Here is a 109,911-nt window from a genome sequence, read left to right as displayed (position 1 = left end):
GGACTAAGACTAGATATTAACTTGGATTTTCTGTGAAAATATAAATTATCGTGAAAAAGTAAACTTGGATTGAGGTAATTAGCTGTAATTAAATTATAGGTTGAGCAGGTTTGGTGTTTGGTGTTTGGTGTTTTAAATTATAATACATATTCGACATCCTGTCAATTAACTTTATGTTTAATTTGATATTTTATCTTCAATTGTTAGTTTGATTAACTAAATAATGATCGATAATCCTACTGAAAATTGTTTAAAATTATAAAGACATAAAAAAACCTCGCAACCACTTTTTGAGGCTAAATTGTTAAATTTTGTAAATATTATTAGTAAGATAACCAGCTAAATCACAGTTTTTAATTATTTAAAAAACTCTCCTCAACTTTTTCAACTTAAAATCCTAACTTTCAATACCTAATAACTCCGCTATCTTTTGATTTTCATTAAGCTGATTTGGAGCTGCATTAAAAATAATTTTTCCATTATCAATAACGAGGCAACGTGAGAAGTGGTGAAGAGAATCATCCAAATAATGCGAGACCATCATTAAAGTAAGGTTGAATTCGCTACAAACTTGATTAACAAGAGCTAGCATTTCAAAACGTAATGCTTGGTCAAGCGCAGAAAATGGTTCATCAAGGAGTAAAATTGGACGATGTTGTATTAAACAGCGTGCCAGTGCAACACGTTGCCGTTGACCTCCTGAAAGTTGTTCGGGATAACGTTGGTTAAAGCCTTCCAATCCGACACGCACTAATATGTCACCAATTATTGTCTGTTCTGCTCGGCTAAGTTTTAATAATGGTTTAATACCTAACGCTATATTTTGTTCGACGGTAAGATGGCTGAATAAATTATTGTTTTGGAATAGCATCGATACGGGTCGTTTACCCGGTAAAGTGGCAGTAACATTTTGCTGATTGAGAATGATTTGTCCGCCATTGGGAAAAATGAATCCGGCTATTAAACTGAGTAATGTACTTTTGCCTGCACCGCTTGGGCCAACAATGACCACTCTTTCTTTAGCGGCAATATTAAGCACAAAGTGCATGTTGAAGTTATCATATTGATACTCAGTATTTTGAAGTTCGATCATAATCCATAACAACCAATAAGCTAAATGATAAAATTAATAAAATTGCCGCTGTTACTATACTTTCTTTGTAATGATAATGCGATATCTGTTGATATAAATAATAAGGTAAAGTGGTGACTGACTGCCCACCAAATAAGGCAATTACACCAAAATCGCCCAATGACAATATGCCAGCAAATGCAAAACTCATTAATATTATTCTTCTTAACCCTCTAAAATCAATTAAATAAAAGTGAGTTAAACCATTGATATTCAGTGATTGGGTGAGTCGCCAATATCGAGCGGTAATATCATACATTGGTACGGCAAGATTTTTTATAATAAATGGTAACGCCATCAATCCATTACAAACCATCATCAATAAGCAGATAAAAATGGCATTATTACTATAGTCAAATAGTAATAAAAATAATCCTGATGCCAATACCATACTTGGTATGGCTAGAATAAGTGATGCAATTAATAATAGTCCATTACTCAATCGAGGTTGTCTATTTATCAGTAATCGACTATTGGTCCAAAGTAATAGTAACCCCAGTATCATGGCAATAATTGATGAACCAAAAGCAATAATGATTGAAAAAAGTAAAGCTTGCTGTAATGAAAAGGTCAACAATGAGAATTGAAAGAAATAGATACCTTGAAACAGGATAGTCAGCATCGGTAACAATATAAATAATCCACCGATCAAAATTAGCACTGAACTAACAATTTTTAATCCTTTGGGTAAAGGTAAACGATAGTCTGTTTGAGTAAAGTTTACCGTTAATTTTTTATCGATTCTGTTTATCTTTTGCATTAATCCAATGAAGGCAATACAACAAACTAGTTGTAAACAGGCTAGTAATGCTGCTTGTAACAGATCAAAATCACGAATTGCTTGATAAATAGCAACTTCAAGCGTGGTATATTTAGGCCCGCCACCTAATGCTAAAACAATGGCAAAACTTGAAAAACATAACATAAAAATTAATGCCGCCATAGGTAATATTTGTCTACGCAGTAATGGCCATTCAATAATTTTAAAAAAAGTTACATTGCTAAAATTTAATTGCGCAGCTAAATGTTTTTGTTCAATAGGTACGCTTTGTAAGGTTTGATAAAATAGACAGCAGGCATAAGGGAAATTCAGAAATACATGCGCCAATAAAATGCCTTGTAAACCATAAATTGAAAATGAGAATGGTATGTGTAATATTTGGCAGATACTTGATAATAAACCTTGTCGCCCGTAAACCGATAGTAAACCAGTCACAACAACTAGTGTTGGTAAGATAAAGGTAATAGGCATCATTTTCAATAACAACTTTTTACCTTTAAAATCCACTAAAGATAATGCTTTAGCCATTAATATAGCAGCGATTAGTGATAATAACGTCGACAATACAGCTTGGTAAAAAGTTATCCAGATAATATGCAATATGTAACTATCAAAATAGATGCTTAAATTTCCTGACTGCAAGGCAAATTTCCAGATAGCGAAAAGTGCTGAACTTAATATGATTAAAATTAAACTAGCAGCACTGATACCTGGTAATAACGATCTGAATTTTAACATTAATAATACTTAACTATTTACTTATTGCTGACTGCCACTCACGAATCCAGCCTTTTTGATGTTTTTCAATCTCTTCCGGTGTAAATTCTAGCGATTTATCAATGATATTAATTTGCTTATAAGCATCGGGTAGATCGGTTTTAATAATTGGATACATCACATTTTTTTCAGCAAATTGCCGTTGTATCTCAGGTGTTAGTAAGTAACGTAAAAATTGTCGAGCTAAATCGACTTCTTGGCTATATTTAATGATGCCAGCCACTTCGACTTGGCGATAGTGACCTTCATCAAAAATCGCGGCTGCGTAGCTATGATTATTTTCATTAATAATATGTGCTATCGGCGATGTGCTATAACTTAATACCAAATCAGCCTCATCTTTTAAGAACATACCATAAGCTTCACTCCAACCCTTGGTTACTGTGACCGTATGTTTAGCCACTTGTTGCCATGCATTTGCCACCTCGTCACCATAGACCTTTTTCATCCAAAACAAAAAACCTAATCCTGGAGTACTGGTTCTAGGATCTTGATAAATGATTTTCCAATTAGCTTTGTTTTCGATCAATTCATGTAATGAATGAGGAGGATTTTTAATTTTATCTTGATTATAGATAAAAGCGAAATAGCCAAAATCATAAGGAATAAAACTATCATCCCACCAATCGGTATTGAGATTATCGGGTTTACTAATTTGATGCGGAATTAAGATATCCGCTTGCTTGGCTTGTGCTAATAGGTTGTTATCTAATCCTAAAATAACATCAGCATTTGTTTTGTCGCCTTCGAGGCGAATCCGATTTAAAACAGATACGCCATCTCCCAATGTGACAACATCAAGTTGGCAATGACATTGCGCTTCGAAGCCTTTTTTAATTGTTTCACCCGGCCCCCACTGTGACATAAATGAATTGTAACTATAAACGGTTAGAGTTGGTTGTTGTGCATTAGCTAGATGACTAAATAGTGAAAATGAAAATATAACAGATAGTAAAAAGTTTTTACGAAACATTTTGCCTCCAAAGTAATGTGTAAAAGACAAAAGGTTTGAGCAGATATAATAACTCAAATCCCTCCGCTGGCATTATCCAGTTCAGGTTCGACGAGTTATGTCAGTTTTTCTGACACTCTCAGCCCTTCAGGGCACCCCGTTGAGAACGATGAGTAGTTTAGTGGTAGCAAATAGAATTGTAAACAGGCGATGTGTTGATAAATACAAATTTAGACAAATTAAAACAAGGTAAGATTACAGGCAATCAGTGACAATTGTTGTGTTTGTCGGTATTATATGCCTCATTTTATGATTATTGATTAGGTACAATGTGAACATTCAACAACTATTAACGCAACGAGTTTCGCAAGCAATGATTATGGCTGGTGCAGATAAAAACTGTGATGCTTTAATCAAGCAATCAGCCAAAGTTCAATTTGGTGACTATCAAGCAAATGGTATCATGGCTACCGCTAAAAAATTGGGTATGCCACCACGCGCATTGGCAGAAAAAGTATTACAACATCTGGATATTGAAGATATTGCCGATAAAGTAGAAATTGCTGGACCGGGTTTTATTAATATCTTTTTAAAAAATAGTTGGATTGCCGAGCAGAACGAAGTAGCATTAAGTAGCGATAAATTGAATATCACCTTACCGGCTAAACCACAAACTATTGTGGTTGATTACTCAGCACCAAACGTAGCAAAAGAGATGCATGTTGGTCATTTACGCTCAACGATTATTGGTGATGCGAGTGTTAGAGTCTTAAATTTTCTTGGCCACAATGTGATTCGAGCTAATCACGTTGGTGATTGGGGAACCCAATTTGGTATGTTAATCGCTTACCTTGAAAAAATGCAAAACGAACAGGCCAACGATATGGATCTATCGGATCTAGAATCTTTTTATCGTGCAGCAAAAAAACATTATGACGAAGATGAAGTCTTTGCTGAAAAAGCCCGTAATTATGTCGTTAAGCTTCAAGGTGGTGATGAGTATTGCCGTGAAATGTGGCGAAAACTGGTTGATATTACCATGACGCAAAATATTGCCACATATAAACGACTCAATGTCACACTTTCACTAGAAGATACCATGGGTGAAAGTATCTATAACAGTATGCTTCCGGGCATTGTTGCCGATCTTAAACAGAAAAAATTAGCCGTTGAAAGTGAAGGCGCTATCGTTGTGTTTTTAGATGAGTATAAAAATAAAGAAGGCGAACCAATGGGTGTTATCATCCAAAAACGAGATGGTGGTTATCTTTATGCAACAACCGATATTGCTTGTGCCAAATACCGTTATGAAACGCTACACGCGGATCGTATTTTATATTATACCGATTCACGCCAACACCAACATTTAGAACAAGTTTGGGCGATTGTACATAAAGCAAAATATGTCCCAGAATCTTTAAAACTTGAACATCATATGTTTGGTATGATGTTAGGTAAAGATGGTAAACCATTTAAAACGCGTTCAGGTGATACCGTTAAACTAAATGATTTACTCGATGAAGCAACTGAGCGAGCAGCAACATTAATTAAAAGCAAAAATCCTGATCTTTCTGATACCGAGCTGGCTCAAGTGGTTGATGCAGTTGCCATTGGTGCGGTTAAATATGCTGATCTATCCAAAAATAGAACGACTGATTATGTATTTGATTGGGATAATATGCTGTCATTTGAAGGCAATACAGCGCCTTATTTACAGTATGCCTATACCCGTGTACTTTCAGTATTTAAAAAATCAAATATCAATGAAGACAATCTAGATGGTCATATCGATTTAGGTACTGAAAAGGAACGCGCATTAGCAATTCGTTTGAATCAATTTGATGAAACAATCACAACTGTTGCCGCCGAAGGTACGCCACATGTTCTTTGTGCGTATCTGTATGATATCGCTACCCTATTTTCAAGTTTTTATGAACACTGCCCTATTTTGGCCGCAGAAAATGAAAGTTTAAAAGTTAGCAGATTGAAACTGGCCTTATTAACAGCCAAAACGCTTAAAACGGGTTTAGATATGCTTGGCATTAAAACCGTTGACAAAATGTAAGCTTATTTGCCACCGATATGATTAAATATCGGTGGTTTTGTTGGTATTTAGTTATCCGCTTAGACATCAACCTGTTTAGCTATACAAATCGATAATCCATCAACATGCTCCTTAGCAAAATTAGCAAATTCAACAAAATGTGGCGTTGTATTATGTAAATCAATCGCCTGCTGTGATTGCCACGTTTCTACTACTATATAAATATTTGGATTCTCAATACTTTGATTCAGCTCATACCGAACACAACCGTGTTCAGCTCGACTACCGATAACTAATCGTTTAAATATAGGTTTAAATGCTTCATGATACTCTGGTTTTATCGTAATGGTGGCAATAATGTTTAGTTGTGACATATTTTACCCTTATAAGCAAATTTGTTTTGTAATGATTGAAATCCTACTGTTAAGAATAAACAGCTTTTTAATAACCATGCTAATCTCATTTTTTCGACCACTATACTTATTATTAAATAGTAAGTTAGGCATATGTAATTTAATAGTTTACTCTTTAAGAGTATAAATAGACTTTTTTTAGTTTGAAAAATCTAAAAAATAATACTTTAACCATTTCATTTATTTAAATATTTTCAAAATTAAAATACTTGATCTTAACAATGAATCCATTAAAATCTCTCCCACTTAGGAATAATAATAAAGTGTAAACTTCCATGACAACTTGTATTTTCATTACTATAAGAAATATCCTAACTGGTTTATTGTGATCCTCCTTTTTGGGGGATTTTTTTTATCCATTTTTTATTAAAACTTAATAGTAACCAAATTTTAGAGGCGCATTATGACCGATAATAAACAAATGTTATCAACTAGTCGAGATCAGAGTTTGAAAGCATATTTGATGAACAAAATTAAACAAAATGGTGGTTGGGTTAATTCACATATGCATGCTGATCGTGCTTTTACTATCTCTGTAGATAGTTTTGATGTCTACCAAAAACAGACTTTAATTGAAAAATGGGACACGCTTGATAAAGTGAAAGCAGCAATGACCGAAGATGATTATTATCGACATTTTAGCATGGCGGTTGAACGCATGATTGAACAAGGTGTTACTGCCATGGGTTCATTTGTTGATATTGATCCGATTGCCGAAGAGCGAGCAATTAGAGGAGCTCTGCGCGCTCGTGAAACATATAAAAACGATATTACGATTAAATTAGTCAATCAAACTCTTAAAGGAGTCATTGATAAAGAAGCCCGATACTGGTTTGATAAAGGTGCTGATTTAGTGGATATTATTGGTGGTTTGCCGCGTCGTGATGAGCGAGATCATGGTGAAGGCATGGGATTAAAACATTTAGATGTGTTAATGCAAACCGGTAAAACATTAGGCAAAATGGTACATGTCCATGTTGACCAATTTAACTCATCAGATGAAATCGAAACCGAGCAACTTACTGATAAAACCATTGAGCATGGTATGCATGGTCGCGTGGTGGCTATTCATAGTATTTCAATTACAGCTCATAGTTTGGAATATCGTCAAAAACTCTATCAAAAAATGAAAGAAGCTAAAATGATGGTAATTGCTTGCCCATTTGCTTGGATCGATAGCCCGCGCCGTGAAGAACATGGTCCTACCCGAAATTCATTAACGCCAGTCGATGAACTTGCTGCAGCTGGGATACCTGTTGCTATTGGGACTGATAACGTCAGTGATTATATGTTACCTTTTTCAACCGGTAATATGTGGGAAGAACTTAAATTATTAGTGACTGGATGCCGTTATACAGATTTAGATAATGTAGTTAATGTTGCTACACGAAATGGACGAATGGTTTTAGGTCTTGCATAATGGTTTGATTAAAAATTTAACTGAGATTTAAACATCTTTAATAATAAAAATCCCACCTAGAGAATAACTGAGTGGGATTTTATTTATTGGCGATCATTTATAATTGATGAATTGCTGAAGAAACACGAGAAAAGTAATTACTAAGTCTTGATTTTATTTCATCTTCAGCTTGTTGTCTTAATTCACTTCGAGAATAATAATTACCATCTGTACGATCAAATTCATAACTAGGTTTATCACCTGTATAAATATACTTAACTTGCCTTGAACTTTTTTCAGCTAAAAAACTGTCATAATAACCACTTAATCCAGAAACATTTACGCTAAGGTTTAAACTATAATTATTTACTAATGTTTCAGTTCTTAAGTTATATTCTTTTTCACCATTCTTTTTAGTGTCATTTGTTACTGAACCGCCATCTTCAGAATATCGCTCATCTTCACTAAGATTAATAGTAATGTCACTATCACTGCTGTTGTAAACTAATATAATAGCATCATCATTTTTGAAATAATCTTCAACAAAATTAGAAAATGAATTTGCATTTCCTGTCACATATAGTCTTATTTTACCCTTGTTAGCATAGTCTCTTGCTTTTTGTTGCGAATCTCGATAATTACCATACTTTGCATAAGTATTCGCGGCATGTTGATAATTTGTTGCTGCTTGTCGATATTGATAACTTCGAGTCGCATTTTTAGCTATTTTTTCACCTTGAGAATAAGAATTAAACGCTTCTTGACTGATCGCTTTTTTTTCATAGTAATGAGCTAATTTTTCAGTATCTTTGTAATGACCTAATGGCTTATAAATATCAATAATAGTTCTAAAACAAGCTACCGCTGCATTATAATCACCGCTACGTATTTCCTGTTTAGCAAGATTGTATAATGTTTGTGCCACAAGCTGCCTATATTTAGTATCCGCATGAATATAGGCTTTTTCGATATTTTTATCGTAATATCTATCTAAAGATTTTTTATATAGCGCTGCTCTTTTTTCATAATCACCAGCAGAATTAGTTGGGATAGCATTTGCTTGTTGAGTATAAAAGTTAGCAATATTTTGTTTTAAACGTTCACTAGGATATTTATCCAAAAAGAATGCTAATTCGGAACTGTAAAAGTGATCACTCAACCGCTGATTAAGCTCTAATAATTTCTCATATGTTTCTTGGCGTTGTTCATCATTGGTCTTTGTGGTATTAGCTAATTCATTTTCATATTTGTTCATCACCTCGGTAACTAACTGACGCAGCTGGGCTGCATCAGTTTGCTTAAAGTTTACCTCACTTTTTTCTTCTATTTTTATCGCTAATAAATTGATACTTTCAATATAACTTCCTTCATCGTACGCTTCTTGAAATGTGCGTTCGTGACTACAACTCACTAATAAAAACATTAATAAACCGGCAATAATAATTCTTATCATGTTTTTCCTTGTTGAAAATTGTCCATTAAAGGGAAGAAAGATCTTGAGCAGTACTTTCTAGCAATGATCTTAATTTAGTGATCTGTTCTCTTTTTGCTACTGGTAGTAAATCATCTTCATTTTCATAATAGCTTGAAGCTCTTGCATAGATAGTGTCAGAAAAGTCAATAATTCCTTCCATCCTTACTACTGTCTCTAGACTTAAACTATTGTGATTAGTATCCAATTTCGTATAGTAAGTTTCATCTTTTAACGTTGGGATTTGAATCCTATTCCCTTGAGCATCGATATGTTCTATGTATTTATCAAATACTTTTCGGGTGTTTGGTATGTCAATCTGTGATCTTGTATTGTTATATTCTTTATCAACAGTTATTTTAATTTTGAGATCAGCACCAACTGGAGAAGAAACAAAGGTGATATAATCCTTATTTAGTACCAATTTTACCTCAGAGCAGTATTCGGAAGCATAGCAATAAACTTTTATTATCCCTTTGCGTTTATAGGTGTTAGCTAAAGAAGTAGCATCTTTATAACGTCCATAATGACGATAAGCATCCACGGCTTGCTCATAATATTTGGCAACTTGACGAAATTCTAGGCGTTGCATTGCAATTTCTGAAAGCATTTTTGCCTGCTGATAAGCCTCTTCAGCCATTAAAGTAGCCTGTTTTTTACCATTATTATACGCACGTTTGTCACTGTCTTTATATTTACCTAGAGGTTGATATACTGATGATGCTTGACTAAATGCCTCAGATGCAGCTTTATAGTCGTTTTGGGTTTCGAAATTTACACCTTGGTCATACAAATTTTTAGCAATGTTTTGTCTCAAATTTTCATCAGGATATTTATCTAAAACGTTTACTAATTCCGCACTGTAAAAACGGTTACTTAAACGCTTATTCATCTCTAACAGTTTTTCATAGATTTCAATGCGCTTTTTATAATCTGTGTTATTGGTGCTTGCTAATTCATCCTCATATTTGTTCATTACATCAGTCACTAACTGACGCAGCTGTGCGGCATCAGTTTGCTTAAAGTTTGCTTCACTTTTTTCTTCTATTGTGGCAGCTAATAGATTGATGCTTTCAAGATAGTTTCCTTCAGCATAAGCATTTTGAGATGTGCGTTCGTGAGTACAACTCACTAATAAAAACATTAATAAACTTGCAATAATAATTCTCATCATGTATATCCTTATTGAAAATTGTCCATTATAGGTATGATAGATCTTTAGCAATATTGTCTAATATTGAGTTTATTTGAGTTAATAGATTTCTTTTTCCTTGTGTATATAATTCATCTTTCGATTTTAATCGACCATTACTGTGATTATAAAATCTTGCTGGCACATCACCACTATAAATATAGTCATATTTAAAAGAGGTTTCTTCAACCTTAAAGGATTTACTATAACTATAGATGCCATGAGCCTCAATGCTGGTTGTAAAGGTTAATTTGTTACTATGCGTTACCGTTTGCAAATTATATCTTTGATCTTTATACGTTTTTACTTGAGTTTTATTGCCATCTTTATCTTCAACTTCAACATATTTATCAAATATTTTTTCAATTTTAGTTTCGTTTTCTACCGACTTCCCATTAGCGACAAAATCATCGTCATAATCTATTTTTATATCTATATCTGCATCTCGAGAGTAGTTAACAAATTTAATATAATTCGCATTTAATCGGTTTCTTATTTCATCAATGAAATAAGAAGAATAACAATATACTTTAATTATTCCTTTTCTCTCATAAGTTTCAGCTAATGAACTTGCATCAAAATATTGTCCATATGGCCGATAAATAGATGCAGCTCGCGCATAATACTTGGCAACTTCCCGATATTCATAACGCTTTGTCGCATTCATTGCCAGTTGTTTGGCTTCTCGGTAAGCTTCTTCGGCCTGCTGGGTAGCATATTTTTTGTCATTATCTATCGCGCGTTTGTCACTGTCTTTATATTTACCTAATGGCTTATGTATTGATGAAGCCTGATTAAAAGCTTGAGCAGCTTCTTTATAGTTTCCTTGTTGTTCGAATTGTTTTCCTTGCTCATAGTAACTTTTGGCTGCCATCTGCATATATTTGGTATTGGCATTTTTATATAAAGTAGCGGCATTTTTATAATTGTCGTATGACAAACTATTCTTATATAATTCAGCTTTTGTTCGATAACTTTCACTGTCAGTGCCTGTGATGTAATTACCATAATCATAATATTCTTTAGCAAGCGTTTGTTTTAATTGCCTAATGTCATACTTGTCATTGAAAAAACTGATCTGATCAGAGTAAAAGCGATTACTTAATATCTCTTTCATAGTTAATAAATGCTTATATGCATCTATTTTTTGTGGATAATCATATTTATGGAAGTGATTTAGGTCTTTTTCGTAAAACTGCATTACACTACTAACAATAGTTTGTAGGCGCTTAACATCCTCTTGATCAAACTTTGCAGGCCCTTTTTCATCCAAACTGGCAGTTAAAAGATTGATACTTTCTATATAGCGGCCTTCCTTAAATGCATCTTCTGCTGTTCGAGTGTGGCATGCCGTTAATAAAAATATACAAAAAATAGCAATAATCGTGCGCATAAATCACCTTTCAAAACGTTCCATTCATTACTCTATATTTCCATTTTTTTATTAAAAATGGCTATTTATTATTAGTTTAAAGAAAAACTGTCAGCTGAGTTTATTATAAATTTGAAGGTATTTATTAACCTTTTTTGCTAATATCAAATTGTTATTTGTTAATTATTAACAATTAATGCTATTAACTGATTTATTAGGATTTATAAAATGATTAGTTTAAATGGGATGGGATAGGATGGGATGATTTTAACCCTTAAATAAAATAACCATTTTACTTAAGGGTCAGCAAAATGTTAAATTCGAGTTGGTTTTTTATTTACCTTTTGACGAGCAGTTCTGCTGTTCTGATTGAGTTTAATACGTTTTGGTCTAACAATCCGTTTGTCTGCGGAAGATTTGGTTGTAAAGCTTTTTATTTCAGCAGGTAAACCAACTAACTCACGTAAATAATTAACAGAATCAATACCTAATTCCATCCATGTGCCACGAGATAAACCTTTTGGTAAAGTAATATTACCATAACGAATGCGTAACAAACGGCTAACTTGAACATCAATTGCTTCCCACATACGGCGGACTTCTCGATTGCGACCTTCGGTAATAACGACATTAAACCATTGATTCAATCCATCACCACCTTGAGGTTTAATTGAGTTAAATGCAGCAGGCCCATCTTCTAACTGAACGCCTTTGCGAAGTTGATTAAGTTGTTGATCAGTAATATTACCAAATACTCGAACAGCATACTCACGTTCAATTTCATGCCTTGGATGCATGAGGCGGTTTGCCAATTCGCCATCCGTTGTGAATAGCAATAAGCCCGATGTATTTATATCAAGTCGACCAATGTTAATCCAACGTGCATTTTTTAAGCGAGGTAATCGCTCAAACACTGTTGCTCGCCCTTGTGGATCATTTCGAGAACAAATTTCACCTTCAGGTTTATAATAAGCTAGAACACGACAAACTTCTTTTTCTTTACTTCTTAACTGAACTAAATGACCATTGATACGAATTTTTGGACTAGCATTGACATCTACGCGATCACCTAAAGTCGCGATTTTGCCATCAACACTAATTTTTCCAGCCACAATCATAGCTTCAATTTCACGACGTGAACCATTGCCTAAATTGGCTAATACTTTTTGTAATTTTTCAGTATTATCTGATTGTGAACTTTTACGATTCGACGTTTGGCTTAATTTGGTATTTTTTTTACGAGCGATATCACTTTCTTGCTCAATTAGTTTATCTGCTCCACGTTGTTTTTTGGAAAATGCAGATCTATTTTGTTTCATATAATCCTCACTGTTACCTTCTCAGGTATCATTTGTTAACTCAATAACTCATTGATATATTATTAATTTGTTTACTCGAATGGTTTGATATCACCACTACCTTGACGAATAATATCTGGATAATCGTTAGTTAAATCAATCACTGTTGTTGGCTGTTCACTAATATAACCACCATGAACAATAGCATCTAGTTGGTGACCAATTTTGTCTTCAATTTCTTCGGGATCAGATTGAGCTTCGTTTTCATTAGGTAAAATAAGCGTAGTTGTCATTAAAGGTTGTCCCAATAATTCAAGAAGCGCTAAATCAATTTTATTATCAGGAATACGCAATCCAATTGTTTTACGTTTTTCATTCATCAAACGTCGTGGTACTTCTTTGCTCGCTTGTAAGATAAAAACATATTTACCTGGGGTATTATTTTTTAATAATCGAAAGGTAGTGTTATCAACAAAAGCATAAGAAGAAAGCTCAGATAAATCACGGCACATTAAGGTAAAGTTATGGTGTTTATCCAGATTACGGATTTGACAAATACGATCTACACCATATTTATTATCAAGTAAACAACCTAGCGAATAACCTGAATCAGTAGGAAATGCAATGACGCCACCATCATTTAATATTTTGACGACTTGATCTAATAACCTTGTTTGAGGGTTATCAGGATGAATATAAAAAGTTTGGCTCATAATATTCTTCTTTATTGACAGCAGGTTAAAAAAATGTGAGGAAAGGGCTTTTTCATCACGGTTTATAGCGCTAATTGATACTATTTTAGTTCAATATATTTATTATATCCAGTTCTGCCAAATAGGTGTAACGCTACCAGGCAATGGTGTAGTTTTACCAAGATCAAGATAATTAAGCAAATCATGGAAATCCGAACCTTGTGACGCAAGTAATTCAAATTCATTAGCCAGTTTTGCTAATCGTTGTAAATCATCTTGAGTTTGGCGACTCTGAGAAACTTCAATACCATCACCACCATATGATTTAAATTCACTAATTAATAATTTTAGTTTAGTTAAGGTCAAATCATAGCGTGTCGGGTGAGCTAAAACCGCCTGTCCACCTGCCGCATGTATCGCATTAACCGCATCAGCAATACTGCACCATTTGGCAGGAACATAAGCATAACCACTTTTACCTAGATATTTTTTAAATGCTCGTTTAATATCTTTAACATAATTATTAGCGACTAAAAAGCGCGCAAAATGAGCTCGAGATACAATATCACCTTTAGAAAATTGTTGAGCTTGCTCATAAGCATTGTCTATGCTTACTTTAGCTAATTTTTCACTAATACTGATTGCTCTATCAATACGACTTTGTTCTTGTGCAGTTAATAATTCAAGCAAGTGAGAATTTTGAATATCGATATTCAAACCAACAATATGAATTTCATTATTCTTCCACATTGTTGACACTTCAACCCCATAGATTAATTTAACCGGCAAATTATCTCGTGCTATGGTCGCTTTCGCTTCTAGCAATCCCTTGATAGTATCGTGATCGGTAATCGCTAGCATATTGATTTGATTATCAGCAGCTCTTTTGACCAGTTCACTTGGCGTTAAAATTCCATCTGATGCAGTTGTGTGCGAATGTAAGTCAACAATCACTTTTTTCTCGAAAATTATTTTTAAACGTGTAATATACCACACAATTTGCACGACCACTAAAAGGTATATTATGAAAGATCAAATTCTGCTTGCTCAGCAAGATACGCTAGCTATTATTCAAGAACTTTTAGAAGATGGAAGTGATCCACATGCTCTGTATATTATTGAACATCATATTTCATCACAAGACTTTGATAAACTAGAAAAAGTCGCTGTTGAAGCTTATAAATTAGGCTATGAAGCAACCGACCCTGATGAAGATGTTGACGATGCAGGTAATGTGGTAATTGGTTTTGATATTATTACTGAAAGTCCGTTAAATGCGGAATTAATTAATGCTCAAATCGCCGAAATTATAACTCTGGCAAACCAATTTGGTGTTAATTATGACGGTTGGGGAACCTATTTTGAAGATGGTAGTGATGACCAATTCGATGAAGATGACGTTAGCGAGACCATTCATTAATAAATAATCAACTGTTAATTATGACTATTCTTATCCGCCACCAGACGGATAAGAATAGTGTTAACATTTAATTTAGTTGTTCAACACGGCTAGTTCGTTTATGATCAGCCGTTACAGTACGAAGCGAAACCAAAGCGTTGTTATTTATAGCTACAGGGCCATTATAAGAATGCCAGTTTTTACCTTGATCTGTCGAATATTCGATAGTCAAGCCTGGAAAAGCAACATTAGCAATTAATTTACCGTTTTCAATTTTGGCACCAGGCAATGGTAAACGATAGTTAATAGCTGCAAGATCTAATTTAGTTAACTCACGTTGGCCAATTAAATTAGCAAATTGATTCCAATCATTTAGCAGTTTTTGCTGATCAACATATTTTGTTTTACCTTTTTCAAATTCGCGATCTTTTTGATAATTGGTTTCCCAATCAGCTTTATGCCATGCACGCTCTGCAACACTAAGCAATCTTGGATAGATCATATAAGCCATTTTATCTTCTGTACGAATATTCTCAGTCCAGATTTGTGCTGATAATCCATAGGCTCCTGGCCAATCCATAGTACCTTTGGCTGCAAAAGCGTCACCATTGCGATCGAACGAAGTTTCAGCATTTTGTGGTAAATTATTCGGTGCAAAACTGAAAATCTTGCGTTCATCATTGAAACGCGCAGCCCAATAGTAGCCACTTTCTTTAGGATTAACTTCATAAGGCATATCTAAATAGACATAATCAGGATTTGAAACTATCACTTTGTAGCTTTTATTGGCAAACTCATTGACTGAATCATATCCTCCCCAATATAAATTATCCCAGAAATTGACAACAACATCATCAGTGGCAAAAGCTTTTGCATTGGTAGCAAATTTTACGCCATCTTGCCAAGCTTGCATGCGATTAATACCATTATTTTTGATGATTTTACTTACTTCGATAGCAAAATAACTTGGCAAATGCTCAATATTTTCCACAACACCATTACTAACAAAAGTTTGGCACGCTTGTGATTTTGCCCATGGATGATCTTCAACGCTTTGATCTATTAAACCTTTACCAGCCTCTTTTTTAGCTACATGGATATCTTGATAACCGTTGCCAAAGTGAATATTTTTCGCTTCATCACCACCAAAATGCCATGTTGAAATCGGTTGTCCAGCTTCAACGTGCATTTTGGCAATTTCACTAATAACTTTATTAGCAAATTTTTTCGAAGAATCTAAACATGGATTTAGATAACTTTGGCGATTGTAGAATTGCACCGTAGTAGTATTCGAAGTATCTGTAGGATCAAGTAATCGATATTCATTCGCAGCTTCGGTTTTTCCTTGCTTCATTAAGCGTTGATATCTCACTTCCATTGACAAAATAGCTGCTCTGGCATGTGCTGGCATGTCGATTTCTGGAATAACTTCAATAAATCGCGCATTGGCATATTTAACAATTTCGATATAATCTGCGCGAGTAAAGTAGCCACTGCCATTATTATCACTGTTTGGCCCAGATCCAAGTTGCGGTAATAGACACTGTTTTTCAGTTAAATCATGACAACGTTTACTACCAAAATCAGTGAGTTCTGGTAAGCCGGGAATCTCAATTCGCCACCCTTCATCATCACTTAAATGGAAGTGGAATTTATTCATCTTATATTTTGACATCATATCAAGTAACTGTAATACCGCTTTTTTGCTTTTAAAGTTTCGACCGATATCTAGCATCATACCCCGATATTCAAAACGAGGAGCATCTTCAACTGAAAGTGTGTTAATAATTTGCGGTTTACTAACTGTTATTGACGATAATATCGATTCTACAGCATAAAAAATCCCACTTTCATCAAATGCCACGATAGTTGCACCTTGTGGGGTTATATCTAGTTTATAACTGCCATTTACACCTTTTTCAAATGCAGTTTTATCAATTGATGCATTGACTTTGAACCCTTGCTTTGTCACAGCAATATTTAATTGTTTGAAATGCTTTTCTAACACTAATTGGCTTGGTTTTGCTAAGCCATTAAGTATGAGATTAACACCACTTTGATTTAGGGTAATAGATTCTTTACCAACCGTTAATTTAACTGGTGTTGGTAAAATTTGACCTTTTAATAAATCAGCATCAATTTTTTGAATATCATTATTACGTTGATAGCGGTTTTTTGGGGTCATTAATATATTATGATCATTAGGTGATATCTTCCATTGTTCACCTAATGGAGCCACAAATGCCGACAAATTATCAGAATCAGTATTGGTGTTGGCTATTATTTTAGGTTTAGCATCAGTTGAAGTTACATACCAGCGAGGCATCACATCACTTTCACTTATTTGCCAATATTCACCAATAAATGGAATAGTTACTACTGAGTTGGCGGAAATATTGGTAAATTTCTCTGTTGGTTCTAATTTATGTAAATCGCCGGTTACATGAGTTATTTTATACTGATCATTATTTACAGCTAAAATCATTCGAATATTGTGAAAATAGATTGCCCAATCTTTACTTGTTATTGCTGGGCCAGTGTTTTTAAGCGTTAAAGTAACTTTGTTACAAGCAGCCCAATCTGCACCTAATGCAGCACAATCTACCCCATCATTAACAGCATTATTATCGACTATTTGATAATTTAAACGCAGTTGTGAACTCATCGTATCAACTATGTGTTGTGAAGCATTAACTGATTGACTGGCTTCTAGAGTTAATAATGATGCGATCGAAGTAGCAAGCATAGCTGATTTAAACTTTTTCATAACGATTACCTATTTTTGTTGAGCATTAAATACAGTGAATGGAATAGTAACAATAAATTTAATATCGCGTTCATCTTGGAAAATATTGCCATATCCACCACCCCAGCTGTTTATATGACTTTCATGGTTGTTATATTTGGTATAGTGTAATTGGAATGAAGTATCCTTAGCCCATGTATCTTGAATGGTATAACCTAAATCAAAATTATAAGCCGATTCTACTAAACGATTTTTTTGATTTTTTGCTTTTGAATCTGGTTTAGCATCCCAACCATAAGCATAAGATGCGCCGGTTTTCCAACCTGTTAAATAATGGTTTAAATGGCCTAGATCATAGGTGACCTCAAAAAATGCGGCTTTTTCGCCATTGGCATTAAAGTCAGAACGCGAATTCCACCAAATATCCAACCGACCATTAGATGAGGCATAATCTGGCGTCATACGTTGTAAAAAGAACCCTTGTTCACCTTCTGCTTTTACCGACACACCTTCAAGTCGTAAACCAACTGGACCAACTTGGTAACCTAAAGTAGCTGCTTGTAACCATGCTAAGCCATCATAAACATTAGCACCTTTATGAGATTGGTCTTTAGCGCCATAAAACTGATAACTCATTGTTAATGGATTATTTAACACATCAGTTTTATAAGAAGCTTTAGTAAAAAATTGATTCATATAATTCTGAGCTTGGCCAAAGGCACTTTCAAGTACAAGATCATTCTTAAAATCATATTTCATACCTGCTGAGTGTAAAAAATCGATTTTTTTACCCTTTCCCCAGCGCCGGAACTCATAAAGACGTTTATACCAAGGTGCTTTGTACTTATCCGCCCACATATAGGACATAGATAAAGCACCCGCATCGTCAAAATCAATAACGCTACCAAGTTCTACTCCACGATAGGTACCGGGTAATAAACTCCAGTGTGGAGCTAGTAAAGTTTGCCCAGACGGTTGAATATAACCAGTTTTGATCCAAAACAATTCATCAATCTTAAAGTTAAGTTGCGCTTTATAAAAACTTAAGCCACTGACATCTTTAGCTTGTTTTTCTAAATTTTTCTCATAAGGACTATAAGCACCACTAAAACCAATTTCATTTGGATGCCCTTTACCGCCATTACTGACTTCCCAAGCACCATAACCGCCCAACTCAATAGCGAGTCGATCAGCGATATAACCTGATCTAAAATCTAAATTAGTATTAAATGACGAATGTCTGAGGTTTTTTTCATATTTATGTTCAAGAAGATTTTTTCTTTCGCGATCACGATTCCAGAAAAATACATTACCAGTTAATGACGCATCATCAATAAAATTATTAGTATATTCGGCTTGTGCAGGACATATACAGGTTAATACGGTAATAGATAATAAAAGCTTAGTAAAAAGATTAAAACGATAAGGTAAAATCGGTAAATTATTATGATTCATAGTTGCTTCCCTAAAATTATACTGTGTAACTGACCACAAAATTCCCTAATATTTAATTGGTTTTTATAAGTCAAACTGAATGTATTACTGCTTTGAATTGCTATCTAGACAACATTTATGAAACATACTTAAGGTGGAAATAGGATAAATATGCATTTTTATAATGCATAAACATATTTTAGTTCGCAAATTAATTAATCTAAATCCGTGATCTAAATCACCAAAAAAATTAATTTTTAACTTTTAAAAGTAAAATCACCCTCACTTTTTTTACACAAAAAATTAATTATTCTTCAACCAAAAAATTTAAAAGGAACCAACTTATAAAATATATATATCTGAATAAAGACTATAACAAACAGATAAATAATAAAAAAAAGAGAAATGTATAACATTTCTCTTGATAATTGATTTAGATAAAAATGAAAACAGTTGTTTTAATTTTCGGTATCCAATTCTTCAAAACTTTTCACTAATTCATCAATTGCTTTCATCTGTTTTAAGAAAGGTTCAAGTTTTGCTAATGGTAATGCGGAAGGACCATCGCATTTTGCACTACTCGGATCTGGGTGAGACTCTAAAAATAGTCCTGCAATACCAACAGCCATTCCCGAACGAGCAAGCTCAGTAACTTGACCACGACGACCACCAGATGCTGCGCCCATTGGGTCACGACATTGTAGAGCATGGGTAACATCGAAAATTACTGGCGAGCCATTGCTGGCTTTTTTCATGACATTAAAACCGAGCATATCAACAACTAGATTATCATAACCAAAACAACTACCACGATCACAGAGAATCACTTGGTCATTACCTGCTTCTTCAAATTTTTCGACAATATTACCCATTTGGCCAGGGCTAACAAATTGGGGTTTTTTAACATTAATTACAGCACCTGTTTTAGCCATTGCAACAACCAAATCAGTTTGTCTTGCTAAAAAAGCCGGTAATTGAATAACATCAACAACATCAGCTACAGGTTGACACTGTTCTTCAGTATGAACGTCAGTAATAATTTTAACCCCTAACTGCTGTTTTAATTCTTGGAATATTTTCATTCCTTCTTCTAATCCAGGTCCTCGATAAGAGTGAATGGATGAACGATTCGCTTTATCAAAAGAAGCCTTAAAAATGTAAGGAATATTTAATTTATCGGTTACCGTTACGTAGTGCTCACATATTCTCATCGCTAAATCGCGAGACTCGAGCACATTCATACCGCCGAATAACACGAAGGGTAAATCATTTGCTACCGTAATATTACCGACTTTTACTCTTTTTTGTTTAATCATAAATTTATTCCTAGTTAAGGTTTAAACCAACGACCTAGGGTGACTCTGTCATTGCCACTATAATCGGTGATGGTTTCAACTAATTGAAATCCGTGTTGTTTAAAAATAGTTTGTACCGCTAAACCCTGCTTCCAACCATGTTCGATAAGCAACCAACCATATTGATTTAAATGCTTGGTTGCCCCTTGAATAATGACTTTAATATCAGCAAGGCCATCATCCTCAGAAACTAAGGCGCTTCTAGGTTCATAGCGAACATCGCCTTGAGATAAGTGAATATCAGTTGGCTCGATATAGGGTGGATTACTAGTTATCATTGAGAATTTACGATTTTTAATTGGTTTATACCAATCACCCTGTAAAAAATAAACATTGTTTACGCCTATTTGATTGGCATTTTTTTGGGCTAAAATCAAAGCATCTTTATTTTTCTCAATTGCAGTAAATAAACAATCTGGTCGCTCAGTTGCCATAGCAATAGCAATAGCACCAGTTCCTGTTCCCAAATCTAAAACTTCACAAGGGACTTTCGGCAAATATTCTAAACCTAGTTCAACAACTTTTTCTGTATCAGGTCTTGGAATTAAGGTCGAATTTGAAACATTAAATTTCAATGACCAAAACTCCTTTTCTCCAGTGATATAGGCAATGGGCTCCCCTTCTTGACGTCTTTTTAAATAGCCATCTAAAGCAATTAGTTCATCATCAGTTAATAATGTTTCACTAAAAGCCATCAAAAAGGTACGTGTTTTATGTGTGACAAAACTTAATAAAATTTCAGCATCACGTTTTGGACTTTCGCTGTCGGTTAAAGTTTGTGATGCAGATTTAAGCCATTGTAAATAGGTCATTCATCCTGTTCCGATAAAGCTGCAAGTTGATCTGCTTGATATTCTTGTACAATTGGTTCAATCAACATATCCAATTTACCTTCCATGACCTCATCTAGACGGTAAATAGTAAGATTAATACGATGATCGGTAACTCGGCCTTGAGGATAGTTATAAGTTCGAATACGATCCGAACGATCACCTGAACCGAGTAAATTACGTCTGGTTGACGCTTCCTCTTGTTGACGTTTACGCATTTCAGCATCTTGAATACGGGCAGCTAATACTGACATCGCCTTAGCTTTATTTTTGTGCTGTGAACGTTCATCCTGGCATTCAACTACAATTCCAGTTGGAATATGGGTAATACGAATTGCCGAATCGGTAGTATTAACATGCTGACCACCGGCCCCTGATGATCGATAAGTATCAATTTTCAAATCTGCAGGATTGATTTCTGGCATTTCAGCTTCTGGAATTTCTGGTAAAACAGCAACAGTACAAGCCGAAGTGTGAATTCGTCCTTGTGATTCAGTCTCTGGTACACGTTGAACTCGGTGACCACCAGATTCGAATTTTAACTGTCCATATACACCATCACCACTTACTAACATGATAACTTCTTTATATCCGCCATGTTCTCCATCATTTGAACTCATGATTTCGACACGCCAATTGCGAGATTCAGCATATCTGGTGTACATTCTCGCTAAATCACCAGCAAAAATAGCCGCTTCATCACCACCTGTACCAGCGCGCACCTCAACAAAACAGTTATAATCATCATTTGGATCTTTAGGTAACAATAGAACTTGTAATTGTTTTTCTTGCTGCTCTACTTGGCTTAATGCTTCGTTTAATTCTTCTTGAGCCATTTCACTCATTTCCGGATCAGAAAGCATCATTTTGGCAGTTTCAATATCTTCTTGTGTTTGCTTCCAATTAGCAAAGCATTTAACCACATCGGTTAACTGTGCATATTCTTTTGAAAGGGTACGAAATCGGTTTTGATCGGCTATAACCGCTGCATCAGATAGTAATGCTTGAACCTCTTCATAACGCTCTTGTAGCGTTTCCAACTTACTGATAATTGAAGGTTTCATAACTCTGTATTTTTGCTAATGATTAAATGAATTAGCTCGGCATTATATACTTAATTGCCTGTAAAATACAGTTCCTACTTATTTATGACGAAGCTAAATTAATCAATGAATAACAACATATTGGTATTAAATAATTAATTGTCTCTTTAAATAATGATTACATGTATCAGCAATTTTCTATTTGTTAGTTTCAAAATGTTTTAATATTTTTAGATATTCAAGAATAAATCAACCAAAACCATATTAATTAAAGCTTTCATTTGTTAGTGAAAAATGATTTTTAAAGTGATAAATCTTGCTAAACGGACTAATCATTTCATAATTTAATTTTGTGATCTATTCACCATAGCATGATTGCTTAAAGTTAAATAGCTATTGGGATTTATCATAATTATAAAGTCATTAAGAAAAATAACTCTATCTATACCCTTTTTTATTTGAACAAAATAGTAATATTTCAAAGGCGAATATTATTAAAACCAATTGCCAAAACAGAATCTACAATCATGATTAAACTGACTGCTAATGAAATAGCTGCCCCCTTTTTCTTAGCCGATAGAAATAAATGACATTTACTACTAAGATAAGCATTAAGTTATTGGTATAAAATCAAAATACTTTTATTGATTAATCTAAATTAATATCTTAAAAATCAGATTAATAAGTGAATTCTGAAATGTTTTTTATTACTGATTGAAAGTTATTATATCAAGTGTATAGTTATATTATATCCGGTGGAGATTACTGTGATAAAAAATTTTAAAAGGATGCGAAAATGAACCAAACTATATGGAAACTAGACAATACTATCAAACACTATGATTGGGGGAGTATCGATGGCATAACCAATTTATTTGCTATTCCCAATCCGACGTCGGAACCTATGGCTGAAATTTGGATGGGCATGCATCCACTTGGTTGCTCTTTAGCAATTGATGAAAAGCTAGGTAAAATAAGGCTTGATAAGTTAATAAAAGACAATCCACAGCAAATTTTAGGTAATAAAACCTTTCAGCATTTTGGTTCACTCCCCTTTTTATTCAAAATTCTTTCAGCAAACAAAGCATTATCTATTCAAGTTCACCCAACATTGGAAAATGCCAAAATTGGCTTTGCAAAAGAGAACCAACTAGATATTGCTAGTGATGCACCCAATCGAAATTATAAAGATCCCAATCATAAACCTGAACTTATTTATGCATTAACTCCATTCAAAGCTATGCGTTCATTCCGTGCTATTGATGAAATTATCATGTTGTTTGAAAAAATTGCCTTATCCGATTTAACTATCCCAATATCACAATTAAAAAACAACCGTCATCCTGACCAATTAAAACATTTTTTTGAATACTTATTAACTCTTCCAACTCAAACAAAGACCGCGTTAATTAAACAGCTTTTGATGAAAATCAGTACTTTTAATGACGAACCCTATTTAACCATTAAGACTCTAGCTAAAGATTATCCTGATGATATTGGTTTATTTATGCCACTATTATTAAATGTAATTGAACTGAAACCGGGACAAGCTATGTTTTTATCAGCTAAAACACCGCATGCCTACCTATCTGGAACCGGTTTAGAGGTTATGGCTAATTCCGACAATGTATTAAGAGCTGGCCTCACCCATAAATATATTGATAGTTTAGAACTTATTAATAATACTAATTTTGAAAGTATGGCGTTAGATCAATTATTAACTAAACCAGTTATCAAAGATAATAAAATTGATTTTCCAGTACCGGTTGATGATTTTAAATTTGAGATCATAAAAAGTGACCAAAATTTGCATTGTGAAAAAGTAGATAGTGCGCAAATTGTGTTATGTCTTGATGGAGAAATCACCTTATCAACTGAATCACAGTCATTAACTTTACATAAAGGTGAATCGGCTTTAATCGCTTACCAAACTGATGTATATCATTATCAAGGTTTAGGCGTATTAGCTAAAGCATTTGATTAGCTTTTGGATAAAAATAAAAATTAAGTTTTTTAATAGGTTAAATATGGTTGTTTTACATATTTACACTAATATATTAATATGTAGTAATATAATAATTAAAAATAAGCATCATGGATTCTAATAATAAAATTCCACGCCATTTGTTTATTCAGCAAGATTTATTAAAAAAAATCAAGTCAGGTGAATATGCTGAAGGGCAATTAATTCCTAAAGAATCTGAATTAACAGATATTTATCAAGTCAGTCGGCCAACTGTTCGCCAAGCTATTCAGTTTTTGGTCAACGATGGATACCTTGAACGTCGCAAACGTCGAGGAACAATAGTTAAGCAACAAAAAATTAATCAAGAATTTACCCATATTATCGAAAGTTATGATTCTGAAATGAATCGCAAGGGACTTCACCCTAAAACAAAAGTTTTAACCTTTAAATTGGATAAAGCGACCGTTGATATTGCTAAACATTTAGACATCAATGAATTTGATGCTGTGTATAAATTAGTGCGTCTACGTTATGCCGAAAACAAGCCAATAGTACTTGTGACAACTTATTTACCAGTAAAAGCATTGCCTAATTTTTTAGATAATGACTTTAAACAAGAAAAACTGTATTCAGTTTTAGAAAAAATGAATTTTCCAATTCTCCAAATACGTCGAAAATTAGATGTATTAAAAGCCGATGAAACAACTAGTGATCTATTAGATATTGAAGAAGGAGATCCTATTTTCTATTTCCATTCTATTGGATATAGCCACGATCGAACTCCAATCGAATATTCAATATCTAAATATCGTGGTGATATTAATTCATTTATCTTTGAGTTAAATCATTCCAGCTAATATAATAAATATACCCACTAATAAGTGGGTATATTAATCAACAAAAATATTAAAGTTTAAATTTTGATTGTTTGCGCTTGTGTTGTTTGTAAATCTTTTTTTATCTCTTCAATAATTGCAATACCGGCACTTGTTCCGATTCGTTCCGCCCCCACTGCAATCATCTTTTTAAATGTATCGGCATTACGAATACCGCCAGCAGCTTTCACTTTTACAACATCGCCTACATGTTGCTTCATTAATTTAACATCTTCAAGTGTCGCACCGGAAGGACCAAATCCTGTTGATGTTTTTATAAAGTCTGGTTTAACTTTAACTGCAATTTGGCAAAGTGCTATTTTTTCTTCATCGGTTAAATAACAATTTTCAAAAATCACTTTTGATGTAACATTATATTGACGACAAATCTTAACGATTTCTGACATTTCCCGTTCAATATAATTCAAATTTCCCGCCTTTAATTCAGAAATATTAATTACGTAATCAATTTCAGTTGCCCCAATTTCAATTGCATTTTTCGTTTCGAAGCATTTTGATTCTATCGTTGTTTGGCCTAAAGGAAATGCTATCGCTGCACCAATATCTACATCAGTATCTTTTAGTAGTTCAGCACACAATTTTGACTGAACTTGATTGATTGCAACCATCTTGAAATGGTAGTCAATAGCTTCTTGACATAGCTTTTTCATCATGGCCGTTGTTGCATCTGGTTTTAAATTAGTGTGATCAATAAGTCGACTTAAATCTCGTAAAGAATAATTTTTCATGTTTTTTACCTCAACCTCATATGTAATTACATATTTTAAATAAAATTTATTTATCGTCAATTAAAATAGATAAAATATGTGATAAACATCTCATTTCATTAAAAATAACTCTTAATATATTTGTTTTAAAAAATAAATATGTAAATATATATTTAAATATTATTTTAAGAGGGACTTGCAAATGAAAATAGTAGTTACTTCTCACGGCGAATTATGCGAAGGGATCTTATCAAGTTATCAAATGATTGCGGGTGATATATCACAATTTATCTCTGTCAAACTTGACGATAAGGGAATTAGCGACTTTTCTTCAAGATTAACAACCGTGTTAGATGAACAAACTATGAAAAATGAAGTTGTCATTGTTTTAAGTGACATCATGGGGGGTACACCTTATAACGAAACTTTCCGTTATATGCTGGCTAATCCAAATAAAGTTTATCTTATGGCTGGATTAAATTTATCAATGTTAATTCAAGCAGCAACAATAATTAATGAGCCCAATATAGATGAAGCTATTAATTCAATTCTGGAAGCAGGTCAAGCCTCAATATCCATTGCACCAATAACCGAAAATAGTAGTGAAGATTTAGATTTTTAATTAGTGAGACGATAGGAGTGAATAAATATGGCAATTACATTAACCAGAGTCGATGATCGTGTTATTCATGGTCAAATCATGACGCGTTGGACAAAAGTCAGACCTGTCGATGGCATCCTTGTAGTGGGTGACAATATCGCTTCAGATGAGTTACGCAAACGAGTATTAAAAGCGGCTGCGGGAACATTAAAAATTGGTATTTACACAGTAGAACAAGGTGTAGAGAAAATAAAACAAGGTACAGAGTCAAATAAAAACTTTTTTTTAATTAGTGATTCACCACAAACATTTGAAAAATTGTTAAAAGCGGGTGCTAAATTACCATCAACTTTAAATATTGGCTGTATGAATACTCGAGCAGGAGCAAAAGTATTAGGACGAACTGTTGCCATTGATGAGAATGATTATAAAGCATTTGATTACATTGAAAGTCAAGGAATTAAAATTGAATTTCAATTGTTGCCAGATGATGAAGCTAAAAATTGGAACGTAATGAAAAAGAAATATGACACTTTATAACTTTCATATTTAGAGGGAAAAATTATGGAAACAACTCTTTTTATTCCCGCTTTATTAACAGGGATATTTTGTTACTTAGGCGCGATTGAATCACCATGGCTTTTTGGTATGTCAGGTGGTTTTTATATAGTTGGTAGGCCACTAGTTGCTGGGTTATTAGTTGGTTTAGCCTTTGGTGATGTACAAGCCGGTGTATTATGTGGTTTAGCGGTACAAGCTGTTTTTATTGCAAATTTATCAACTGGAGGGGCAACAAATAGTGAAATAACCTATGCAGCTTATGGTGGAATTGGTTTAGCACTTGCCACAACTAAAGATCCTGCTGTCGCGGTAACTCTTTCGGTTTTATTGGGCCAGACTTTCGGTTTGATATTTTACAATACTCGAATGGCATTATACTCGTTCTGGAATAATAAAGCACAACATGCAGCTGAAACTAACAATACCCGAGGTATCGTTCTAAATCATCTATTTTATCCTCAAGTTACAACATTCTTATTACGTGCCGTTCCAGTCTTTTTAGCGATCTATTTTGGCTCTGGTTTAGTTGAATGGTTATTAGCTAATGTTCCTGAAGTTATTACCAAGATTATCTCAGTGTTAGGTGGTGTACTTCCTGCATTAGGTATCGCTATGCTTATGAATATCGTGATTAAATCGAAAATTCAGCTGATCTTTTTCTTCGCTGGTTTCGTGTTATTAGCTTTTGCAGGGTTAAGTATGATAGCACTAGTATTCATCTCCGCTTTAGTTGCTTACTTATACTTTATTGCAAGCAATAAATCGGCAACAACACCAATTAAAGAAACAAATTCACCAAATTCAGATGTTTTTGAAGATGATGATTTGTTCTAAAAAGGAGAACTAAAATGGATAAATTAATTGAGGAACAACGTTTAACAAAACGAGAATTACGCCAAATTTGGTATCGTTGGGGCTTTACTCATTTGTCATCAATGAGCTATGAGAAATTACAAGCACATGCTTGGGCTTTTTCCTATATCCCTTTTGCCGAAAAATATTATAAGAATGATCCTGAAGCAAAACGCCGTTTATTAGTTAGACATTCTATGTTTTATAATACTGAACCACAAACCGGTCAAATTATTAACGGTATTGTTGCGTCAATGGAAGAAGAGATTGCTTTAGGCAAAAATGTTCCAGAAGAACTACCTGTAAATATTAAAGCGACACTAATGGGCCCTTTAGCTGGAATTGGAGATTCATTGATTCAAGGTATTATTGTGCCAATTTTGTTATCAATTGCTATGGGAATGGCAGCAGGAGGTAATGCTATAGGCCCTATTTTCTATATTTTATCTTATGGTATTTTAGGCCCTTTAATTTCCTATCTTAGCTTCCATTACGGTTATAAATTAGGCGTTAATGCAATTGATAATATTATTGGTGATAACGTCAAACGGATCACCGACGCATTTAACATACTTGGAATTATGGTGGTTGGTGGTTTAGCTGCCGGTAATATTGTACTTAATTCAGTATTGGAAATTCCGATGGGAGAAAGCATGCGATCATTACAAAGTGTACTTGATGGCATCTTTCCAAAAATACTGCCATTATCCATGGTGTTATTAGCATGGTGGTTAGTATCAGCTAAACAGATGTCTGCAACCAAAGTTATTTTAATTTTGACTGCAATCGCAGCAGTTGGTGTAGTACTTGGCGTATTTTAAAATAATTAATTAACAACATTTGTTTTATTGAACAATTTAATAATCCCCATAATATTTTGTAATACTATGGGGATTTATTTAATTGGATTATTAATTTTAAAATACTAATTAATATTTTAGATAAAGTTTTCAAATAAATTGATCGATGAAAAAATATAGCCATCAAAATCAATAGATGTTTTATCAGATAAATTCATTAAAATATTTTTTTCGTTTTCAATATGTTGCCACATGGCTTTATAAGCCCCAACACTGTCACGACGACATAGTGCTGCTAAGATTTGTTGATGATCAGCATACCATTTTAGTCGATAGCCTTTAGTATTAGTATGTTCAGTAAGTTGCTGCCAATTAAATGAGTTCTGTTTGTGTTCCCATAAATTCTTAAGTGAATTCACTAACATCTGATTTTGGGTTGCTTCGGCGATATTGAGATGAAAATTGAAATCATTATTGTTATTGAATTCGTTATTCATAGTCGCATGCAATTCTTGCTCTAATATTTTCTTTAAGCTTTCTATATTGGCAATGGTTATCATCTGAGAAGCAAAAGAAGCAATATTAGTCTCAATCAGTTGGCTAGCTTGTAGTAGTTCAAAAGGACCGAGTACTCGAGAATAATTTGAATCAGGTTTATTAATAACATAAATACCTGAACTTTGCTTTATCGATACAAAACCTTTTACTTCCAATGCGATTAACGCTTCACGAACAATAGTACGACTTACGCCATAGGCATCGGCAATAGTTCTTTCTGGTGGTAATTTAGAACCTAATGGATATTCATCCATTCTAATTTTATCCAATAATAGTTCTGCTATTTCTTGATACTGTTTTTTAGAATATTGATTCGATATATTGTCCGTTAACATTCACCTGTTCCTACAAAAATACAAACATTAAAATCGAATATTCTAATGTTTGTATTAATTCCTATGATTATGCTTCGATCATTTGCAAAATTTGATCTAAAACTTTACCAGCATTCATTGTACCATAAGCAACTGGATCAATAATGTCAATTGGTATGCCATATTTTTCTGTTTGTTTTCTGCTCTCATCTAAGGCGAATCTCATTTGTGGTCCTAATAATACCGCGATAATTTTATCACTATCACTATTAAGATGTTGATATAAAAGTTGCTCACTTATTGCTATAAAATCAAAATCTAACGATCGTTCTAGTGCTTCTTTTCTTATTTTGTTGACTAATAATGAGGTTGACATACCACCGGCACAGGCAAAAATAACTTGTTTCATCTTTTACTCCTTATTTATCTTCATCATCTAGATTTACAATTAGTTGTCTTGTTTTAGATAAATCTTTGAACCATAACGCTGATTTCTTCAACCTTCTGTTTCTATTTTGTTCAAGATCAATTTCGATTAGTCCATAACGATTTTTGAATGCATTCATTGGTGAAACATTGTCTGTAAATGCCCACAGCATATAACCACCACAATTAGCTCCATCATTGATAGCTTTTAACGTCCAATAAAGATGTTTCGAAATAAAATCAATTCGATAATCATCTTGAATCATGCCTTGATCATCTTTAAATCGTTGCTCATCTTCAATACCCATGCCATTTTCACAAATAAACCATGATTTATTGTTATATTGTTGTTTAACTCGCATTGCGAAATCATAAACAATTTTAGGATAAATTTCCCAACCTCTAGATTTATTCATTTTTCTTCCAGGTAATGCAAAGGATTCGTAATAAAACGCGGGATGAAATGGCGCATCTTTGTGCCATTGTTTTGTAGGTGCTTTAACACGATGAGGAAAATATAAATTAATAGCAACTTCATCAACTGGAAATTTTTTAATTATTTCAAGTTCTTGATTGGTATAATCCCACTGAACTTTATGTTTAGCCAATAAATCAATAAGCTCTTGAGGATATTCACCATTAAAAGCCGGATCAAGAAAAACTCGATTATAAAAAAGATCATACATTTTTGCAGCTTGTTGATCTTCTTTAGAGGAAGAACGAGGATAAGTCACCTCTGGATTTATAATAGTGCCAATGCTTCCTTGATAATTTTTGTGACGAAATAGCTGAACAACTTTGGCCGTAGCTAAATTTTTATGGTGATTCCACTGCATCCATTTATTGGTATTTTGTTCATAAGGCCAACGTTCAGCATCAAGATACACTCGCGTTTGAATGACAATTGGTTCATTAAAGACAAACCACCGTTTAACGGTATTATGATAACGTTCAAAAACTTTTTCAGCAAATTTAACAAATAGTTCAACTACATGTTTCGAATTCCAGCCACCATATTTATTGAATAGTTCGGCAGGAACTTCGTAATGTTCTAGACAAAGCATTGGAACAATACCGTTTTCGACTATTTTTGTTAGAAAATCGTCATAATACTTAGCATAATCTTCATCAACAATTGCATTTTCGTAGTCAGTTAAAAAACGCGACCAGTTAATTGATGTTCGATAGTGTGTAAGTCCTACCTTTTTCATTAGATCTACTTCTTCCTGATAGCGATTAATTAAATCAGTAGCAATTGCAGGACCATAACCTTCATACCATACATCACGATCGTTTTTATACCAAAGATCTAAATATGAATCTTGATTCTCTTTCTTACCACACCAACCTTCAGTTTGCCATGCCGATGTTGAAGCGCCTAAAATAAAGTTTTTAGGGATATCCATTGTTAATTTACTCATTATTGACTCCTTGAATGTTGATTCAATTTAGGATTGAATTTCAGAACGTTTAGCCGCTATTTTTAGGAAAGGTAAATAAATGAAAATAGCAATAATAATACAGAAGATCTGGGTAACAACAGCACCTAAGGATCCGGCTGTTGATAAGTAAGCACTAATTATTGGTGGCGTAGTCCACGGCACCATAACCACGGCTTTACCTGCAAAACCAATACTTGTTGCGATATAACCTATTGTGCCAGTAATTAACGGTGTAATAATAAATGGAATGGCTAAAATCGGGTTTAACATTATTGGTAAACCAAAAATTACAGGTTCATTGATATTGAAAATACCTGGACCCAGTGATAATTTTGCTATTTCTCTCATTTCTTTGCGTTTTATTGCAATAAAAATAGCCATCAACAATCCAATCGTACAACCTGAACCACCTATACTCATGTAAACATCCCAAAACGGCATAGTAATAATATTGGTTGGCTCAATACCTTGTTCGAAATCACTCATGTTAACCATTATTGCACCAAGTAATAAGGGTTCGCGAATTGGTTTTATCATTTGATTACCATGAATCCCTATAACCCAAAATATTTGTGCGACAAACATTAATAACAATAATCCCGGTAGGCTTTGCATGACAGACTCAAGCGGCTGTTGCACCACCATATAGATAGCATCATACAAATACATTCCAGTTAATTTGTAGAATACAAAACCAAAAGCCGCTACGACTGAAGTAGTAATTATTGCTGGAATAAGTGCTGAAAATGAAGCGGAGACATTTGATGGAACACTATCTGGCATTTTTACTCTTAGCTTATCTACTTTTAATAATTTAGAGTATATTTCTACCGATATAATAGCGATAAACATACCTAGAAAAAGGCTTTTAGTATCAGTAAATTGCCGTGCTAATACATTAGTTACTTGAAATTTTTGGCCTTCAACTACAACGTCTGTAAATGTTGGTTGTACGGAAATAAAACATATAATAGCCAACAATCCAGGAAATAAGGTTTTATTACCATTTATGCGTCCTAATTCAATAGCGATTAAAAACACAGCGCCAATGGTTAGAAAATTCAATGTCGCATAATTTAAATTACTAGCAATGGGCTTTAATACTGCTAAAAAAGATAAACAATCAAAATAAGCTAATCCATTTTGTTTATCAAAAACAATATTTGACATTAGCACCGCAAAAGCGCCAACGATTATCACTGGCATTAAAGTAATAAATGCCGCTTTAATTGCCATTATATATCTTAAACTATTAAATTTATTGGCAAATTTACCTAGTTTATCAATAACTTCATTTACTCTAGACATATTTACAATCTCCAATTAGGGGGAAAGGTGAGATTCTTTGACAATCAAAAAATAATACTTATAAGGGAGGTAATCTGTGATCCTACTCACAACATTCAAAATTGGAATTCCATTAATATCTAAAAATGTGATAAATGTCATTTATTGGCATACCAAAATGCAAAAAACAAATTACAAAACCGTGACAAAAGATGTTTAGCACAAGAAAATTATGGAAATTTGGTATGACAATATATTCAATCTATTGGATTTGATAGCGTAATAAACGAATAATCGTTAATATAAGGTTGTTTTTTAATATTTATTTTAATAATTAGTCAGTTATTTTTAATTAAAAACCCCTTTCCTCAAAATTTTCTATTAAGATTAAATGAGTTTTAAATCAATCATAAACAATAATTTTATGAATAATTAAAAGATTAAGTTAGCGCTTTAGCAAGATGATTATTGAAATTGAAAGTTATTACGGTTATACACTTATTTCGGGTAAACTTAGAAATATTGGAAATCTTGATTAGAAAAATAAAATGCCGTTAGCAAACTAACGGCATTATTTCAATGATAACAATAAAATAAATAGTTTTTATTTTTTAACTGCTTTTGCATTCGGCAAATCAGTTACTGATCCTTCATAAATCTCAGACGCTAAGCCTATTGATTCATGTAACGTTGGGTGAGCATGAATGGTCAATGCAATATCTTCAGCATCGCAACCCATTTCAACTGCCAATGTAATTTCCCCAAGTAATTCGCCACCATTTGCCCCTACGACAGCACCACCAAGAAGACGATTGTCAGCTTTATTAAAGATTAATTTAGTCATCCCTTCTGAACAATCAGAAGCAATCGCACGACCTGATGCAGCCCATGGGAATATAGCAACCTCATAATCTAAACCTTTTGCTTTAGCTTCTTTTTCAGTTAAGCCAACCCAAGCAACTTCAGGTTCAGTATAAGCAATTGATGGTATAGTTTTTGGATCAAAATAATGTTTTTTACCCGCAATAACTTCTGCTGCCACATGACCTTCATGAACACCTTTATGCGCAAGCATCGGTTGACCAACAATATCGCCAATAGCATAAATATGAGGCACATTCGTTCTCATCTGTTTATCTACTTCGATAAAACCACGATCAGTCACATTTACACCTGCTTTTTCAGCGTTGATTAGTTTACCATTTGGAGTACGGCCTATTGCAACTAATACCGCATCATAAGTATGAGTTTCAATGGTTCCATCTTTTTTCTCCATGGTGACATAAATTGCATCATGTTTAGCTTCAACAGTACTTACTTTAGTTTCTAATCTCAAAGTAAATTTCTTTTGAATTTGTTTAGTAAAGATTTTTACCACATCTTTATCAGCAGCTGGAATAACCTGATCAAGCATTTCAACCACATCTACTTCTGAGCCTAATGCATGATAAACAGTCCCCATTTCTAAACCGATAATACCACCACCCATTAAAAGTAGTTTTTTAGGAATAGTAGTTAATGCTAATGCATCTGTCGAATCCCAAATACGAGGATCTTCATGTGGAATAAATGGTAAAGTTATTGGTCTTGAACCCGCGGCAATGATGGCATTATCAAAAGTAATTTTAGTTATACCTTTGGATGAAGTAACATCCATAGTATGACTGCCAGTGAATTGTGCTTCACCTTGAATAACATTGACTTTACGCATTTTAGCCATGCCGGCAAGCCCATTAGTTAGTTGGTTTATAACTTTTTCTTTCCAACCACGAACTTTATCTAATTCAAGTTTAGGCGTACCAAAATGAATACCATGTTCAGTCAATGATTTTGCTTCATCCATTACTTTGGCAACATGGAGTAATGCTTTAGATGGTATACAACCAACATTTAAACAAACACCACCTAAAGTTGAATAACGTTCTACTAAGGTAACATCTAATCCAAGATCGGCAGCTCGGAAGGCAGCGGAATAACCCGCTGGACCAGCTCCTAAGACAACAACTTGTGTTTTAACTTCTTGACTCATAATTAATTTCCCCCACTACATCACTAATCGACGTAAGTCGGATAAAACATTAACAATATGGCTTAAGAAGCGTGCACCATCAGCCCCATCAATTACTCGGTGATCGAATGATAATGATAAAGGTAACATTAGGCGTGGTGTAAATTCTTTACCATTCCAAACTGGTTTCATACTTGAACGAGATACACCTAAAATACCTACTTCAGGTGCATTTACAATTGGTGTAAATGAAGTCGTTCCGATACCACCTAGACTAGAAATGGTGAAACAACCACCTTGCATATCACTACCGGTAAGTTTGCCATCGCGAGCTTTTTTGGAAATTTCTGCAAGTTCACGAGAAAGTTCAATAATGCCTTTTTTATTCACATCTTTAAATACCGGCACAACTAAACCATTAGGTGTATCAACGGCTACACCGATATTAATGTATTTTTTGATGATAAGAGTTTGTGCATCTTCAGACAATGAACTATTAAAACGAGGATAAGCTGTTAAAGCGCTGGCTACTGCTTTCATAATAAACACTAGTGGCGTAATTTTCAGATCCAGTTTTTTCTTTTCAGCTTCGGCATTTTGTTGTTTACGGAAAGCTTCTAATTCAGTGATATCTGTTTCATCAAACTCAGTAACATGTGGAATCATTACCCAATTACGATGTAAGTTTGCACCAGATACTTTTTGAATTTTAGTTAATGGTAATGATTCAACTTCACCAAATTTACTAAAATCAACTTTAGGCCACGGTAATAAACCAGGTAATGCACCACCGGTACCACCATTTTCTATCTGTTTTACAGCATTTTTTACGTAAGCTTGAATATCTTCACGTAAAATGCGATGTTTAGGGCCAGTAGGTTGTACCTTAGCAAGGTTAACACCAAACTCACGAGCTAAACGACGAACAGAAGGAGTTGCATGTGCATAAGCATCATTCTCTACAAATTCATTGGTATTTGCAGATGCGGCTGGCGCAGCAGAATTATTGTTAGTATTCGCAACTGGAGTTGCAATAGCTGGTTTTTCTGCTGCCACAGGTGCAACATCAGTTTTTACTGGTGCACTGCTAGCAACTGTCTCAAATTCCATAATTTTTGAGCCAGTTTTAACTTTATCACCAATTTTTACTGAAATGCTTTTCACAACACCAGCAATAGTAGCAGGCACTTCCATTGAGGCTTTATCGCCTTCTACTGTTATAAGTGAATCATCAACGGAAACTGAATCACCAACTTTAACTAAAATTTCAGTGACCTCAACTTCATCACCACCAATGTCAGGTACATTAACATCAACCACTTGGCTGGCACTTGGGGCTGATGGTGCAGCAACTGGTGCGGCCGTTTGTTGTTTATCTGCTGCAGCCTCTGTTCCGCTGTCATCAAATTCCATAATACTTACACCAGTGGTAACTTTATCGCCGATTTTAACAATGATTGATTTTACAATTCCTGCTTGTGGAGCAGGAATTTCCATTGATGCTTTATCGCCCTCAACCGTTAATAACGATTGATCAGCTTCAACTTTGTCGCCAACTTTAACTAAAATCTCTGTTACTTCAACTTCATCACTTCCGATATCGGGTAATTTTATTTCAATAGTCATTATTTTTTACCTCTTATGCATTACGTGGATTGAGCTTATCAGCATTGATGTCGAACTTTTTAATCGCGTCTTCAACAACACTTGTTTGAATATCACCACGTTTAGCTAGTTCTCCTAATGCTGCAATCACAACATAAGATGCATCGACTTCAAAATGATGACGTAAATTTTCTCGACTGTCACTGCGACCGAATCCATCAGTACCTAATACTCTGTAGCTTTCTGCCGGTACAAATCCACGAATTTGTTCTGCATAAATTTTCATATAATCAGTTGAAACAACTGCTGGATTATTATTCATTATTTGAGCAACATAAGGAACTTTCTCTGGTTCACTCGGATGTAACATATTGTAACGTTCACAATCTTGACCATCTCTAGCTAATTCGGTGAACGAAGTTACACTATACACTTCTGAGCTAATACCGTAATTTTTAGCTAGGATATCTGCAGCTTCACGAACATGGCGTAATATTGAACCAGAGCCTAATAATTGAACAGTAGGTTTACCTTGTTGTCCTTCAACAGTATCTAATTTATAAATACCACGACGGATACCCTCTTCAGCCCCTTCTGGCATTGCAGGTTGAGCATAGTTTTCATTAAGTGTAGTAATATAATAGTAAACATTTTCTTGTTCACCATACATGCGACGTAAACCATCTTGCATAATAACAGCAACTTCATATGCATAAGCTGGATCATAAGATACACAGTTAGGGATAGTTAACGCTTGAATATGACTATGACCATCTTGATGTTGTAATCCTTCACCATTTAATGTAGTACGACCAGAAGTACCACCGATCATAAAGCCGCGAGCTTGTTGATCGCCTGCCGCCCACATTAAATCACCAATACGTTGGAAACCAAACATAGAATAATAAATGTAGAAAGGAATCATTGGTAAATCATTAGTACTATAAGAAGTTGCAGCTGCTAACCACGATGCTGTTGCACCACATTCATTAATACCTTCTTGCAAGATTTGGCCTTTTTCATCTTCACGATAGTAAGCAACTTGTTCTTTATCTTGCGGAGTATATTGTTGACCATGTGGATTATAAATTCCTATCTGACGGAATAAGCCTTCCATCCCAAAGGTACGAGCTTCGTCAGCAAGAATCGGCACTAAACGAGGCGCTAATTCTTTATCTTTTAACATAATGTTAAGTGCACGTACAAAAGCAATTGTGGTTGAAATTTCTTTCGATTGCGCTTCAAGTAATGGTGCGAATTCAGTTAAAGAAGGAATTGATACAGTTCCTGAGAATTTAGTCAATCTTGACGGCACATAACCATGTAAGGCTTGACGACGTTCATGAATATATTTGTATTCAGGAGTATGTTCTTCAAATTTAATGTAAGGTAATTTTTCTATTGCATCATCTGTAACTGGGATATTGAAGAAATCACGAACATGACGAACACCGTCCATATTCATTTTTTTCACTTGGTGTGCAATATTCTTAGCTTCTGCTGCTGCACCCATACCATAACCTTTAATAGTATGTGCTAAAATCACTGTTGGGCGATCTTTGGTTTCTTTTGCTCTAGCAAATGCAGCAAACATTTTTTCAGGATCTTGACCACCACGATTAAGTCTGAAAATTTCTTCATCAGACATATCTTTTACTAATTCTGCAGTTTCAGGATATTTACCAAAGAAATGCTCACGAACATAAGCACCATCTTTAGATTTAAAGGTTTGGTAATCCCCATCAAGCGTTTCATTCATTAAGCGAATTAATTTTCCTGATTTATCTTTTTGTAATAATTTATCCCAGCGATCACCCCAAAGCACTTTAATTACATTCCAGCCAGCTCCAGCAAATACGCCTTCTAATTCATTAACAATTTTGCCATTACCGGTAACTGGCCCATCTAAGCGTTGTAAATTACAATTAATTACAAATACTAAGTTATCCAATTTTTCACGTGTAGCAATTGTGATTGCACCTTTTGATTCTGGCTCATCCATCTCGCCATCACCTAAAAATGCATAAACTGTTTGTTCAGTAGTATCTTTCAATCCACGATGATTCAGATATTTTAAAAAGCGAGCTTGGTAAATAGCGCTAATTGGACCTAATCCCATTGAAACAGTTGGGAATTGCCAAAACTCAGGCATTAATTTTGGATGAGGATAAGATGATAATCCTTTTCCATGTACTTCTTGACGGAAATTATCTAATTGTTCCTCGGTTAGTCGTCCTTCAATAAATGCGCGAGAATAAACACCTGGAGAGATATGACCTTGGAAATAAATTAAGTCACCACCATCTTTTTCATTACGAGCACGGAAAAAATGGTTAAAACAGACTTCATAAAATGTCGCTGCAGATTGGAATGATGCCATGTGACCACCCAGTTCTAAATCTTTTTTAGAAGCGCGAAGAACCATCATCATTGCATTCCAGCGAACAATAGAACGAATACGTCTTTCAATTTCCCAATCACCTGGATAGGCAGGTTGTTCATCGACAGGAATAGTATTAATATAGTTACTAGTTGATGAACCAAATAGTAAAGGAACTCCGCCATCTCTGGCTTTATTTACAATTTGTTCAATAATATATTGCGCTCGTTCTACGCCTTCTTCACGAATAATTGACTCTAAACTTTTAAGCCAATCTTGCGTTTCTACTGGATCAATATCATTCACTTGCATGTCCGACATATAAAAACCTCTTTTTTGTTTTAAAAAATGCAGTTTTTGCTATCCTTAGCTATAACAGACGCCATAACTAACTCAATAAGCTCCAACTTTGCATTACGGATGCTTTATTGCTATAAGTCTGCCATCTTCCTAAAAAAAGTAAAGTAAACTGACGGTTATAAAAGAATGTTAATTCCTATTAAATTAATCAACTATTTCAATTATTAATTTGATAAAAATGATAATTATTTGATAAAAATCAAATTTAATTTGTGGGTATAGTAAGAATCTTGTGTTATGAGTTATACATTGAATGAGTGATGGTTGTCAAGTTATAGCAAAATCTGCTATATAGATGTAAATTTATTGATAAATTACAACTTAACCAGTGTTGGATATGCCAAATAAAGACGTTGTTATTAAACAATTAGGTATGTTGCCTTATCTAAAAACTTATCAAGCTATGCACGATTTTACTAAACTGCGTGATGCGCAAACCTTAGATGAAATCTGGCTTGTTGAGCATTTACCGGTTTTCACTCAAGGTAAAGTAGGTAAACCTGAACATTTACTGACCACTACTGACATTCAAGTGGTGCAAACTGATCGTGGCGGTCAAATTACCTATCATGGCCCTGGCCAACAAATTATGTATATTTTGTTTGATTTAAAAAGACGTAAAATAGGTATACGAGATGTGGTTAGTTATTTAGAAAATAGTGTTATTCAAACTTTACAGCACTATGACATTACCGCTTATTCAAAATCGGATGCACCTGGCGTCTATATCAATCAACAAAAAATCTGCTCACTAGGATTACATATTAAGCATGGTTGTACATTACATGGTTTAGCACTTAATATTGATATGGATTTAACACCGTTTAATTATATTAATCCGTGTGGCTATGCAGGTTTAAAAATGACTCACATGAAGCATTATATTGCACAAATTGATCGTCAAGAGATTAACCAGTTATTAACTGATAATTTTATTAATCAGTTACCAAACAACTAAGATATTAAATATGCAAAATACTGAAAATCAAATCCGCAGTTCCAAATATCGTGACGCTGATAAAACGCGTCTCATTCCAACCATTACAGTTGAGGATATCGCTCCATTAAAAAAACCTGATTGGATGAGAATTAAATTATCTGCTCATAACGATAATATTGCCCATATTAAAAACACTATGCGTAAGCATGGATTACATTCTGTGTGTGAAGAAGCATCTTGCCCAAATTTGGCTGAATGCTTTAATCACGGTACAGCAACTTTTATGATATTAGGCGATATTTGTACTCGCCGTTGTCCTTTCTGTGATGTTGCACATGGCCGTCCATTACCACCTGATCGTGAAGAACCGAGCAAACTAGCCTTAACTATTCAAGAGATGAAATTACGTTATGTAGTCATCACATCTGTTGACCGAGACGATTTAAAAGATGGAGGAGCTAGCCATTTTGCAGCTTGTACTCAAGAAATTCGCGCATTAAGCCCGAATATCAAAGTTGAAACATTAACACCTGATTTCCGAGGTTGTATTGATGAAGCAGTAGAGGTTTTAAGCGAAAATCCACCAGATGTGTTTAACCATAATTTAGAAAACATTCCTCGCTTATACAAAAAAATTCGCCCCGGTGCTAATTATGAGGGATCATTAAAATTACTTGCTTCTTTTAAAGAAAAACATCCAAAAATTCCGACTAAATCAGGTTTAATGGTTGGATTAGGTGAAACAAATGAAGAACTCATTCAAGTATTAAAAGATTTACGCAGTAATGGCGTAACTATGTTAACTTTAGGTCAGTATCTACAACCAAGTAAATATCATTTACCAGTTGAACGTTATGTATCACCTCAAGAATTTGAAGAATTAAAACAGACTGCTTTAGCAATGGGATTCACCCACGCTGCTTGTGGGCCGTTTGTCCGTTCTTCTTATCATGCCGATTTACAAGCAATGGGAAAAGAGGTGAAATAAATATCACCTCCTATTAATTTAGTATTTAATTATCGACAACAATAAAACGGCGATTTTCAGTAACAATTTGTAAGAAGATTGGTAAGCTAATTTTTTCGTCTTTCAATTGCTTACCATTTAAATCATAAATTTTAGACCGTCCATATGCATCAATTACCACTGTTTTATAATCATAAAGCGCAGCAATTTGATTTTCACTGCCTGCTAAAATCCATTCCCGAGTAGACTCATTAAATAAATTTCGCCCCTGACTGTACTGCTGCGCTGGGGTGGTAACTTTAAATGCATCTTGCATTAATGTTCTTAAGATATCGGTTTGTGAGGTAATAGTACTAATTTGTTTTATTTCCCTTCCTGGCCATGAAATAATCAATGGTACTTTTAATACCTCACGATTAAAGCTATTTTCAGTATTACGTTGTACTAATTTTTTGGCTTCATCTATTTTTAGATCATTTGAACCAGTAATGATTATTATCGTGTTCTCATATGCATTAGATAATTTTAAATAAGCAATCAAAGATTCTAAATATTGATCGAGTTTTTTAGCTTCTGCTTCTAATTCAACCATTGGTATTTTTTTATTTTTAGTCGCAAAAGAATATTGAATGACAGAAAATAAAGGCGCATGATTCTCAAGTTTATTTTGTTCGTCATGCCATGCCATCCAATAATCAGTGGTAAGTTTATTAGTTTGTTTTTTACCATTAGGAATTGAGAAATTAGACAATAACGCATAACGGTAAAGTGGTTCAGAAAAACCGTCAGCAGAGAATAAACCGATGTTATAATGCTGTTTTGTTACTGTATCGAATAAAACCGATGTCTTATGACCGGCAAGGATACTATTATAGTAATTAGGATCTAATCCATAAAATAGTGAGAAATTATTTAAATAAGCCTGACTACTAGTAGCATAATGATTAGTAAAATTAGTATTCTGATTAGCAAATTCCTTAAGCCAAGGCATATTGTTCGCCAATAATTGATTATTCCAACCATCAATGTTGATTATTAAAACATTTTTCTTATTTTGTTGTTCATCAAAACTAATTCGAGCGAGTGGATATTCAATAGCAATTGCAAATGGATTACCTTCCTGAATAGTTCTATTTCGGTAATCATTTTCGGCAATAAATCCATAACGCTCCAGAAAGTGGCGAGCAGTTAATGGATAAGAGAGCGGTAAACTTGAACGTTGCATAGTAATTGGGCGATAAAAATTAGCATCGGCCCAAATATGAATTAAATGCGATGAAACAAAACAAAGAATAAAACCAATAACTACTGGTCTAGCATAACGTTTCCGTTTACTTAAGCTACGTAGCTTTTTCCAACTCCATATGGCAAATAATATCTCAATTAAAAGAATAAAAGGAATAAGAATAAAAGCACTATTTAAAAAAGACGTTTTGTCCGAAGTAAATAATTGCCATATAGATAGATTAAGGTGCATTCTGAAATGAGAAAACACTTCAATATCAATCAGAAGTAAACTAATACCTATTGTGGCGATCACAGTAGCAATAATTCGTTGCCAACGCGAAGAGTGAATAAAAAAACTTAATGGAAACAACAAAATCAAATAGGCTATAAAGGTGAGAAAACTAAAATGACCTATAGCACTAATGATTGCATAAAAACGCCCCATAAAAGTTCGAGGCCAATCAGCAATTAACAAATATTGACTACCAAGTACAATAACAACAAAAATATTAAATAGGGTAAACCAATGCCCCCAACTGACTATCTGCGAGGTTTGATCATCTTTGATATGATTATTTTTGAGTTTGAGCATATTTAATTGTTGTTAGTGGTAGTAATCAAGAAAAACTAAACTAAATTTACCCAACAGTTTAACTGATTTTTAAAAATCTTTCTGTAATTTTTTTATTTGTTAGCACAAAGAGATTGGTTATTTGTTGGCGTTATAATCGATACTTGTTATAATTTAATTTAATAATATAGCTAATAGAAAAGACAATACTTTGGCAATCAAACAACTCAACTCTCAAGAAGTCCAACCTGATATAAATTACATTTTAAATAATAACGATATTAAAACAGATTTATTCAGTGATGGATTAACAAATGTACTATCATGGCAACCTCGCGTTGCCGCAGCCGTGTCACTATTGTGTAAAAATAATAATACACATTATCGCTCGCGTTTTATGCTACTAAAAGCTTCTGAAAGCGAACTTTTTTTTGATCTCCTTAAACAATCGGTTAAAGCAAGTTTAACTTCTACAACGCTAGGTTATAGTTATTATTTTAGTGAAAATAAAATCACATTAACGCAAGCGAGAAGTAAACAAGATAATTTTGCTGTTCAAGATAATTGTTTAACAGCAACAGTAGTTGATATTGAAAAACTTTTTGGTTGTGTACGCCAACCAGAAAACAGTCCAATTAAATTACAAGCGGGATTAGTTCACCAAGCTAATGGTGGTGTTTTAATTTTAGGCTTACGTTCTCTGCTTGCTCAACCAATTGTTTGGACTAAATTAAAACAAATGGTTATGTCGCAAACCTTTGAATGGTTTTCAGCAGATGATTCGCACCCATTACCATTATCGATTCCTGCCATGCCGTTAGATCTACGTATCATCTTAGTTGGTGATAGATTATCTTTAGCAGAATTACAGGAATTTGAACCTGAATTTTATTCATCATCTATTTATGCTGAATTTGAAAGTGAATTAAAAATAACTGAATCTGCCCAAATCAATGATTGGATGAATTATTTACAATTTATTAGTCGCAAACTAGCATTATCAACAATTGAAAAAACAGCTTTTGCTAAAATTTACAAGCATGCAACAAGATATACCGGTGATCAATATTACCTACCGCTCAGCATTGAGTGGATTCAATCACTATTACTAAATTCATCTTATTTTGTACAAAATGAGAATATTGATGAATTAGCAGTCAGCAAAGCTTTAGAACAGAAAGCATGGCGAGAAAATTATTTAACCGAGCGATTCCATGATGAGTTCTTTACCAATCAAATCATGATTGATACTAAGTCGCAAGTGGTTGGCCAGATTAATGGATTATCGGTTATCGAGTACCCGGGCTATCCTAAAGCCATTGGCGAACCAACACGTTTAAGCTGTTTAGTTCATTTTGGTGACGGTGAATTGATTGATATTGAACGTAAAACCGATCTTGCAGGTAATATTCATTCTAAAGGAATGATGATTATGCAAGCATTTGTTATGTCGGAGTTTGCAATTAATCATCAACTGCCATTTTCTACATCTTTGGTGTTTGAACAATCATATAGTGAGATTGATGGCGATAGCGCCTCGCTTGCAGGTCTTTGCGCCCTTATTAGTGCACTGTCTAATCAACCTATCGATCAACAATTAGCTGTCACAGGTTCAGTTGATCAATTTGGTCATGTTCAATCAATTGGTGGCGTAAATGAAAAAATCGAAGGCTTTTTTGCTGTTTGTCAGCATCAAGGTTTAACTGGTCAACAGGGTGTAATCATTCCTGCTAGCAATCAACGTCATTTGAGTCTAAGTGATGAAGTTATTGATGCCATTAATAATAATAAATTTTCAATTTGGGCTGTCGAACATGTCGCAGATGCACTCTATTTATTAACCGGTATTCCTTTTAAAGATGAAAACAAAATTAGTCTTTATAAATTGATTCATGCGCGTATGCAATCAATGTTAGTTCAAGAGAGAAAACACGATAGTTGGTTTGGTCGCTGGAAAAAAATTGCAAAAAGTAACAATACACAATAAACTGAGACCAAAATTCCATTGATGGAATCAAAAGATAATAATGTAAAACTTTACAGCTTATAATAGTTATTTGTTTTATATTAAATATATGCTTTTATAAGCAATCAGGTAATGACAACAAAATAAAAGGTTTTTTTTATGACATTTGAACGTAAATCTTCGTATGATAAAGCAGATTTGATTAAATCAGGCAATAGTGAATTATTTGGTCATGATGGACCGCCATTACCTTCTGATTTAATGCTAATGATGGATCGTGTCATCGAAATGAACGAAGACGGTGGTAGTTTTGGTAAAGGCTATGTTGAAGCTGAATTAGATATTAACCCTGATTTATGGTTTTTTAAATGTCATTTCAAAAATGATCCAGTAATGCCTGGTTGTCTTGGCCTTGATGCATTATGGCAATTAGTTGGATTTTATCTAGGCTGGATCGGTGGTAAAGGTAAAGGTCGAGCACTTGGTGTTGGTGAATTAAAATTAAAAGGCCAAATATTACCTCATAATAAAAAAGTTACTTATAAAATTAATTTTAAACGCGTTATTAACCGTAAATTAATTATGGGTATCGGTGATGGCGAAGTTTATGTTGATGGTAAATTAATTTACGAAGCAACTGATCTTAAAGTTGGATTATTCAAAGATACTTCTGAATTTTAATTTCTGAAAATAGAACTCCTTGTTTAGTGTCAGTGATTAACTGAATATTAGCAGGGAGTATTTTTTTATTTGCTATTCTAAAGCTGGCCTATAATGTATTTTCTTCGCAAATTTTTACTCTCAATTGCATTATTCTTAACTGTAATTAGCCAAGTTCACGCTGATTTCAATGGTAAAGTGATTAAAGTTATTGATGGTGATACTGTAGATATACTCACCCCGAAAAAACAAAAAATTCGCGTTCGTTTGCTTGATATTGATGCACCAGAAAGCCAACAAGCATATGGTAAGGCTTCAAGAAAATACTTAGCCTCATTAATTGCCGGAAAAAATGTTTTTGTTCAAGAAAGTAATAAAGATATCTATCAACGTACATTAGGAACCATATACCTAGAACAAATCAATATTAACGCCAAAATGGTAGCAAATGGTTTTGCGTGGGCTTATCGCTATAAAGGCGTCGTCAATAATAACAATATGCTGAAACTTGAGTCAAAAGCCAAACAAAATAAAAAAGGGTTATGGAAAGATAAACGTCCGATAGCGCCATGGGAATTTCGTTATCGTAATAAATAATTTTAAATTTTTTTGCTAATAGCTTCCAATAGTTGCAATGTTTCTTCTAATTGCTAATAACCTTCTTCTTGACTCTCAACTAACTTCGTCGAAATACATTGTTTAACTGATTCTAAATTTAACTTATTCAAAGCCATTTGTCGGTAATTAACTTTATCATCAGATACTATACACTTAATCAAAATAAGTTTTACAATTTTCAATTAATTCATCCATACAGAGCGAAGAGAAACGAAACAAAGTCAAAAATAGGACTTATTTTTTTAGAATTTTTATTTCTAAATTAATAATTTTATAAAAATAAAATTTTATTTATGTTCTAGGGATAATCTAAGAATAAAGAATGGAATAAGGCAAGTTCTATAGTAGAAGAGAATCTTACCAGTAAAAATATTACTGGTAAGATTAAACAATCAGTTAGATGATTGTAACATCTGCAGCAGCTGGACCACGAGCACTATCTTGGATAGAAAATTCTACTTGTTGACCTTCGCCTAGAGTTTTAAAACCATCACCAGAAATTGCAGAGAAGTGAACAAACACATCTTTACTTCCGTCTGAAGGAGAAATAAAACCGAAACCTTTACTTTCATTGAACCATTTAACTTGACCAGTTTTTTTAGACATAATAATCTTCCTATAAATAAATTAATCTCTACCATAAAAGGCAATACTTAAAAACATAAAACCTAGACTACTTATTAACAAAGAGAAGACAAGACTGAAGAAAACTAATACAAACGTGATTAAAGTAAACTACAAACTGCATAAATCTAAATGTTACAAAATAAATCTGCATGTAATATGCTGGTGACTATTAACTCATAAAAAGATGATCAATACAAGCAATGTTTTTATTAATTTGCAAATATTCTTAACATGATTAGTAACCAATTGTTATTAATCATGTTAATTTTTTTATTTTTCTGCTAATTCTTTAGATTTTTTAATAGCAGCATCTACAGCCTCAATTATGGCAGATCTAAACCCTTTTGCCTCTAGCATTTGTACACCTTCAATTGTCGTACCGGCGGGTGAACAAACCATATCCTTTAACTCACCAGGATGCTTACCTGTTTCAAGTAGCAATTTTGCCGAGCCCAATACCGCCTGCGCGGCAAATTTATACGCTTGTTTTCTAGATAAACCACCTTTAACCGCTCCATCGGCAAGCGCTTCAATAAACATAAATACGAAAGCTGGTGAGGAACCACTCGCTCCCACTACGGCATCAATTAAATACTCAGGTACGACTTCTGTTTCACCGATACAATTTAATAATTTCTGCACAACAGCTAATTCTTCATCTGTAACTTCGGTATTAGGTGTTATTGAACACATTGCGGCATTGACTAATGCTGGAGTATTTGGCATTACTCTCACTATTTTTTGCTCATAACCAACACATTTCGCTATAGTTTTAATTGTTACACCAGCGGCAATGGAGATAACAATAGTATTCTTTTTTAATTCTTTTTGAATATCACTTAATACATCAGCAATAATGTTGGGTTTGACGGCTACAAACACAATATCCGATTCTCGTGCCACATCCCTTGCCGAAGTCAAGTTATTAATTGAATAAGACTGATTTAATGCTTGGCCTTTTTCAAGGTGAGGATCATAAACATAAATTTGCGTGCCAGGTACAATATTACTTACCAAAATACCCTGTAAAATAGCATTCCCCATATTACCTATACCGATAAAACCTATACGCTGTTCCATTTATTTACACCTCTATCAAAAAAGTCAGTTGGATAATTATAGTACATTTTTCAATAAATACTCAAAGTTTGCTATTTAGTTTTACCCGATAAATGTTTTTGAGAAAATGATCTAATATTTAATGCTAGCTCCGATAAAAAGTTATGATCAAAATTGGTTGGATACTTACCCTCTTTTCGCTTTAATAAATATACTATTTGTTCCGATGTTAATCTAAAGTTTTCACTTAATAACTCTATCCTATTGATTTTATGATTATTATATACGTTCTCATATTGAGAATATTGGCTATCTTTTACCATTTTAGCTTTTGCCTGATGAATATGATATAAACGCCAGTCTTGATAACAACTCATATCAAACTTTTTCGATAAAATATATCCCCAGTCAGTCTTTTTTACATCAGGAAAACGGTTTAAAACGCTATCTATTGGAAGCCCACAACTAATAATAAATTGGTTATTCATTTTTTTAATTTGTTTGACTTGTAATTTTAGTTTATGCTTTAGTAAATGGGTCACTATATACGCTGACTGATTATACATTCGACAAAATAGCCCACTATCCTTGATAAAGTATATTGCTAAAGATTGTTCTGTTAATTTAATTTTATCTTCAATATTCATTACTCATTATTTTCACTGTATATTTTTTAAGTAGATGACATGACGAACCTTACCGTGCTATGCACAATAAGGTTCGTTATGCATTTGTTACTAAATTCAACGCTTGGTGTGCTACGCACTACAAGCTTACTAACTGATATACTAATATGCATTTACACATGCAACTCTGACATTTGTATAAGTAGCAGGATAGGTATGAACAATACCACTACCGCCACCTAAATCACTTGGATCGACATAATATGGATTTCCATCAACATATACATCACTACTCCAATAGCCATGCCAATAAAGCCAATCACTATCTATATATTCACCTTCATCAGTATAAGTCATCCCCCATTCGTTAAAAATGCCACCAACCCATTGTGATTGAGTATTTTTATAACTAATGCGTCGTTGATATTCAAAATGATTAAAGTTAGGTATCCCTTCATGCCAGTCTGCACTATTACCATTGCTATAATCTCGAACACTAGGCAATCGATAGGCGCCTAACTGCTGACAATAAATTTTAGCAGTCTCAAAGGTTGTATTGACATCCCCTTTTTCTCTTGGTCCTTCAGAATTAGCGATATACCAACGAGATAGATTAAAACTATACAATAGCTGTTTTTTTGCATTATCGGCATAAATTTTAAATAATGATGGTGAAAATATTTTAGATGCCGATTTATGATTAGGGCCAAGTAATTTAATATTTAGTACATTATTACTTTTAGGTGTTAATAATAAAGAAACGCCATTTCCTGATATCGGCGAAATAGTTGTACCATTAACTAATATCACTTGTTGAGAAGTTACTCCCTCAAGTAATAGTTCAAAATCTAAACCATGTGAACCTGTAGTCGGAAAATTGCTATCAGGAATTCCAATATTTTGTCGTTTGAAACCTTTATTTGCATCCCATTGTTCAGGAGGACCTAAAAAAACTCCTGTACCATTTAAAATACTTGGTTTTGCATAACATGCTTTTGGTGAATTTGTAGAAATATAATAACTATGGCTACCTCCGATAAAAGTACCTTGATTAGGAATACCATAATTAGTAACTAAAATTCCATCATCTACGGTAATTGTTAATTTATAAGGAGATTTACAAGCATCTAAATCACTATTTGGGTTTGATTTGACAAACTCAGTTATATCCTCACCTAATGAGTTCTGCCATTTCACATTTAAATTGCCAGTAATAATATTCAATTCATCTCCATCATTATCCGCCCAAAAATTATTGGTGAATATTACATTAGACAACCCCACTGATGGGTATTTATCATGGGGCAAATAAGTATTAATATCGCTGAATATTGGAGAAACTTTATCTATAAATATAGGATTTGATGGTGTTGATCTATCTTCTGCAGAATTTATTACCTTATCCTCTGGTAATGTTATTGATATTAATGGCAAGACAGAATCCGTAGCGGTATCCCCTCCATCAAAACTAATATAAGGGCTACTACCATGTACCACATTAACAGTGTGAGAAGTCAAAGCAAATACAGCATCTATAGTTAATGAACTAAAAGATAATACAATAAATAACACAATTAAAAATTTTCGCTTATTAATAGTTCTTTTTTGAAATGTAAAACAAAATGTATAAATTTTGTTGCTTAATAAGCTAGATAATAAAAAACAGATGCTAGAATTAAATATAGAAAATAAACAATTATTAAATTTTGGAACTATCTTTTTTTGTAAAAATTGCAGGAATTCGATTAGAATTCTATAAAAAGAACAAGAAACTAAATTCGATGATGGATCATTAATGGCTGGCTGGCTGGCTGGCTGGCTGGCTGGCTGGCTGGCTGGCTGGCTGGCTGGCTGGCTGGCTGGCCTCTAAACAACTGTATTTTAACATATTTTCAGTCCTTTGTCATAATGTTAATTTTACGACTTGATCAAATTTTCATAATATAATCAAGTCTAAATTATAATTAAATTTGCAAAATCTGGCAAACTCAATTTGTTAATTTTTTTTAAGATTCTTAAAGTTATTATTTTTCTTCACTCATCACTTTCATTCCACTTTTTTGACCAGTCTGCATTAATGACAATATTTGCTTTATTTTTCCTTCACTAATTAAATTACTCACTGCAGGTGTATTGATAAGTACTTCAAATATCGCTTTACGAGTATCATTATATGAGATTAGTTTTTGACAGATAATTGCTTGTAAACTACTAGACAATTGTGTTCGAATTAACTCACGTGATCCGTATTCAAATACATCAATTATTCGATTAATCGTTTGAATTGCTGAATTAGTATGTAGAGTAGCAAAAACTAAATGCCCAGTTTCGGCAGCAGTTAATGCGGCTTGAATAGTGATTTTATTACGTAATTCACCTAACATAATAATATCCGGATCTTGTCTTAATAAGCTATCAATAGCTTCACCAAAATGTGAGATTTCTCTTTGCTGGATTAGAGATTTTTCATTTTGATAAATAAACTCAATAGGATCTTCTAATGTGATAATATGTTTAGCTGCAACCTGATTAATATATTGAATTAAAGACGCTAATGTTGTTGATTTCCCACTACCAGTTGCACCAGTAACTAAAATAATTCCTGATTCTACATTTACCAGTTTTTTCAATATTTCTGGTGCCTCAATTTCACATAAAGTTGGGATTTGTTGGTTAATAATTCTAAATGCAGCTGAAATTCCACGTTGTTGATAGAAAATATTTACCCTAAATCTTCCCACATTCTTAAGATAATAAGCAAAATCAATCTGTTGATTTTGTTGTAAAGTTACTTTTTGCTCATCATCAAGTAGATTTAATAACTCAATTTTTAGCTTAATTGGTGATAATTTATCACTTGAGATAAATTTCAATTTTCCATTAATGCGAATGCACGGAGCTTCACCACTAGAAAGATGCAAATCAGAGGCTTTTTGCGTTAAACTAAAGGCCAACATTGAATTTAACATTATTTTTAATTAACCATTCTTTTATTGGGAATTCACATGAACACAGTACATGACAATTTAATAACAATTAAAAACAAAATTAACAAAATTGCTTTAGATTGCGATAGAGATCCCAAGTCAATCGAACTCATTGCAGTTAGTAAAACCAAACCTGTAGAATTAATCTCACAAGCGATAAATGCTGGTCAATTATCATTTGGGGAAAATTATGTTCAAGAAGGTGTTGAGAAGATTGCACACTTTAAACATTGTATGCCTGATATCCCTGTTGTCTGGCATTTTATCGGCCCATTACAATCGAACAAAACTAAATTAGTGGCTGAAAATTTTGATTGGATGCATACCATTGATCGTTTCAAAATTGCCCAACGTCTTGATTCACAACGCCCAACAAATATGGACAAATTAAATGTCCTTATTCAGGTAAATATTAGCAATGAACAGACCAAATCCGGCGTTGCAATAGATGAGGTAGCTGATTTGATAAAACAAATTATTACATTACCTAATTTAAGACTACGTGGTTTAATGGCTATCCCTGAAATTGAAAATGATTTTGCGAAACAATTTGCTGTGTTTAAACAAATGAATCAGCTTTTGAGTTCTTTAAAAACTGATTATCCATTTTTAGATACATTATCTATGGGGATGTCTGGTGATATGCACGCTGCTATTGAGGCTGGAAGTACAATGGTTCGTATTGGCAGTGCAATTTTTGGTGCCAGACAATATGTATGATATATTGCTGAGCAAGTTATATTTTAGGAGTAATCAATGATATCGTTAATCTTCTTAGGAAGAGCTGTTTTAACTATTTGCTTATACGTCGTTATTCTACGGTTGTGGATGCAACAGGCAAGAGTCAACTTTTATAACCCATTTACCCAATTTATTGTGCGTATTACCCAACCGGTAATTGGTCCATTACGTAGATTAATGCCATCTATCAGACGTATTGATACAGCAACTTGGCTCATTTTTTATCTGTTTGCATTACTTAAAGTTATGTTTATTTATCGTTTCGAGGGCATAGATGCACCGATTTGGAGCCCTTATTATCTTTTATTTGCTTTAGCTGCCATGGTGCATGCTTTTGGTCATTTATTATTTTGGTTATTATTTTTTAGAGCTATCTTAAGTTGGGTTAGTCGTGGTCAATCAGTCGCAGATGAATTACTTGCTCAATTGACAGAACCATTAGTTGCGCCAATTCGCCGGATTATTCCACCAATTGGCATGATTGATCTTTCATTTATGGTTGTTGTGTTTATATTGATGTTTTTGAATTTATTAGCAATCGATTTTCTCGGTAATTTGTGGCTAGCATTCTAAAAAATAAAAGAGAGCCTATGCTCTCTTTTAAATAATATGATCTTCCCAAAAAATAACATCCTTTTCATAAACAATTCTATTTTTAACTGATATTTTTAACTTATGCATTAATTTTTTATTACCGACAATCAGCGGATGCCATTCTGGTAATACTCCTGTTTCGGAAAAATAACGGTAAGTACAAGTTTCTGGTAACCATTCAATAGTCAGTAAATTTTCCCGTGTTAATTTTATACAATCAGGCTCATAATCAAAACGGGTATGATAATGCTTACATTGACAAGTATTTGAATCAAGCAAATTACAGGCAACATTAGTATATAGGATTTCGTCAGTATCTTCGTCCATTAATTTATTTAGACAGCACTGGCCACATCCATCACAAAGTTGTTCCCATTCATCATCACTCATCTGATCTAAGGTTTTATGTTCCCAAAAAGGTTCAATCATACTTTAAAATCATCTTCATTTAACATTTGTAAAAAAAATCCATCCTCTTTGATCTTTTCTTCAATTTCATTTGCTGTTCCAACAACAAAACGCCTTTTACCATCAAGCAATACTTTCATAACAAAGACAGGCGCACCAAAAATTGACATTATCTTTTCTGGTATATGTGAAAAATCATTTTCACGTTCCATATATAAATAACAGTTTTCTTTTTTGCTACTTCTATAGATATAACACCACATCATAAAATTACATCTTACCTCTCAATTATTTCAGGCTATTTTGTAAATAAGCACCAGCACCAAATAATCCCGGATCTTTATGCGTTATGACATAAACAGGAATTTTTTTAACTAAAAAAGACATACGACCTTTGTGTTCAAATGCTTCTCTAAATGGCGATGATTTAAAAAATTCGATGAATCGGGGAACAATGCCACCCGCAATATACACACCGCCTTGAGTATTCAGAGTTAAGGCCAAATTGCCACCAAATCGTCCCATAAAAGTACAGAAATAATTTAACGTAGCTAAGCAAAGCGGACAATGATTAGACAATGCTTTATTAACGATTATATCTGGAGTGATATTTTCAATCGGTTGATTATTGATTTGTAACAATGCTTGATAAATATTAACAATACCATTACCAGATAGAAATCTTTCTGAAGACACCCGACCAAATTTGTTACGTAACTGTTGTAAAATTCGATCTTCTTCTTTATTAATCATTGGTAATTCAGTGTGCCCACCTTCACCGGATAAACTAAGCCAATGTTCGTTTAATTTAATTAAATGTGAAACGCCTAAGCCCGTTCCTGCACCATAGATTGCTATTGGATAATTAAGATTAGCTTCACCACCACCAACTTTTACCACATCATTTGATGATAATCGAGGGATGGAATACGACACTGCAGTAAAATCATTGATAACTTCAAGCTTAGTTAAACTCAATTCTCTAATCAGTTCAGAGCGAGAAAATGACAAATTATTATTCGTCATTTCAATTAAATCACCCTCATTAATTGGACATGCTATAGCAATACAAGCCATCTCAATAGTTACAGATTGTGATGCTAAATAAGTCTTAATCAGATTAAGCAATACATCATCTTTTGAAATGAGGATTTTAGTTATCGCTGATAATTCATTACTATCTAAATTATAAAGTGCAAATCGGGCATTGGTTCCACCAATATCAGTAACTAGTGCATATTTACTCATGTGATTCCCTTTTAAAAATAAAATCTTTCTAGATAACCATTAATTTAATCAATTCAATTAATGCTATAACATAATGAGTAATATTATGGACTATTTAGATTGATTTAACTAGATTGCTTTAACTGAATTCACTAATGGAATTATTGCCGCTAATAAAATATTAGCGGCTAATATTTGAAATTTGGAGGAAATAACCAACTATAACCACTTTTTAACTTTAAAGTAAATGTAAGGGGCAACACCTGCTAGCAACATCAATAATAAGGATAAAGGATAGCCATATTCCCACTTCAATTCAGGCATGTTTTCAAAGTTCATTCCATAAGCCGATGCAACCACAGTTGGGGGTAGGAATACAACCGAAACAACTGAGAAAATTTTAATTATTCGGCTTTGCTCAATATTGATAAAACTGGTAGCCGCTTGCATCAAAAAGTTTACTTTTTGGAACAAAGATTCATTATGAGGTACCAATGATTCAATATCTCGTATTACCTCTCGTGCTTGCTCTAACTGATCTGTAGGCATCTTTGCTCGGCGCACTAAATAGTTAACCGCACGTTGACTATCCATCAAACAAAGCCGTACTTTCCACGCAGTATCTTCTAGTTCTGCTAAAGATGTAATAGCCTCATCATAATGTTCTTGAGCTGAGCGATCCATAATAATTAAGCTTAACTCTTCAAGCTCACTATAAATATTTTCAATCTGATCAGCTAATTGCTCAACTTTAACTTCAAATAAATCCAATAACACTTCGTATGGATTACCATCATTCATGCCTTGATAACGTGAACGCATTCGGTACAGACGGAAAGCTGGTAAATCACGTTCACGTAATGTAAACAAGCGACCATTGTGTACCGTAAATGCAACTGTTGAGTTACCGGCTCGGTCTTCCGCATCTTCATAAAAGAAGAACGAGTGAACATGTAGTCCTTCATTATCTTCGAAAAAACGGGCTGATGCCTCAATATCATCAAGTTCAATACTTGTCGCTAGATTTTGGCCTAAATTAGTCAAAATCACTTCACGATCAGCTTCTTCTGGTTCAATTAAGTCAATCCAGATCGCATTTTTAATATCGCCTTCATTAATTTTTACTAATTGTTTGTTTTTTAATCCAAACGCATTAATCATAAGGCCTCCAAGAGAAAAAATATTTAAGATATAACATCTACAAATGGCAGGCATTATACTCGTTATAGTAAAAAATTCCTATGATAAAGCGAATCTTTCTGTATTTTAAAATTTTGGATACTTAATTCCAAATTTAAATTAAATTCGGTGATGTTAATTAAGTCTCATGATACAATAATACATATCAGATATTTATGTAATTGTTAGGAGTGTATAATGGCAAACCGAGGTATTAATAAAGTCATTTTAGTAGGTAATTTAGGTCAGGATCCAGAAATTCGTTACATGCCAAACGGTAACGCTGTCGCAAATTTTAGTGTTGCCACATCAGAATCTTGGAAAGATAAACAAACTGGTGAAAACAGAGATCGTACCGAATGGCATCGCGTTGTTGTATTTGGTAAATTAGCTGAAATTGCTGGCGAATATGTCAAAAAAGGTACTCAAGTTTACTTAGAAGGACAATTACAAACACGTAAATGGCAAGACCAAGCTGGTAATGATCGTTATACTACTGAAGTAGTGATCAATGCTGTAGGTGGCACATTACAGATTTTAGGCTCTCGATCTGGTGATAGTTTTAATGATGGCTCACAAAACTGGGGACAAAGTGCTAATAATACTTCGTCTGCTCCTAGTACACCTCGTTCTTCAACAGCAAATGAACCAGCAGCTAGTCAACCAACTATGCCTGAACCACCAATGGACTTCGATGACGATATTCCATTTTAATGGTTATTTATTCAATTCTATATTACCTAGGCGTATAAATTACGCCTTTGTTCAATGCATATTCATACATGCTTTTATCAAATAATAACAATTTATTGTATTTAACTTTTCTTAAAACCTGTATTAGAACGGTAAAGATCAGGTGTAACTCCTGCGATATTTTTAAACATAGTAATAAAAGCGGATACTGAACTATAACCAACAGAAAATGCGATATCTTGAATCGATTTATCTTGTTCTAAAAACGAGATACTATACAAAAATCGTAACCGTTGACGCCACATTCTAAATGACATACCTAATTTTTGTTGGCAACGTCTTGCAAGGGTTCGTTCGGTTGTAAATACTGTTTGAGCCCACTGTTCTAGAGTCTTATTATTAGCTGGGTCTAATTCTAACTCTTTTAAAATAGGAGCTAAATATTTATCGTTCGAACTTGGCAAATAGAATGTGAGGTTAGATTCTATTAAGAGCTGATCGATTAACACTTGTCCTAAACGAAGATCCTGTTCACTTTCTGGCTCTAGAATATTTCGCTCAAAGAATGAATCAATAATAGCATGGCTGATTTTATTTAAACCAAACAAACAAGTGTAATCAGGCATAATTTGGCAATTAGTTATATTAATTGTACGAAACCATGTTAATTCTTTATTGTAACATGCGTGTTCGGTATATGGCGGAATCCATAATGCAAATCCTGAAGGAGCCAAATATCTATGCCCTTGAACTTTCAAGACAAAAATACCTGACTTAACACATATAATTTGCCCCCAATTATGCTGATGAGAAGAATATTCAGTCTCTGCATTAAATGCTTCATCATGAAGAAACATAAATCTTTTAGATTCCTTATCATTCAAATTAGTTTAAAAAATTAAATTCATGGTAATTAAATAATATAAATATTGTCTTATAATAGCTCTTTTTGTCTGATTCTAGTGATATTTATAAATTAAGACAAGTTAAACTACATCGAATAACTTTTACTATTGTTTACATAAGAAATATATGGCTTATTTATACCCATTGATGGCAGTATTTATTTAGTTGTCAATAAATTATCTGTCGGCGCAATTGAACCTGAGGTTATCTCTTTCTACCGTTGGTTTTTAGCACTTATTCTATTAACCCCATTTTTTCTAAGAGGAATTATTAAGAACTTACCGCAAATCTTTCCTCAAGCTCTTAAATTAATGGTGCTTAGTTTATTAGGTATGGCTTTATATCAATGCCTTGCTTATTATGCAGCGGCAACAATTAGTGTGTTAACGATGGGGATCATTATGTCTATTATTCCTTTGTTAACTATCCTATTAAGCATATTCATTTTAAAAACACCACCAACTCAAGGGGTGCTAATTGGCAGTATTTTATCTTTTATTGGATTAATCTGGCTGATTAGTGGTGGTGAGCCAACTAGGCTTCTCGAACTTGGGATTGGTCAAGGTGAAATTTTAATGTTAATGGCTGCCCTGTCTTATGCGCTTTATGGAGTATTAACCAAAAAATGGACAATGAAAATCACAAATTGGCACTCAGTCTATGTTCAAATTTTGTTTGGTACATTAATGTTATTGCCAGGCTTTTTAATGAGTAACAATTTAACTGTAAATTCTGACAATGTTTGGCTTGTTATTTATGCAGTTATACCGGCTTCAATTGTTGCACCATTTGTTTGGATTATAGCTATAAAAAAATTAGGTGCAAATAAAACCGCCCTTTTCTTAAATTTAACACCGGTTATCACTGCAATAATTTCAATACTATTTTTGCATGAAACACTGTGTAGTTACCATTTAATTGGTGGCGGTATGTCATTTATCGGCGTTATATTAGCACAAAACTTAAAAGCACCATTGTTTAAAATCAAGACTTCAAATAAAGATTCATAACTAAACAGTACTGCACTAATATTTATTTAGTTTTCACCTAAGTTAATATATCTTTTTTATAAATTTCATCTATACTTAATTAGAACTTTTATTACGATTTAGATTGAAGTTATGTTGGAACTTATACAAACAGTCGGTTTTGGTTTAATTCTGTTTATTCCATTAACAAACCCGTTAACTACCGTTGTACTGCTATTAGGTCTATCTGGAGATATGACCAATGAGGAACGTAATTACCAGTCGAAAATGACTTGTATTTATGTTTTCATCATCATGATTGTTTCATTTTATTGTGGACAATTGGTCATGAGCACATTCGGTATATCTATCCCTGGTTTACGAATCGCTGGTGGTATGATTGTTGGCATTATCGGTTTTAGAATGCTTTTTCCTCAACAACCCTCGCATAAAACATTAGAAGCAGATGCAAAAAAGAAAGAAGTTTCCAATAATATCGCTTTTGTTCCACTTGCAATGCCAAGTACTGCGGGACCGGGAACAATTGCTATGATAATCAGTATGGCTTCCACTGTAAAAAGTGGTGGATATAATGTATCGACTTGGGTTGTTTATACTTCATCAATACTTGTCCCTTTATTGTTATGTATTATTTTATGGTTCTGTATGCGTAGTGCTGGTAGCATAATGCGTTTTATGGGTAAAAGTGGTATAGAAGCCACATCAAGAATAATGGGCTTTTTACTGGTCTGTGTTGGTACACAATTTATTATAAATGGCGTTAAAGAATTAATATTAAACTTCCCAAATATTTGAAAAAGGCTATTTTTTTATTACAATTTTTTTATCTTATTGATTAACTATAGATTTGGGATATTTTTTATCATTTCTACTCGCATCAAATAATCATATAAAGGTAAAAGTTGTTTAAAACCTTTAGCAAGTTTATTCGGTAAATCACCATTTAGAACATCTTCAATATGATTATTGGTTACCATTACAGCAATGTTCTTTCGATTGTACCATGTCGATAATTTTTCATCTTGATCTTTGATTAATGGTCTTTTATACATTTCCCCTACTAATTCAAATGGTTTTTTAACACAATTAATTACCGCCAAAAATTTAGAGGGGTCATTTAGTATTTCTTCTCTAAAGATATCCATAGTAGATTTTGAAGCACAATAATAACCTAAACCATATCTATAGCTATCTGGACCAATTTCAAAAAAATAGGCTGGAGCTTCTTTCCAATCACGATTAGGGCGTTTAAACGTCAACCATAAACGACTACGGTATAATGACTTATCTTTAGAGAATCGCGTATCACGATGAATTCGTGAAATTGTTTTACCTATAGCTGGACGCGTTTCAAACCATTCATCAATTTTAAGCATGGTTGGTGTTAGTTGCTCAACCAATAATCGAAAAGGTTTGATCAAATCATTGTCATAAATTGATCTATGCTCTTCAAACCAAACTCTACTATTGTTAATCCAAGCATCTTGTAAAAAATTTAACCCTTCTTGAGTAAAGCCAGTAAAATTTGCCATATTTTATTCCTGATATAATGCTCTAACTTTATCTAAGTCCTCTTGGGTATCAACCCCAATAGCCGGAGCTTGTTTGGCCACCGCTACATGTATTTTCTCACCATACCAAAGAACTCTTAATTGTTCTAACATTTCTATCTGTTCTAAAGCAGAAGGTGCCCATTGAATATATTGACGAATAAAACCCGCACGATATGCATAAATACCAATGTGACGTAGGTAAAAGTCACCAATCGAATCAAGTTTATTTTGTTCACTCAATTGAGCAAAACGATCACGCTCCCACGGAATAGTCGCCCGAGAAAAATAGAGTGCATAACCATCTTTATCCATAACCACTTTTACAGCACCTGGGTTAAATGCTTCTTCAACGGAAGCAATCGGCACAGCTAAAGTTGCCATTCCTGTCTTGTATTTCACTAAATTATCAGCAACTTGATCAATAATAATCGGTGGAATTAATGGTTCATCACCTTGAACATTTACAATAACTTCATCGTCAGCCAGTTGAAAAGTATTAATGACTTCAGCTAAACGTTCAGTTCCTGAGTTATGCTTATCACTCGTTAAAACGACCTCACCACCATAGCTTTGCACTACATCAAAAACTTGTTGGTTATCAGTGGCAATGATAACTCGACTAGCCGATGACTTTTGCGCTTGTTCCATTACTCGAATTATCATCGGTTTGCCATGGATATCAGCAAGGGGTTTTCCCGGTAAACGGCTTGAAGCATATCTAGCAGGAATAATTACTGTAAAACTCATAAAATTACCTCAAAACTTTAATTATTCTTTATTACAATTAGATTGATTTAGTGAATTTGCTTCGCTTGCTAATAATACCGGTATCCCTTCTTTTATTGAGTAAACTAACCTATCATTTTGGCAAACTAATTGTTGATGTTGCTTATCGTATTCTAATTGTCCATGACATTTAGGACAAGCAATAGCACTTAATAACAGTTGTTTCATTTTTTTTCTCTTTGTAATTTTCTTTCTACAAATAGTGAATAAATCTTTTCAATAGCCTGATTGGGTATCGTAGCATCAATTGGTAAATACCACCAATTAGGTAATGCAAATTGTCGACATTTCACTGCATCTTTTTCGGTCATTAAAAGTGTTTGATTACTTTCAGCTATTTTCTCTAACAATGGCAGGCTAAAATTTTGATGATCAGCAAAAGATTCTGTATGTAACAAATCTGCATTCATTTTTATTAACATATCAAAGAATCGCTTTGGATTACTAATACCAGCAATGGCACAAATATGATGTAATGCCGATAATTGGCTTTTTTCATTGGTTAGTAGATTTACCGCGTAACTAGGGGTTAATTGCATAGTATAAGTTTTATCTGGATACTGATTTGATATATCGCACGAGCTGTCACCATTTATCATAATTAAATCTACTGATTTCAACCGATTTGTTCGCTCTCTCATAGGACCTGCTGGGATCCACCAACCGTTTCCGAATAGTCGTTTACCATCAACGACTACGATCTCAATATCACGAGCTAATGCATAATGCTGTAAACCATCATCAGTTAAAACAACATCCAATTGATATGATTTTAATAATTCTTTAACTGCCTCGACTCGCTTAGGTGCGACCGCAATTGGTATTTGAGTTCTTTGATAAATTAAAATTGGTTCGTCACCAGCTTGAGCAGTGGTAGTATGTTCATCTAAAATTAATGGATAATGGTCGGATTTTCCACCATAACCACGAGAGACTAATCCAACTTTCAGGCCTTTAGCCTTTAAGGCTTCAATTAAACTGATTGCCAGAGGCGTTTTACCATTACCTCCTGCTGATAAATTACCAATGACAATAATGGGAATTGGAGATTGCCATGCTTTGAATATACCAAACTTGTATAATTGACGACGAATAAAGCTAATACATCCATACAATAATGAAAATGGCAACAACAACCAAAATGATTTATTTTTACCATACCATAGTTTCTCAATCATAACTTTATTATGCTCTCTAATTCCAATAATTTTATTTTTATATAGTGGATAAATACATAATTTATAAACCATACTAACAATAATTCTATTTTACTCATAAAATGATAAACTACCAAACCAATCATGATACCATCTTGGATTGATATCTTGTCGCATAGTTTTTTGTTGCCATGATGTTGGATAAAAAAATAGACTTATTTGCCCCTCCTTACCTGTAACATAATAATTAATATTTAGCGCTTTATAACGATTAGTTATCTTATTGGAAGGTAATCTCCATGGGTTATAACGTGATGTTGAAGTTAGTGAATTAAAAGGATTAACATAATTTAAGAATGAATAACTTGATGAAGTAGTACTACCGTGATGAGGAGTTTGTAGAATGGTTGAATGTAGATTACGTTTATATTTAACCACTAAATCATATTCTTGTTTACGTTCTAGATCACCCGTCAACAACACTGAAAATTGACCATCAGTAATTTGTATTACACATGAATCGCCGTTATTAGGATCACTCACTAATTTGTTCGGCCATAACACATTAAAGCGTAAATGTTGCCAATGAAATTTATGATCAGCTAAACAGTTATAATCATTACTCAAACTTGAAGATGAACTCATTAACCACGCATCAGGATAACGTTGTCGTAAATAGCTTAAACCACCAATATGATCATTATGACTATGGCTAATAATAATGCCTTCAACATTCAGATTATGCCATTGTAAAAAAGGGATGATTACTTGCTCAGCCGCTGAACTATTTTCCCATTTTGCACCAGTATCATACAAAATGGCTGATTTACCATTGTGAATCACAATGGCCAATCCATGTCCAACATCCAACATATCCATTCGCCATAGATAATCGGGTTGTTTATAAATTGGCGAAAATAATATTGTCATAACAATAATAATAGAAAAGCTGAAACGTCGCCAAAATTCTATCCTAATAATGATAATAGTTAACCATCCAATACTACTAAACAAATAAAAATCCGCTGGTATATTTAGCCATAAAATATTTAAATATTCTAAGCAATAAAAAAGCCATTCTAGCGAAGTTTGCGCAACAAACCATAACCATAAAGCAAGATAAAAACAGTCCATCAGACTAAATAATAATGCCAATAAAATCGCGGGAAAGGTGATTAACGAAACAATAGGAATTGCAATTAAGTTAGTTAACAACGCAACAACACTTATACCATGAAAAATAAATAATTGGATAGGAAGCAATAATAATGTTAAACCAAATTGTAAATGTAATAATCTAATAAAATACCATCGTTTTTTATTTTTTAACGTGCTAGCTAATGGCAACCATTCAAATAAAAAAATCAAGCTAACCACAGCATAACAGGACATCCAAAAACTTTCAGATAGTATCATTAGCGGATCCAAAATTAATAATAACGCTATAATACGGTTAATTTTCTGCCACGCGCTGATGTGATTATTTTTATAACGCAAATATATCCAAATTGATAATGCTAAAATAGCTCGTAATGCTGGAGGATTAAAACCAGTTAACCATGTATAACATAACGTTGTTAACCAACCAATTAATATGGGTAATAATAAATGGCTATAGCGTTGTGGAAAAAAAAACAGTAATCCTTTTAGCAAAAAACAACTAATATAGAATACTAACAGAATATGCATTCCTGAAATTGCCATTAAATGAGCTACACCGGTTTGCATCATAGTTAAACGATTATGATCAGAAATCTGTGAACGGTCACCAAATCCTAATGCTAATAAAATGCCTCGATAACTAAACAGATTAATATAAGCTAAACATTTATCAGCAATACTTTGTCGAATATTAAACTTTTTTTCGAGCAAAACTGATTTAATAACTTTAGCTTTTAACAAAGTATGATTTGCAATGGCAAAACGTTGTTTATCAAATGAGCCTTCATTTAAATAACTTTGCGTCACTTTAGTTTTTATTGTTAATTGCCAAATTTGACCAGCTTTAATTAAATCTGATTGTTGCCAATAAATAATAATAGGTATTGGTGATGATAAAATCTGATCTGAAATTTTTAAAATGGAAAATTTTGCATAATACGGATTGTTTTTTTTGGGGGAATAAATTTGAGTATTAATAGTTTCAACTTTTGCTGTGACGACTAATGTCTGGTCAATATATGGTTCAATTAGGCTTAAATATTGTTTTGCATTTGCTGTAGACCAGAGAAAACTTAATATAAAAACAGCAATCACACAAAGATAGTAATGGCGTCGTATTGACCATACTAAAATAATAACAATGAATACCCCAGCCAAAACAAGCCAACTTGTTTCTGAAGGCAATGATGGCAAAAACATTAATGACACACATCCTAAGGTGAATACAATTGCCATTAAATCTATTGAACCGTAATGCCGCATCAATTTCTACATATTAATATTGTTCAAATATTCAATCTAATATGTTAGAACTTTCTATGGATTATTTTACCTTTAATTTTAGAGCTACATTCCAATTTAAAAATTACTATTTCTGTTTCTATTGAGAATCATTCATCTAATTAATAAAAAAGCCTTTGATTTTACTCAAAGGCTTTTTTATTAAATGGATTGAAATTATGCTTTAGCTGCATTATTTACACGTTCACGTAACTCTTTCCCAGGTTTAAAGTGAGGGATATATTTGTGTTTAACCTCAACATTTCCTCCTGTTCTAGGGTTTCTAGCTTTACGTGGAGCGCGGTAGTTAAGACTAAAACTACCAAAACCGCGTATTTCAACACGATCATTACTTTCCATCGCTAAAGCAATTTGTTCAATAATGTCTCTAACAGCATCATCAACAAGTTGCACAGGAAGGTGTGCCCGCCAGTTGACTATTCTTTCTGCTAAATCGGATCTGTTCATGGTCACTCCTAATTTATTTTATGTGGTATATATTTTATTCATTTTATACCACAAAAGAAAAAGAGGGCAAGCCCTCTTTACTCTTTGAATAAATATTTTTTACTCAGTTTTTGATGCTGCTTTAAATGCTTCAGCCATTGCATTAGTAAATGATGCATCTTCTTGAGTTGCAGTATTATTTACAGCTGCTAATGCTTCTTTCTCATCAGCTTCATCTTTAGCACGTACAGATAGTGAAATTGCACGAGTTTTACGATCGATATTTACGATTTTCGCTTCTACTTCATCACCAACATTTAATGCAGTAGTTGCATCTTCAATACGTTCACGAGCAATATCTTGTGCTTTTAAGTAACCTTCGATACCGTCAGCGATTTCAACTGTTGCACCCTTAGCATCAACTGCAGTAACTTTACCTTTAACAATTGCGCCTTTTTTGAAGTTAGATGCAAAGCTGCTGAATGGATCGTCTTCAAGTTGTTTGATACCTAATGAGATACGTTCACGGTCAGCATCAACTTGTAAAACAACAGCTTCAATATCGTCACCTTTCTTATAAGCTTTAACAGCTTCTTCACCTGGCATATTCCAAGAAATATCAGAAAGATGCACTAGACCATCAATACCACCATCTAAACCGATGAAGATACCGAAATCAGTGATTGATTTGATCTTACCGCTAACTTTATCACCTTTATTGTGTGATTCAGCAAATTGTAACCATGGATTTGGTTTACATTGTTTAAGACCAAGAGAAATACGACGACGTTCTTCATCAATTTCAAGAACTACAACTTCAACTTCATCACCTAAGCTAACTACTTTAGATGGATGAATATTTTTGTTAGTCCAATCCATTTCAGAAACGTGTACTAAACCTTCAACACCAGTTTCGATTTCAACGAAACAACCGTAATCAGTTAAGTTAGTTACTTTACCAGTTACTTTAGTACCTTCTGGGTAACGTTTAGCAATTGAAACCCAAGGATCTTCGCCTAATTGTTTTAAGCCAAGAGAAACACGTGAACGGTCTTTATCGAATTTAAGAACTTTAACAAGTAATTCTTGACCAACTTCAACCACTTCGCTTGGATGTTTAACACGTTTCCAAGCCATATCAGTGATATGTAGTAAACCATCAACCCCACCAAGATCAACGAATGCACCGTAATCAGTAAGATTTTTGATAATACCTTTAACTTCAGAACCTTCTTGTAGATTTTCAAGAAGTTGTTCTCTTTCTGCGCTATTTTCAGATTCAATTACTGCACGACGTGAAACAACTACGTTGTTGCGTTTTTGATCTAATTTAATAACTTTTAATTCGATCTCTCTATTTTCAATATGAGAAGTATCGCGTAATGGACGAACATCAACAAGCGAACCTGGTAGGAACGCTCGAACGCCATTAAGATCAACCGTAAAGCCACCTTTAACTTTACCATTGATAACACCTAAAACTGTTGCAGCATCTTCAACTGCTTTTTCTAATGTTAGCCACGCTTCATGACGTTTAGCTTTTTCACGAGATAAGATTGTTTCGCCAAAGCCATCTTCAATAGAATCAAGAACAACGTCTACAACGTCGCCAACTTGAACTTCTAATTCACCTTGGGCATTTTTAAACTGCTCTACTGGAATTGCTGATTCAGATTTTAAACCAGCATCAACTAAAACAACATCTTTGTCGATTGCAACGACAGTACCACGGATCATATTACCAGAACGAGTGTCTAGTTGATTTAAAGACTCTTCAAAGAGTTGAGCAAAAGATTCAGTCATATTTTATATACTTAAATTAATATTAACGTCCACATTACATCCTGTCTTGTGGGGTTGTTTATGTTACTCCACTTACATCCTTATAATGGAGCTTCGTTTACACAATAAGTTTACATACAATATAAACTTATAGCGTAAGTTTTTCTTTTATATACATAATAGCTTGATTAAAAACATCTTCGATAGAGAGAGATGTGGTATCAATTATTAATGCATCAACTGCAGGCTTTAAGGGCGCAACCGCTCGATTTCGATCTCGCTCATCACGCGCAGTTATCTCCTGCAAAATTTCGGGGAATTTAGCATGAATTTGCTTATCTTGCAACTGTTTCATTCTTCTTTCTGCTCTTGATTGAGCGCTAGCATCAAGAAATATTTTTACAGGGGCATCGCTGAACACGACTGTGCCCATATCACGACCATCGGCAATTAATCCAGGCAATTGTCGAAAATCACGTTGACGCTGTAATAGGGCTGTTCTTACTTCATTTATTGCAGCTACTTCTGAAGCTGCTCCACCAGTTTGTTCGGTACGAATCTCTTTTGAAACATCAACCCCAGCCAACAATACTTTGACATCACCATGACTGCTATCAAATGTTAACGGTAAATTCAATGCGAGCACAGTTAGCTGATTAATATCATCTAAAGCAATATTTTGTTTTAACGCCGCTAGCGCTAACACACGATAGATAGCACCTGAATCCAAAAGATGCCAGTTGAAGTGATTTGCTAACGCTTGACATAATGTACCCTTACCTACACCACTTGGACCATCAACAGCAATAACAGGAATATTTTTTGTCATGTTATATTTCGCTTAATCGTTTAAATTGTTCAAAATAATCAGGAAATGTTTTCATTGTACACTTCGGATCTAAAATAGTTACCGGCGTATCAGAGAGTGCAACTAATGAGAAGCACATAGCCATACGATGGTCATTATAAGTTTTGATTTCTGCATGATTGAGTTTTGCAGGAGGAGTTATAGTAATATAATCCTCTCCTTCTTCAACAGTAGCACCAACTTTACGTAATTCGTTGGCCATAGCCGATAAGCGATCGGTCTCTTTTACTCGCCAATTGTAAATATTTCGAATTGTCGTTGTTCCATCAGCAAAGAGTGCAGTGGTTGCAATTGTCATCGCAGCATCAGGAATATGATTCATATCCATATCGACACCATTTAATTCACCGCGAGTACACTCAATATAATCATCAGCCCAAGTTATTTTGGCACCCATTTTTTCAAGCACATGGGCAAATTGAGTATCTCCTTGTAAACTTTTTTTACCAACTCCAGTAACACGAACAGTGCCACCTTTAATTGCTGCTGCCGCTAAGAAATAGGATGCTGAAGAGGCATCACCTTCTACCAAATAACTACCAGGCGATTGATAAGTTTGATTAGCTTTAATGACAAATGTCTGATATTGATTATTGATAACCGATACACCAAACATTGCCATCATTTTTATTGTAATATCAATATATGGTTTAGAAACTAGATCGCCAATAATAGTAATTTCAGTATCATTGCTAGCTAAAGGGGCGGCCATCAATAGTGCAGTCAAAAATTGACTTGATACTGAGCCATTTACAGCAATCTTACCTCCAGTAAAACCACCATGGATATGAAGTGGCGGATAACCTTCATTTTCAAGATAATCAATTTTAGCGCCACCTTGACGTAATGCATCCACCAAATGACCAATTGGACGCTCTTTCATACGAGGTTCACCCGTTAATACAATATTATTATCGGCTAAACAAAGTGCTGCAGCTAAAGGACGCATAGCTGTCCCGGCATTTCCTAAAAATAGTTCTAATGGGTGAGCCGAATGTAATTTACCGCCTAACCCTTCTATATCACAAATTGTTCGGTCATCTGACAGATGATATTTGATGTTTAACGCTTTTAAAGCCTCAAGCATATAGCGAACATCATCACTATCAAGTAAATTTGTTAATCTTGTTTTACCTTGACTAAGTGCAGATAATAATAGTGCACGATTTGATACACTTTTAGAACCAGGTAAATTAATGGTACCACTAAATTTTTTTATCGGTTGTAATGTTAAAGATAACATAATGACTCTCTTTAGTAATTTTAATATTCTTTAAAAATTTTCTAAGGTGGTTTTTAATAGATCGATTGCTTTATGATCTTTCGCACTATTTTGCCATAACTTATCAAATAAGTGGCGATAACGTTTAATTGCATCTTCTGAAGATGTTATTGAGGCAATCCCTGTGGTTATATTAGGTAGTTCACCTAATCGAAAAGGACTCATTGCCAATGCTAACGCATCTTTATTTTGATAAAATATTTGAAAAGCGATGGATGGGATAGCTTGTTCCGTAATCGCAATTGTTGGCGCATAAGCTTGATCTTCTATCAATTTGATCAAATGATAAATTTCTTTACGAGCTAACAACATTCTTTCAGATTTCTTGCCTGGAGAAATAGTTAAATTGCCAACCAAACCGATGTGCAAAAATCGCTCAACATTACGCAAACTGATTAGATTAATCACTTTTGGTACAGATTGATAAAACTGTGTCTTACGCTCATTTAAAATCGATAATGATGTTGCATATCTTTGCGCTGCAATGGATTCACTCGACTCATTTAACATCATACCTAAATGAGCAAGATAATCAGATGAAGTTAATAGAAAAGAAAAAGGATCAAAATGGGAATAAATGTGCGTAGATTGTTCTTCTAATTGACGCATGCGTTCAAAAAAACCATCACCACTCGAATAGTATTCAGTGTCAATGCCAAGCAAACTAGCAAATGAAGTATCTAATAATGAGGCTAAACGTTCAAGTGTTTCTATTTTGACAATTTCGCCTTTTTCTAAACGGTAAACTGCAGCTCTAGAGATTTTAAGACTTTCTGCAACATCTTCAGCTCTGAGAGACGCAGCGATACGGTAAGCCCGCAATCGCTGTCCGATAGCACAATAATCAATCGATCCAGTAATCATAATATACTCAAACTATTGGGATTTTGGCAGTGTACCATATGGTAGGTACAATGCCAATTTAATGTAATGATATTTCAGACTAAATGCATGCTTGAGTCTTTTATTTTAATAATTCATTTTGTAATGATGATGCATTTTTAAATTCAGTATAGTCAGTGATAGCTTTCGGTTGCTTTTCTTCTTTTTCTGTTTTCCCTATCACTTGTGATGCTATTACTAAACCTTTTTGTTCAATCACGGTATTTTTATAAAAATCAATTAAATCTTGTTTAGTGATTTTCTTAAGTAGTTCTATTTTTTTATCACGAGAATCGAATTGAAAACGAGATAAACGATAATCTGAAATTAAACGTTCAAACTCTTCATCTAAGGATTGCGGAGGCATTGTCTGTTCATCAATGATACTTCTTTTATACTCTTCAATATCCTCATCAGTTAACGCATCTAATTTATTTAACATTGCTGGGTAAAAGGCTTGATAACGTTGTAATAGATAAGCAGGATCCCACTGATTAGTTTGCACAGCAAAACCCAGCCCTACTGATTCACCGATGAAAAATGGAAAAATACCTACAAGATATCCCAATTGTTCATTGCTCCGTAATTGATCAAAAAACCATGGTGACATAATATTAGCTAATGTATAGCCAACTACTTGGCTTTTAGTTGGATCATAATTAGTTGGGAAATAAGTCATTAACAATGCGCTATCGGTACTTTTCGCTTGTTGGGTGATTCTCGCTGTAAACGAAGTTTTAATTGCTATATCATCCAAAGGCGTAAATTCAACATTGCGTTTTAATGTCTTTTGCACTGCATGATAAAGATCCAGAGAATCTTCATTTGAAATATTACCTAAACTAATCATGTAAGGTATCGATTGAGACATCAAGTTATCACGATAAGCTTCAACATCACTAATTGTGATAGTATTTGTAATTTGTCGTCTTTCATCTCGTTCAAAATAGTGCGGCAATTTAGATAATGCAAGAACTGGCTCGGACGCTAATCGAATACTTTCGAAATGATCTGCCCCATCAAGTCGTTGCAGATACCATGATTTAGCTAATGCTAAACTTTGTTCATCAATAGTCACTTGACGATAACTATTAAGAATAGCCAATACCATTTCTGGTAAATGTTGATTAAAACCAGCAGCGGTTATCATTAAACCATTATCAGTGCCAGTAGATAATGACATTCCGGCATTACCAGCTTGAAATTGTAATTGAGTTAAATCACGACTAACTATGTAATCAAGTAACTCAAAAGCAATTGACGTTTTTGCATCTTTAAAAGCCTGATTATTACGTAAAGAAACAGCAATCACAGCCTTAGGATCATTACTAAAATGACGACTAACAAAATGAATATGATTACCACGTTTACTAAATGTTGCTGGTTGAATCTGATCTTCATTTTGTGCAATTATACTAAAATTATCAGGAATATAAGGATTTAATTCAGGCAGACTAAACGAAAAATCTTTAGCTAAATTAGTCCACGTTGCTTTTAATTCATCTGTAATATTATCGACCTTATAAGGCGCATTAAGAAAATATGCAGTTTTATCGGTGGTTTGATTTGGAGCAATCAACCAAACTCTAGCATTATCGGGAGTAAAACTTTTGATTCGAGTGATGATAGCTTCTTTATTCAAATGTTCAGCAACATAATCCGCATCTAATACATTTTTAACTGGATAAAGTAGCATCTGATCTGATAACCATTCAACATAAGACATATCGCGGTTAACATCTTTATACTTAAACGACAAAGCAAAAACTTTTTTTATCTCATCGTAATAAGCTTCTGAAACGCCCTGTTTTTCAATTAATTGTAAATAATTGAATATAGCTGCAATCACCTTGTCTTTTTGCGCCAAACCTTCATCAGTTAAAATGACATTAATATTAAATGTCCCACTATTACCATAATATTTACTATCACAAGTTGCTTGAATAGCTTCAATCAAGCCTTGTTTTTGTAACTGATCAGCTAAGGTATTTTTACTATTATTACTAATTAAATAGATAAGATATTCATTGGTTTTATCTGCAAATTTATCGATGTCATTTTCGATTGGAAATTTTAGAGACAACATTTTTCTAGGTTGAGCTGGTATCATGGTAATTTCTTTACCAGTAAACTCCTGAGTAATCGCAGATTTAGTAATTGGTGGAACAACAATATTTTTATTAGGAATTTGACCATAAGTAGATTCAGCCAAATTTTCTAATTTTTCAATGGATTGATTACTATAAATAACCCCAACCATAATATTAGCTGAATAATATTTATCATGAAAATTAACCAATTCATCTTGCAATTTACTATTATCTTTATCACTTAATGTTTCTAAATTGCCTCCAGAAAATTGTGCTGCTGGATGATTAGGATTAATCGTTTCAGAATCAACTTGCTGAATGCGGAAACCATCACTCGATCGGTACATCGTCATTTCAGAACTAACGGCATTACGTTCTTTATCAGCAAATTTAGGATCAAAAATTGGCTCAGCAATCGCATCAGCTAAATAATCTAATGCAGTATTAATCACACCGTTTTCAACTTCAAAGAAAAATGCAGTCCGATTACCACTGGTAGTAGCATTATAGTTACCGGCATGTCGTGACAAAAACTCAGTAAAGCTTGACGGTTGAGGATACTTTTTCGAACCCATTAGCACCATATGTTCTGTGTAATGAGCTAATCCTTGTTGAAGTACTGGATCATATAGTGAACCAACAGGCAATGCTATTGATCCGAGTGATTTGGTTGCTTTCGGATCTGAAACTAATAAAACTCGCATTTTATTATTAAGTTCAATCACTTCATATTGACGATCATCTCGTTCGCTTTGGTGAACTTTATTTGATAATACAGAATGTTCATGCTTATTCTCAATAGCAAATGAACTATTAAATGTAAAAACGGTTAATGCAGTAATAAATAGTGTTTTAGTTTTCATGTTATTCATAGAATTCTCGCCTAATTTAAAAGACAGTATAATCGAAATATAAATATAAATGAAAAAGAAAAATTTATTATTTGGAATTCAAAATTACAGTCAAAATTCAAGAATATAAAGGTATATAGAAGGTATGATTAATTACAGCTTTATTAATAGAAGAGAGCAATATAGTGATAATCGATTTTGCATAAAAATAGCAATTATCTAAAAGATATGGTTAAACTAACATTATCGTATTAAAAATACAACAAATTAATAAATAAAAAAGGGCTAAAAATAGCCCTTCCTCATTATCAGATCATTAATAGTGTTCTCATTGTTAATCTTAATTACCAAGTAACCAATTAATGCTCACGTGTTTTTCTAAATTCAACATCTGGATAACGTTCTTGTGTTAGATTTAGATTAACCATACTTGGCGCAATATAAGATAGATTATCACCACCATCTAGTGCCAAATTTTGCTCACATTTTCGTTTAAAATCTTCAAGTTTCTTAGCATCACTACATTCAACCCAACGAGCCGTTGTTACATTTACTGGTTCATAAATCGCTTCTACGTTGTATTCAGATTTTAAACGCGCAACAACTACGTCAAATTGCAACACTCCTACCGCTCCAACAATTAAATCATTGTTAGCAATTGGACGGAATACTTGTACTGCACCTTCTTCCGAAAGCTGAACTAAACCTTTTAATAATTGTTTCTGTTTAAGAGGATCTTTTAAACGAATACGACGAAATAGCTCAGGGGCAAAATTAGGAATACCGGTAAATTTAAGATCTTCACCTTGAGTGAAAGTATCACCAATCTGTATAGTGCCATGATTATGTAAACCAATAATATCACCAGCATAAGCTTGTTCGACATGATCTCGATCACCAGCCATAAAGGTTAACGCATCAGAAATATTCACATCTTTTGCGATACGAACATGACGCAACTTCATGCCTTTCTCGTATTTACCCGATACAATACGCATAAAAGCAACTCTGTCACGATGTTTAGGATCCATATTGGCTTGGATCTTAAATACAAAACCAGTAAATTTTTCTTCAGTAGCTACAACTTCTCGTTTATCGGTCTGGCGAGGTTGAGGCGTCGGAGCCCAAGCAGTCAACCCATCAAGCATATGATCAACACCAAAATTTCCTAATGCAGTACCAAAAAATACTGGAGTTAAATCACCAGATAAAAATGCTTCCAGATCAAACTCATTTGATGCACCTTGTACTAATTCAAGCTCATCACGAAGTTGCTGTGCTAAATCATCGCCAATTGTGGTATCGAGTTCTGGATTATCTAATCCTTTGATAATACGAACTTCTTGAATAGTATGGCCTTTACCTGTTTGATAAAGATAGGTCTCATCTTTCGCTAAATGATAGACACCTTTGAATAATTTACCACAACCAATTGGCCAGGTAATAGGTGCACACATGATATTAAGTTCATTTTCAACTTCATCAAGTAACTCCATCGGGTCACGTATATCACGATCAAGTTTATTCATAAAAGTCAAAATTGGCGTATTACGTAAACGCGTTACTTCCATCAATTTACGTGTTCTATCTTCGACACCTTTTGCAGCATCAATAACCATTAAACAACTATCAACAGCAGTTAACGTTCGATAAGTATCTTCAGAGAAGTCCTCATGCCCAGGAGTATCAAGTAAGTTAACTAAACAATCATTATAAGGAAATTGCATGACCGATGTGGTGATGGAAATACCACGTTGTTTTTCCATTTCCATCCAATCTGATTTAGCGTGTTGAGCATTAGCACCACGCCCCTTAACTGTACCCGCAGTTTGAATCGCTTGTCCAAACAACAATACTTTTTCGGTGATAGTCGTTTTACCCGCATCCGGGTGAGAGATAATAGCAAAAGTACGACGAGCATTAACTTCGTCTAAATAAGCTTGTTCTGTCATAAAATTAATCAATTTAGCTAAGCAAAAATAATGGCGTATTCTAACAGGTCTACATCTATATTGCCATTGAAGAAGACTATTTTGCTATTTGCCTTATTGATATATCTGTGAATAATAGCGGCATTTAATACTGATGGTGATATAATCACTATTTGATAATAGTGTTTAATATTAGAAATATCTGAAAATAACCATTAATATGAATATTCGTGACCTAAAATTGTTTTTACATTTGTGTGAGACATGCCATTTTGGCATGAGCGCTGATGCAATGCATGTAAGTCCTTCCACGCTTTCAAGGCAAATCCAACGCCTTGAGGAACAATTTGGGCATCAATTATTTGTACGCGACAACCGACAAGTTCAAATTACTCATGAAGGCGAAAAAGTAAAACGTTTTGCTCTACAAGTTGTAAATCTACATCAACAATTAAAGCAAGAGTTAGATCAATCAGATCAACAATTGGTTGGCGAATTAACCCTATTTTGCTCAGTAACGGCGGCCTATAGTCATTTACCTGATATATTAGATCGCTTCCGCATTCATTATCCACTAGTTGAAATTAAGCTATCTACTGGTGATGCTGCTGATGCAGTTGAAAAAATTCAATCTAATCAGGCTGATCTCGCTATTGCAGGCAAACCTAAACAATTACCGGCTGGTGTTGAATTTATAAAATTAGGCGAGATCGAAATGGTCTTATTAATTCCTAAACTTAATAGCTCATTTAGTGATAAATTACATCAAAAAACGCCAGATTGGCATAATATTCCTTTCATTTTGCCAGAACATGGCCCCAGCCGACAAAGAATTGATTTATGGTTCAAACAACAAAAAATAACCAGTCCTAGAATTTATGCAACAGTTGCAGGACATGAAGCAATTGTATCTATGGTTGCTTTAGGATGCGGTGTAGCATTATTGCCAAAAGTGGTAATGGAAAACAGTCCAGAAAGAGTTCGCGAACGAATTACTGAATGGTCAACCAATTTAATGGAACCATTTGATGTGGGTATATGCGTCCAAAAAAGGCGATTATCTGAAAAAATTATTTCAGCCTTTTGGGCTCTTGGTAGCAAAAATTTACCATCTAACGGATAAATTATATAATTATCATCCATGATATGGAAAACTAAGTTAATTAAAAAATGGGAAGTTAGTGTAATGACTTTGATAATCAAAAATATAAAAACTTTAACATCATTACTATTTTTACCAATACTTGCAATTCCAAATATTGGCTATACTGATCAAAATAATCCCTACAATCCAAAACCACAATGGATTACTATTCACAGTTCAAACTACTATGATGGAGATAGCGACGATCTAGTTACAGCCGGCATTGGTTTTACACCTTTATCATCAATGATACAAAAATTCAAATTTGCTGATTCTGATAATCCAACAACTCGTGAGCTCCGTCAAGCTAAATTAAATCGCTTTATTGATACAAAAACCGGTGAAGGTCAATTATTTGGATTTAGACAGCAAAACTTGTCACCATTGTTCGACGGAAAAATAGCCGGCACCGAAATTTTAGCGACAATTAAAGAAGGAAATGTCGGTGTTCTATTACAAATTCCCGTTGATTTTGATAAGAAAAAACCATGTATTGTTGCCATTCCAGCTAGCAATTATGACGGTTTATATAACGCCAAAGATATACAAATTCGCGGGCTTTGGGGATTAAAACATAATTGTGCAGTAGTTTATAATGATAAAGGATTGGGCAATGGTATTTATGATATTAGTAGTCAACAAGGCTTTACTATAGAAGGAAAAATTGCAAAAGATAATCTATTATTTAATCCTAAGATCAAAAATAGAGAAAATTTTATAAAAAATTACCCCAATAGATATGCTGTTAAACAGTTACACTCAAAACAGAACCCTGAACATAATTGGGGCAAATATGTTTTACAGTCAATTGAATTTGCACTTTATGAAATTAATGATAGATTTTCAGCCACAAATACTCGAAACTTTACCAGCTATAATACATTGATATTGATCTATGGTGCCGAAGATGGTGCTAGTGCAGCTTTGAATGCGGGTGAATTAGATAAGATCGGAACCATTAATGGTATTGTTGCGGTTAATCCACAAATACAACCCAATCCAGAGATTGCCTCACTTACTATACAAGAAGGAACTAGTGTAAGAAGTTTCAAATATAATTCAATCCCTGATTATGCTACTACAGCTGCGCTTTACATTCCTTGTGCCATCCCAGCAATTGAGCCTAATAAGGCAGACAATTATGTTCCTTATGCGTCAAAATATTTTTATTCGCAAAATCGCTGTGATGCACTAAAAAAGGCTAACTTATTAACTAAAGGTACGCCTAAAGAAGCTCTAGAAAAGTTATATAGTTATGGTTGGCGTCCAGAGATGGAAATTCAGTTACCCTATTTTTATAATAAAGAATCAATTGCTTTTCCGTATCAATATATTAGTTCATATGGTCGCTTTGATGTTACAGAAAACATGTGTGATTATTCTGTTGCCAGTACGCAACAAGATCCACTCTATAATTTTGGTGAAGTAATGCCATTAAAAGAAGTAAAATTCTCTGAAATCTGGTCACTATCTAATGGTCATTTACCTATTTGGGCCAATAAAGATGTTACCGCAATCGATCTTGTCGCAAATAAGGATATCGATTCACCAAGAAGAGAGTGGTTCTCAAGCTCTGAAATTAAAAATCAGATAGATTATGGTACTAAAGGGGCTATTTGTTTACGAGAGAAAATAACCGAGAAACGAGTTAATGATGGACTAAAACAAGTACAAGCAACCGGAAATTTAAATAAAATTAAAACGTTTATTGTACATGGACAAAATAATGTCAAACAGTTAATAAATCATACATCTCGTCCGTATGTTGCTTTAAATAGTGGAGTAGAAGGAAAAGAATCGCAACTACGTTATATCGAAGTTGAAAATGCTAGTTATCTCGACGGAAAATCACCATTTGATAACACACTATTAGCTATTGACTATTACGGTGAAGATGCCATCGAATGGTTATGGGCCAATCTAACTAAGAATACTACATTACCTGAAAGTCAGGTAATTCGTACTAAGCCAAGAGGTGGCAGCATTAGCCAAGCTCCGCAAGCAACACTTGAAAATTTGGTACCAATAGCACAAAAACCGGATAGCAGTAACTTGATTATGATTGAAGATAGAAAAATCAGTTTACCTAAATAAAACTATTCAATTCTTTAATAGTTATCGAATGAATTTATGTAGTTAAATTATTCGATAACTATTATCTCATAAGCTTATACCGATTTTATACCTGAACATATTTTCGGATATAAATCAAAAAAATGTGATTCTAATGCGCTATAGTTTTGTTTAATATCAATAATGGTTTCTTGCAATAAATAAAGTTTTGGTCTTCGCTGAGCCATACCTTTTAATACTTTCGCAATAAAATCTATTGAAGCGTAATTTTCTAACCATGATTCTTGCCACATCGCATTCATAAAATGTTGATAATCTGTAGGATAATTAGTGATATAAGGTTGGATATACCTTTTAGTCATAATATTAAATGATGATAAAGTTTGACTTGAACCAAAATCATGCCAATACTTTGATAAAAAATGATCCCAAACAATATCAAGCGTTATTGGAGCAACACGTTGATGACTATTTCGAAATAACAATTTTGCTTGTTTAACAGTAGGAAAACTATCAGTAAAACTATCAATTTTTCTATGCAACATAATACCATCAGCTATCTCAGTTGGAAATTGCTGATAAGGATCACCTTTTACAAAATCAGCAACAGTATTGCCAATTAGCGAGCTATTGGCAATTGTTGCTAAATGTAAATGCGCAAGTATATTCACAACTTTCTACCAACAATCAATCACGATGTTTAAATTCTCCTTCCGCAAATCCCTCTCGCCAATAACTGGTAATCTGAATAGCATTAGGTTCTAAATTGGGATATTTATCTTTGATTGAATGACGTAATTGTTGTGCCAATGATCTTTCCATTCCCCCCCAAAACAATATATTATCTTGATCACTAAAATTGATGTTCATCACCGCGTCAACTAATTGATTAGGAGCATTTAAATCCTTAACAAACCATTGAACTTTTACATTTTTGTTGATTGGTAGGTCAACAATATCCGTTTTGTGATTAACTTCAATAAAAGCTAATGCTGTTTGAGAACTAGGCAAATTTTCAAGCGTATAACAGATACTCGGTACTGCAGAAATATCGCCCATCAAAACTAAAAATTGATTATCAAATTCTAATTTACCAGCAGTACCTACAATACCAACTTGATCACCTATTTTGGCCTTTTGAGCCCAAACCGTCGCTAATCCTTGAGAATGAATAGCAAAATCAATTATTACTTGATTAGTAGATTCATCATACCCACGAATGCTATAACTACGTGCTAATTGGCGAATTCGATCACTGACCATGATTTTATTATTTTCATCTAATTGTGGGAAAGTAATTTCACCAGTCAAAGGATCAGCAAAGAGTAATTTTAAATGAGGACAAATCCAACGCGGATTGACCATCAATGGTGTATCACAGCTAAAATGCAAACGTAAAAAACTACGGGATAACTGTTCAACTTTGATAACTGTTAATAGCGCATTAATAATTGCTTTTCTTGGTTTCTCTTGCATATGATGATCCTTATATTGCTGATATAACAAAAACATCATACAACAAAAAATAGATTAGATTAGGATATTTTTTAAATAAGAAAATAATCAAAATAATTAATATCGTTTATTGTCAGAATTAAGGAAGTAAAGTTAAAGATTAAATATGATTAATAGATTAGATAATACAGATCATTAAACTAATTTTCGTTAATCTAAACAGAATTCAAAAACCAGAATCACTAAATAAGAATAATACTGCTAAAACTCAAAATTATTATATCGGCCTTCAGTGAGATAAATATCATATAGAACTTAATATTCTCAAAAAATATCTAATACTATTAATTTTGACTATGGAAGTGTAAGTTAATTTATAGTTAATTAACGATATCGTTATTAAGCTATTACATAAAAACCCCTTTCCTCAAAATTTTTTGATCTGCTTTTGTCGTTGTTCTCGATCAAAAAACGTCCACGCAACAAAACGGCTTATTTTTTGACCTTGAGCCATCGGGATAATTTTGTATTCAGTTACAGATGATTTTTTTAACTGTTTTTTTATGTTTGTCAGTGATTCTTTTTTCGAAACCAACGAAGTAAACCATAGGCATTGTGTTTTATAGTTAACACTTTCGGCAATTATTTTGGTTATAAATGCACTTTCTCCTCCTTTGCACCAAAGTTCAGCATGTTGTCCACCAAAATTAAGTATAACTTGATCTTTTTCTGAACTTAATTTACCCAATTTTTGTAGTTTTGTATAAGCACTCGCTTGAGCCTGTTGCTTTGAATTATGAAAAGGAGGATTGCATAAAGTTGCCAAGTAAAATTCTTTCGGTTTAATGATATTTTCAAAAATAGCATCACTGTTGGGTTGTAAACGACATTGTAGGCTATTTTTTAATAATTCATTAGATTTTGCTATTAACGACGCAACCTTGAATGATGTTGGATTGATATCAGTGCCAACAAATGACCAACCATACTCAGCACAGCCAATAATCGGATAAATGGCATTTGCACCAACCCCAATATCTAAAATGCTAATTCTCTTACCCATAGGGATCTTATTCTGATTATCTTGCGCTAATAAATCAGCCAAATAGTGGATATAATCTGCTCGCCCTGGAATTGGAGGGCATAGGTAATCGTCTGGAATATCCCAATAAGAGAGTTGATAATAGTGCAATAAAAGTGCTTTATTTAGCATCTTCACGGCAACAGGATTAGAAAAATCAATCGTTACCCGACCATATTGGTTAGGTTTAACAAAGTTAGATAATGCTGGTAAAGTTTTAATAAGTAAATCAAATGGGTAGCCATTAATATGCTTATTACGATGATGTAAAACATCTTTGTTAATTGTTGGCGATGTTGTCTGCATGAATAATCCAATATGAAAAAATTGCCGATTATTATAGTCTTTTTACACAAATATGCGAAAATAGCCAAAGCTTTTAGGTTAAAAAACCCCTCTCCTCAAATTTTTTATTACTGTTAAACTAAAATTTATTTAAGTGTAACTAATTCGAAAATTAACTGTGGATTTGTTATAATCTGCGACTTTTAATTCACATAATAACGCAATGAAACGTCTATCCAAATTATCAATAATACCATTTATTAGTTTAATGCTAATCTCTTTTCAACTGCATGCAAGCGAGTTTAATGGGCAGGAGTTATCGTTATTTTGGGCTATCCCATTTGTTGGAATTTTGCTTTCTATCGCATTATGCCCATTATTTCTAGCACGGCTGTGGCATCATCATTATGGCAAAATTGTTCTGGTTTGGTCGTTACTATTTCTAGGCTCTGCGTTATTTTCTTTTGGTTTATCTACCACAATTCAATTAACAGCTCATGCCATTATTGAAGAGTATATCCCCTTTATATTATTACTTTTGGCATTGTTCACTGTTTCTGGTGGTATTCTTATCAAAAGTGATAAAATAAGTACGCCAAAATCAAATGTTATTTTATTAGCCATTGGTGTGGTATTAGCTTCAATTATGGGAACAACTGGCGCAGCTATGTTAATGATTCGGCCAATACTGCGAGCTAATCGGCAACGACACCATTCAGTCCACACAGTAATTTTCTTTATCTTTTTAGTCGCCAATATTGGTGGTGGTTTGACGCCGTTAGGTGATCCACCATTATTCATTGGTTTTTTAAAAGGTGTGGATTTTTTCTGGACTGTTAAACATATGTTATTACCAGTTATTTTGACATCCGGTTTATTACTCATTATTTATTATTTTATCGATAGATATTATTATTGTAAGCAATATGGCAATATTACTCTTTCCCATAGTTCAGAAGCAGTTAAATTATATGGTCTAAAAAATATCGGCTTACTAGTGGCGATAATTGCTAGTGTGCTTTTATCTGGCATTTGGCATCCGGCGATAAATTTCACACTATCAGGATCGCAAGTTGAATTACAAAATCTAGTTCGTGATGGCCTTTTTATTGCTATAACGATTATTTCAATATTGATCACGCCAAAGCAAGTACGAGCCGGCAATGAATTCAATTGGGATCCAATCAAAGAAGTTGCCAAATTGTTTATTGGTATCTTTATTACTATAGTGCCCGTTCTAGCAATTTTACGTGCCGGCAATGATGGTGCGTTGAGTTCAGTAGTATCATTGGTCACCAGTGAACAAGCTAAGCCTATAAATAGTATGTATTTTTGGTTATCGGGATCATTGTCAGGATTTTTAGACAATGCACCAACTTATCTGGTGTTTTTTAATTTAGCTTCGGGTAATGCAACTACTTTAATGACCACTTATGCAGACACTTTATTGGCAATTTCAATGGGTTCTGTATTTATGGGCGCATTAAGTTACATTGGTAATGCACCTAACTTTATGGTTAAAAGTATTGCCACACAACATAAAATTAATATGCCAAGCTTTTTTGGCTATATGAAATGGTCAATAGGGATTTTAATTCCAATATTTATTATTGATAATTTGGTATTTTTTGTATTGTGTTAGCTAAAATAAGATGAATATAAAATTCTTTAATTGAGGCTGTAATTAAGCAATACTGTATCGGTAAACTTTTTCAGAAGTGAAGTGATGTACTAAATGAAAATTCCTGATAGCCAACCAACGGTTGAATCATTATGGTTAACTATTTGGCGTATCCTATAACTTTGGTCGCATTTTCTCCCAGTGGTAAAATGTTCCATTGTTCGTTATGAATAATTAAGATAAATTTCAATTGCAACATCAATGAATTTGTGTAGGTAACGATGATAGGCTAACATTCAACCGCTCTTTCTGTTGGCTTCCCTTAAGTGTTGCACAAGTGATATTTTTCTCTTTTATTATCTTTGCTATCATCGCTCTATAAACTATAACTAAAAAAATGAGCACCTCCATAATAAGTCAGACTAACTGGAGTAGTTTTTTAGTTCACGGTTAATTATTTTTTGAATTTTGAAAGAAACAGATATACCTGAAAGTTTTGATGATAATTAAAAATGCTCTGCTATTTTGTATAAAAAACACCCTCACCAAGTCAGAAAAATAATTAATATCATCATATATATTTTTTATTTTTACTATAAATCAATTTATAGCAAACAATAAATATCATAACTAACGTTATCGAAACAAATAAAAATTTTAGAATTTTTATTCTATAAAAAAACTTCAACTGCTTGGTATTCAATCGCGTTCTGATGAACTTTTAAACGGAAAAATTTTAAAAATGTGAAGCTTCGCACATTTTTAATAAAAAGTCCTGCATAGCTATAATTTATAGCCAAAATATTATGTTAGCTGTCCAAATATTAAAGGTGAGATTTCGATTTACTTTTTAGAATGTGGTTGTAAGTTTTAAAAAGAAGTGAGGTTCAGAATGATTGAAATGTTACTTGATAAAGATTTTTTCTCGTCTAGCGATCAAAATATCGCCATTGAGCCTCGAACACCACAACCCGTCTATCCTGAACATACCCATAATTTCAATGAGATCGTTATTGTAACTAGTGGATACGGTAAACACATATTGAATGGGCGACTTTTTGATTTGTATCCAGGCATGATGTTTTATATTAAGGCTTCCGACTGTCATTTGTACGAGAGCGTTCATGATTTGCATTTGACCAATATTTTGTTTAGAGATCCTAAAAATTTTCATTTTATCAATGGAATAAATCAATTAATTCCAAATCCTGATCCAATTCAATCGCATTACTTTTTTGATAAAAAATCTTATGAAAATATTCAATCGATTATTAAGCAATTAACGCCAAATCAATCAAATGCTATTCAGGAGAGTTTATTTTTACAATTACTTTTGATTTTTAATAATAATCTTTATGTTAATCAGGGTTCTGGTTCCTATGATAATCGCGTTAAACAACTTCTACGTTGGTTACAAATCAATTTTAAGGAGCAAATTAATTGGGCACAATTAACTGAGCAATTTTCATTATCATTACGCTCTTTTCATCGACATATAAAGAATGAAATTGGTATCACACCACAAAAATATCTAATAAAACTACGGTTGGCTAATGCTTACACACAGTTAATTTACAGCAATAAATCCATCACAACTATTGCACAAGAATGTGGTTTTAATGATAGTGCTTATTTTTCAACCTGTTTTAAACAAGAATTTACGTTTTCGCCACAAACATTACGTAATAATCCAGATAAACGTTATCATTAATCAATCAGGAACAGTCTATGGAAAAATGTTTACGTTTATATAAACAAGACTATTTTATTTCGGAGATAAATACTGTTACTGTCGAAAGACGTGATCATCAACAACCCTTTCCTTTGCATAACCACGATTTTAATGAAATTGTGATTGTCTGTTCTGGTAATGGGCTACATCATTGGAATGAATATGTTTATCCGATTACCAGTGGTGATATTTTATATATTAATCCGAAAGATGTGCATGGCTATGAATCTGTTAATGACCTTAGATTGGAGAATATTTTATATTTGAGAGAATCACTATTTTTATCATCCACTATTGAGTCTTATTTACCTAAAGTGACTGCTAGACATAATGAACGGTCTTGGCGTATTCAACCTTCATCCCTTAAACTTTTATCACCACTTATTGAACAGTTAGATGTTGAGTCTAAGAAAAACAATTTAGCCTCCGTTCATTTATCTGAGGCTCTTTTTTTGCAGTTGGTTATTTTGTTAGACCGGATTAAACAAGTTCCTACGGTAGCTCTACCTACTGCTACTCATCAATTGGATTTATTGTTCACTGCTCTTCATAACAGTATAGCAACCCCATTTAATATTGATGTTTTTTGCAAAGACAATCATATCGCAAGCCGTTCACTTAGTCGCTTATTTAAAAGTCAAACAGGGATGACTATTACTGGCTACTTACAAAAAAGACGTCTATGTGATGCAATGTCTTTACTTAGAACTACTGATTATTCGATTAGTATGATTGCGGCAGAATGTGGTTATGATGATAGTAACTATTTTTCATCTGTGTTTAAAAAGCTGACCAATCAGACTCCTTCCGAATATCGAGCCCTATTTAACGATAAGAAGTGATAATTGAGTGTGTAGAAATGATTATATATTTAGTTTCCTCTCTTTGATGTGTATTAAAGAGAGGAATATTTTATAATAAATAAAAAACTTCAGTTAATGATTCACTAATCGGGCTATTATCAGAATTGCTTGGCATGATATCTTTCATAAATGCCCACCATTTTTGACAAGCAGCTGTTTTAGCTACAGCATCCCAACGTTCCTCAGATTCAATTTCGACATAGGCAAAAAGTAAATTTCTTTTGCTGTCTAAAAAGATTGAGTAATTGTGAGCTCCATGTGATTTAAGTTCTTTCACTAAGTCAGGAAATATTTCATCATGCCGCTTCTTATACTCTGCATGTTTATCAGGATGAACCTGCATAATACTCGCTTTTCTTATCATAATAATTCCTTTTTACTTGAAATAGGTTAACTTTATGTTTAACCTATTTCACTTTCATTGTGTCATTTTTATTGGTAAATAGAATGATATAATTGCTCAATTTCTCTTACGTTAGTATCGCGAGGATTACCTCCGGTACAAACATCATCAAAAGCAGCTTGGGCTAGCGCAGGAATATCATTTAATTTTACACCGATCTCTTTTAATGTTGCAGGAATACCGACATCAATGTTAAGTTGTTTAACTGCATTAACAGCAGCTTTTCTCACTTGTTCGATTGTCATGTTTTCCGTCAAAGCGACTCCCATTGCTTTGGCGATATCGCGATATTTCTCACCAGTAAATTCAGCATTGTAAGCCATTATATGAGGTAAAAGGACGGCATTAGCCACACCATGAGGCGTACCATAAAAAGCTCCTAATGGATGTGCCATTCCATGAACTAATCCTAAGCCCACATTTGAAAAACCCATTCCAGCAATATATTGTCCTAATGCCATGTCTTCACTACCTTTAGCGATCCCGCTTACCGAGTCACGTAATGAGCGAGAAATAACTTCAATCGCTTTCAAGTGGAACATGTCTGATAATTCCCACGCCCCTTTAGTTATATAACCTTCAATCGCGTGAGTTAAGGCATCAACACCAGTTGCTGCTTTTAAACTAGCAGGCATACTTGTCATCATATCTGAATCAATAATTGCAACAGCCGGAATATCGTGTGGATCAACACAGACAAATTTGCGTTTATTTTCTTCATCTGTGATTACGTAATTAATGGTCACTTCAGCAGCTGTACCTGCTGTCGTAGGAATTGCGATCGTAGGTACTGCTGGTTTTTTAGTTGGCGCAACGCCTTCAAGACTACGAACATCCGCAAATTCTGGATTATTGATGATAATACCGATAGCTTTTGCGGTATCTTGAGGGGACCCCCCACCAATCGCAATCAAATAATCTGCACCAGATTGTTTGAAAACTTCAACCCCTTTTTGAACAATACTAATGGTTGGATTTGGCATAACTTCATCAAATACTTGATAAGAAAAACCATTGTTATCTAGTAATTGTGTTACTTTAGTTGCTACTTTGAATTTTATTAGATCTTTATCCGTAACTACTAACGCTTTTTTAAAACCACGTTTTTTAACTTCATCTACGATTTGACTGATTGAGCCTGCACCAAAATAAGATGTTTCATTTAAAATCATTCTATAAGCCATAATGTTTTCCTTTTAATTAACTAGTCATTCCTAAACCAACAATATTGGCAGCAACAATGATTACTAAACAACCAATACAAAGAATACGTACTGGTTTTTTACCGGTACCAAACCACTCTTTTAGTGCTAAACCAACAATCCCACCACAAAGTACATAGAAACTCATATGTAACATCCAACTCATAAAGCCATATTCTGTTGGAATATTTGCATGCCCCCAAGCATAGAAGAAGAATTGGAGATACCACATTGCACCACCTAAGATAGCAAAAAGAATATTGCTAATTAATAAGGCTTTCGCAACAGAGATATCCTTTTTGAAGGATAAGTCTTTTTTAACACAGAGTCGACTTATACAGAAACCGAGATTAATAATTGCCCCCCCACCCATGATAATGACATAACTTGGAAGTGCCACGTATAAATGATCCACACCAAGCTCAGCCGCTTTTTCATGCATAGGTACTGCAGCGCTCATAGCAAATGACATACCAGCCGAGAAAATACCACACATGATGGCAAGAAGAAGGCCTTTCTTTAAGTTAAAATCTTCAACTTGTACACCTAAGGTTTTTTCTTTCAATAAGCCGGCGTAAGTTACTATAGCAACCCCAATAACAGCAACGACTACGCCTAATAATGTCATTTTACCGCCAGTCGAGGCCAATAATTCACCAAATTTACCTTGTAATATTGGAGTCATTAGAGTGCCGACGATTAAGGTTATCCCAATAGCGATACCTATTCCCATCGACATACCTAAATAACGCATTGTTAAGCCATAACCAATGTTACCGACTCCCCACATTGCGCCGAATAAGAAGACCGGAATTAATATGTCTGAACCAAACGAACCATAGTAAGCCCAAAAATCTGGTAATAAAAAATAACTTATTGTCCATGGTAATATAATCCAAGAAAATAACCCTGCGATTGACCACATGGTTTCCCATGACCAGTTTTTTACTTTTTTAAGTGGTGCGTAAAAACAAGCAGCAGAAGCAGCACCAACAAAGTGCCAGAATATGCCTAAAATAATTGAACTACCCATATCCTTATCCTTATATTTTTATTAGCAATTTTTACTGTTTTATAGCATCTTCCAATGGAGTGACACCAAAACGCTCAGCTAACAATTTGAACTCTTCCGAAGTGATAGTTTGACGTTTGCCTCCCATTGATAACACTTTGACTAAAACTTCTGCCGATTTTTCAGCTGTATCAATTAAGCCAAAAGCTTCATCTAAGGTTGGACCTGTTCCAAATACACCGTGAAAAGCCCATAAAACTAAACTATGTTTTGCCATCTGTTTTGCAGTGGCATAACCAATCTCATCTTTACCCGGAACCATCCAAGGCACCACACCAACACCATCAGGAAATACAACTAAACATTCGGTGCTCATTTCCCACAACCATCTGGTAATTACCGCAGTATCAAGCTCTAGGACATATGTTAAAGCAATTAAATTAGTTGCATGACAGTGCATGATGACTCTATCTTTTCCTTGGCTTTGCTCAATTCTTACAATATGAGATTGAAGATGAGCAGCTAGTTCAGAAGTTGGTAAACCACCATTTATCAATCCCCACATGATGTAATAACCTTTGCCCTGTTCATCGATTTTAACAATAGCTAACGTGTCAGCAGGATCTAATATGACATTGCGGAAATACTTACCAGATCCAGTGACAATAAAGTACTGGTTAGCAAGTTTAGTGACATCTTGCGTCAAAGATACATGACGTGGTTTTTCATAAAAATCATTTTGAAAAGAGATCACATCACTTTCAAGTAACCTTAAACTGACATTACCACCATTACGCTCATCCCAGCCTTTTAGCCACATATCATAAGTGGCTTTGATCATTCCTTTTACAAACCAAGAAGAAAGAATCTGTTGCATTTTATGTTCCTTATGATCGTTTAGTTAAGACAGTTGTTTCATATTGACGAACCTCATCTAGCCATTGACCACCAACTGGAACTTCATTTAATAAACAGTACTGATCCCAAACTGCTTGCCAAGGTAATGATTTTTGTTCTTCTAGTAATGCGAGTCGTGAGGTAAAATCACGATCATGTTCATATTTTTTTAATCTTTCTGTTGGTTCTAATAATGCTTTCAATAAGCATTTTTTCATATTACGAGTACCAATTACCCATGCTGCAATACGGTTAATAGAAGCGTCAAAGAAATCTAGACCAATATGCACACGGTCAAATAGTTTGTTTCGAATGATTTCACTTGCAATATTTTGTGTTTCATCATCAAAAAGCACCACGTGATCACTATCCCAACGTACAGGGCGGCTAACATGAAGTAATAGATGTTCAACAAATGGCATAACGGCAGAAATTTTGTCGGAAATCACTTCCGTTGGATGGAAATGCCCAGCGTCTAAACATAATGCAGTTTTACGTGATGTCGCATAAGCTAAATAAAATTCATTTGAACCAGCGGTATAAGATTCGAGACCAATACCAAACAATTTACTTTCAACCGCATCAATATGATATTTTGGGTCAATTCTTTCACGAATAATTTCATCCAATGATTCAACTAAATGTTGTCTAGGACTAAATTTGTCGACAGTAATATCTTTCATACCATCAGGTAGCCAGATATTCATAACAGAAGGTGTGCCTAATTCTTTACCAAAATATTCTGATACTTTACGACATGCTTTGCCGTGTTCTATCCAAAATTGACGAATTTCTGGATTAACATGGGTTAGTGTGCCTTCATTACTTAAAGGATGTGAAAAATAAGTTGGATTAAAATCTAAACCAATTTGGTGTTTTTTAGCCCATTCGACCCAATTGGCAAAGTGTTCCGGTTTCACTTCATTACGATCGACTTTTTGATTTGATTCTAAATAAGAAGCATGTAGATTTAGTCGTTTAGGGCCTGGTATAAGGCTAAAGGCTTTATCTAAATCTGCTCTTAATTCATCAGCTGTACGAGCCTTACCTGGATAATTACCAGTTGCTTGAATACCACCAGTTAATTCACCTTCTTGTTTTTCAAAACCACCAACATCATCCCCTTGCCAGCAATGAACTGAAATCGGTAATTTTGCCATTGCTACTATTGCAGCATCTGTATCTACCCCAATTTCAGCAAATCTTGCTTTAGCGATCTGATAAGCATTTTCAATTGTGCCCATGTAATACTCCTTAATTAATATAAAAATTTTCAATACAATTTGGTTGATAAAATTTGGTGTCAAAATTCTGTGAAATTAACTGTCTTAATGCATCAATATCCGCAATTTCACCTAATGAAATTAACTGATAGCCAACATTTCCTAATGCCGAAGATTCAATAGGTCCAACGGTGACATTAACATTGCATAAGTCAGCACATAACTGGTTTAAAAAAGCATTTTGACAACCTCCACCGACAATGTGTAATGTCTTAATGGGATTACCACTCAGTGTCGATAATTCGTGTAATACATCTCGATATAAATAAGCTAGGCTGTCAAAAATACATCTGACTAATTGAGCGAGGTTTTTAGGCGTTTGACCACTGTTTTCTAAACAAACCTGTTTAATGGTTTCTGTCATGGAGTCCGGATTTAAAAACCGTGGATCATTGGGATTTATAAGAAACGTAAAAGGTTGTTCTTGTTTTGCCGATGCGATTAATTCAATAATATCTTTAACGTTATTTTCAGCACAAACCCGTTGAAATAACCATAATCCCATGATGTTTTTTAATACTCGATAATTACCATCTACACCACCTTCATTGGTAATATTGGCTTTTAATGCTTGTTTGCTTATCAGTGGTTGTTTTGATTCCAATCCCATTAATGACCAAGTACCCGAACATAAATAAGCACTATGTAAATTGATGATTGGTGCAGCAATAACCGCACTAGCAGTATCATGACTTGCGACTGCAATTACAGGGATATGATCACCCTTGGCACTTTTCCAATATCCAACTTGATTTCCAGGCTTACTGATATCACCAAACCATTTACGTGGTATACCAAGATAATCAAGTAAGTCTTTATCCCAATCTTGAGTCGTCACATTGACAAGTTGTGTGGTGGTTGCATTGGTATATTCTCGATTTAATACACCGGTTAATCGGTAAATCAGATAATCAGGAATCATGACAAAATCAGTTACTCGTGATAACCATTCTGGTGATTCAAGCATCATTGCCTTAAGTTGATAAAGTGTGTTAAAGGTTAAAAACTGAATTCCCGTTTTTTGATAAATATTTTCTAGACCAATGTCATCTTGTACTTTTGACATAATGTTGTCAGTACGATGATCTCGATAAGAGTAAGTAGGGCCGACAATTTGACCTTGTTTATCAAGCAACACATAATCAACCCCCCATGTATCAATACCGATACTATCGAGTTTGATATCTTGTTGGATAATTTTGTTTAATCCGGTTATGATTTCTTGTTCTAAGTACGTCAAATCCCAACAAAAATTTTTACCATCGCTTTTATATCCATTACTAAATCGATGTATCTCAGTTAGTGTTAATTTTCCTGTTTGAGATCGATAACTCGACAACATGACTCTGCCACTTGATGCGCCTAGATCGATTGCAGCAATATATCTATTTGCCATTATAACTACCCTCACTTTTACTAATGAAGACAGTCTAGTGAACTATTTTGATTTACACTTTTAATCGATGGCCATTGTTAAATAAGTTTGGCAAAATTTTTAAAATGCTTGTGATCTGTACCACAAAATAAGAACAAAGGTGGTGTTTTTATACTTTCATAATAAATATTGATATAATGGTTCATTTAGTAAATAAATTGAGAGCTATTTATGTTAAATCAATTAAAAGCAATAATTCAGTATCTTTTACCTAAACAGTTATTAACAGTTATATTTGGTTGGTTAGCCAACAAACGTTTAGGAAAAGTCACAACATGGATGATTATTGGTTTTTGTAAGCTATACAAAATTGATCTAAGTGAAGCGAAGTTAACTGATGCTAAAGATTATCCAACATTTAACGATTTTTTTGCTCGTGAACTCAATGAAGATGCGAGACCTATTGATCCTGCGGCAAGTTCAATTGTCATGCCAGCAGATGGTGTAATTAGTCAATTCGGTAATATTCAAGATAATTTATTGTTACAAGCTAAAGGCCATTTTTACTCATTAGAATCTTTACTTGCTTGTCATCCAGATATGATAAAGTTTTTTAAAAATGGCTCTTTTGCTACCACTTATTTATCACCTAAAAACTATCATCGTTTTCATATGCCTTGTGATGGTATATTACGTGAAATGATTTATGTACCAGGCTCTCTGTTTTCAGTTAACAAAGCAACAACTGAAACCATTCCAAATATTTTTGCCCGAAATGAACGAGTAATTTGTTTATTTGAAACCGAATTTGGACCAATGGCTCAAATTATGGTAGGCGCGACTATCGTTGGTAGTATTGAATTAAATTGGGCTGGTATAATTACACCACCTCGTGATGGAGTGATGAAACGTTGGACTTATGCTGGTGAAGTTAAATTAGCAAAAGGCCAAGATATGGGATGCTTTAAATTAGGCTCAACCGTTATCACCTTATTTGCCTCCAACGCTGTTGAATTTGATAGCCATCTAAAACATGGTGATATTACCCGAGTAGGTCAAAAACTAGCAGAAAGGATCTAATCTATGTTGATGCGTGGTTTTTTGTGTTGGATATTACTTGCTATTTCATGCTTTGCTGTAGCTGAAGAATCAATACCTATTATTGATAATGAAGATCAACTTGCAGAAGTGATCACTAAACTTGATGAAAAAAATGAAGATCTTCGCCAGAATATGGAGTACCAAAAATCACATTTAACCAGCATCATTAATGAACAAAATAATATTAATACCCAAATTTCACATGTTCAAAATACCCTTGCCACGCTTGCTGAACAAGGCGAATGGTTAAGTTTTTCAACCGCCTTAGGTGAAACTTTGCGCCAACAACTATTGCGATTACCAGAAAAACCTAAGTCTCAACCACTTGATGCAGAAATCGCTGAGGCGAAAGTACAACAACTTAATTATTCAAATAGCTTAAATGGCTTAGAAAATTATCCAACACTAAGCGTTGCTTTAAGTAATCTTAAATCAGCCAGTCAATATCGACGATTGTTACGCGAACAAAGTGAACTACTTAAAACATTAATTTCAGGAACTGATACCACGATTCTTGAATTAACTAAATTAAAAATTTCCAATAATCAATTAACCAATGCTATCGATGAAGTTAATGATGCCGCTCATCGTTACTTCTTTTGGGTTGCGGATGTTAACCCTATTTCACTTAGTTTTCCTTTAGACTTAGCCAAAGATGTGGTGTATATCACCGTTTCAATCGATACACTATCACAACTCTACAATGCTTGTTTAGAAGTGCTTAGTGCCCCAAAACCACTATTTTTTTTAGTATTATCGATAATGTTTGTATATGTGCATTTTAAAATGCGAGGCAAATACAACACATTCTTAAATAAATCAGCTACTCGAGTCGGCAAAGTCACTCAAGATAATTATTCTTTAACTTTAAAAGTCATTATTTTTTCATTGATAATGGCATTACCTGTACCTATCTTGTGGGCAGCATTGGGTTATGCGCTACAAATTAATTGGGATTACCCTGTCGCAGTTGCTTTAGGTTATGGTGTCAATGCCGCAGCGCCTATTTTGTGGGTATTCATCATTACGGCACACTTTGCATCTCCAAATGGATTATTTATTACTCACTTTGGTTGGGCAAAACAAAATGTTCGTCACGCAATGAAATACTATCAACTATCTGTTTGGGTCGTGATTCCATTAGTTGTCGTTGTGATGAGTTTTGATCAGTTTAGTAATCGCCAATTTGCTGCAACTATCGGTCGTATAGCATTTATTATCCTCTGTTTTGCTTTAGTGTTTATGACTAACTCAATTCATCGAGCTGGCGTTCCTCTTTATATTGATAAGAAAGGTTCGGGTGATAACGTATTAAGTCATATTTTGTGGTTTATGCTATTAAGTGCACCATGGCTAGCTATTATTGCTGCTTGTTTAGGTTATTTATCGACGGCAGAAGTTTTATTAGGCAGATTAGAAGCCTCAGTCATAATCTGGTTTGGCTTGTTAGTTATCTATTTTATGATTCGCCGTTGGATGTGGATACAAAAACGTCGTATTGAATTCGAACGGACTAAACAACGCCGATTAGAGCGTATGCAACGCGCCAAAGGCATCGAAGAAGATATAAACTCAATCAATGATAGTGTTGATGAACCTATTATCGATTTAGATGCGATTAGTGCCCAATCATTACAATTAGTCAGATCAATTATTATGCTTATAGCATTAATCAGTATGATCTTACTTTGGTCGGAACTTCATTCGGCTTTTGCCTTTATGAATAATATAAAGCTTTGGGGTACAAGTACCATTATCAATGGTACTGAGATTGAACAACATATCACGCTTGGTGCGGTATGTATCGCTATTTTAGTCATGACCATTACTGTTCAATTGGTTAAAAATTTACCCGCATTACTTGAGTTAGGCATTTTACAACATTTAGATTTAGCGCCGGGTACTGGATATGCGATTACAACGGTATCGAAGTACATTATTTTGATGATAGGTTGTATGATTGCTTTTTCATTCATTGGTATAGATTGGGCAAAAATTCAGTGGTTAATTGCAGCACTAGGTGTTGGTCTAGGGTTTGGTCTGCAAGAGATCTTTGCTAATTTTATTTCCGGTTTAATTATTTTGTTTGAAAAACCAGTGCGGATTGGTGATACCGTTACGATTCGAGATTTAACTGGTAATATCACTAAAATTAGTACACGAGCTATTACAATTGTCGATTGGGATCGTAAAGAAATTGTCATGCCTAATAAGGCGTTTATCACAGAACAATTAGTCAACTGGTCCTTATCCGATTCAATAACTCGTATAGTATTAACCATACCAGCAACCATTGATGCAGATAGTGAACTGGTTATGAAACTTTTACAACAAGCTTGTGAAGAGTGTGAATTTGTACTTAACGATCCAGAACCACAAGTCTTTTTAGTTGATATTCAAGAAGGAATCCAACTGTTTGAATTACGAGTATTTGCGGCAGAAATGGGACATCGAATGAAACTACGCAGTGCCATACATAAACTCATTTTAGATGCTTATCGACGTCATAACTTGACCTTACCATTTCCACCACTACAAACGAACTTAGAAGCGCTTGGTCGTAAAAGTGGCCGCCGAAGTTACACTATTGGCACAGTTTAGCCAAAAATTGTTTCTAACCATGGCACCCCAAAAGCTCCCGGTGCCAATAGGACAAATGCCCAAATAGGAGCAGAAGCCACATTGGCAATATTGAATTTTGTTGCTGGCATATGCATGGTGCCAGCAATCAAAGGAACGACTGCCCGCAAAGGACCAAAAAATCGTCCAATAAACACCCCAAATGTCCCATAACGCTGAAAAAACTGTTCAGCACGAAACACCATTTTCGGGTATTTATTCAATGGCCATGATGCAATTACCTGTTGATGATAATGTTTACCTAACCAGTAAGAAATTAAATCGCCAATAATAGCTCCTAACGATGCCGCAACCAAAACTGGAACAAACGAAATCACTCCAGTTCCAATCAAAGCTCCGGCTCCTAATAAAATTGCTGTAGCAGGAACTAGTAAAGAAATGATAGCCAATGATTCACCAAATGCTAATAAAAAAATAATTGGCAGAGACCACACTTGATGAGTTTCAATAAACAGCATAATCGTATGCGTAATTTCATTTAATGACATAAAGTTGCCTCGCATAATCATTTTGGATAGGCTTTATTCTAACACAACAAATATATGATAATTCTAATGGGATTAACCATTGGTAGAATCTTACAAAATCAACTAATCTAAATATTGGGCTTTTTATTGATACTAAGCTAAGTTATTATATTTAAAATAATAGATAGATTCAGTCATACAATTATTACGAGATAAACCATGACAGTGGGCATTAAAAACTTTAATGTAAATAAATTTAAACATGGTCAATTGCAACCATCAGAAGATGATACCGTAGCCACAGAAAAGCCAGTGGCACTAATTTATAATGGTATTTCTCATGTCGTCATGATGGCAACCCCAAAAGATCTTAATTATTTTGCTATTGGTTTTTCATTAACTGAAAAAATTATAGAATCAGTTAGTGAAATTTATAGCATTGATATTATTGAAACAGTACAAGGTATTGAAGTCCATATTGAACTATCGTCAAGACGGTTTATGCAATTAAAAGAAAAGCGTCGCAATTTAGCCGGTCGTACTGGTTGTGGTATTTGTGGCACAGAACAAATAGAGCAAGTTTGTCAATTTATTCCACCTCTTTTATCAAACGATAAAATCCGTTTATCTGATTTTCATCATGCCCTTGATTATCTAACGCAAGTTCAAACTGTTGGGGGACAAACCGGTTGTACGCATGCGGCTGTATGGTTGGATTTAACTGGTAATTTTATTGCTGGATTTGAAGATATCGGCAGACATGTTGCATTAGATAAATTGTTAGGTTATCGAGCAAAAATACAACAAGAAACTAAGCAAAACATACAAGGAATAATTCTTGTTTCAAGCCGAGCTAGTTATGAAATGGTACAAAAAACAGCTCGTTGTGGTGTAGAAATTCTATTTGCCGTATCAGCAGCAACGGCAATGGCAATTGAACTAGCCAAACAAAGTAATTTAACTTTAGTTGGTTTTTTTAGAAACACCCAAGGAGTAATTTATACCGATAGTGAACGAATCACTGAGAAATAAGCTATCAATAATAAATTCAGACTAAACAATTATTTTACATAACCAATAAAATAATTAACCATTCAATTTATTGATTTTTAATATAAAAATAAATTTAGTTCAATATATATTATTTCACATCTTTCTTTATTTATCGAAGATCATCATAATATACGCCGAAAATAAGAACAACTTTGTTTTTATTATATATTCTTTTTTAAATGATTGTTCTAATTTTAATCAATTGTCAGTTATTGATATTATAAATAATTTTACATAACTGATTAATAATCATAATGATTTTCTTGAATTTAAAATTAAAGCATTAGTAAAAAAGTTTCTTAAATAATGATTTTTAATCGTGTTATCAATTAAGCGTATACTTAAATTTGAAAGGATAGAGTCATGCATCAAACAGCAGATATACAACAAGCAGTAAACTATATTCAACAACAAACAGATAAAAAACCTACAATTGGAATTATACTTGGATCTGGTTTAGGCCCTTTTGCCGATACTCTTGAAGATGCAGTACATATTCCTTATGACAATATCCCTCATTTTGCCAAATCTGCTGCTGTCGGTCATGCTAATGAATTAGTTATTGGTAACTGTGGCGATAAAACCGTTGTTGCCATGAAAGGGCGTTTTCATTACTACGAAGGTTTTTCATTGGATCAAGTTACCTTCCCTGTTCGGGTAATGAAAATGCTTGGCGTAGAAAAACTTATCATTACTAATGCCTGTGGTGCGGTTAATACCAGCTTTAAACCGGGTGATTTAATGATAATTACAGATCACATTAACTTAACCGCTAATAACCCATTAATGGGGCCGAATAATCCTGAATTAGGTGTACGTTTTCTTGATGTAAGCGAAGTATACAATAAACAATTACGCGCAACTGTTAGCGAAGTAGCTAAAGAACTTAATATCACGTTACAACAAGGTGTTTATGCATGGTGGACTGGCCCGACTTATGAAACGCCAGCAGAAATTAGAATGATCAGAGTATTAGGTGCTGATGCTGTTGGTATGTCAACCGTGCCAGAAGCAATCATTGCTCATCATTCAGGTATTAAAACCATCGGAATCTCATGTTTAACCAATATGGCTTGTGGCATTTTAGATCAACCTTTAGGTCATGAAGAAGTTATTGAAACCGCTGAACGAGTTAAATCAACTTTCTTACAATTGATTACTAAAACAATTGCTCGTTTTTAGTTTTTAATAGGTAATTCTAAAAAGTAATTTTTTATAATTTTATACTAGCAGTTCACTTTATTTTGGATATAAATAATGAACATAAAACATAGATTACAAGTCATGATGTTTTTCCAATATTTTATTTGGGGAAGCTGGTTAACGACTTTTGGTATTTATTTAATCAACACGTTAAATTTTTCTGGTTATGACGTTGGTTTGGTTTACAGTACTAAAGGCTTTGCTGCATTAATTATGCCTTTTATTATTGGTATTATTGCGGATAAATTTATTCCACCTAAATACTTATTTATGCTTTGTCATACTATTTGTGCTATTGCGTTATTTTATGCAGCCTCAGTAACAACACCAAATCAACTGTATTGGGTGATGCTGGTTAATGCAATGGCTTTTATGCCAACTATAGCATTATCTAATTCATTAAGTTATCACTGTTTAGATAGGAGTAATTTAGACACTGTTACGGTTTTTCCAAAAATCCGCGTTTTTGGAACGGTAGGTTTTATTATCGCAATGTGGACCATCAGTTTACTAAAATTCGATATAAGCAATGCTCAACTGTATATTGCTTGTGCGGCCTCCGTTATTCTGGTGATCTATAGTGCGACATTACCTAATATTGAAATCACCAAAAACCAACAACAATCATGGATTTCACGTTTAGGTTTAGATGCATTTGTGTTATTTAAAAAACCAGTAATGTTGATATTTTTTCTGTTTTCGATGTTGTTAGGTGCTATATTACAAATCACTAATACCTTTGGTGGTGCGTTTTTAAAAGATTTTGGCAAAATTGCCGAATTTCAAGACAGCATAATTGTCCAACATCCAGCAATATTGTTATCTGTTTCGCAAATGGCAGAAGTTGCTTTTATTTTGACTATTCCATATTTTCTTAATAAATTTGGCATAAAGAAAGTCATCATGATCAGCTTAATTGCCTGGACACTTAGATTTGGCTTCTTTGCCTATGGTGATCCAACACCATTTGGTTTTGTATTATTGATGCTATCAATGATTGTATATGGTTGTGCATTTGACTTCTTTAATATCTCAGGATCCATCTTTATTGAAAAAGAAGTTAATGCTAATATACGTGCTAGTGCCCAAGGGTTATTTATGACCATGGTTAATGGTATCGGTGCGATTATAGGTTCATTTATTAGTGGTATTGTGGTTGATATCAATACACATGATGGATTAAAAGATTGGCACTCAATATGGTTAAGTTTTGCAGCTTATGCATTAGTTTTAGGTATAGTGTTTTATTTTACCTTTAACTATGACCAACATAAAACCGAATCTGCGAAGTAATAACTTATCAATATAAATAAGGGATAACTTATCCCTTATTTATCCTCTGTTTTTTTGAGTATTCCCATACCGTAAAAATAGTGACATAAAGCCACAGGATATTTCTTGTTGGTTATAATTTTTATGTGCCAATAATTGACGACACATATAGTTTTAAAAGTAATGAGATTTAGCTATGAAAGAAAAATTTTTAGGTGGTTTATTAGTTTTTTTAGGCGCTTGTAGCTTCGGCGTTCTCTCTTCTATTGTAAAGACCGCTTATAAATCAGGTTATACACTAGGCCAAGTGACTGGAGTTCAATGTTTCTTTGGTATGCTGATACTATGGGGGATCCATTTTATAGTAAAAGCCACCAATAAAAATAAAGTAACGAATAAACACAAAAAAAGCTCAACTAAAAAATGGCATATGTGTGCCGTTGGTATATTTCCAGGCTTAGTTGGGATTTGTTATTATCAATGCGTGCAATTGGTTCCTGCATCTATTGCTATTATTTTGCTTATGCAATATTTATGGATAAGTGTCATTATTGATTTTGTTATTTTTAAAAATAAACCAACGCCTATTCAGTTAGTAACAATCATTACAATTATCATTGGTAGTTGTTTAGCCGCAGGTATATTCAATCAAACCATTAAGTTGAATTTAACTGGATGTTTATTTGGTTTTTTAGCCGCATTAATGTATTCGCTATTTATTACCACTAGTAGCAATATTGGTAACGAATTACCAAAATTAGAAAAAAGTGCACTCATGATAACCGGAGCTTGTATTGTCACCTTTATTATTTTTCCACCACTATTTTTCTTTGAATTCAGTATTGGTGATAAAATTTACCAATTAGGTTTTTTACTGGCATTATTAGGAACTGTCTTACCACCTTTTTTATTCTCGGTAGGTATTCCAAAAATTGGCATTTCATTAAGTGCTATTCTATCAGCAGCAGAACTTCCCGTTGCAGTAACATGCTCTTATTTCTATTTGAGAGAATCGGTATATTTCAACCAATGGATTGGAGTGATCATTATTTTGTTGGCCATTGCCTTACCTAATTTAAAACACCTAAAAAAATAATAATCCTACAATGTATTAAGTGTAGTAATAGAATTACTGCACTTAATTGTCTGAATCATAATTATTCTTGTATATGGCTTTTAAGCCATTGCACAAAAACATCTATTTTAGGATTATATCTTTCATGTGATCGGCAAATATAATAACGCTGTGCACATGGTGCTTCCATATCTAAAAAAGGGGCAATCAGCTTCCCAGATTCTAGATATTTCTTGAGAGTCTGTTTTCTACCTATAGCAATACCAGCATTATTGATTGCTGCAGCAATAACATGGTCTGAACGATCGAATAGCAAATTTTGCATCTTAATAAAATCAAAAGATAACGAAAAGTAATTTGCCCATGTTTGCCATTCATCAAAACTAAAATCTAACATATCGCCTGTGTTATAATGTAATAAAGTACATTTTTTTAAATTTTCGATATTATTATATAGATTAAATTGCTTAGCATAATCAGGGGTACATACTGGAATAAGTGTTTCACTAATTAAATGTTCACAATCTAATTCATCATAATGCAAAGAATCATAATAGATTGCTAAATCAACTGGATATTGGTTAAAATTAATTGGGGTATTGCCTGATATCATATTCAAAATGATATAGGGGTAAGATTCCGTAAATTGCGATAACTTTGGAATTAAACATTCTTGAATAAAAGATGGGCAAGAATAGATAGTAATAGCACCGGTAACATCTTTATTTTTAATATCAACAATTTCTTGATTTAAAATACTTAATGACTTCTTAACCACTGCAAATAAATTTTTACCATCATTGGTCAAAGTTATCCTTCGATGAAATCGGTTAAATAATTTAAAATTCAGTTCTTCTTCCAGTTTGTTGATTTGATGACTTACAGCACTTGGACTAATACAGAGCTCTTCTGCGGCGGAAGCAAAAGATAAATGGCGAGCAGCAGACTCAAATGTATGTAACTTTGATAACTGATAACGGTTAATAAAACGGCTACTATTTGACACTTTATCTTCACTATTCATTTACAGTGATCCCAAAGAACACCATACAAGATCATCTTACTAATCTAATCTATTACCATTCAGAAAGCCACTGTTTTTTATCAGTTTTACGTAAAGATAATGTTGCAACAATTTAGCTCATGCAAAGTTAATAATAGATCATTTGTCAAATACTGGACAAAAAACATAAAAAATACTAGTATCTATTAGCATAAAAAAGTATAGTGTTATCAAAAATAGCAAAGAAAAGTAATCTATATTTTTTATAAGTTTTAGCATCTATAAAATAAAGTCTTTACCGTGGTTGATATATTTTGTTATTTAGTACATTTAGTAAAATGACACAAATGAAGTAATGTTATCTGTAGGTATTGAAAAGTTTATTGATGGTCTCAATATCACTATTGATATTCTCAATTAAGAATGATTAGCGTTGCTTTTAAAAGAATAAAAATAAGTTGTTTTCAAAAAATATTTTTAGTAGCGTAATAACATAAAAATTAAGTCCGATATGATAACTTAATAAAGTCTATCCTTTTTTAGTAAACATTTTCCAGAAGATTTGATACTTCTAAAATGGACTTATATCAACCAGTGATTGGAATTCGAGGTATCAATATATCTCAAATCTAAATCACCATCCTAAGACATGCAGTTTATTATTATAGATTAATAACTAGATAAACAAGCATATTAAGATTTATTCAATTTATCTTAAACCAATCAAGTAAAGCTATATAGTTATTACTATATCTCCGTTAGATATAGTAAATATTAACTAAAGATTTTTATTAATAAATATTTATATAACATTACAGGAGGCACAGCAAAATAGTAGGTTTAAAACAAGCTATCAAATAGCATGTTAGTCTTATTTATATCGTAACAAGATGATTTTTTATTAAATCATTAGTTTTAATAGTCAGTTGTAAATAGCAGTATAGTAAAAGTATTAGTTGTTTTATATGTGTAAGCATAAAGTTAAACAGATATGCCTTGACAATAATGAGTATTAACGCTGTTTAGTTGTCAAATTTATTGTTCTATTTTTACCCTGAATTAAAAGGAAGTTACAGAATGAAGACATATAAAAAACCATTATTTACCTTGGTGCATAGCAATGATGCTATACCTGAGCATAAAACCTTAGCGTATCTTGACCCAACATTAAATGATTATACAGATCATATTGATGAAGTTATTGGTTTACGTATTAAGGAATTGAAACTTCACCATTCTGAATATAGGGAATATCATGATGATAAACAAAATAATAACAAGTCAGGTTTTTCTTTTATTTTTCAAGAAATATTTGAATCAGAACATCATAAAAAGCAAATTGGCATGTTAAAAGACGAGATATTAATTGCCAAAGAATCAAATAGAGTAAAGAAATTGCTAAATGAACGTTTAAAGGAATTTGCGAAGTTTTACCCTGAAATACAATTTAACTTGAACAATGTTCAATCGCTACCAACTAGATTTAAAGATTACCTTTTCGCTCCACCTTTAGTCTTAACTGAGGATAATACTATTATGCTTTGGGATGACTAAAAAAACTTAACAATAATTAATAAGGCAAAATCTACAGTATTGACATACTGTAGATTTTTTATTTTAACCTTCTAAATAATCTTAACTGTTAAATGCACTTTCACCATGACTGTTAATATCAAGTCCTTCACGTTCATGCTCTTCAGAAACTCGCAAACCAACACTAAGATCAGCAATTTTATACGCAATATAAGCTATTATTGCCGTCCAAATGACACAAGTGATAACACTCATTAATTGTATACCTACTTGACTTGTCATAGTGATACCATCGGCATAACCTGTTCCACCTAATGACTCAGAAGCAAAAACCCCAGTTAGTAGACAACCAACAATACCACATACGCCATGTACACCAAATACATCACAGGTATCATCAACTTTTAAAATCCTTTTTAAAGATGAAACACCCCAAACACCGGCAACCCCACAAATAAGACCAATTAACATTGCACCACCAACACCAACAAATCCTGCTGCTGGAGTGATACCCACTAATCCAGCAATCACGCCTGATGCTGCCCCCAAACATGATGGTTTACCACGTAATATCCATTCGGCGAATGACCACGCTAAAACAGCGGCAGCAGTTGCGGCAACGGTATTAATAAAAGCTAAACCAGCAATTTCATCAGCATGTGTTGACGATCCGGCATTGAAACCAAACCAACCGATATATAATATGGCTGCACCTAAATAAACATAAGGTAAGTTGAACGGTTTTAATGGTTCTCGATTGTAACCAATACGATTTTTAAGCAGATAAGCACCGAGTAAACCAGCAACAGCGGCATTGATATGTACCACAGTACCACCAGCAAAATCCAATGCCCCTTCATCACCAAGAATTCCACCGCCCCAAACCATATGAGCCATCGGAATATATGAGAAAGTGAACCATAACACCATAAAGATAAGAACTGCCGAAAAACGAATTCTTTCTGCAAAGGCACCCAAGATTAAACAGCAAGTGATGCAAGCAAAAGAACCTTGAAATGCAATCCAGATCATTTCATAGATCGAACCAGAAATATCAGTAATACCAACATTAACCAATAAAAAATGGTCAAAGTTACCAAAAAACCAGTTACCTTCACCAAAGGCTAAAGAGTAGCCATAAGCTATCCATAACACCGCAATCAACGAAAATGTTACTAATACTTGTGACAGCATGGATAAAACGTTTTTAGATCTTAATAAGCCACCGTAAAAAAGTGCAATACCAGGCACTGACATAAATAAAACTAATGCAGTACATATCATCATAAAACCATTGTCAGCCTTATCTGCAATTGCGACTTCATCGGCAAACACTGGACTTGCTAAAGCAAATCCGCAACAGAGAATAAATTTTTTCAACATAATGATATCCTTATTGATAATTACAGTGCTGATTCATCAGTTTCACCGGTACGAATACGAACAACATGTTCTAGTGGAGTAACAAAAATTTTCCCATCCCCTATTTTTCCAGTATAAGCCGCTTTAGTAATGGTACTAATTACCTCATCAAGCAAATCATCACTAATTGCGAGCTCAATTTTAACTTTAGGTAGAAAGTTGACATTATATTCTGCCCCACGGTACAGCTCGGCATGACCTTTTTGTCGCCCAAATCCCTTAACCTCCGTTACGGTTAAACCAGTAATTCCAATATTGGATAGTGATTCTCTGACCTCTTCTAATTTGAAAGGTTTTATAACTACGGTGACAAATTTCATCCATTACTCCTTATTACTATTAATGTTATTTAAGTTAATGCAAGGAGCATGCCAAAATTAGTATAGAATGATTAACCATTGAAATATTTGCTATTTTTAAAATTGGTCGGTAATTATTGTTAAGTAAAAAATTTTGAGGAAAGGGGTTTTTAAAGATAAAAATAAGCTTTCTATCGCACCAATTTGGTGCTTATGCCTATTTTTGGTGCCGATAGATATTAATAATCAGAATGTTACCATTAGTTTGCGATATTCGTCATAAGCAAAATGATCAGTCATACCACTAATATAGTCTTGAATTAACCGGCAACGATAATAAAATTCCCAACATTTAAAGTTACAATGCCCTTTGTCCAATGATGCAATAGCTTGTTGATAAGCAACACAATGTTTTGCCGATAATTTATGATACAACCTTGTTTCGATAGGATAGTTTTTATGATTACTTGTTTTGGCTAAGTTAATAAAATCATCTGTTGACATATTTAGCAGTGGACTATAAATATCCAACAAACCCGTTATTATTCTATAACCTTGTAATTCAATATTTTCAACCATTTCATGATTAAATATATGTTCAAATCCAACTGTTTTGAATATATTCAGTAATTTATACTCAGCTTCATGATCTTCAAGTAAAGCGTGATTAAATGAACCATGATAGATTGTTTCAATATTTTCAATGAATCGTTCTGCCGCATGAGGTACCAATTTAGCAATAGTATTTACCCGTAAATACATAAAGAATTGGTCAATACCTATCGCTTCAAATTCATTTTTTTTCAAATTGTCATAAGGTTTATTAACAACTTCATCAAATAAATCCCCTTTTTTAACTGGGCCCCATGCTTCTTTTAAATAGTGATAAAGCTGTTGCACAGTCAAAATTTTCTTTTCTACAGCATCTTCCAGATCGGCAATACAGTAGGAAATATCATCCGCAGCTTCCATAATATAAGTAAGAGGATAGCGGTGAAATGGTTGAATATCCAGTTGCTGTGATAATTCATTAACAAAAGATTCTTCAGACAGATAGTATCCAGGTTTTTTCATCAAATAACTGAACTCATCTGGAATATCATTAGACCAATAAGCAGGTTTGGAATATTTTAGAATTGAAGCAATTTGTGAATAGGTCAAGTTAAGTCTTAGAATAGTATGAACTAATCTAATCGCTTGGGCATTACCTTCAAAATTTGAAAGATCTTGGCGAATTTTTAATTTTAATGATTTGAGTGATTGTGCATCGCTCTCATTAATATTAAGTATTGGGTAGCTTGAATCTTTATTAATTCCCAAACGCGCATTAAACCACTGATTGATCGCAGCTTCACCAAAATGGCCAAATGGTGGATTACCAATATCATGCATTAAACAAGCCATTTCAACTAAGCTTTCTATAGACATGACAGATTTATCTAGGCCAAACGTCTTTAATTTTCCAGAGAGACTAAGACGATTGACAATCTCCTTGACCATATAACGACCAACTTGTTGTACTTCCATTGAATGAGTAAGCCGAGTTCGCACAACAGAATTACGCTCTAAAGGAAATACTTGTGTTTTCTGCTGTAAACGCCGTATAGCTGCTGAATTAAGAATGCGACCACGATCACTTTCAAAAAAACGCAAGACAGAATATTCATCAAATGCTTGTCGTTGTTTACTGGCATATCGTTGATAATTAATTTTTTTATTAAAATCGATCATATCGCAACCTGAGGTTCAATCAGCTATAATTTCTGTTTTGCCCACTCGATTGGTGAACCATATTCTGCTGGTAGCATAGAAGCAAGTTGATTTAAAGCGTCGATCAATTTTTGACGATGTTGATGGCTTAAATTGATATGGCCAACTTTACGCCCTACTCTTACTTCTTTTTCATACCAATGCAAATGAACTAAATCTACCGCTAACCAATTAATGTTGAATTCAGTACCAATTAAATTCACCATCACTGATGGACAAAAAACATCTGGTTTAGGTAACGGTAAATCTAAAATAGCCCGTAAATGTAATTCAAATTGGCTAATAGAAGCACCGTTTTGTGTCCAATGACCACTATTATGTACCCGTGGGGCCAATTCGTTAATTAATAAGCTATCACCAATGACAAAACATTCCATTGCCATAACACCAACATAATTAAGCTTATGCATAATCTTTGCTAGCATCTGCTCTGCGCTTGTCTGTAATGTCTCATTTTCACATGGGATAGCAACACTCATTTTTAATATGCCATCTTGATGCAAATTATTAGTCAAAGGATAAAAAACTGTTTCCCCTTTGGCATTTCGTGCACCAACCAGCGACACCTCTTTTTCAAAAGGAATCGCTTGTTCAACAATAGCATTTTTATAAATATCATTCGGTACAGTAATGTCATCATCTATAGAAAGTCGCCATTGCCCACGCCCATCATAACCACCGGTTCGACGCTTAACAATTAGTAAATCACCTAAGTTTTCAAAACAATTCGGCCAATCATGCTGATTATTAACAGCAAACCATTTAGCTGTTGGTAAATTCAGTTCATCAAGTAACTGTTTTTGAGTTAAACGGTCCGCAATAATAGGAAATACATCTCGATTAACAAACTGAGGATGACTAGCTAAAATTTGCGTAAATTGGGTTTCAGGCCAACGTTCAATTTCAGCAGTAATAACAGAATCTTGATAAGGGATCGATGCAGGTTCAACATCTAGTCCTACAGGATAAACATGAATACCTAATGGTTCACCTGCCTGTCGAAGCATACGCCCTAACTGGCCATTTCCTAATACACAAACAGATCGAATTGTCATATTATATCGCTACTCTCGGATCAGGATTATTTAAAACTTCATCAGTTTGACTTAATCGCCAATTAGATAAACGTTGATAAATTTCTTGGTTATGTAATGCCAGAATTTGCGCAGCTAATAAGGCTGCATTTGCAGCTCCAGCTTTACCAATAGCTAAAGTTCCAACAGGAATGCCTTTTGGCATTTGCACGATTGAATAAAGACTATCCACACCACTTAATGCTGCACTTTGAACCGGCACGCCTAAAACAGGAACTAAGGTTTTTGCTGCTAACATACCCGGTAGATGAGCTGCACCGCCTGCACCAGCGATGATAACATCAAAGCCTTTTGTTTTAGCATTTTCAGCAAATTCGAATAATTTATCTGGAGTACGATGGGCAGAAACAATTTCAACATGATAAGTAATGGCTAAAGTATCTAAAATATCAGCAGCATGCTGCATAGTAGCCCAATCACTTTTCGACCCCATTACAATGGCAATTTTTGGTTGAGTATGCATAGATGATTATAAGGAGATGTAAATATTAAGTGTCGAAAGTATACACTAAAATTCGATAAATGGGATAGCAAGAACTATGACTTCTTATCAATAAGTTTAACTCAATATTCGGACAATTTAAGCTAATGCATAAATAAAACACTTAATTTCATAATACAAAGTTATTAAATCCGCCAATATATGGCGGATAATCATATAAATTTATGAATTAACGGCAGCAACGATTTTAATTTCAATCAAATACTCTTTTTTCATTAATCCTGCCTGAACAGTACAACGAACTGGAGCTTTCCCTTTCACTACCCATTCATCCCAAGCTTTGTTCATGGCTGGAAAATCACTTTTATTTACCAAAAAAAGGGTTGCATCTAAAATGCGACTTTTATCACTATTCGCTCTTGCTAAAATTTTATCTATTTCAGCTAAGGCACTTTGGGTTTGCGTATAAGCATCATCACGCAAATCTGTTGGTACGCTTGTATAATAGATCACATTATTATGGATCACCGCTTCCGACCATCTATCTTCGGGATCTATACGAGTAATTGTCATTATATTTTCCTTAAAAACTTTTTATTAAGATACTTTGATGAAATCAGCTCGTAATTTTTTGATCTCATCACGTAAAACACCTGCTTTTTCAAATTCTAGATTTTGGGCGGCTTCATACATCATAGCTTCAAGCTCTTTAACTCTTGCTTGAACTTCTTTGACCGAAACATAATTATACTGTCCACCTGGTTCAAAAGCTTGTACTTTAGCCGTAGCTTTTTTCGTGCTCAAACCTGCATCTAAAACATCTTTAATTTCTTTACGTACTGATTTTGGTGTAATACCATGAGCTTCATTAAAATCTTCTTGTTTTTTACGACGGCGCGCTGTTTCGTCGATCGTTTTCTGCATAGCCGGAGTAATTTTATCGGCGTATAAAATCGCTTTACCATTCACATTTCGAGCTGCACGACCAACCGTTTGGATTAATGAACTTTCTGAACGCAAAAACCCTTCTCGGTCAGCATCTAAAATTGCAATTAATGATACTTCGGGAATATCCAATCCTTCACGTAATAAGTTGATACCGACTAACACATCAACCTTACCAAGACGAAGATCGCGTATAATTTCCATTCGTTCAACGGTATTAATATCCGAATGCAAATATTTAACATTAACATTATGTTCAGATAAATAATCAGTTAAGTTTTCAGCCATACGTTTAGTCAAAGTGGTGACTAATACTCGTTCATCTTGATTTATTCTCACTTTAATTTCAGATAATAGATCATCAACTTGAGTAGCTACCGGCCTAACCTCAATAATTGGATCTAATAAGCCTGTAGGTCTAACAACCTGCTCGATAATTTCACCACCCGATTTTTCAATTTCATATTTAGCTGGTGTTGCTGAAACATAAATTGTTTGTGGCATTATGTTTTCAAATTCTGAAAATTTTAGTGGTCGATTATCTAATGCTGATGGTAAACGAAAACCGTATTCAACTAAATTAAGTTTCCGTGATCTATCACCATTATACATCGCCCCTAATTGCGGAATTGCCACATGAGATTCATCAATAAATAATAATCCGTCAGCCGGCAAATAATCAAATAATGTTGCTGGCGGATCTCCTGCTTTACGTTGAGCTAAATATCGGGAATAATTTTCGATTCCTGAACAGTAACCAAGTTCAGTCATCATCTCTATATCAAATAGAGTCCGCTGAGTTAATCGTTGTTCTTCTAAAAGTCGATTATTATCCAACAAAACTTTTTGGCGTTCTTGAAGCTCTTGCTTAATTTCAGCAATCGCATTGTCCATAATATTTCTTGGGGTGACATAGTGCGTTTTGGGATAAATTGTAATACGAGGTACCTCATTAATCGCATTACCAGTTAATGGATCAAACATAACTATCCGTTCAACTTCATCATCAAAAAGCTCAACACGTACAGCTAGTTCATCAGAATCAGCAGGAAATATATCAATAACATCACCTCGTACCCGAAACGTACCACGACTAAAACCAATTTCATTACGGGTATATTGTAATTCCGCTAAACGCGTTAAGATTGAACGCTGATCAGTGATGGTACCTCTTGCCAAATGTAAAATCATGGACATATAAGTTTCAGGCGCACCTAATCCATATATAGCAGACACTGAAGCCACAATCACTACATCACGGCGTTCTAATAACGATTTAGTAGCCGATAAACGCATTTGCTCAATATGCTCGTTAATTGAGGCATCTTTCTCAATAAATGTGTCTGTAGAAGGCACATATGATTCTGGTTGATAATAATCATAGTAAGACACAAAATATTCCACTGCATTATCTGGAAAGAATGCTTTCATTTCACCATATAACTGCGCCGCCAAAGTTTTATTAGGTGCTAAAATAATAGTTGGGCGATTATGCTTGGCAATGACATTGGCCATAGTAAATGTTTTACCTGAGCCTGTAACACCTAATAATGTTTGATGTGCAATCCCATCATCAAGATTTTGATTTATCCGATCAATTGCCGCAGGCTGATCACCAGCAGGTTTAAAATCAGAACATAATTTAAATTTTCTCATTACTCGCAACCTAAAATTTTACCTATTAATAAAAATTATCCCCAAAAACACTTGACCTTTAGAAATGTTATATTTTTTGCTCAGTTAAGCTAAAAGAATGTAAAGGCGTCTTAACAAACAACCCTTGATTTATTATAACCAATTGATATATATAAATATTTAAAATCATGCTTAAGTTGTAATCAAATCAAATAAAAACCTGATGAACATTGAGGTTAACACACTTTTCAATAAACTACTCACAGACTTATCCACAGGCATAGGGGATAACTTGCTAAGTATAGTCAATATAAACTTTTTTCCAGATTTTGACTAAATTTCGCACAGTTTTAAAAATTTTTTTTATTGGTTGTTTCTATTT

The 109,911-nt window shown here is 33.8% G+C and carries 94 protein-coding genes, 1 pseudogene and 1 riboswitch; of the genes and pseudogenes, 31 read left to right on the top strand and 64 right to left on the bottom strand.

The window, feature by feature from the left end; all coding sequences use genetic code 11:
* Positions 1-397 precede the first annotated feature (397 nt).
* Genes thiQ through thiB form a run of 3 tightly spaced genes read right to left on the bottom strand, consistent with a single transcriptional unit; the run spans position 398 to position 3,663 of the window.
* Complete coding sequence (thiQ, locus tag H3S74_RS07075) at positions 398-1,093, bottom strand: thiamine ABC transporter ATP-binding protein ThiQ (RefSeq protein WP_198247558.1); 696 nt, start codon at positions 1,091-1,093, stop codon at positions 398-400.
* Complete coding sequence (thiP, locus tag H3S74_RS07070) at positions 1,071-2,651, bottom strand: thiamine/thiamine pyrophosphate ABC transporter permease (protein WP_198247557.1); 1,581 nt, start codon at positions 2,649-2,651, stop codon at positions 1,071-1,073. The genes thiQ and thiP overlap by 23 nt, the downstream gene beginning before the upstream one ends.
* Before the next feature lie 13 nt (positions 2,652-2,664).
* On the bottom strand, positions 2,665-3,663 hold the full coding sequence (thiB, locus tag H3S74_RS07065) for a thiamine ABC transporter substrate binding subunit (RefSeq protein ID WP_198247556.1): 999 nt from the start codon (positions 3,661-3,663) through the stop codon (positions 2,665-2,667).
* A 40-nt stretch (positions 3,664-3,703) separates the two neighbouring features.
* Positions 3,704-3,812: riboswitch (TPP riboswitch) on the bottom strand.
* Positions 3,813-3,973: 161 nt separating this feature from the next.
* Between thiB and argS the strand changes: the two genes are divergently transcribed.
* Positions 3,974-5,707, top strand: a complete 1,734-nt coding sequence (argS, locus tag H3S74_RS07060; RefSeq protein ID WP_198247555.1) for an arginine--tRNA ligase — start codon at positions 3,974-3,976, stop codon at positions 5,705-5,707.
* A gap of 59 nt (positions 5,708-5,766) precedes the next feature.
* On the opposite strand, the gene H3S74_RS07055 is transcribed toward argS, so the two are convergent.
* Positions 5,767-6,060, bottom strand: coding sequence for a putative quinol monooxygenase (locus H3S74_RS07055; RefSeq protein ID WP_086357150.1), 294 nt, complete (start codon positions 6,058-6,060; stop codon positions 5,767-5,769).
* A gap of 442 nt (positions 6,061-6,502) precedes the next feature.
* On the opposite strand from H3S74_RS07055, the gene H3S74_RS07050 reads away from it, so the two are divergent.
* Positions 6,503-7,519: an amidohydrolase family protein gene (locus H3S74_RS07050; RefSeq protein ID WP_198200306.1), complete on the top strand. Its 1,017-nt coding sequence runs from the start codon at positions 6,503-6,505 to the stop codon at positions 7,517-7,519.
* A gap of 97 nt (positions 7,520-7,616) precedes the next feature.
* On the opposite strand, the gene H3S74_RS07045 is transcribed toward H3S74_RS07050, so the two are convergent.
* The 6 genes from H3S74_RS07045 to H3S74_RS07020 all read right to left on the bottom strand — a co-directional run bounded on the left by H3S74_RS07045 (position 7,617) and on the right by H3S74_RS07020 (position 14,519).
* Positions 7,617-8,951, bottom strand: a complete 1,335-nt coding sequence (locus H3S74_RS07045) for a hypothetical protein (protein ID WP_198247554.1) — start codon at positions 8,949-8,951, stop codon at positions 7,617-7,619.
* 25 nt (positions 8,952-8,976) lie between these two features.
* Positions 8,977-10,143 (bottom strand): hypothetical protein, encoded by a 1,167-nt coding sequence (locus H3S74_RS07040; RefSeq protein ID WP_198247553.1) that lies wholly within the window; start codon positions 10,141-10,143, stop codon positions 8,977-8,979.
* 25 nt (positions 10,144-10,168) lie between these two features.
* Positions 10,169-11,554: a hypothetical protein gene (locus H3S74_RS07035; protein WP_198247552.1), complete on the bottom strand. Its 1,386-nt coding sequence runs from the start codon at positions 11,552-11,554 to the stop codon at positions 10,169-10,171.
* Positions 11,555-11,847: 293 nt separating this feature from the next.
* Positions 11,848-12,852, bottom strand: coding sequence for a 23S rRNA pseudouridine(2605) synthase RluB (gene rluB / locus H3S74_RS07030; protein ID WP_110447578.1), 1,005 nt, complete (start codon positions 12,850-12,852; stop codon positions 11,848-11,850).
* A gap of 71 nt (positions 12,853-12,923) precedes the next feature.
* Positions 12,924-13,544 carry an L-threonylcarbamoyladenylate synthase gene (locus H3S74_RS07025; protein ID WP_086320192.1) on the bottom strand — a complete coding sequence of 207 codons (621 nt, stop codon included), beginning with the start codon at positions 13,542-13,544 and terminating at the stop codon, positions 12,924-12,926.
* Positions 13,545-13,646: 102 nt separating this feature from the next.
* Positions 13,647-14,519, bottom strand: coding sequence for a PHP domain-containing protein (locus H3S74_RS07020; protein ID WP_198200311.1), 873 nt, complete (start codon positions 14,517-14,519; stop codon positions 13,647-13,649).
* A gap of 28 nt (positions 14,520-14,547) precedes the next feature.
* On the opposite strand from H3S74_RS07020, the gene rraB reads away from it, so the two are divergent.
* Positions 14,548-14,943: a ribonuclease E inhibitor RraB gene (gene rraB / locus H3S74_RS07015; protein WP_110447577.1), complete on the top strand. Its 396-nt coding sequence runs from the start codon at positions 14,548-14,550 to the stop codon at positions 14,941-14,943.
* A 67-nt stretch (positions 14,944-15,010) separates the two neighbouring features.
* Here rraB and H3S74_RS07010 read toward each other — a convergent pair whose 3' ends face one another.
* The 5 genes from H3S74_RS07010 to prfA form a co-directional block, all read right to left on the bottom strand.
* Positions 15,011-17,689 (bottom strand): beta-N-acetylhexosaminidase, encoded by a 2,679-nt coding sequence (locus H3S74_RS07010; RefSeq protein WP_198247551.1) that lies wholly within the window; start codon positions 17,687-17,689, stop codon positions 15,011-15,013.
* A 9-nt stretch (positions 17,690-17,698) separates the two neighbouring features.
* On the bottom strand, positions 17,699-19,123 hold the full coding sequence (locus tag H3S74_RS07005; protein ID WP_198247550.1) for an OprD family outer membrane porin: 1,425 nt from the start codon (positions 19,121-19,123) through the stop codon (positions 17,699-17,701).
* A gap of 437 nt (positions 19,124-19,560) precedes the next feature.
* Complete coding sequence (kdsA, locus tag H3S74_RS07000) at positions 19,561-20,415, bottom strand: 3-deoxy-8-phosphooctulonate synthase (protein WP_110448040.1); 855 nt, start codon at positions 20,413-20,415, stop codon at positions 19,561-19,563.
* Positions 20,416-20,432: 17 nt separating this feature from the next.
* Positions 20,433-21,269: a peptide chain release factor N(5)-glutamine methyltransferase gene (gene prmC, locus H3S74_RS06995; protein WP_065579243.1), complete on the bottom strand. Its 837-nt coding sequence runs from the start codon at positions 21,267-21,269 to the stop codon at positions 20,433-20,435.
* Positions 21,266-22,351 (bottom strand): peptide chain release factor 1, encoded by a 1,086-nt coding sequence (prfA, locus tag H3S74_RS06990; RefSeq protein ID WP_086359489.1) that lies wholly within the window; start codon positions 22,349-22,351, stop codon positions 21,266-21,268. The genes prmC and prfA overlap by 4 nt, the downstream gene beginning before the upstream one ends.
* Positions 22,352-23,126: 775 nt before the next feature.
* Here prfA and manA point away from each other — a divergent pair.
* A complete protein-coding gene (gene manA, locus H3S74_RS06985; RefSeq protein ID WP_110447574.1) occupies positions 23,127-24,314 on the top strand; it encodes a mannose-6-phosphate isomerase, class I in 1,188 nt (395 codons plus the stop codon).
* A gap of 110 nt (positions 24,315-24,424) precedes the next feature.
* Positions 24,425-25,153 (top strand): GntR family transcriptional regulator, encoded by a 729-nt coding sequence (locus tag H3S74_RS06980; protein ID WP_198200316.1) that lies wholly within the window; start codon positions 24,425-24,427, stop codon positions 25,151-25,153.
* 56 nt (positions 25,154-25,209) lie between these two features.
* Here H3S74_RS06980 and deoC read toward each other — a convergent pair whose 3' ends face one another.
* Entirely contained in the window at positions 25,210-25,920 is a 711-nt protein-coding gene (gene deoC, locus H3S74_RS06975; RefSeq protein ID WP_110447572.1) for a deoxyribose-phosphate aldolase, read from the bottom strand.
* Between the two features lie 181 nt (positions 25,921-26,101).
* Between deoC and H3S74_RS06970 the strand changes: the two genes are divergently transcribed.
* From H3S74_RS06970 to H3S74_RS06955, 4 genes are read left to right on the top strand one after another with little or no spacing between them, the layout of a single operon-like run.
* Entirely contained in the window at positions 26,102-26,521 is a 420-nt protein-coding gene (locus tag H3S74_RS06970; RefSeq protein WP_110447571.1) for a PTS sugar transporter subunit IIA, read from the top strand.
* 27 nt (positions 26,522-26,548) lie between these two features.
* Complete coding sequence (locus H3S74_RS06965; protein ID WP_110447570.1) at positions 26,549-27,040, top strand: PTS sugar transporter subunit IIB; 492 nt, start codon at positions 26,549-26,551, stop codon at positions 27,038-27,040.
* Between the two features lie 24 nt (positions 27,041-27,064).
* Positions 27,065-27,895, top strand: coding sequence for a PTS sugar transporter subunit IIC (locus tag H3S74_RS06960; protein WP_110447569.1), 831 nt, complete (start codon positions 27,065-27,067; stop codon positions 27,893-27,895).
* A 14-nt stretch (positions 27,896-27,909) separates the two neighbouring features.
* A complete protein-coding gene (locus H3S74_RS06955) occupies positions 27,910-28,734 on the top strand; it encodes a PTS system mannose/fructose/sorbose family transporter subunit IID (protein WP_086359482.1) in 825 nt (274 codons plus the stop codon).
* Between the two features lie 116 nt (positions 28,735-28,850).
* Here the strand turns inward: H3S74_RS06955 and H3S74_RS06950 are convergent, their stop codons facing one another.
* The 7 genes from H3S74_RS06950 to aceE form a co-directional block, all read right to left on the bottom strand.
* On the bottom strand, positions 28,851-29,606 hold the full coding sequence (locus tag H3S74_RS06950) for a GntR family transcriptional regulator (RefSeq protein WP_110447568.1): 756 nt from the start codon (positions 29,604-29,606) through the stop codon (positions 28,851-28,853).
* Between the two features lie 67 nt (positions 29,607-29,673).
* Positions 29,674-29,994, bottom strand: a complete 321-nt coding sequence (locus tag H3S74_RS06945) for a PTS sugar transporter subunit IIB (RefSeq protein WP_110447567.1) — start codon at positions 29,992-29,994, stop codon at positions 29,674-29,676.
* 10 nt (positions 29,995-30,004) lie between these two features.
* Positions 30,005-31,432: a glycoside hydrolase family 1 protein gene (locus H3S74_RS06940; RefSeq protein ID WP_110447566.1), complete on the bottom strand. Its 1,428-nt coding sequence runs from the start codon at positions 31,430-31,432 to the stop codon at positions 30,005-30,007.
* Positions 31,433-31,459: 27 nt separating this feature from the next.
* Positions 31,460-32,761 carry a PTS sugar transporter subunit IIC gene (locus H3S74_RS06935; RefSeq protein ID WP_110447565.1) on the bottom strand — a complete coding sequence of 434 codons (1,302 nt, stop codon included), beginning with the start codon at positions 32,759-32,761 and terminating at the stop codon, positions 31,460-31,462.
* A 583-nt stretch (positions 32,762-33,344) separates the two neighbouring features.
* Positions 33,345-34,769 (bottom strand): dihydrolipoyl dehydrogenase, encoded by a 1,425-nt coding sequence (gene lpdA, locus H3S74_RS06930; RefSeq protein WP_110447564.1) that lies wholly within the window; start codon positions 34,767-34,769, stop codon positions 33,345-33,347.
* Between the two features lie 15 nt (positions 34,770-34,784).
* Positions 34,785-36,374: a pyruvate dehydrogenase complex dihydrolipoyllysine-residue acetyltransferase gene (gene aceF, locus H3S74_RS06925; protein ID WP_110447563.1), complete on the bottom strand. Its 1,590-nt coding sequence runs from the start codon at positions 36,372-36,374 to the stop codon at positions 34,785-34,787.
* 13 nt (positions 36,375-36,387) lie between these two features.
* The gene (gene aceE, locus H3S74_RS06920; RefSeq protein ID WP_198247549.1) at positions 36,388-39,054 is read right to left on the bottom strand and encodes a pyruvate dehydrogenase (acetyl-transferring), homodimeric type; all 2,667 of its coding nucleotides are present in this window, start codon (positions 39,052-39,054) and stop codon (positions 36,388-36,390) included.
* Between the two features lie 376 nt (positions 39,055-39,430).
* Between aceE and lipB the strand changes: the two genes are divergently transcribed.
* Together lipB and lipA are read left to right on the top strand one after the other, a co-directional pair.
* Positions 39,431-40,051, top strand: a complete 621-nt coding sequence (gene lipB / locus H3S74_RS06915; RefSeq protein ID WP_110447561.1) for a lipoyl(octanoyl) transferase LipB — start codon at positions 39,431-39,433, stop codon at positions 40,049-40,051.
* Positions 40,052-40,061: 10 nt separating this feature from the next.
* Positions 40,062-41,021 carry a lipoyl synthase gene (gene lipA, locus H3S74_RS06910; protein WP_110447560.1) on the top strand — a complete coding sequence of 320 codons (960 nt, stop codon included), beginning with the start codon at positions 40,062-40,064 and terminating at the stop codon, positions 41,019-41,021.
* A gap of 25 nt (positions 41,022-41,046) precedes the next feature.
* Here lipA and H3S74_RS06905 read toward each other — a convergent pair whose 3' ends face one another.
* Complete coding sequence (locus H3S74_RS06905) at positions 41,047-42,819, bottom strand: DUF3413 domain-containing protein (RefSeq protein WP_110447559.1); 1,773 nt, start codon at positions 42,817-42,819, stop codon at positions 41,047-41,049.
* 190 nt (positions 42,820-43,009) lie between these two features.
* Between H3S74_RS06905 and H3S74_RS06900 the strand changes: the two genes are divergently transcribed.
* The 3 genes from H3S74_RS06900 to H3S74_RS06890 all read left to right on the top strand — a co-directional run bounded on the left by H3S74_RS06900 (position 43,010) and on the right by H3S74_RS06890 (position 46,021).
* On the top strand, positions 43,010-44,785 hold the full coding sequence (locus H3S74_RS06900; protein ID WP_110447558.1) for a Lon protease family protein: 1,776 nt from the start codon (positions 43,010-43,012) through the stop codon (positions 44,783-44,785).
* A gap of 138 nt (positions 44,786-44,923) precedes the next feature.
* A complete protein-coding gene (fabA, locus tag H3S74_RS06895) occupies positions 44,924-45,445 on the top strand; it encodes a bifunctional 3-hydroxydecanoyl-ACP dehydratase/trans-2-decenoyl-ACP isomerase (protein WP_065579250.1) in 522 nt (173 codons plus the stop codon).
* A 93-nt stretch (positions 45,446-45,538) separates the two neighbouring features.
* Positions 45,539-46,021, top strand: coding sequence for a thermonuclease family protein (locus H3S74_RS06890; protein WP_110447557.1), 483 nt, complete (start codon positions 45,539-45,541; stop codon positions 46,019-46,021).
* A gap of 417 nt (positions 46,022-46,438) precedes the next feature.
* On the opposite strand, the gene H3S74_RS06885 is transcribed toward H3S74_RS06890, so the two are convergent.
* The 5 genes from H3S74_RS06885 to H3S74_RS06865 form a co-directional block, all read right to left on the bottom strand.
* Positions 46,439-46,648 carry a cold shock domain-containing protein gene (locus H3S74_RS06885; RefSeq protein ID WP_065579252.1) on the bottom strand — a complete coding sequence of 70 codons (210 nt, stop codon included), beginning with the start codon at positions 46,646-46,648 and terminating at the stop codon, positions 46,439-46,441.
* Positions 46,649-46,939: 291 nt separating this feature from the next.
* Positions 46,940-47,749 (bottom strand): pyrroline-5-carboxylate reductase, encoded by an 810-nt coding sequence (gene proC, locus H3S74_RS06880; RefSeq protein WP_110447556.1) that lies wholly within the window; start codon positions 47,747-47,749, stop codon positions 46,940-46,942.
* Positions 47,750-47,820: 71 nt separating this feature from the next.
* Positions 47,821-48,375, bottom strand: a complete 555-nt coding sequence (locus H3S74_RS06875; protein ID WP_110447555.1) for a hypothetical protein — start codon at positions 48,373-48,375, stop codon at positions 47,821-47,823.
* 141 nt (positions 48,376-48,516) lie between these two features.
* Positions 48,517-49,926 carry a hypothetical protein gene (locus H3S74_RS06870; RefSeq protein ID WP_110447554.1) on the bottom strand — a complete coding sequence of 470 codons (1,410 nt, stop codon included), beginning with the start codon at positions 49,924-49,926 and terminating at the stop codon, positions 48,517-48,519.
* Positions 49,927-50,378: 452 nt separating this feature from the next.
* Positions 50,379-51,323 (bottom strand): type IV pilus twitching motility protein PilT, encoded by a 945-nt coding sequence (locus H3S74_RS06865; protein WP_198247548.1) that lies wholly within the window; start codon positions 51,321-51,323, stop codon positions 50,379-50,381.
* A gap of 36 nt (positions 51,324-51,359) precedes the next feature.
* On the opposite strand from H3S74_RS06865, the gene H3S74_RS06860 reads away from it, so the two are divergent.
* Positions 51,360-52,061 (top strand): YggS family pyridoxal phosphate-dependent enzyme, encoded by a 702-nt coding sequence (locus H3S74_RS06860; RefSeq protein WP_198247547.1) that lies wholly within the window; start codon positions 51,360-51,362, stop codon positions 52,059-52,061.
* A gap of 36 nt (positions 52,062-52,097) precedes the next feature.
* A complete protein-coding gene (locus H3S74_RS06855) occupies positions 52,098-52,655 on the top strand; it encodes a YggT family protein (RefSeq protein ID WP_086363792.1) in 558 nt (185 codons plus the stop codon).
* 27 nt (positions 52,656-52,682) lie between these two features.
* Here H3S74_RS06855 and H3S74_RS06850 read toward each other — a convergent pair whose 3' ends face one another.
* The 4 genes from H3S74_RS06850 to corA all read right to left on the bottom strand — a co-directional run bounded on the left by H3S74_RS06850 (position 52,683) and on the right by corA (position 55,472).
* On the bottom strand, positions 52,683-53,105 hold the full coding sequence (locus H3S74_RS06850) for a YcgN family cysteine cluster protein (protein ID WP_086363791.1): 423 nt from the start codon (positions 53,103-53,105) through the stop codon (positions 52,683-52,685).
* Complete coding sequence (locus H3S74_RS06845) at positions 53,102-53,347, bottom strand: YcgL domain-containing protein (RefSeq protein ID WP_255518863.1); 246 nt, start codon at positions 53,345-53,347, stop codon at positions 53,102-53,104. The genes H3S74_RS06850 and H3S74_RS06845 overlap by 4 nt, the downstream gene beginning before the upstream one ends.
* Before the next feature lie 25 nt (positions 53,348-53,372).
* Complete coding sequence (locus tag H3S74_RS06840) at positions 53,373-54,332, bottom strand: glucokinase (protein ID WP_198247546.1); 960 nt, start codon at positions 54,330-54,332, stop codon at positions 53,373-53,375.
* Positions 54,333-54,530: 198 nt separating this feature from the next.
* Complete coding sequence (gene corA, locus H3S74_RS06835) at positions 54,531-55,472, bottom strand: magnesium/cobalt transporter CorA (protein ID WP_110447549.1); 942 nt, start codon at positions 55,470-55,472, stop codon at positions 54,531-54,533.
* Between the two features lie 216 nt (positions 55,473-55,688).
* Here corA and H3S74_RS06830 point away from each other — a divergent pair, with 216 nt between their 5' ends.
* Positions 55,689-56,204, top strand: coding sequence for a single-stranded DNA-binding protein (locus H3S74_RS06830; RefSeq protein WP_110447548.1), 516 nt, complete (start codon positions 55,689-55,691; stop codon positions 56,202-56,204).
* Positions 56,205-56,305: 101 nt separating this feature from the next.
* Here the strand turns inward: H3S74_RS06830 and H3S74_RS06825 are convergent, their stop codons facing one another.
* Positions 56,306-57,040 (bottom strand): AraC family transcriptional regulator, encoded by a 735-nt coding sequence (locus tag H3S74_RS06825; RefSeq protein WP_198247545.1) that lies wholly within the window; start codon positions 57,038-57,040, stop codon positions 56,306-56,308.
* A 171-nt stretch (positions 57,041-57,211) separates the two neighbouring features.
* On the opposite strand from H3S74_RS06825, the gene H3S74_RS12700 reads away from it, so the two are divergent.
* Positions 57,212-58,099: a DMT family transporter gene (locus H3S74_RS12700; RefSeq protein WP_370547584.1), complete on the top strand. Its 888-nt coding sequence runs from the start codon at positions 57,212-57,214 to the stop codon at positions 58,097-58,099.
* Positions 58,100-58,210: 111 nt separating this feature from the next.
* Positions 58,211-58,873, top strand: coding sequence for a MarC family NAAT transporter (locus H3S74_RS06810; RefSeq protein WP_133052222.1), 663 nt, complete (start codon positions 58,211-58,213; stop codon positions 58,871-58,873).
* A gap of 44 nt (positions 58,874-58,917) precedes the next feature.
* On the opposite strand, the gene H3S74_RS06805 is transcribed toward H3S74_RS06810, so the two are convergent.
* The 12 genes from H3S74_RS06805 to prfC all read right to left on the bottom strand — a co-directional run bounded on the left by H3S74_RS06805 (position 58,918) and on the right by prfC (position 74,170).
* Positions 58,918-59,610 (bottom strand): DUF2461 domain-containing protein, encoded by a 693-nt coding sequence (locus H3S74_RS06805; RefSeq protein WP_110447545.1) that lies wholly within the window; start codon positions 59,608-59,610, stop codon positions 58,918-58,920.
* A gap of 3 nt (positions 59,611-59,613) precedes the next feature.
* Complete coding sequence (kdsB, locus tag H3S74_RS06800; RefSeq protein ID WP_110447544.1) at positions 59,614-60,378, bottom strand: 3-deoxy-manno-octulosonate cytidylyltransferase; 765 nt, start codon at positions 60,376-60,378, stop codon at positions 59,614-59,616.
* 21 nt (positions 60,379-60,399) lie between these two features.
* Positions 60,400-60,585, bottom strand: coding sequence for a Trm112 family protein (locus tag H3S74_RS06795; protein ID WP_086359461.1), 186 nt, complete (start codon positions 60,583-60,585; stop codon positions 60,400-60,402).
* Positions 60,582-61,595 carry a tetraacyldisaccharide 4'-kinase gene (gene lpxK / locus H3S74_RS06790; protein WP_110448039.1) on the bottom strand — a complete coding sequence of 338 codons (1,014 nt, stop codon included), beginning with the start codon at positions 61,593-61,595 and terminating at the stop codon, positions 60,582-60,584. The genes H3S74_RS06795 and lpxK overlap by 4 nt, the downstream gene beginning before the upstream one ends.
* 90 nt (positions 61,596-61,685) lie before the next feature.
* The gene (locus H3S74_RS06785; RefSeq protein ID WP_181414644.1) at positions 61,686-63,971 is read right to left on the bottom strand and encodes a DNA internalization-related competence protein ComEC/Rec2; all 2,286 of its coding nucleotides are present in this window, start codon (positions 63,969-63,971) and stop codon (positions 61,686-61,688) included.
* Positions 63,972-64,193: 222 nt separating this feature from the next.
* Positions 64,194-64,484 carry an integration host factor subunit beta gene (ihfB, locus tag H3S74_RS06780; protein ID WP_034901983.1) on the bottom strand — a complete coding sequence of 97 codons (291 nt, stop codon included), beginning with the start codon at positions 64,482-64,484 and terminating at the stop codon, positions 64,194-64,196.
* A gap of 99 nt (positions 64,485-64,583) precedes the next feature.
* A complete protein-coding gene (rpsA, locus tag H3S74_RS06775) occupies positions 64,584-66,266 on the bottom strand; it encodes a 30S ribosomal protein S1 (protein ID WP_110447542.1) in 1,683 nt (560 codons plus the stop codon).
* Positions 66,267-66,393: 127 nt separating this feature from the next.
* Complete coding sequence (gene cmk, locus H3S74_RS06770) at positions 66,394-67,074, bottom strand: (d)CMP kinase (protein WP_198247543.1); 681 nt, start codon at positions 67,072-67,074, stop codon at positions 66,394-66,396.
* 1 nt (position 67,075) lies between these two features.
* On the bottom strand, positions 67,076-68,359 hold the full coding sequence (gene aroA / locus H3S74_RS06765; RefSeq protein ID WP_370547583.1) for a 3-phosphoshikimate 1-carboxyvinyltransferase: 1,284 nt from the start codon (positions 68,357-68,359) through the stop codon (positions 67,076-67,078).
* A 27-nt stretch (positions 68,360-68,386) separates the two neighbouring features.
* A complete protein-coding gene (locus tag H3S74_RS06760) occupies positions 68,387-69,259 on the bottom strand; it encodes a helix-turn-helix domain-containing protein (RefSeq protein WP_110447539.1) in 873 nt (290 codons plus the stop codon).
* Between the two features lie 100 nt (positions 69,260-69,359).
* Positions 69,360-72,239, bottom strand: coding sequence for a pitrilysin (gene ptrA / locus H3S74_RS06755; protein WP_198247541.1), 2,880 nt, complete (start codon positions 72,237-72,239; stop codon positions 69,360-69,362).
* Positions 72,240-72,577: 338 nt separating this feature from the next.
* Entirely contained in the window at positions 72,578-74,170 is a 1,593-nt protein-coding gene (gene prfC, locus H3S74_RS06750; RefSeq protein WP_198247540.1) for a peptide chain release factor 3, read from the bottom strand.
* 199 nt (positions 74,171-74,369) lie between these two features.
* On the opposite strand from prfC, the gene ilvY reads away from it, so the two are divergent.
* Entirely contained in the window at positions 74,370-75,272 is a 903-nt protein-coding gene (gene ilvY, locus H3S74_RS06745) for an HTH-type transcriptional activator IlvY (protein WP_110447536.1), read from the top strand.
* A 63-nt stretch (positions 75,273-75,335) separates the two neighbouring features.
* Complete coding sequence (locus H3S74_RS06740; RefSeq protein ID WP_198247539.1) at positions 75,336-77,387, top strand: 3-hydroxybutyrate oligomer hydrolase family protein; 2,052 nt, start codon at positions 75,336-75,338, stop codon at positions 77,385-77,387.
* Positions 77,388-77,461: 74 nt separating this feature from the next.
* On the opposite strand, the gene H3S74_RS06735 is transcribed toward H3S74_RS06740, so the two are convergent.
* The 3 genes from H3S74_RS06735 to rlmF form a co-directional block, all read right to left on the bottom strand.
* Positions 77,462-78,037, bottom strand: a complete 576-nt coding sequence (locus tag H3S74_RS06735; RefSeq protein WP_110447534.1) for an ACP phosphodiesterase — start codon at positions 78,035-78,037, stop codon at positions 77,462-77,464.
* A 16-nt stretch (positions 78,038-78,053) separates the two neighbouring features.
* Positions 78,054-78,842, bottom strand: coding sequence for a siderophore-interacting protein (locus tag H3S74_RS06730; RefSeq protein ID WP_198247538.1), 789 nt, complete (start codon positions 78,840-78,842; stop codon positions 78,054-78,056).
* 406 nt (positions 78,843-79,248) lie between these two features.
* Positions 79,249-80,208: a 23S rRNA (adenine(1618)-N(6))-methyltransferase RlmF gene (gene rlmF, locus H3S74_RS06725; protein WP_198247537.1), complete on the bottom strand. Its 960-nt coding sequence runs from the start codon at positions 80,206-80,208 to the stop codon at positions 79,249-79,251.
* A 202-nt stretch (positions 80,209-80,410) separates the two neighbouring features.
* Between rlmF and H3S74_RS06720 the strand changes: the two genes are divergently transcribed.
* The 3 genes from H3S74_RS06720 (at position 80,411) to H3S74_RS06710 (ending at position 84,382) form a co-directional block, all read left to right on the top strand.
* Positions 80,411-81,829, top strand: a complete 1,419-nt coding sequence (locus H3S74_RS06720; protein WP_198247536.1) for a sodium:proton antiporter — start codon at positions 80,411-80,413, stop codon at positions 81,827-81,829.
* An 871-nt stretch (positions 81,830-82,700) separates the two neighbouring features.
* Positions 82,701-83,519: an HTH-type transcriptional activator RhaS gene (gene rhaS / locus H3S74_RS06715; protein WP_110447530.1), complete on the top strand. Its 819-nt coding sequence runs from the start codon at positions 82,701-82,703 to the stop codon at positions 83,517-83,519.
* A 17-nt stretch (positions 83,520-83,536) separates the two neighbouring features.
* Positions 83,537-84,382, top strand: a complete 846-nt coding sequence (locus H3S74_RS06710; protein ID WP_198247535.1) for a helix-turn-helix domain-containing protein — start codon at positions 83,537-83,539, stop codon at positions 84,380-84,382.
* A 70-nt stretch (positions 84,383-84,452) separates the two neighbouring features.
* Here the strand turns inward: H3S74_RS06710 and rhaM are convergent, their stop codons facing one another.
* From rhaM to rhaB, 6 genes are all read right to left on the bottom strand, one after another.
* The gene (gene rhaM / locus H3S74_RS06705) at positions 84,453-84,767 is read right to left on the bottom strand and encodes an L-rhamnose mutarotase (protein ID WP_110447528.1); all 315 of its coding nucleotides are present in this window, start codon (positions 84,765-84,767) and stop codon (positions 84,453-84,455) included.
* Positions 84,768-84,835: 68 nt separating this feature from the next.
* Positions 84,836-85,990, bottom strand: a complete 1,155-nt coding sequence (gene fucO, locus H3S74_RS06700) for a lactaldehyde reductase (protein WP_198247534.1) — start codon at positions 85,988-85,990, stop codon at positions 84,836-84,838.
* A 16-nt stretch (positions 85,991-86,006) separates the two neighbouring features.
* Complete coding sequence (rhaT, locus tag H3S74_RS06695; protein ID WP_198247533.1) at positions 86,007-87,041, bottom strand: L-rhamnose/proton symporter RhaT; 1,035 nt, start codon at positions 87,039-87,041, stop codon at positions 86,007-86,009.
* Positions 87,042-87,072: 31 nt separating this feature from the next.
* Positions 87,073-87,897, bottom strand: a complete 825-nt coding sequence (rhaD, locus tag H3S74_RS06690; protein ID WP_110447525.1) for a rhamnulose-1-phosphate aldolase — start codon at positions 87,895-87,897, stop codon at positions 87,073-87,075.
* Positions 87,898-87,907: 10 nt separating this feature from the next.
* Complete coding sequence (locus H3S74_RS06685) at positions 87,908-89,161, bottom strand: L-rhamnose isomerase (RefSeq protein WP_198247532.1); 1,254 nt, start codon at positions 89,159-89,161, stop codon at positions 87,908-87,910.
* A 10-nt stretch (positions 89,162-89,171) separates the two neighbouring features.
* On the bottom strand, positions 89,172-90,596 hold the full coding sequence (gene rhaB / locus H3S74_RS06680) for a rhamnulokinase (RefSeq protein ID WP_198247531.1): 1,425 nt from the start codon (positions 90,594-90,596) through the stop codon (positions 89,172-89,174).
* A 210-nt stretch (positions 90,597-90,806) separates the two neighbouring features.
* Between rhaB and asd the strand changes: the two genes are divergently transcribed.
* A complete protein-coding gene (gene asd, locus H3S74_RS06675) occupies positions 90,807-91,655 on the top strand; it encodes an archaetidylserine decarboxylase (protein WP_110447522.1) in 849 nt (282 codons plus the stop codon).
* A gap of 90 nt (positions 91,656-91,745) precedes the next feature.
* Positions 91,746-94,277, top strand: a pseudogene (gene mscM / locus H3S74_RS06670) (miniconductance mechanosensitive channel MscM); the annotation flags it as partial.
* Here mscM and H3S74_RS06665 read toward each other — a convergent pair.
* Entirely contained in the window at positions 94,274-94,804 is a 531-nt protein-coding gene (locus tag H3S74_RS06665) for a DedA family protein (protein ID WP_198247529.1), read from the bottom strand. The pseudogene mscM and the gene H3S74_RS06665 overlap by 4 nt on opposite strands.
* 198 nt (positions 94,805-95,002) lie before the next feature.
* Here H3S74_RS06665 and fdhD point away from each other — a divergent pair, with 198 nt between their 5' ends.
* The 4 genes from fdhD to H3S74_RS06645 all read left to right on the top strand — a co-directional run bounded on the left by fdhD (position 95,003) and on the right by H3S74_RS06645 (position 99,407).
* Complete coding sequence (gene fdhD / locus H3S74_RS06660) at positions 95,003-95,815, top strand: formate dehydrogenase accessory sulfurtransferase FdhD (protein ID WP_198247528.1); 813 nt, start codon at positions 95,003-95,005, stop codon at positions 95,813-95,815.
* 384 nt (positions 95,816-96,199) lie between these two features.
* On the top strand, positions 96,200-97,018 hold the full coding sequence (locus H3S74_RS06655) for a purine-nucleoside phosphorylase (protein ID WP_086365465.1): 819 nt from the start codon (positions 96,200-96,202) through the stop codon (positions 97,016-97,018).
* A gap of 75 nt (positions 97,019-97,093) precedes the next feature.
* Entirely contained in the window at positions 97,094-98,332 is a 1,239-nt protein-coding gene (locus H3S74_RS06650; protein ID WP_198220595.1) for a nucleoside permease, read from the top strand.
* Between the two features lie 175 nt (positions 98,333-98,507).
* Positions 98,508-99,407: a DMT family transporter gene (locus H3S74_RS06645; RefSeq protein WP_110447518.1), complete on the top strand. Its 900-nt coding sequence runs from the start codon at positions 98,508-98,510 to the stop codon at positions 99,405-99,407.
* Positions 99,408-99,468: 61 nt separating this feature from the next.
* Here H3S74_RS06645 and dsdC read toward each other — a convergent pair whose 3' ends face one another.
* Positions 99,469-100,410, bottom strand: coding sequence for a DNA-binding transcriptional regulator DsdC (gene dsdC / locus H3S74_RS06640; protein WP_110447517.1), 942 nt, complete (start codon positions 100,408-100,410; stop codon positions 99,469-99,471).
* A 1,056-nt stretch (positions 100,411-101,466) separates the two neighbouring features.
* Here dsdC and H3S74_RS06635 point away from each other — a divergent pair.
* Positions 101,467-101,943, top strand: coding sequence for a hypothetical protein (locus H3S74_RS06635; protein WP_110447516.1), 477 nt, complete (start codon positions 101,467-101,469; stop codon positions 101,941-101,943).
* 81 nt (positions 101,944-102,024) lie between these two features.
* On the opposite strand, the gene amtB is transcribed toward H3S74_RS06635, so the two are convergent.
* The 7 genes from amtB to uvrB all read right to left on the bottom strand — a co-directional run bounded on the left by amtB (position 102,025) and on the right by uvrB (position 109,550).
* The gene (gene amtB / locus H3S74_RS06630) at positions 102,025-103,305 is read right to left on the bottom strand and encodes an ammonium transporter AmtB (RefSeq protein ID WP_198247527.1); all 1,281 of its coding nucleotides are present in this window, start codon (positions 103,303-103,305) and stop codon (positions 102,025-102,027) included.
* Positions 103,306-103,325: 20 nt separating this feature from the next.
* Entirely contained in the window at positions 103,326-103,664 is a 339-nt protein-coding gene (gene glnK / locus H3S74_RS06625; protein WP_110453216.1) for a P-II family nitrogen regulator, read from the bottom strand.
* Between the two features lie 225 nt (positions 103,665-103,889).
* Complete coding sequence (gene dgt, locus H3S74_RS06620) at positions 103,890-105,374, bottom strand: dGTPase (RefSeq protein ID WP_198247526.1); 1,485 nt, start codon at positions 105,372-105,374, stop codon at positions 103,890-103,892.
* A 23-nt stretch (positions 105,375-105,397) separates the two neighbouring features.
* Positions 105,398-106,462: a 5-(carboxyamino)imidazole ribonucleotide synthase gene (gene purK, locus H3S74_RS06615; RefSeq protein ID WP_198247567.1), complete on the bottom strand. Its 1,065-nt coding sequence runs from the start codon at positions 106,460-106,462 to the stop codon at positions 105,398-105,400.
* A gap of 7 nt (positions 106,463-106,469) precedes the next feature.
* Positions 106,470-106,970, bottom strand: coding sequence for a 5-(carboxyamino)imidazole ribonucleotide mutase (purE, locus tag H3S74_RS06610; RefSeq protein WP_110447513.1), 501 nt, complete (start codon positions 106,968-106,970; stop codon positions 106,470-106,472).
* Positions 106,971-107,171: 201 nt separating this feature from the next.
* On the bottom strand, positions 107,172-107,522 hold the full coding sequence (locus H3S74_RS06605) for a RidA family protein (protein WP_086359936.1): 351 nt from the start codon (positions 107,520-107,522) through the stop codon (positions 107,172-107,174).
* 24 nt (positions 107,523-107,546) lie between these two features.
* Positions 107,547-109,550 carry an excinuclease ABC subunit UvrB gene (gene uvrB, locus H3S74_RS06600; protein ID WP_086364025.1) on the bottom strand — a complete coding sequence of 668 codons (2,004 nt, stop codon included), beginning with the start codon at positions 109,548-109,550 and terminating at the stop codon, positions 107,547-107,549.
* Positions 109,551-109,911: the final 361 nt, after the last annotated feature.

This window comes from Gilliamella sp. W8126 (assembly GCF_016102185.1).
Classification (GTDB): Bacteria; Pseudomonadota; Gammaproteobacteria; order Enterobacterales; family Orbaceae; genus Gilliamella; species Gilliamella apis_A.
Note: the sequence above shows the minus strand (reverse complement) of the source record. Positions and strands in the feature narration are given on the sequence as shown.

Coding starts and splice junctions, on each gene's coding strand:
- H3S74_RS06960 (WP_110447569.1), top strand. CDS start 27,065: ATGGAAACAACTCTTTTTATTCCCGCTTTATTAACAGGGATATTTTGT.
- amtB (WP_198247527.1), bottom strand. CDS start 103,305: ATGTTGAAAAAATTTATTCTCTGTTGCGGATTTGCTTTAGCAAGTCCA.
- H3S74_RS06810 (WP_133052222.1), top strand. CDS start 58,211: ATGTTGGAACTTATACAAACAGTCGGTTTTGGTTTAATTCTGTTTATT.
- H3S74_RS06970 (WP_110447571.1), top strand. CDS start 26,102: ATGAAAATAGTAGTTACTTCTCACGGCGAATTATGCGAAGGGATCTTA.
- kdsB (WP_110447544.1), bottom strand. CDS start 60,378: ATGAGTTTTACAGTAATTATTCCTGCTAGATATGCTTCAAGCCGTTTA.
- H3S74_RS07035 (WP_198247552.1), bottom strand. CDS start 11,554: ATGCGCACGATTATTGCTATTTTTTGTATATTTTTATTAACGGCATGC.
- ilvY (WP_110447536.1), top strand. CDS start 74,370: ATGAATATTCGTGACCTAAAATTGTTTTTACATTTGTGTGAGACATGC.
- H3S74_RS06940 (WP_110447566.1), bottom strand. CDS start 31,432: ATGAGTAAATTAACAATGGATATCCCTAAAAACTTTATTTTAGGCGCT.
- rhaD (WP_110447525.1), bottom strand. CDS start 87,897: ATGCAACAGATTCTTTCTTCTTGGTTTGTAAAAGGAATGATCAAAGCC.
- H3S74_RS06805 (WP_110447545.1), bottom strand. CDS start 59,610: ATGGCAAATTTTACTGGCTTTACTCAAGAAGGGTTAAATTTTTTACAA.
- H3S74_RS06605 (WP_086359936.1), bottom strand. CDS start 107,522: ATGACAATTACTCGTATAGATCCCGAAGATAGATGGTCGGAAGCGGTG.
- H3S74_RS07010 (WP_198247551.1), bottom strand. CDS start 17,689: ATGAAAAAGTTTAAATCAGCTATGCTTGCTACTTCGATCGCATCATTA.
- glnK (WP_110453216.1), bottom strand. CDS start 103,664: ATGAAATTTGTCACCGTAGTTATAAAACCTTTCAAATTAGAAGAGGTC.
- H3S74_RS06935 (WP_110447565.1), bottom strand. CDS start 32,761: ATGTCTAGAGTAAATGAAGTTATTGATAAACTAGGTAAATTTGCCAAT.
- H3S74_RS06635 (WP_110447516.1), top strand. CDS start 101,467: ATGAAGACATATAAAAAACCATTATTTACCTTGGTGCATAGCAATGAT.
- H3S74_RS06785 (WP_181414644.1), bottom strand. CDS start 63,971: ATGGCAATTGTATTCACCTTAGGATGTGTGTCATTAATGTTTTTGCCA.
- H3S74_RS06875 (WP_110447555.1), bottom strand. CDS start 48,375: ATGAATATTGAAGATAAAATTAAATTAACAGAACAATCTTTAGCAATA.
- H3S74_RS07005 (WP_198247550.1), bottom strand. CDS start 19,123: ATGAATCATAATAATTTACCGATTTTACCTTATCGTTTTAATCTTTTT.
- dsdC (WP_110447517.1), bottom strand. CDS start 100,410: ATGAATAGTGAAGATAAAGTGTCAAATAGTAGCCGTTTTATTAACCGT.
- thiB (WP_198247556.1), bottom strand. CDS start 3,663: ATGTTTCGTAAAAACTTTTTACTATCTGTTATATTTTCATTTTCACTA.
- lpxK (WP_110448039.1), bottom strand. CDS start 61,595: ATGATTGAGAAACTATGGTATGGTAAAAATAAATCATTTTGGTTGTTG.
- prmC (WP_065579243.1), bottom strand. CDS start 21,269: ATGACCTATTTACAATGGCTTAAATCTGCATCACAAACTTTAACCGAC.
- lipB (WP_110447561.1), top strand. CDS start 39,431: ATGCCAAATAAAGACGTTGTTATTAAACAATTAGGTATGTTGCCTTAT.
- rhaT (WP_198247533.1), bottom strand. CDS start 87,041: ATGGGTAGTTCAATTATTTTAGGCATATTCTGGCACTTTGTTGGTGCT.
- H3S74_RS06665 (WP_198247529.1), bottom strand. CDS start 94,804: ATGTCATTAAATGAAATTACGCATACGATTATGCTGTTTATTGAAACT.
- thiP (WP_198247557.1), bottom strand. CDS start 2,651: ATGTTAAAATTCAGATCGTTATTACCAGGTATCAGTGCTGCTAGTTTA.
- rpsA (WP_110447542.1), bottom strand. CDS start 66,266: ATGACTGAATCTTTTGCTCAACTCTTTGAAGAGTCTTTAAATCAACTA.
- H3S74_RS06980 (WP_198200316.1), top strand. CDS start 24,425: ATGGATTCTAATAATAAAATTCCACGCCATTTGTTTATTCAGCAAGAT.
- fucO (WP_198247534.1), bottom strand. CDS start 85,990: ATGGCTTATAGAATGATTTTAAATGAAACATCTTATTTTGGTGCAGGC.
- H3S74_RS06795 (WP_086359461.1), bottom strand. CDS start 60,585: ATGAAACAACTGTTATTAAGTGCTATTGCTTGTCCTAAATGTCATGGA.
- H3S74_RS07045 (WP_198247554.1), bottom strand. CDS start 8,951: ATGATAAGAATTATTATTGCCGGTTTATTAATGTTTTTATTAGTGAGT.
- H3S74_RS06965 (WP_110447570.1), top strand. CDS start 26,549: ATGGCAATTACATTAACCAGAGTCGATGATCGTGTTATTCATGGTCAA.
- H3S74_RS06685 (WP_198247532.1), bottom strand. CDS start 89,161: ATGGGCACAATTGAAAATGCTTATCAGATCGCTAAAGCAAGATTTGCT.
- H3S74_RS06955 (WP_086359482.1), top strand. CDS start 27,910: ATGGATAAATTAATTGAGGAACAACGTTTAACAAAACGAGAATTACGC.
- H3S74_RS07040 (WP_198247553.1), bottom strand. CDS start 10,143: ATGATGAGAATTATTATTGCAAGTTTATTAATGTTTTTATTAGTGAGT.
- rluB (WP_110447578.1), bottom strand. CDS start 12,852: ATGAAACAAAATAGATCTGCATTTTCCAAAAAACAACGTGGAGCAGAT.
- H3S74_RS07050 (WP_198200306.1), top strand. CDS start 6,503: ATGACCGATAATAAACAAATGTTATCAACTAGTCGAGATCAGAGTTTG.
- rhaM (WP_110447528.1), bottom strand. CDS start 84,767: ATGATAAGAAAAGCGAGTATTATGCAGGTTCATCCTGATAAACATGCA.
- H3S74_RS06840 (WP_198247546.1), bottom strand. CDS start 54,332: ATGAGTAAATATGCACTAGTTACTGATATTGGTGGAACCAATGCCCGA.
- H3S74_RS06730 (WP_198247538.1), bottom strand. CDS start 78,842: ATGCAAGAGAAACCAAGAAAAGCAATTATTAATGCGCTATTAACAGTT.
- H3S74_RS06720 (WP_198247536.1), top strand. CDS start 80,411: ATGAAACGTCTATCCAAATTATCAATAATACCATTTATTAGTTTAATG.
- H3S74_RS06830 (WP_110447548.1), top strand. CDS start 55,689: ATGGCAAACCGAGGTATTAATAAAGTCATTTTAGTAGGTAATTTAGGT.
- H3S74_RS06650 (WP_198220595.1), top strand. CDS start 97,094: ATGAACATAAAACATAGATTACAAGTCATGATGTTTTTCCAATATTTT.
- rhaS (WP_110447530.1), top strand. CDS start 82,701: ATGATTGAAATGTTACTTGATAAAGATTTTTTCTCGTCTAGCGATCAA.
- lpdA (WP_110447564.1), bottom strand. CDS start 34,769: ATGAGTCAAGAAGTTAAAACACAAGTTGTTGTCTTAGGAGCTGGTCCA.
- asd (WP_110447522.1), top strand. CDS start 90,807: ATGTTAAATCAATTAAAAGCAATAATTCAGTATCTTTTACCTAAACAG.
- H3S74_RS06825 (WP_198247545.1), bottom strand. CDS start 57,040: ATGTTTCTTCATGATGAAGCATTTAATGCAGAGACTGAATATTCTTCT.
- rhaB (WP_198247531.1), bottom strand. CDS start 90,596: ATGGCAAATAGATATATTGCTGCAATCGATCTAGGCGCATCAAGTGGC.
- aceE (WP_198247549.1), bottom strand. CDS start 39,054: ATGTCGGACATGCAAGTGAATGATATTGATCCAGTAGAAACGCAAGAT.
- H3S74_RS06655 (WP_086365465.1), top strand. CDS start 96,200: ATGCATCAAACAGCAGATATACAACAAGCAGTAAACTATATTCAACAA.
- H3S74_RS06945 (WP_110447567.1), bottom strand. CDS start 29,994: ATGAAACAAGTTATTTTTGCCTGTGCCGGTGGTATGTCAACCTCATTA.
- rraB (WP_110447577.1), top strand. CDS start 14,548: ATGAAAGATCAAATTCTGCTTGCTCAGCAAGATACGCTAGCTATTATT.
- H3S74_RS06905 (WP_110447559.1), bottom strand. CDS start 42,819: ATGCTCAAACTCAAAAATAATCATATCAAAGATGATCAAACCTCGCAG.
- aceF (WP_110447563.1), bottom strand. CDS start 36,374: ATGACTATTGAAATAAAATTACCCGATATCGGAAGTGATGAAGTTGAA.
- rlmF (WP_198247537.1), bottom strand. CDS start 80,208: ATGCAGACAACATCGCCAACAATTAACAAAGATGTTTTACATCATCGT.
- H3S74_RS06760 (WP_110447539.1), bottom strand. CDS start 69,259: ATGATTACTGGATCGATTGATTATTGTGCTATCGGACAGCGATTGCGG.
- H3S74_RS06950 (WP_110447568.1), bottom strand. CDS start 29,606: ATGTTAACGGACAATATATCGAATCAATATTCTAAAAAACAGTATCAA.
- dgt (WP_198247526.1), bottom strand. CDS start 105,374: ATGATCGATTTTAATAAAAAAATTAATTATCAACGATATGCCAGTAAA.
- manA (WP_110447574.1), top strand. CDS start 23,127: ATGAACCAAACTATATGGAAACTAGACAATACTATCAAACACTATGAT.
- H3S74_RS06645 (WP_110447518.1), top strand. CDS start 98,508: ATGAAAGAAAAATTTTTAGGTGGTTTATTAGTTTTTTTAGGCGCTTGT.
- H3S74_RS06850 (WP_086363791.1), bottom strand. CDS start 53,105: ATGATTGAACCTTTTTGGGAACATAAAACCTTAGATCAGATGAGTGAT.
- H3S74_RS06865 (WP_198247548.1), bottom strand. CDS start 51,323: ATGTTAAATTCAATGTTGGCCTTTAGTTTAACGCAAAAAGCCTCTGAT.
- lipA (WP_110447560.1), top strand. CDS start 40,062: ATGCAAAATACTGAAAATCAAATCCGCAGTTCCAAATATCGTGACGCT.
- thiQ (WP_198247558.1), bottom strand. CDS start 1,093: ATGATCGAACTTCAAAATACTGAGTATCAATATGATAACTTCAACATG.
- proC (WP_110447556.1), bottom strand. CDS start 47,749: ATGGAACAGCGTATAGGTTTTATCGGTATAGGTAATATGGGGAATGCT.
- deoC (WP_110447572.1), bottom strand. CDS start 25,920: ATGAAAAATTATTCTTTACGAGATTTAAGTCGACTTATTGATCACACT.
- H3S74_RS06885 (WP_065579252.1), bottom strand. CDS start 46,648: ATGTCTAAAAAAACTGGTCAAGTTAAATGGTTCAATGAAAGTAAAGGT.
- ptrA (WP_198247541.1), bottom strand. CDS start 72,239: ATGAATAACATGAAAACTAAAACACTATTTATTACTGCATTAACCGTT.
- prfC (WP_198247540.1), bottom strand. CDS start 74,170: ATGACAGAACAAGCTTATTTAGACGAAGTTAATGCTCGTCGTACTTTT.
- H3S74_RS06740 (WP_198247539.1), top strand. CDS start 75,336: ATGACTTTGATAATCAAAAATATAAAAACTTTAACATCATTACTATTT.
- H3S74_RS06860 (WP_198247547.1), top strand. CDS start 51,360: ATGAACACAGTACATGACAATTTAATAACAATTAAAAACAAAATTAAC.
- uvrB (WP_086364025.1), bottom strand. CDS start 109,550: ATGAGAAAATTTAAATTATGTTCTGATTTTAAACCTGCTGGTGATCAG.
- corA (WP_110447549.1), bottom strand. CDS start 55,472: ATGATTAATGCGTTTGGATTAAAAAACAAACAATTAGTAAAAATTAAT.
- H3S74_RS06845 (WP_255518863.1), bottom strand. CDS start 53,347: ATGTGGTGTTATATCTATAGAAGTAGCAAAAAAGAAAACTGTTATTTA.
- fabA (WP_065579250.1), top strand. CDS start 44,924: ATGACATTTGAACGTAAATCTTCGTATGATAAAGCAGATTTGATTAAA.
- purE (WP_110447513.1), bottom strand. CDS start 106,970: ATGCATACTCAACCAAAAATTGCCATTGTAATGGGGTCGAAAAGTGAT.
- prfA (WP_086359489.1), bottom strand. CDS start 22,351: ATGAAACCTTCAATTATCAGTAAGTTGGAAACGCTACAAGAGCGTTAT.
- H3S74_RS06855 (WP_086363792.1), top strand. CDS start 52,098: ATGATATCGTTAATCTTCTTAGGAAGAGCTGTTTTAACTATTTGCTTA.
- H3S74_RS07055 (WP_086357150.1), bottom strand. CDS start 6,060: ATGTCACAACTAAACATTATTGCCACCATTACGATAAAACCAGAGTAT.
- H3S74_RS07025 (WP_086320192.1), bottom strand. CDS start 13,544: ATGAGCCAAACTTTTTATATTCATCCTGATAACCCTCAAACAAGGTTA.
- H3S74_RS06890 (WP_110447557.1), top strand. CDS start 45,539: ATGTATTTTCTTCGCAAATTTTTACTCTCAATTGCATTATTCTTAACT.
- cmk (WP_198247543.1), bottom strand. CDS start 67,074: ATGACAAAAAATATTCCTGTTATTGCTGTTGATGGTCCAAGTGGTGTA.
- fdhD (WP_198247528.1), top strand. CDS start 95,003: ATGACAGTGGGCATTAAAAACTTTAATGTAAATAAATTTAAACATGGT.
- H3S74_RS06710 (WP_198247535.1), top strand. CDS start 83,537: ATGGAAAAATGTTTACGTTTATATAAACAAGACTATTTTATTTCGGAG.
- ihfB (WP_034901983.1), bottom strand. CDS start 64,484: ATGAACAGATCCGATTTAGCAGAAAGAATAGTCAACTGGCGGGCACAC.